This is a genomic window from Ruficoccus sp. ZRK36, from assembly GCF_019603315.1.
In the GTDB taxonomy this organism is placed as follows: Bacteria; Verrucomicrobiota; Verrucomicrobiia; order Opitutales; family Cerasicoccaceae; genus Ruficoccus.
Window position 1 is genome coordinate 3,484,706 of record NZ_CP080649.1, and the last position, 115,343, is coordinate 3,600,048.

Genomic DNA, 115,343 nt, shown 5'->3' on the forward strand with positions numbered 1-115,343 from the left:
AGGAGTGCGAGAGCCTCGACATCGAGGTGCTCGGCCCCGACATCAACGAGTCGGGCCTCATGTTCACTCCGGTGAAGGACGAGTCCGAGGACGCAGAGGCGGCCTGGAGCATCCGCTTCGGCTTGGCCGCCATCAAGGGCGTGGGCGACGCAGCCGCGCGCATCATTCTGGAGGAGCGCGACAAGGCTGGCCCCTTCACCGACTTTCACGATTTTATCACCCGCACCGCCGACGCCGCCGTCAACCGCCGCGTGGTCGAGTGTCTGGTCAAGACCGGCGCCTTCGACTTCTGCGGGCTGGACCGCGGGCACCTCTTGGCTGCCGTTGAGCAGGTGATCAACGAGGTGGCTGACCTCGCCCGCGACCGCGCCGCCGGCCAGGCGAATATGTTTGATATGCTGATGGACGACAGTGGCGGCAGCGACGAGGACTCCGGCGGTGGCCACAGCGCCATCCGCACTGATGGGCCCGCCATGCCCATGGCCGAAAAGCTCCAGTACGAAAAGGAGCTGCTGGGCTTCTATGTCTCCGGCCACCCGATGAACGACTTCCATGGGCTCGACGACACGATCAACAACCTTCTCCCCGGTGAGGACCTCAAGCTGTGTGACCGCCAGAGCTTCCGCATGTGCGGCGTCGCGCTCAATATTAACAAGCGACTCACCCGCAAGGACAACCGCCCCTGGGCATTCTTTACCCTGGCCACCCGCAAGGCCTACTACCAGATCAACGTCTTCCCCGATGCCTTTGAGCGCTACGCGCCCCTGCTGGCCGAGGAGGGGCAGATCGTGCTCGTCGAGGGCGAGATCCGGCACGACGAGGAGCGCGGCGAGACCCGGCTCAATGCCAGCTACATGGCGGCGCTCACCCCCGAGACGGCTTCGGCCTACATTACCACGGCTACGCTCTATGCCAGCCCGGAGGAAAAACCGCTGGCCGACCTGGCAAACTTCCTGCGCGAACTGGTGGACAAAAACGAAAGCGGCGGCACCAAGCTGCGTCTCGCCGTCATGGTCAACGAAGACGAGGCCCTCTACTTCGAGAGCCCCGACTACGTCGCCTGCCGCCTCGTCCCCACCCTCTACGATAAGCTTCGCAAGCATCCCGCCATCCGACGCATCCTGCTCGACTCGCGCCCTCTGCGCGAGCCCGAGCGCCCCAAGTGGATGAAAAAGGGATAGGTTTTTATGGGGGCTACGCGCCCCCAAACCCCGCGGCAGCCGAGGGCTGCACTTTCGATGCTGCGCATCGTATCAGCGATTTCCTAAACCAGCTCAGCTGGTTTAGGAAATCGCTGAACAAAGCATCAAAACTGGGCCGTCCCATTATGGACACTATTCGCTACCGTAGGATAGCGTCCGCTTATGGCATTTCAGGAGAAAATGCCAGGGGTGATCTGATGGCGAGGCCGTGTCAGGGAAGGTTTCAATGTCGGTCTGTCGTTTGGTGGAGCCCGGACGACGGACCGAAAGTGCAGCCCTCTGCTGCCGCGGGTCCGGGGTGCGTAGGCCCGGTGCGGGGCGTGGGGGCGCGCAGCCCCCACACAACAACTTGACGGCGCTCACCCCAGGCGTTTGTTCATCATATCGGTAGCCTTGCGGTGGAACTTCGCGCGGGCGTCGATCATGCGGTAGAGCTGGACCTTAAAGATATCCAGGCCGATCATCCAGGCGAGGTTGTAGCCCCAGACCAGTCCGATCCATTTCCACGGCAGCGGTGGCATGAGCTTGAGGCCAAAGGCGCAGATGAGCACGGCCACGACCTGGGTTGCCACGATCGCTCCCAGCAACTGCCACGAGGGGAACGGCGGCTGGAAGAAGAACTTGCTCGTGCGGGTGAGGAAGAGCAGCAGGTGTCCGGCGACGACCAGTTGCAGGAACAGCATGGTCTGGAGGTGTCCGGGGTCCTTGGAGAGTCCGAGGTACTCCATCCCCAGCCAGAGCAGGCCAAAGGTCTGCACGACCGAGAACGCCCCCAGCGCCGAGGAGACGGTGATCACCCGGGGCATGTTCCAGCGTACGGGCTTGGGGTCGATGCGGGTGCGGTCGTAGGCGATAGTCATGATCGGGATGTCGTCCAACAACGCGAGCAGGATGATCATGATCGGTGTCAGCGGATAGAAGTGCGCCCCCGCCACCACCGGGAAGATCAGCATCGAGAGCACCACGAAGAACATGATGTCGATCGTCATCGCGATGCGGTAAATGGTGTAGCTCATCATGCGCTCGAAGATCTGGCGTGAGATCTCGACCGCCTTGATAATCACGGACAGACCCGGCTGCGTCAGGATGAGCGCGGCAGCCCCGCGGGCGGCATCCGTCGCCCCGGAGACGGCGATGCCCACATCGGCCTGCTTGAGAGCAGGGGCGTCATTGACACCGTCCCCGGTCATCCCGACGAGATGCCCGCGCTCCTGCAGAGCCTTGACGATCCCGTACTTGTGCTCGGGAAAGACCTCCGCAAAGCCCTCGGCCTGCTCGATCGCCTTACGCGTTTCGGGCATCTTGTGCGAGAGGTCCGCCCCCTCTTTAAAGAACTGGCTGGCGGGGATAATGTTTGTGCCCATCCCGAGCTGACCCGAGATTTCGGCCGCAATGGCGGTGTTGTCGCCGGTCACCATTTTTACGTCGATGCCGTGTTTGCGGGCTTCGGAAATAGTCTCCGCCGAGTCTTCTCGTGGCGGATCAAAGAGCGAGAGAATCCCCAGAAAGGTCCACTTGCCGTCGGCCTGCCGAGCCACCCCGAGTGTGCGGTAGCCTTTTTTAGCGTAGCTGAGCACGTCCGTATCAGCCTTCTGGCGCGTGGCAGCATCCAGTCCGCACAGGTCAAAAATCACCTGCGGAGCACCCTTACTGTAGGCTTCTTCGTGCCCGTCCTGTGTTTTCACTTTGGCCTCCGTGCGTTTGCTCACCGGATCGAAGGGTGTGAAATTCTCCGGCGTGTACGACTCCAGTGCCTTGCGGTCCGAGAGACCGGCGAACACTGCCAGATCGATGGCGTCGTTATTCTCCTCCTTCGAGGCGAGCGCCCCGGCCAAGGTCAGCTCCTGCGCGTCCTTCGCAGCGTACAGGACAGGCTCGCCGAGGGTGATCTTGTTCTGCGTGAGCGTGCCGGTCTTGTCCGAGCAGAGGATGTCGATCCCGGCCATTTCCTCAATCGCCTGCAGGCGAGAGACGATCGCCTTGTGCTTGGAGAGCGCGAGCGCCCCCAGCGCCATCGTCACCGATAGCACCGCAGGCATAGCCACCGGGATCGAGGCCACCGCCAGGATGAGCACAAACTGCAGCACATCGAGGAATGCATCCCCGCGCTTCAGCTGCACCGCCACCAACAGCACACACAGCACCAGCGCCACGATGATGAGAAAGTTACCGATGTGCAGCACGGCCTTCTGGAAGTGGCTGACCGCCCCCGCACTCTCCACGAGCTTGGCCGTCTTCGCGAAAAAGGTATTCCCGCCGGTGGCTGAAACCACCCCGACCATTTCCCCCTGCTTGGCCACTGAACCGGAGTAAGCGATTTCGCCTGTCTTCTTGCTCACGGGCAGGGACTCCCCGGTCAGCGCGGCCTGGTCGATGCTCAGGTACTCCCCCTCGGTCAGCTTCGTATCCGCCGGGACGACATCCCCGAGGCGGATGCGGATCACATCGCCGGGGACAAGCTCCCGGGCAGGAATCTCGCTCCATTTCCCGTCACGCCGGACGCGGGCCTTGAGCGCGAGCTGAGCCTTGAGGGCGTCCAGCGCGTCTGAGGCTTTGTACTCCTGCCAAAACCCGATACCGGCGTTGATAATCAGCAGGGCCAGGATGATCGCGAAGTCCATCCAGTCCTTGTTGATAATGGAGAGGATAGCGGCGATTTCGATCATCCACGGGATCGGTCCCCAAAAGTACCCGAAGAGCATCTTCCAGATGCTGGTTTTCTCAACATTCAGCTCATTGGCCCCGAGGGCTTGCAGGCGGCTGGCGGCCTCTGCGGCGGAAAGCCCCTGCTGCGAGCTTTCGAGTTTAGCATACAGCGCCTCGGCCGACATGGCCTCAGCTTCTTTGGCATCCACGACTTGCACCATAGCGCACCTCCCAGGGGTTCAGGGTTGGATAGAAATAGGGTAATTCTGATAGAAAACTAACGGCTTCAGGCGCAATCGTCACGAGAAAAAATGCGGGCTGAAGCCAGTCGCAAACAGCAATCCAGAAACCATTGACACCCGTGAGCGCTTCGCTCAGGCTTGCGTGTTTTGCCGGGGTAAGTTGTGGCACAAGACGAGCTACTGCACCCCGAATTTCCGAGTAACATGTTGAGTACCATGCAGAACGACCTGGCCCGTATCCTGGTCAGCGAAGAGGATATCCGCAGCCGCATCCAGGAGCTGGGGGCCGACATCACACGGACCTACCGAGAGATGGGGACCGAGGAGATTGTCGTCATCTGTATCACCAACGGCTCCATCATGTTTGCGGCGGACCTGCTGCGTCAGATAAACCTCTACGCACAGCTCGACTGCATCCGCGTCTGCTCCTATCAGGACGACGTCAATCCCGTCTCCGAGCCCGAGATCGTCGATAACATCCGGCTCGACATCGCCGGGCAGCACGTGCTGCTGATCGACGACATTCTCGACACCGGCCGCACCCTCGAGCGCATCGTCCACGTGCTCAACGACTTTGCTCCCCAGACCCTGCGCACCTGCGTGCTCCTCGACAAGGAAGGCCGCCGCGAGGTCGGGCATGAGCCTGATTTCGCGGGCTTCACCATCCCCAATGAGTTCGTGGTCGGGTACGGACTGGACTTCGCCGAGCGCTACCGTAACCTCAGTTGCATAGGCATCCTCAAACCGGAACTGCAAAATCCGCCCGAATGGTGCTGATCGGGGTGCCAATTTTATTCATACCCGTCAATCTGGTATGAATCTGGCACATCCCACGTTATACTTAGACATGACTCTGGCTGAAAAAAAACAGGAACTGGTCGAAGAACTGACCATCATCGAAGATCCGCAGGAGCGCTTCGCTTACATTATCGATTTGGCCCGCACCCTTGAGCCCCTGCCCAAGGAATACCAGATCGAGACCTTTATGATCAAAGGCTGCATGTCGCAGCTGTGGCTGGTCCCGACTTTCGAGAATGGCCGCTGCCACTTCCGGGTAGACTCCGACGCCGTCATCACAAAGGGCGTCGCCCGTCTCCTCAGTGACCTCTACAGCGACTGCACCCCCGAGGAGATCCTCGCCAACGAGCCGACCTTCCTCGCTGAGCTGGGTATCGACCAGCACCTTTCCCCCAACCGCCGCAACGGCCTCAGCAACGTCTGGAAGACCATCAAGGCCTATGCCGAGCTGTGCCTGAAGAACCAGGAAAAAGACGCCGTACGCTAGGCTCCCCCTGCCTGCTCAGGCATCTCCCCCCACCCGAATAAGTGGAATATTATGGGGTCATTGGGCTCTAAAGAGTATACCCGACTCTTAAGAAAAGTGTAAAATTCCCGATAGGGATAGAGTATGTATCCCTGTCTTGCACGATAGAAAGCCCATAGATTATGAGCGAAACACAAGTCTTGATCGCTGAAGATGACTTCATTTCACGTAAGTTGCTTGAGGCGAATCTGACCCAGATGGGATACGGTGTATCCGTCGCTCAGGACGGAGAAGACGCTTGGCGTCAGTTTGACGCTCAGCCCACCCGTATCGTCGTCAGCGACTGGCTCATGCCCGGCATGGACGGGCTCGAGCTATGCCGTAAGATTCGCGCACGTGAAAACACCGACTACACGTACTTCATCATGCTCACCGCCAATGTCGGCGAGGATGAGAACTACTTTAAGGCCATGGACAGCGGGGTGGACGACTTCCTGACCAAGCCACTGGATCGCAACCAGTTACAAATCCGGCTACGCGTGGCCGAGCGTATCCTGCTCAGCACCTCTCGTATCCAGTCTCTGGAAACGATGCTCACGATCTGCGCCTACACCAAGCGGATCAACTTCCCCGATGAGGGTTGGCAGACCATTGAGGACTTCCTGCTCAACCACTTTGGCATCCAGCTCTCACACGGCGTGGACCCCGACTACTACGAGACCCACATCAAGCCCGAGTTGGCACGCCTCACGGCGAAACACGAGTCCGGTCAGGCCTGAAGCAGTACTCAGTCCTTGCGCTGAGCGTCGCCCAGTTTTTTCAGGGTATCCCAGGCGTAGATACCGGTGTTGTGCCCATCGCTGAAGATAAACACCACCGCGTAGTTACCGGCGAAATTCCAGCCGTCCACCGTCACGCCCGGAAATTCCCGCGCACCGTCCCCGCCGTATTGGTTCCCGAAGATATCCTTCTCGCCGACATTCTCGGCACTGGGAGAGTTCGCGCGCAGATACTCCGGGTCGAAGTAATCTTCGCGGCCGTCCGGCCAGCGGATGGCAACTTCCTTACCGATGAGCTGAATGTCTACGGGGGGCTGTGTCATGGGGCTATCCTCGCCCGAACATCGCCCCATGCGCAAGCCTTCTCATCCGGGGGTACTCATCTCTCTTGAGCCTATGTCGCCTCGTCGTATCGATGTGCTTTAGGACCACTAATAAAGACATCTGCGCGGCATCCGCATTGACTCTCTCCCCCTTGCAGATGAGACTTTCCGGCTTTGTAAGCGGCTACGAGGATGGCCGCCTTATCTCGATATACGATTACTGCTATGAGCCACCAACGTTTCCAACTGACCATCACTCCGCGCGCCCAGGAATTAGCCGATAGCCTGGATATTTCTGAACTGATCCTGCAAGTCTGCACCCCCGCCTATGCGCATGTGGCGGACCAGCCCATGATCGCCTATGGCGGCCTGTTTTTCCACCAGAGTGCCCGCGAGCATCTCGCCAAGGCTCTCGCCGAGCATGCCAAGGTGAGCGACATCCCTCCCTTTATCATGGCGGACATCGAGAGCGGGATGCGCTGCCTGATGGAAGACGACACCCTGAGCTTCGGCTCGATGATGAGCTACGGCGCCGCTAACGACCCGGCCCTCACCCGCGAGATAGGTGAAGTCACGGGGCAGGTCGCCTGCAAGCAAGGCTATAACTGGTCACTGGCCCCCTGTGTCGACCTGATCGGAGACACAGACTCCCCCATGGCCAGCTTGAGGAGCGCCGGGACCGACCCCACTCGCACCAAGGACGCGACCTGGGCTTTTGCCGAAGGCATGCAAAGCAACGGTCTCATCGCTACCGCCAAGCACTTCCCCGGGGATGGCTTCGGGACCCTCGACCAGCACCTGACCACAGTCGCGAACCCCCTCAGTCAGGAGGCTTGGTACGCCGGCCCCGGGCAGGTCTTCCAGCACCTGATCGACAAGGGGATCAAGGCCATCATGCCCGGCCATATATCGCTCCCTGCTTTTGACGAGCCCGACCCCGAGCTCGGCCTTTGCCCACCTGCCACCCTCTCCCACCGCCTCCTGACAGACCTGCTCAAAAAAGAAATGGGCTTTGACGGGTTGATCGTCTCCGACGCTGTGGAGATGTCAGGGTTCTGTGGTTTCATGAATTACTATGACGCCTGCGCGCGCTTCCTCGAAGCCGGTGGCGACATGCTGCTCTTCCCACTCGTCGACGACGCATTCATGAAGCAAATGCTGCGCTGCGTCGAAGAGGGCAAACTCACCGAGGAAACCCTCCGTAACCGCGCCGCCCGTAATATCTCGATGAAGGAGCACATGGGCTGGCTCGAGCATACCGTCTCCGACACGATCAGCCCGGCCGAAGTCGATGCGGAGACCTACGGACTCCCTGCCCTTGCCGAGCGCATCACTGCCAAGTCTGTGGGCATCCTGCGTGATCGTCACCAGACGCTCCCTCTCAGCAACGCCCAGGAGAAGAATGTGCTGCACGCCGTCATTTATAATGACTACGACATGCACAAGGATCTGCTCACGCATTTCACTCAGGAGCTGGGTAAAAACTTCGGACAAGTCACGGAGTGGGTGGACCCCGGCTGTCGCTCGTTGTTCAAGGCCGCTCGCGACAAAACCTTCGACTACATCATCTGCTCGATCGGCGCCTCCGTGCAGTACGGCACCAACATTATCCGTGTTCACGGCACAATCGCGCGCAACATGATGTTTGGCTGGACGAAGTTTGACACTCCGGTGATCTTTGTCGCCCACCATCACCCCTTTGTCATCAACGAGTATGAAGCAGCGATCGACTGCTGCGTCGCCTCGCTGGGCAGTTCACGCTATACCAACTCCTGGCTGGCCGCCGCCCTCGCTGGTAAGCACGACATGCCCACCCTCACGCTCTAGGCAAAGGAGATCTGCGGGCGTCACGGTGCAGAGCTGTCGGCATCCGACCACACCGAGCTGAGCATGACGGTCTGCCTGTATGCGGGCAGACCGTATTCAGCGTTACCCAGCATACGGTGCAGCAGATTCACCGCCGACTGCCCGATGACGGGATAACGAGCCGTGAAGTACGGCACCCCCGGCTCACCTCCCTGCGGGCTGGGCGAGAGCTGCACGCGCGGCAGCTTACCCAGAGCCTTTGCAATGGACCGGGTAGCTCCGCTGAGCTGCCAGGATAGCACGAGCCCGTCGGGTCGGGTCCGGTGTAGCCATTGCACGACACCTTCCGGCTTCTCGGGGTCCAGTTCGTAAAAAAGCTTCCTGCCCCACGCGCCCTCTTCATACATCATCGCGGCCTGCATCAGCGGACGCCTAAAGACATGCGCCCGGTCGGTCTCCACCACAAACCCCGGTCGCCGACAGCCCCGTGACTTCAGCCACGCCAAAGCCTGCTCGATATCGACCCGGTAGTCCCGCCCGACCGCATGCAGGCCGGGCTCCATCAGCGTATCCCCTACCCGCACCCAAGACAAATCCTCCCACGGAAACGGCAAGCTCTGTCTCGCCTCGACAAACGGCCCCAGGATAACCCCGCGGATCCCCCGCGCACGCCAGACACTTGCCATACGCTTCAAAGCGGCAGCTGTCGGCTTGCTGAAATGGAAGTGCTGAACGTCATAGCCCAGCCGCGTGCCGTAGTCTTTCAGTGATTCAAAAAACGGCTCTAGCCAGGGCATCTGGTCAGGGGCCGCATCTCCGCACCAGGCCAGCGTTTCGCGATAAAAATTCTTTTGTCGCACACGGGACAGGCCTGCCGACACCACAGGGTCCAGCTGATAACCGGCACCTCCGAGCGCCTGCTGCACCCGCTCCGCCGTCTTCTCCGATATCCGCGGATCACCATGCAGTGCCCGCGAAACGGTCGAAGCCGAGACTCCGAGCTGAGCGGCTATCTGTCGTAAACTGGGCTGACTCATCACTGCTATAAACGAAGAACTAATCGGCGAATGCAACAGTTGCACTTTCACCGACATTGCACAAGCCCGAACGACGCACAGACTTGCCCCATAGAACGGCGCAGTCCATGACCGCCCGCTAAACCACCCCCACCCGAACTTACCATGAATTCGCTCATCACCAAAGAATACGAACGCCTCTGGGACGACCCCAAACTGCAAGAACGCATCGAGGAGGGCATCCGTGCCCACCGCCAGAGCGATGCCTGCATCCGAGTGACGGACTTCAAGGGGGCGCCGATTCCCGGCGTCACCGTGACTGCAGAGCAGCACGACAGTGCCTTCCACTTTGGGGCTAATATCTTCAAGCTCGGAGACTTCCCGCAGGAGCAGCTCAACCGCGACTACGAGGACGCCTTTTGCGGACTTTTCAACGGCGCCACCGTCCCCTTTTACTGGCGCACACTTGAGCCCGAGCAGGGGCGCCCGCGGTTCAGTGAACACAGCGTACCGATCTCCCGTCGCCCCCCGCCGGACCAGGTCGTAAAGTTCTGCCAGAAGCGTGGCCTGCGCATGCACGGGCACACCTTCTCCTGGGCCATGCGCAAGTGGAACATCCCCGACTGGCTCCCCGAGGACCCCGCCGAGGCTGCCCCCTACTGGGAGAAACGCATGCGCGAACTAGCCGAGCGTTATGGCGACAGCATTAAGCGCTGGGACATCGTCAACGAGGCAACCGCTGATTTCATCCATCTCCCCAAGTTCATCGAGCGCAATGTCGCCTTCCCCATGCAGGAGAAATACGAGGAGGCCGCATTTGCGTGGGCAGGCAAGTACATGCCCGCGGATAACCGCCTGGACCTGAACGAAGACACCGGTGTCTGGGGCGAGGATAGACGCGCCGCTTTCACCGACCTCATTAAGCGTATCCAGACTTCCGGTGGGCGCCTCGGTGGCATCGGCATGCAGTTCCACTTCTTCCAGGATCAGGACCTCAACCAAATCCTCAACGGCCAGTCCTACACCCCCGAGCACCTGCTCAAAGTCCTCGACTACTACGGTCAGTTTGACCTTCCGCTGCATGTGAGCGAGATCACCATCACCGCTCCCGGAAACTCCAGCGAAGGACTCGAAACCCAGGCCACGCTCGTCCGCAACTTTTACCGACTCTGGTTCAGCCACCCCGCGATGGAAGGCATCACCTGGTGGAACATGCCAGACGGCGCCGCCGCTCCCGGCGAGAACAAGGTCTACTCCGGCCTGGTCTTCTCGGACATGAGTCCGAAGCCCTCCTACCTCGCGCTTCAGAATCTCATCCGCCACGAGTGGCGCACACGCACGCAGGGCGTGACGGACGAGGACGGCTGCTTCCGCTTCCGCGGGTTCCACGGGACGTATCGTCTCGGAACGGACTCTGGACAAGCCGATGCCGGGATCGAGTCCGCCATCACACTTGAACCGGGTAAGGACGCCCAGCAGCAGATACGCCTCTACCGAGATTTCGGTCACGCTTAACGCGTTCGACGAACCAGGGCGGCAATTGCAGTTGAAGCGGGCGTGGGCATCCACGCTTGCATCACTGGCTCAGCAGCAGTAGAGACAAACGTGTCGGGGAAGCATCCCGGCGCAATCTTTCAACTGCTGCAGTCATGATTACCACTGTCGAACTAAGCCTCTACCCGCTGAACGAGAACTACCGCCCGCTGATCAAGGACTTCCTTAAGAAGCTTCAGGCCTGCGAGGGCCTCCAGTGTACCACTGGGGGCACCTCCACGGTCATCATCGGCGAGCATGCGCTCGTCATGAAGACACTCGACGATCTCATGCAGTGGAGCATCGCCGAGCACGGCCGCTCGGTCTTTGTGGCCAAGTTCCTCCTCGACTACGACGCCTCCTAAGCTCTCGCCCAGAGGCATCCCACAAGGGACGCCCTCAGCGTCTGACGTATTCGTTTTCCATGACAGTATTACGCATCGCCATCACCGGATGTCGCTGAGCCCTGCTGAGCCTTTTCAGCCTCCAGCTCCAGGCGTTGGCGCCGGTCCCTGCGTTTGCCGCTGTAAATCATCAGCGCACCCACCAGTGCCACCGAGAGCCCGACGAAGAGGATGCCCAGTCGGCCGTCGATTCCCCAGGTATTACCCGGGATGAACATGATCAGGCACACACCGAGCCCGATGATCATCGCAAACGAGCCCAGGATGCGCTCCTGACTCGAGTCGTTGGCCACACCGACTTCCTTTTTAAAGTCCACCGGCGTCTTCATCAACGTGAAGAAATCCTCCACCTGCGCCTTGTACTTGGCCGAGGAGTACTTCCAGAAGGGCATGGTCAGCATAAAGACCAGTGCTCCCGCCCCCATCTTGAGGAGCACGCCCCAGTGCCACTTGTACTCGTGGCTCATGAGCGGTACGCCCAGGAAGGGGTCCTTACCACTAAAGTACATGAACAAGCCGACCGGCCACACCAGGGTCATCGTAAAAATCGCCGACCACCACGGCACACGTTTGATGAACAGCCCCAACAATAGAGGTATCTGCGAGGCGGGCAGTAGAAGTGACAGGATGAGCATGTAGCGGAAGATGCCCTTGCCCTCCTGCTTGGACAGGTACAGCGCGATGCAGATGATGATGACCCCGCAGATCAGCGTCCACACCTGCCCGATACGCAGCTGCGCCTTCAGGCTCGGCTGTTCGCGCCCGGACAGTTTGAACAACGGCGGCAGGATGTTCTTCACCAGGTTGGCGGCGCTGCCGTTGAGGCCCGAGTCCATGCTGCTCATCGTCGCGGCAAAGATAGCCACCGCAATCAGTCCCGCCATCCCCTCTGGCAGAAGTTTCAGGCTGATCAGCGCATAGGATGACTCCGCCGGGGAGGCGATCGCCATGGCATCCACCTGCTCAGGTATCGTCAGGCGTGCGATCATCGGCGGAATCAGCCAGATAAAGGCACCCGCCGTCATCATGATACAGGCCAGCCAGGCCGCCTTGCTCGCCTCGCGTCCGTCCTTGGCGGCAAAGTAGCGGGGGGCAGCCCCCATAGAGTTATAGCTGATGATGTGGTCCAGCGTGATGGCGATGGCCCAGTAGATCGAGAAGTCGATCATCTCGTCCGAGAACTCGATCGTATTGATCGGCCGGAAGTGCTCGGCCAGGTTGAGGCTGTGGATCAGATCGTTCATCGGCCCAAAGCCGCCGATGAAGCGTAACGAAAGGATCGCGATGAGGATAGTAATCGGGATCAGCAGCAGGCTCTGGAGAAAGTCCGTCGCCTTCACCGCCCAGCTACCACCGACCATGGAGTAAAACAGGACGATTGCCCCGATGATGACGATCGTCGTCTGGATATCGAAGCCGAAAATGGCGGAGGTAAAGATGCACAGCCCGTAGAGGTGAAGCGCCGCCACATACCCGTAGAAAAGAAAACCGGTGTAGCTGAGGTACTGCTGCGTAAACAGCCCGTAGCGCGCCAGGATGATCTCGCCACCGGTCGTCAGGCGCATCTGCCGGAAGCGCGGTGCCAGGTACACAGCATTAAACACAAAGCCGATGCTGTTCGAAAGATACAGAAAGATAACACTCCATCCGGCGGTATAGACGACCCCGGCGGCGCCGGTAAACGTCCACGCGCTGAAGGCAGCCATAAACGCACTGGTCCCGATCAACCACCATGTCCCCTGACAGCCATTACGGAAGTAATCGTTCGAGTCCTTGTTGAATTTTTTGAATACAAAAGATACCGCAAACAAGAGTATGAAGTATCCAACGATTACGATGTACTCGACTGCCGTGTTCATATGGCTCTCTGTCGAATCATCGTTTCAAACTCGTGTAAATCGAAACCGCCCTTTACGGGGCCCGACAGGCATGCACACATGCGAGTCCGTTTTGCGAACGCACAATATCTGCCCTGTACTCCTGCCGATGGGAATGCCATAGACAGCGATTCAGCGCCTGAACATTTCTTCTCCACATCGTCCGCTGACTTAAACCGAAACAGATGTACGAAACGACCAGGCCATATCCACGGGCAGGCCCCAATTACGTTAACATCCGCTCCAGATAGATTTCGTGGTAGTTCGGGTGCACATTTTTCAAAGATGCCGGCGTTTTTTCCGAAATGTTTTCATTAACGCGCACATCCAATGAAAATTACACATGCCGAGTGAAACAAGTTCTATTGAAGTGCAAATATTTATAGGCTTGTATGGAGGCATCAATAGCAGCGCAGGACACATAGCCTGCCTGCAAAAGCTAAGACTCCCCCATGAAAAACACCCCTATCGCCTTCGGCATCTGTGGCCTCGGTCGAATCGGCGCGCAGCATTGCGAACACTTTACCGAGCATGCGGACCGCTATAAGGCCGTGGCATTCTGCGACCTCGACGCCGCCCGCGCTGAGGGCCCTGCCCAGCAGTACGGCGGCACACCCTACACGGATTTCGCGCAGTTCCTGGCCAACGACGAGATGGAGCTGGTGATTATCGCCACCCGCTCCCTGGACCACGCGGCCAACGCCGAGCAGGCGCTCGCTGCTGGTAAGACAGTCCTTCTCGAAAAGCCCATCGGCGTGACCGCTCAGGACCGCCAAACACTGCTGCGCCTCAACCGGGAATATCCCGGCAAACTCTTTTTCTGCCACAACCACCGCTTCGAGCCTGCCTTTGCGAACACGCAAGCGATCATCGCCGAGGGGCTGCTCGGAAATGTCCAGGTGGTGAAGATTCACAAGTACCATGACTTCTCCCGCCGCAATGACTGGCAGATGCGCCTGGACTGCGGCGGCGGACAGCTCAGCGTCTGGGGGCCACATCTGCTGGATCAGGCGATCCAGTATATCGGGGCTCCTATCCGTGATGTATGGAGCTACCTGCGGCGCGTCCTCACGCCCGGCGACGCCGACGACCACGTCCGCATCCTGCTCACGGGAGAGAACGACATCGTCGCCGAGCTGGAGATCAGCAACGCAGTCGCGCTGACCGGCCCCTACTGCACAGTCTATGGTGACAGGGGCACGCTCATGTATAATCAGGAGCAGACCGAGCTCCACTTAAAGTACCTTGATCCGGAGTTCAACTGGCCCGCAGCCACCGCCAGCGGTGACACCCCTGCCCTCGCCCGCGACACCTACGGCCAGGCTGAGCTGCCCTGGATTGAAGAGACGCGTGCCGTCGAGCCGAGCGTTAACATGTGGGCCTTCGTCGAGCAGGAGATCGCTCGCCACCTGCACAATACGCTGCGCAACGGCGTCCCCTTTCCCGTGAAAAACGAAGACGCGCTCGAAGTCGTCCGCCTGACCGAAATCGTCAAGCAGCAGAACCCGCAATTCAACTGGATCGACTAAGCGTGTGCCACGATGCAGAGTCACTCAGACGGCATACCAGTACTCCTCCACCCCTACAGGAAAACACGATCATGAGATTTCAGGATAAAGTCGTAATCGTCACCGGTGCAGCCTCCGGCATGGGGCTGCTCAGCTCCCAGCAGTACGCCCGCGAAGGCGCAAAGGTCGTGCTGACGGATGTCAATGCCGAGGCGGCGACAGCAGCAGCCGAGAGCATCAGCAAGTGTGGCGGTGAAGCCATCGGCATGGCTGTAGACGTCAGCAACTACGCAGACGTTGAGAAGGCCGTCGCCAGCACGCTTGAGCACTATGGCCGGATCGATGTCGTCCTCAACAGTGCCGGCGGAAGCCCGCTTCGCATCTGCCGCTGCGAGGGCGGGTTTGACCAGATGGACCTCTCCGCCCTCGACTGGGGCGTGGATGTAAACTTCCGGGGACCGATCTACTTTAGCCGGGCCGCCCTCCCGATCATGATCAAACAGAAAGGCGGCGTCATCATCAACATGGGCTCAGTGGACGGCGTGACCGGCACCTCCGGTGATCTGGTCTACAGCGCCTGTAAGAGCGGCATGATCGGCCTGACGAAATCCCTCGCCCTCTACGGCGCGCCGCATGGCGTGCGCGCCTGCTGTGTGTCTCCCGGTCCGGTCCTGACACGTGCCGCCATGGCAAATATGAAGACCCCGCTGGGCCGCGCCGCCGAGCCCGAAGAAGTCACCAGCCTCATTCTCTACCTCAGCTCCGACGAGGCCGCATTCATCACCGGGACGAACTACTCAATCGATGGTGGCCGCAGCTGTGGCGGGCGCGACTAGACGCTCTTCAACACCATCTCTCTAAAATGCCTACCCCATGAAACGAAAAGCTATCGCATTTACAGCGCCCGGAGTAGCTGAACTCGTGGAGGCACGCCTGCCCGAGCTTCAGGCCGACTCCGTCCTCGTCCGCACTGAAGTCTCCGCCATCAGCGCTGGCACTGAGCGGGCAAACCTGCTCGACCTGCCGAACCTGGCGGACAGCCCGCACGGAGTTTTCCCCAAATATCTCGGCTATAGCGGCGTGGGTCATGTCGTGGAAACCGGTAAGGCGGTGCAGAGCGTCAAGCCGGGGGATCGTGTCCTGACTCACTGGGGAAGCATTCACGCTGACTACAATGTTTTGACTGAAAACAATGTGGTCAAAATCGAGGATGACTCGCTCGCCCCTGAGCATGCCGTCTTTGCGGTCATCGCCGGGTTTGCCCTCAACGGCCTGCGTAAGACCCGACTGGAGATCGGCGAAAGCACTGCCGTCATCGGTATGGGCATCCTCGGGGTCTTCTCGCTCGCACTGTGCCGTATCGCCGGAGGCTCTCCCGTGCTCGCGATGGACCTAAGCGAAAGTCGCCGTCAGCTCGCCCTCGAACTCGGAGCACACCTAACTTTTGACCCAACTGACGCGGATTACATCCAGCAGGTCAAAGCAGCCTCAGGCGGTGGCGTTAACGCCATCATTGAGGTCACGGGCCAGTCCGTCGCGTTGAAGCAGGCGCTGGATTTTTCCGCGAAGTTCGGACGTATCGCCCTGCTGGGGTGTACCCGTGTTTCGGATACAGCCATTGATTACTACCAGCAGGTTCATCGGCCCGGCGTCGAGATCATCGGAGCACACACGGCCGCACGCCCCTCACTGGAGTCGCGCCCGCACAGCTGGACCTGGCAGGATGATGCGCGCGCGCTGATGCGGTTCATGGCGGATGGGCGCTTGCCCATGGATAAGATCGTCTCGACCCTTTACCGCCCCGCAGACGCCTCGGTCGTCTACACAAAACTGGCTGAGAACCATCACGACTTCCCCATCGGCGCAGTCTTTGACTGGCGCGACTAGATAGAGCCCGTCAGCACGCCGTTAAGCAAACTGCCGCACACGCGGCAGAGTCATGCCTCGGACACGTCGTTAATGTTCCAGTGGAGATTATCCATAATCGCCCGCATAGCGCGCACCGTCGGCTGCCCCATACCATAGCGCGGCTCGTACTGCGGCACGGCGAAGAAAGTCGATATCCCCAGGGCAGGCCCCATGCAGCGATGCGGGCGACTGTACTTGCCATTGCACAGGTGGACGAAGGGCAGCTTAAGCTTCTGCTTTAAGACCATCGTGGTCCGAAAGGCCTCGGCCAGCTCATCAGGCGTATCCACCGTGGTGACGATCTTCACGATGTCCGGACCACGAGCCTCCAGCGCGAGCATGTGCTCGACCACTTCGTCCGTCGTTCGCGAGGAAGCCATGTGCGAGGAGATAATGGCGTGCGCGCCACGGGCACGAATCTCTGCGATGAGCTGCTTCTGGCGTTCAATCGCATCCGGGTTCGACGTCAGCTCTCTTTCGGACGGGTCGTATAGGTCTCCCATCACATCGATGACAGATGCCCCCGCTGATGCCGCAGCGAGCAGCACCTGCTGCCGAGCCTCGTCACCCAGTTCCTGTTGTTTGTCGTTCCGGTAAAAGAAAAACATCCAGGGCAGATTTACCGCCGCGATGATTTCGCGCAGCGAGTCCTCGTTGCGATACTCAGGCTTCAAGTCCTCCAGACTGGCAGCCAGGCCATCGGCCCCCTCATACTCCGAGTGCCGGGCAGTGGCGATCAGCTCCTGCGGTGTCTGTCCGGCGAAGATCGCGGTAAGGACCGGATGCGATTGGTTGAGAAATGTTTTCTTCATAGCTCCGTATCTCAAACAGAAGTTTAGCGCGTCCAGTGGGTGTAGCCAGCAGCAGCCAGTAACACCTCCTGTACCTGGCAATCATGCTCGGCGCTGTAGGGGTTGGAGATCTCTCCACGGATCATGCGGTAGAAATCGACCAATTCGTCTTCATAGCGGTCACGAACGGGGCCAAACTCCAGCGTGTGCGCCCCGGCGGCAAAGTCACAGGCATCGTCACGCAGGATCAGCTCCATCCGCAACACCTCCCCGTCAAATCGCTCCATCGGGAAGATCTCGACCGTCCCGCCCGTACCGCAGACCTTCAGGCGTCGCCGTTTTGTCGCGCCCACCTCGCGGCTGCACGCGCGTAGTGTCGCCGTCGCCGTCGGGTACTCCAGGATGGTGAGGCAGTTATTCTTGATGTAGCTCTCATCGCCGGGAGCGGTCTTCAGGATGGGAGTCACACCGGTCGGCATCCCCAGCAGGGACACAACGAAGTCGATCAGGTGGCACCCCAGATTAAACATGATACCCCCACGAAAGCTCCCGATGTACGGCTGATACTCCTCGCCGCCGTAGTCATGGCTCATACAGCCCTGCACCTCAAAGATCTCACCGAGCCAGCCCTTTCGGGTGGCATCGAGAATCCAGTTCATGGCCGGATTACCGCGAAACATATAGCCCATCTGAAAGGCCAGTCCCTGCTCCTCGTAGCCCCAGCGCAGCCGCTCGAAATCAGCCAGATTCTCACCCCCGGGCTTATCCAGATGGATCGGCAGGCCCTGTGCCAGGCAGCGCTCAGCGGCAGCCACCAGGTCGAGATTGGGGACCTCGACGGCAACAGCCTCCAGGCCAGGAGTACGGAAAAGCTCCTCCTCGCTGAGCCAGGGCAAACCCGCGTAAGGCTCCAGATCGGTGATCGCGATATGCGCCGCCTGCGTGTCGCGGTCGTCCACCACCCCGACTATATCAAAAAGCTCCGGGCGCAGCTTCAGGCTATTCATTTTGCCGGACGCATGCTCATGGCAGATGCCGATTTGGCCAATTTTCAGGGGCTTCATAGGATGCTCTTATCTGTTAAAGGGGTTAAAGCGGTGGGTATCTAGGGGGCAGAATCAGCAGAAGGCGGCGTATGCATCAAGTGCTGCTTCTGAAGTGACCAAGTATAGCAAAAACGGCCCTGAAAGAGTAGTTGAAAGACAGAAAAATATTCCGAAAAGTTTGAAAAATTATCAGAAACTCAGATCGCTTTTCAAACGGTAGCCAGCACAGATCCCATTCATCACCCCAAGGGGTGCGCAATGGCGTGCACAGGCATCTCGTGGACATTTCTCTGCCAAAAGCGTTGCCTGCAAAAGACATGCGCGGGACACACACCCCGCCCCACCCATAAACGATACTTACCATGAGCAAAAACGTTTTCACCTCAGCCCAAATTACCCCTGAAACCATTCGCGTCGCCGATTCCGATGAGTTTGCGATCAAGCTCGTGCTCGGAGAGGATTACACGAGTAGTGCCTCGCGCATCATGTTCGACTTTAGCTGCACGCTGGGCACGTCCCTGCCGACCCGCCAGTTCAACGAGGCGAGTGGCTACGTGGAGGCTTATGTCAGTAACCCGGAGGTCGACTATCAGGTGCGTTGCTGGGATTTTGAGGCCAAATACTTTGTCGACAAAGAGCACCCGCCCTCACGTGAGGCGATGCGAATGGTCGTCATCGATCTGGAGCCCGGCATGAAGGCTGGTGACACAGTCGAGCTTCACTGGGGTGAAACGCTCGGCGGCTTCGGCCCCGGCGCCAAGGTCAGCTCCGTCCTCCCCCGCCCCGACTATCGCCCGCGCGTCGAGGTGCGCTACTTTGACGCCCCTGATAAGGGCCTGCCTGACCACGGCCGTGACTACGAGGGCTACACCCGCCCGATCCCCGACCACAGCGTGATGCTCCAGTATCAGCTCCTCCCGCGCGAGCCACGCCGCATGCGCCTGCTACGCCGGGCAAACGGTGCCACCCTCATCCCTTACGATACCTTCTGGAACATCCCTGCGATCGAGGACATTTCCGAGATCGCCGCGTGCAGCGAGGCTCCCGTCAAAAACCCGCATGGCGTATTCGATTTTCAGGACAAGGCCGTCACCGTCCAGCCCAAGGGCATCGAGTACCGCGAGAGCGTCCGCATGGACGACGCCTTCGAGGGAATGAATATCTACTGGGGCGACATCCACTCGCACTCGGCCTACTCCATCGACTGTGCTCAACGCTCGGGCATGGACATGAAGCCGCACGACCTCATGCAGTTCGCCCGTCACCGCGCCGGGCTGGACTACTATGCGGTCACCGACCACCACATCCCCTCATGGGAGCCGATTCGCCACATCGGCCAGCCGAAGTGGGAGGACACAGTCGAGGCCATCGAGCGCAATCACCGCGAGGGCGAGTTCGTCGTCGTCCCGGCTCTGGAGTTCACCGACAACTGTGGCGACATCTGCCTGTACTTCCGCGAGGCTCCGACCTACGCGCAGATCACCAAGGAAAAGTTTGTCAATGTATCGGATTTTTACGACGAGTTCGGGCAGGGCATGATGGCCATCCCGCACCTTCACTCTTTCGGGGATCGCCCGTTCGGCGAATGGCGCAAGGGCATCCGCGACATCCAGCCTGTGATCGAGATCTACTCCGACCACGGCAGCTATGAGCGCAAGCACGTGACCGAAAATGGCCGCGCCTGGTGCAAGTTCTTCCGCGAAGACAACTGCGTGGAGTACTTCCTCAAAAACGGCTACAAGCTCGGATTCGTGGGCGATGGCGATGACCACAAGGGCCACGTCGGCGTCAGCGGGCTGACCGCGATGTTCTCGACCGACCTGACCCGCGAGGCGGTCTTCGATGCCTACCACAACCGCCGCACCTACGCCACGACCAACGCCCGCATCAAGCTCATCTTCACCGCCAACGGCAAGCTGATGGGCAGCACCCTGCCCTTCACCGAGCAGAAAAGCTTCCACATCCACGTTGAGGCGGAGAACAACCTCAAGAAGGTTGAGCTGTTTAAAAACGGCGACCTCTTCAAGCGCATCACCCCCAAGGGCAAAAGCTTCATCACAGACATCGAAACCACCAGCGACAGCCCGGACTTCTGGTACGTGCGCGCCACTCAGCTCGATAACCATATCGCATGGTCGAGCCCGGTTTGGTTCGAGTAGACCTCACGCAAGCCTCAGCGGAGGTCAGGCCTTCGCTGAGGCTTTGTGCAGACGCCATGGTCGGGGTGGCAGTAGCTTACCGACTCCAGCCACCTCGCGCACGCCTTGTCCTGCGCATTTAGTCCATCGAGCATCGCCGACAGGCTTAGGCCGCAGGTCCGCCCGAGTCGGGCTTAACGGGCAGCTCCCAATCTCGTAAGAGCCTGCCGCCCGCCACCAGCCATAGAATCAGGATAACGGTAAAGGCCGTCCACGCGTGCAGCACGGCCGCCATCGGCAGCAGAAACGTCGTCACCTGCCAGATGACCGCAGTGATGAGCCTGACAATATCGCCACGGTGTTCCTTGGCATCGTCGATTTTCCAGGCAGGATTCCAGAGCCCCCACGGGCGGATTTTCCGGTAGAAGTCCTTGCGGACCGTCTCCGGCGTTTCCGAGGTGCAGTAGGTGCCGACAACCGAAGCAAGGAGCGAAATGCCGGTGATAAAGCCCAGCATCGCCACTTCGTTCAGATCCCAGCTCTTTCCTATCGAGCCTAGAAAAAGCGCTGCCGCGAAGCCTGCCCCCACACCGATACTGAAGCCCGCTCCATTGAAGCGCTCCCAGTACCAGCGTAGCGCAAAAGGCACCAGAAAGGCCGGAAAGAGCCCGATAACGATCACCACCCAGACATCGACCACACTCTCGACCTGCAGGGACAGCATCAGCCCGGTGCCGACGATAAACGCCGAGGCCAGGTAACCGACAACGACCAGCTCCCGCTGCCCGGCTTTTTTACGCAGGGGCTGCCAGATATCCTTCACCAGATAGGAGGCCCCGGCGTTGATCGTACTGTCAAAGGTCGACATCGCAGCTGCCAGCATGGCAGCCAGCACGATGCCCCGCACGCCCGCCGGAAAGAAACCGGAAAGCAGCACCTCGGGCAGCGCCCGCTCGGGATCGTCCTGCCCCACCCCCAGCGCCACGGCCAGAATCGCAAAGCCCAGCACCATCGGCCAACGAAAGGCGAAAAGCAGCGTCCACAGCATCCCGATCTTCAGCCCGTCGCCCGGAGTACGGGCGGCATAGAAACGCTGCGCCATGTAGGCGCTTCCTCCGCTGCCTCCCAGGCCTTCCAGCAATCCCTTACCGACCCAGAAAAGCAGGAAGAGCCCGAACAGTCGGTAGTCTTGCCCATCCGTGGCCAGACGCTCATCGAAGAGCTTCGGCAGGAACTGGTTAAACTGCGCCCCCGGCCACTGCTCTGCCAATGCCGGCGAGTACTCCAACCCGGCCACCACGGCCACATAGATGGCTGCGCCACCGATCAGCACACTCTGGATAACGTCCGTCCAGACGACTCCGTACAGGCCGCTCATCATCGTGTAGACCAGAGCAATCAGCAGCATGCCCACCTGGCACTGCAGCGGAGTAAAGGGCAGAAAAACCGCGAGGAACTTACCCGCGGCGCCGAGAAAAAATACGACCATTCCAATCGTGATGACCAGGTAGGTCACGGCAGCCGTCATGCGCGCAGCCTGCCCCTGAGCACCGGTCCCGAAGCGCAGCTGCATCCACTCGGCAGTCGTCATCACGGCACTGCGGCGGTGCCACTTACCCATGAAGGCGACAAACACCGCAATCGGCAGAACCACCCCGCCCCGCATCTCGATAAAGAATCCATGCAGGCCGTAAACATAGAGCAGGGTGACGATCGTCATCGTCCCGGCGACATCGAGGTTACTCGACATCCCGGATGCCCCGAGCGCCCACCAGGGCAGCTTATGGCCGCCGAGGAAATACTCCTCGCTGTTGGCCGAGGCGCGCTTCGAGAGGTAAGCGCCCAGCGCGAGAAGTCCCACGAGGTACGCGGCAACGATAGCATAGTCAATTCCGGTCACAACCTGACTTTATCGCACGCAGCCCCAAGATAAAAGGGTTTTTCACAAAAGCCTCCTCAATCTGGTGGAAAAGCTGCCCGATCAACCGGTAATCTTTCCGTCAGTAAGCATTGTCAAACCATGAGGTTTCGGGGTAGAAATGCTACTCATCCTTACGCCTGAATCCGATATCCCGCATGGATAATTATCCCGACCCCACCCACGCGAACATCCGCTACAGCGAGCACTACACGCAGTCTGTATTAGACATCTGGATACCGGCGGCAGACTCGCCGACTCCGGTCGCTGTTTATTTCCACGGCGGCGCCTTCACGGGTGGCAGCAAGGATACACCATTCGGGGAAGAAGCCGCGCGCACGCTGCTCGATCAGGGCATCGCCATCATCAGCGTTGAGTATCCCTTTCTCGGCCAGTCCCATTTGCAAACCGGGCAGGTCATTCCCTCTCTGGACGAGCAAGGCTACTTTGCGGTGCTTGAGGAGTGCGGATTCGCGATCCAGTACATCATCGATCACGCCTCGGATTACAACATCGACCCGGAGCTCATCCTGCTCAGTGGTGGCTCAGCCGGAGCCGTCATCTCCGAGTATCTGACCTACGGAACGGATTTCCCCGTCGCGGCCTGTGTCGCGATTGCCCAGCCCTACCGCTTTGATGAGTATGCGCAGTCCTTTCACCCCCGACCGGTACCGCTGTACCTGCTTTCCACCGCAGACACCGATGACGTCGTCCACCATCCGCAGCATGCCAGGATGATGGCCGAGTTTTGCCGTAAGCATGACATCCCGGTCGAGATTTATGGCTCGGGTAAGAATGGGCTCCCCAAGGTGCCCGGCTCTCAACCGATCATCGTCTACGCCTGCGACAAGACATTTGCCAGGCACTTGGCCCAATAGTCGATCAAGGACAGGCCCGGTCTCGATTCCCCTCAGCATGATTCTGTAGGTCCAAGGCTCGACATACATCGGGCTTGAGGTATATTAATATATTAACCCGACTTGGTTTACCGTGTTTGAATCGTCTATATCAGCTGTCCCATACCCGGTATCATGAAGATCTGGAAGAGGATCATCCTCGGCTTTATCGTCGTTATCGCCATCATGATGGTGGTCGACTACAACGCGCTCCGGGACAACATCCAAATCATCCGCCAGGTTGATGATCTGGAGCTCTCCAAGCGCAAGGAGCTGATCGAGTCGTACCGCACCGCCTACCTGCTGCAGCGGATCAAATCCAATGTGCGCGAGCTCCTTCTGGAGACAGAGGTCGACGAGAGACCCGATGAAATTGATCTGGCGAGGGATGAAGTCACCACAGCAATCCCCCAGCTCCAAGCCTCGATACAGGAGCTAAAGGCAGCGACCTATCTAGGACTCAACCGCGAAGGACAAGATGAAGAAGAACAAGAAGAACTGGAACGACTCAACTCTCTGCTCGATCTGACTCCGGCATTTCTCACCGGGCTAGAAAAGATGTTCGAGCTCCACGATCAAGGTAAACACAAAGAGGCGGACGATCAATTCGAGGACTTTGTCGAACCGTTGTCGCGGGAGATGCAAACGGTTGCCGCCGAGGTATCCAGCGGTGCAGAAGAAGAGATCCAGTGGGCCATCCAACAGCTTAACATGCGGGTCAAAAAAGCGGTTGAGCAAGGCATCTATCTATCGGCCCTCAGCATATGTCTCGCAATGGCAATCGGCCTCCTCATCTCGCGATCCATTTCCCGGCCCCTGATGAAGCTGATCGAAGGCGCTGACGAAATCGGCCGTGGAAACCTGGAGACAACCGTCGAACTGAACACCAAAGGCGAACTTCAGCTACTCGCCGGATCGTTTAACCAGATGGCCCGCGAGCTTAAGACGAAGATAGACTCGATCGACAGCGTAAACAAGGAGCTGCTGGAGTCTAATCGCACCAAGGACACCTTTTTCTCGATTATCGCTCATGACCTGAGGAATCCCTTTAACGCGATCCTCGGCTACTCCTACATCCTCTCTGAGGACTATGAAAACTACGACGATGAGGAGCGGCTACAGTTCATCAAGGAGATCGACCGCTCTTCACGGATCACCTTTGAGCTGCTGGAAAACCTGCTCCACTGGGCGCGCTCCCAGAGCGATAAAATTAAAATAGAAAAGCAGACAGTACGTCTGCACGACGCAATCGAGGACTCCACCGACTCTCACTCTGCCAACGCAAAGGCCAAGTCAATCTCGCTGGTAAACGAAGTCCCGCCGGAGATGACGCTTGAGGTCGACCGGTCAACCTTTGCCGTCATCTTAAACAACGTCATCAGCAACGCCCTGAAGTTCACACCGGACGGCGGACGAGTCGTCATAACGGCCAAGCAGGTCCATGGGCAAGTCGCTCTCTCCGTCAAAGACAACGGCGTCGGCATGAGCGAGGAAACGATGAGCAAGATATTCCTCATACGCGGGAACAAATCAACGCTCGGCACCAGGAGTGAAAACGGAACCGGGCTCGGCCTCGTGCTGGTCAAAGACTTCACCGAGCGTAACGGAGGCAGCGTAGAGGTTAAGAGCAAGCTCGGTGAAGGCAGCGAGTTTATCTTCAGGTTCCCGGCCTAAGCGATTCGACTCGACACTAAGATCGTATCTTCAAGCGCCCCACCATCTGCTAGGTCAATGAACGGCTGAGGCACTGGCACCGTGGACCCACGTGGCCTCGCATAGAACGACCTTGGGTTCTCTGGGCACGCCACGCTGATTTCGCAGGAGATCCGCTGTCACCAGGTCCACGGCATTGGCACCAGATATCTCGTTTTGCTGATTCAGCCCAGCCAGCCCCGCCTCTTCAAACTCCGGCAGCCAGTCCAATGTGGCACACGGCAGATCCCACCGCTCGGTCTTTAATCGCTGCGCCAGCAGCGAATGTACCTGCTCACCCTGAAAGAGGATGATGTCCGGTTTGGTTTTTCTGATCCATGTATCGACATCTCTGGCCCTCAGCGACGGTGCAACCAGCATCAAGCTTGCGGCTTTTGTAATCCCCAGCGGATGGTGAATGACAAAACTGCCCTCCCACCGATGGTCCTGCCGCTCAAGGCTGCCACCACTGACACACATACCGATGCGCCGGTAGCCCAGCTGTATCAGGTTCTTCATCGCGCGCGCCATTCCCTGGTAGTGGTCTGGACCCGTTTGGTGGAGTGCTGGGCCCACCTGACCACGACCGATCACGACCGTAGAAAAACGCTCCCAACGCAGATCGAGCCGATAGCTCGTATGGTAATGGAGTGGAGAAACCATTACACCGCTGATCCCACGAGCATCAAGAATCGTACTCAAGCGCGCCATACTCAGGCCGTCGTCTTCGGCGTAAAACTCTTCAATCCCGTAGCCCAGCTCCTCTGCTCGTGACATCACCCCGCCAAGAATACGGCGGGCGTAGGGGTTCCGGTTGACGTTTTTTCTCAGCGCATCCAGCCAGATAAAGGCGAGTTTCTCGACCTGACGGTGCCGCTTGGACGTACGCATGTAGGCCATCATCTTTACCATCTGAGGGTCGGGACGATAGCCAAGCTCATCGGCGATGCGCAGAACCATATCCCGTGTGCGTGCTGCCACCTCAGGGTGAGCCCGGAGAGCACGCGAGACCGTCATCTCAGAGACACCGGCGGCTTTCGCAATATCCTTCAACGAGGGGTTGGCCATGGCCGTTACCTTAACGGCTTCTCGGGCTGGTAAAAGCCAAGAGTGCACGATTTGCTGCAAAAACATGGCCAACTGCGGCCTCCCCCTCCTCCCCGAAACCAGGACTAAACCCATGAATAAAAATCCATTAACCGTAATCGTAACCGGAGGCTCCGGTGGCTTTGGCGCCGGTATTGCCGGGGCGCTATCCCAGGCCGGGCACCATGTTTACATCACAGGTCGAAACCACGACAAGCTGTTGCAGGTCGCAAACGCCACCGGGGCCACCTCTGTTGTCGCGGATGTAACGTCACCGGCAGATTGGGACTGCGTGATCGACACGGTCATGACCGAGCGAGGATGCATCGACGTTCTCGTGAATAATGCCGGGGCCGGGGGCCGCATCGCCCCTGTCGACGAGCAGACAGACGAAGAGATCATCGAAACCATAAACCTGAACCTCACGGCAGTGCTGTTGGGGTGCCGACGTGTCGGTAAGATCATGAAGTCACAGCACAGTGGCTATGTGATCAATGTTTCGAGCATCTGCGCCCAGTACTCGTGGTCCGGATGGTCTGTTTACTCAGCCGCAAAGGCGGGCGTGGAGCGTTTAAGCAAAGGGCTCTACGCGGAGCTGCGCGAGTCAGGCGTCCGAGTCACTACGCTAACCCCCTCGTGGGGGGCCACCGAGTTCGGGGAGGCATCATCCATAGCCGGTCACCCGACACTGGACCCGGAGGTCCGGCGACAGTGCATCCAGCCCGACGACATGGGGCGGCTGGTCCTTCACCTCGTCAGTACCCCTTCGCACCTGAACCAGCTTGAGTTAACCGTCTTGCCGACCGTTCAGGACATATCTCCTCTCTAAGCAATCATGCCGGTGCCATCCGCCAACTCTCACCATGACTACGACCTGATCGTTATCGGTGCAGGCAGTGGGGGCTTTGGGGCAGCCTACGCAGCCTCACGCATGGGCTGCCGAGTCCTGTTGGTTGAGAAAAATACGCTACTCGGCGGCAATGCCACACACGGCGGCGTCAATGTCTGGGAGCCCGGCGTCGGCGGTACGGGGATTCCCTTTGAGCTCTACAAACGCCTGAAGCGACGCCGCGACGCCGTTGGCATCTATTCGTTTGGGCGGCATATGGCCTGGCACCATGACGCATCCGCACCACCCTTTCCCGGAGGGGAGCTCATTCTCGACCCGACAAAGCGCTATCTCGATACCCTCCGCCGTTACGGGGCACCTCCAGACTTCCGGGAGGAGCGCTTCCGCAGGGAGCATTGGCATGGTGTACCTTTCGAGCCAGAGCCCTATGCCGAAACGATGCGGGAGATGCTGGAGGAAACCGGGCACTGCTCGATCCTGACTGGCGTAGCGCTAGAGAGAGTCCAGCATGAGGGAAGCAGTATCACTGGCTTAACCCTCTCGAACGGCGCACGGGTATCCGCTCGCTTTTATGTGGATGCAACGGCAAGCCTTGTCCTCGCAAAATCCGCTGGCTGCACCACGACACGCGGGCAGGAGGCGCAGTCCCGCTATCATGAAAAGGGTGCCCCCGCCACCCCCGGTAAGCACTTGAACGGAGCATCGCTGCTCTTTCGTGTCATGCCAGCCCCCCACCCCTGCGTAGAGCCGTGCCCGGACGACATCCCCCGGCGATGCTGGTGGCAGGACGACTTCCCGGCGGCTTCCTGTGTCCAGTACCCCGGCGGCGGCTATAGCATCAACCCACTTCCTACCATGGAGGGAAGAGAAGCCCTCGAGCGTGGGCATGAATCCGCCTATGGTGAATGTCTGAGACGGATTCGTGCCTGCTGGCGTCACATGCAGCTGACGTTTCCAGAATTCCAGAGCTACCAGATAGCCTGGGTAGCCCCGACCCTCGGCATCCGCGAGGGGACACGCCTGGTCGGGCGCTACGTCCTCACCGAGCACGACCTCGACGCTGGCCTGAGCCACCAGACACACGACGACATCATCGCCATCTCCGACCATGCCAAGGATATCCATGGCGGAGCACAGGGGCGGCGCGGTGCACATGAATTAGCAGGCCCCTACGGCATCCCCTACCGCTGCCTGCTTCCGCAGGAGTTCGACAACATGCTGGTCGCCTGCCGTGGGGCTAGCTTTTCGGCCATCGCGGCATCCAGCTGCCGCCTCTCCCGCACGATGATGCAGCTGGGGCAGGCAGCAGGGACGGCGGCAGCGCTTGCGACATGCAGAGGATAGGCGCGTTGGCCGACGTTCCCGCGAAGCTCTTGCGCGAGTCACTCAGCCACCAAAACGTGGAACTTAGCTGGCCTCGTCCAAAGGCACTAACGACCTACCTCATGAGCGAGTAAACAGGTCGGGGAACCCCCTCGCCAGAAGCGAAGCCCAGGGCGGCTATACCGGCAGCCTCTAAGAACGTAAAAACATAATAAAAAACAACCTACGACCAAACCGGACCTCTGATCAGAAGCGCGCCATCTGGTCCTCCGGCAGGTCTAGCCTTGTCAGGATAGCAGATTATCACTAAGGCCCAATGCATATTCATGGGCTACCTCTCCAAACTTTCCCGCATTGGCCCCAAGCTCATTGGCTACAAACTGGCCAAGCACCGCTTAGCCAAGGTGCCAATGCCCATTAATTTTACGTATTCGATCACACACGCATGCCAGTCTCTGTGCAAAACCTGTAATATCGGCCTGCTCTACCGTGAGAACCCCAAGCTCACCCAGGACGAGCTCAAACTGGATGAAATAGAGAAGATTTTCAAAAGCATCGGCCCCGGCCACATCTACTTTTTCAATATCAGCGGCGGAGAGCCCTTCCTGCGGAAAGAGATACCGGAGATCGTCCGCCTGGCCCTGCGCCATCTCAAGCCCGCGATCATCCACTCCCCGACAAACGCGTTGATGCCGGACATCATCGCCCAGCGCGTCGAGGCTATCATGGGCATAATTGAGGAGGAGGCTCCCGGCACTCACTTCACGATCAAGCCGTCCTTTGACGCTGTCGGCGAAAAGCATGATGTAATCCGCGGCGTAAAGGGCAACTTTGACCGCCTGCTGAAGACCATCGAAAAGCTCAAGGACGTCCAAAAGCGCCACCCCAATCTTTACATCGGTCTTGGCACCGTCATCTCGAACTTCAGCATCGACCATCTCCCCGAGACAGCCGAGTACGTCCGCAAGCTGAACGTGGACAGCTACATCAGCGAGATTGCAGAGCAGCGCTCGGAAATGTCCAACACCGATGACCCGATCACGCCCAGTGCGGAGCGCTACGCCGAGGCCATCCAGTACTTTAAGAACGAAACCCGCAAGGAGCTCAAAAACAAGCCGCTCCTCTCCCGGCTGACCATGTCGATGCGTCTGGTCTACTACGACCTGGTGGTTCAGATCCTGAAAAAAGAGAAGCAGGTCATCCCCTGCTATGGCGGGATCACCAATGCCCACATGAACTCCTATGGCGACATCTGGCCGTGCGCGATCCTCGCCTACAGCAAGAACATGGGCAACCTTCGCGACTTCGACTATGACTTCCGGAAGCTCTGGCAGGACCACGTCACCAGCGCCGAGGTCCGCAAATACATCCATGAGCGCAAGTGCCACTGCCCGCTGGCCAACCAGTCGTACTCCAACATCCTGATGAGCCCCAAATCCATGCTCAAAAGCATCCGGCACATCCTGTTCAACTAATGACCGGCTGCCATGGCTGAGCGCATACTCATCATCGGCCCGTCCCACCCCTTCCGAGGGGGGATCGCCACCTACTCGACCCTGCTCTACGATACGCTCCGCCGCCGCTGTCAGGTGGACTTCTTCGGGCTCAAACGCCAGTTCTGGAAGTTCCTCTACCCCGGTCGCTCGCAGATCGAGACGGGGGGCTTTAACCTCGCCCGCGAGGATATCCAGTATCGGCTCGACACCTACAACCCCTTTAGCTGGCTCAGCGCCGGTCGCCAGGCCAGAGACTACGACGCCGTCATCCTGCCCTGGTGGGTAGCCTTCTGGCTGCCCTTCTACGCGATCTTTTTATGGGCCTCGCGCGGAGGCCGCGCAAAGCGCATTCTGCTCTGTCACAACGTCCAGGATCACGAGGCTGGCCTGCTGACCCGTATCGCCACCGACTACATATACAACCGCGCGGACGCCTTTATCGTGCAGAGCGAGGACGAGGCCGAGCGGCTCAAGCGCATCCTGCGCCAACCGCGCGAAATCTGCATCCACGCGCACCCCAGCTACGCCCACTACAACCGCGACACCTGCGACCGCGCCTCAGCCCGCGATCAACTCGGCCTCGGGCCAGAGGAGCGAGTAGCTCTGTTTTTCGGATACGTACGCGATTACAAGGGCGTGGATGTATTGATCGAGGCAGCCGCACAGCTTAGAGATGAGAACTTGCCGGTCAAATGCCTCGTCGTGGGCGAAATCTGGAAAAACGATCCCAAGTACGCTCAACTCATTGAGAGGCTGAACATCGGTGACCAGGTCAAACTCATCGACCGCTACATCGACATGGAGGAGATCGAGCCCTACTTCAAGGCGGCCGATTTCTGCCTGCTCCCGTACCGGTCAGCCACAGGCAGCGGTGTACTCCAAGTGGCCCTCGGCATGGGGACGCCAGCCATCGCCAGCGATTTACCGGCATTCTCGGGCTCCATGACCGACGAGGAAGAAGGCTTTCTCGTGCCACCCGGAGACGCCCAGGCCCTCGCCTCCGCCATCCGTCGCATGTACGAGGCCGACACGCATCTACGCATGGCCGAACACCTGCGCAACCAGCCTCCGGACCAAAGCTGGGAAGAACTGGCCGACAAGCTGTTTGCCCTTCTGGAAAGAACGCGCCAGCCATCCACCCAAGCGAATTCTTAGTTGTCAGGTACCCCCGAAATAGGAGATGACCCAAACGTGACAAAGACCATACTCGTCAGCGGAGCCACCGGCTTCATCGGAAAACAACTCGTCCCCGCCCTGCTACAGGCAGGCTGGGAGGTGACAGCTCTCGTGCGCGACACCGCAAAAGCCGCCCAGGTCCCGGAACTCAAAGGCAGCCGGTTGGTTTCCGGCGATCTAGCCGACATACGGTCTCTGCAGCAGGCCATAACTGGCTGCGAGTATGTCGCCCATCTAGCTGTGCTGGGTCATGTAAACAAAGAAGGGACGACCGAGGACAAGTATCAGCAGGTCAATGCCGTTGGCACGAGCAATATGCTTGAGGCCTGCCTGGCATCCGGCGTCAAAAAAATCATTTGCTGCTCCACGACGGCAGCCATCGGCACTCCGGACGGTAATGTGATCGACGAGTCCTCCCCCCTGCGCCCGATCACGCCCTATGGCCGCTCCAAAAAGGCGGCAGAGGAAGTGATCCAGACATATGTCCGGGACAGGTCGGCTCCGGTCGTGACGCTGGTGTTCCCCCACGTGTTCGGCCCCGGCGACGTACGCGACTTTTTAAAGATCGTCCGTATGATCAAAAAGGGGATCTTTCCGCAGATCGGAAGCCAGCCCAACTACTTCCCGGCCTGCTACCTGAGCGAGGCTGTGAGCGGCATCATCCTCGCCCTCGACAAGGGACAGCCCGGCGAGCGCTACATGATCGCCGATGACGATCCACACGACTTGCGGGACATCCGCCGCTACGTCCGTGTCGAGCTGGGGCTGCGCCCCGATGCCTATTATCCACAGGCCCCGAAGTGGATGATCCTGCTCGCCGCCCACACGATCGAGAAGACCTTTAGCCTCATGGGCAAAGTGCCACCCGTGCGCCCCAGCAATATCAAAAACCTCGCCTTGAGCCGGCGGGTTGATATCAGTAAAGCCAAACGCGAGCTCGGCTTTTCCCATAGCACCAGCCTAGAAACCGCAATCAAGGAAATGATCGCATGGTACCAGCAGCACAGAATGATTTAACAGCCCCGGAAACGGTCCACGAAACCGAAGTCTACGGCATCACCTATGACCGTATAACAACCTCCCGGCACCAGGTCCGCACGGTCAAAAACTACGGCATCAAGACCGTCCTGGAAAGCCCCTCCATGGGCGCCAAGGCCGCCGGCTCACTCTACTCTCTTGGCTTCGGGGCCGCCGGCTGCGACATCACCCTGGTCAACCCCGAGCCAGCTCCGCTGGAGGAGTGGAAAACGCTCGGCTGGCAGGACCGCGTCACCAGCGTACAAGCCGAAGACTACGCGCAGCTGCCCTTCGAGGATAACAGCTTCGATATGGCGTGGAACTTCGCGACCTTTGCAAACATGCCCGACCCCGTGGCCTGGACCCGTGAGATGACACGCGTCTCCAAGGACTACGTCATGGTCGTCTCCTGCAACAACTGTCAGGCGGGCTACCCCTGGCACCGGTTCCTGCACCGCATCAATAACATCCCCTGGACCCACGGCGACACCTACTTCAACTTCATCTGGAACGTGAAGAAGATGTTCCGTGACTGCGGGATGGACATCGTCGAGTTCGGAGCTTTTGACTCTCCTCCCTGGCCCGACCCGGTCGGCTTCCGCGACATCCGCCTGCACAAGATCGGCACCCCGCAGCAACCCAAGGAAATCAGCTGGACGGTGCCCTTTGTTGAAATGTGGAAGAAGCAGGAGTTCCCTCTCTGGATGCGGGCGCTCAACCTCTACGACGTAAACCTGCGCAAGGGCTACCTGAAGCTGCCGATATCGCACCTGTTCTACGTCATCGGGAAGAAGCGCAAGTAAGCGTCACCCCCCCCTTGTGATGAAAAAGTGGATACACATGCTGGGGCTGCTCATTTTCGCCTGGCTCTTGTTCCACATCGGCATCGACCGCGTGCTGCAGGAAATCCCCCGCATGGAGGTCGGCTGGTTTCTGACCGCCATCGCCCTGACGATTCCTCTCAGCCTGCTCTTCACCTACCGCTTTCATGTCATCCTGCGCGACTGTGGCATCGGGCTGAGCTTCGGGAAGTGCTTCCGCTACTACCTGCTGGGGCAGTACTACGGCTTTATTACGCCTGGCAAGATCGGCTCTTTCTATCGCATTTACCTGATCAAGGACGGTGAGGGCGTGCCCCTCAAGCACTCCTTCTGGGCCGTCGTCACAGACCGCATCGCTGACATATTCGGGATGGGGGCGCTGGCCTGCGTGGGGTGCGTCATTATTTTCCCCTACACGCCCGTCTTTTTCTGGGTCTTCCTTGGCATGGGCCTGCTGGCCCTCTTGCTGATTTACGCTATGGTCCAGCGCAAGCGCGTGAGCAAGCTTCTGCGCTATATCGTCCCGGCAAAATTTCATCAGGACTATCTCAGCAAGGATGATTTGATCGTCCTGCCCTCCCCCTCGCGCCTGCTGGTCATCGCCGCGATTTCGCTCCTGTGCTGGGCCGGTATATTCTTTCAGGGCTGGATCGTCGTGCGCGCCTACACGACAGCCTTCCCGGCGGCAGATTATATTCTGGTAGCGCCCATCGCCTCGATTATCGGGCTGATTCCCGTGTCGGTCAGTGGCTTCGGGACTCGCGACAGCGTATACATCTATCTGCTCTCGATCTATGGCATCAGCGAAACCATGGCACTGACGCTCTCTCTGCTGTGTTACTTCGTCAATGCGGCGATCCCGTCCATCACTGGCGGACTGTACGAGCTCTTCCTCTTCGTGAAGCAGCGGCTACGCACTCACGCGTAGTCGAAGGTACCTCGCGCAGCCTTGCGCAATGTACAAGCATAAGTCCCGCAGTTAATGGTCGCTGGGATGACTGAACCCGCCACCCCAGCCCAATACGAGCGGAGCGAGATACGCTAGAAAGAATGCGGGCTAGTGCCCGGCAGGGTTGTCCATGTAGTGCCCCTCAATGAGGGCATTGTAGGCGGCATACTTGTACAGCTCATGCAGCGTGGGCGTGTTGTAGACGCGGCTGATGATCTTCGAGAGTGTGTCTTCGTTCTGCACCAGATCCATCCCGTAGTGGATGAGCTCGGTAGCGATCTTACCAAAGATGTGCACGCCGAGGACCTTGCGGCTTTCACGCTCGACGACGAGCTTCAGCAGCCCCTCCTTCGCGCCCATGATCTTACCGCGCGGCATGTCGCGGTAGCGGGCACGCCCGACGCAGTAGTCGATTTTCTTCTCCTGCGCTTCGTCTTCGGTCATACCATAGACGCTGACCTCGGGGATCGTGTAAATGCCATAGGGGAACTGCTCGCTGATCTGCTCCTGATCATGGAAGCCAAACATCTGGGTGACGGCGACACGGCCCTGATCCATACTGGTCGAGGCCAGTGCGGGGAAGCCGATAACGTCCCCGGCGGCGTAAATACTCGGGACGCTGGTGCAGTACTTGTCATCCACGATAATGTTCTGACGCTTATCAAACTCGACGCCGACCTCTTCCAGGCCGAGCCCATTCACGCCACCGCTGCGACCGGCAGCGTAGAGGAACATGTCCGCCTCGATCGGCTCGCCATTGGTCAGCTTCGCGTGGACGTTGTGCGTGTGCTCGTCCGGCAGAATCGTAACGTCGTCAACACGGCTGCCAAAGACGAACTGAACACCAATGCGCTCCATGTCCGCCATCAGCTCACGGCAGATCTCACGGTCGAGGAAAGTCAGGATCTCCTCGTGGCTGTTGACGAGCTTAACCTGCGTCCCCATGACGGCAAAGATGGTGGCGTATTCACAACCAATGACACCAGCCCCTACGATGACGATGCTGCGGGGAATGCGGTTAATGGTCAGGATGGTGTCCGAGTCATGGACGAACTTACCGTCAAAGGGAATGCCCGGGGGCTGGAAAGGATAGGAGCCGGTGGCGACGAGGATAAACTCTCCCTCGAGCTCGCAGGCATCCTTACCGGTAACGGTTACCGTGTGAGGGTCCTTGATCGAGGCCGTACCGATGTACGTATCGATATTGTGGAGTTTGAAGTTGGCGGCGATCCCCTCCTCCTGCTGCTCGACGACCTGGTTCTTACGGAAGAAGAAGTCGCGGACGTTAGCGGCGCGCTCCAGCTCTTTATCGACGCCGAAGAGTCCGCGTTCGTTGAGGCCGGAATAATAAAGGGCTGTCTCCTTCAGCGTTTTGGAAGGAAGCGTACCTGTGTTCGTACCAGCACCACCGAGATCGGCGCGCTTTTCGACCACTGCGACCTGTTTTCCGTAATAGGCGGCCTTGACGGCTGCTTTTTCCCCGGCCGGGCCGGACCCGATGATGATCAGATCATATTTTTTCATGCGAGAGAAGCGAGAGGTGAAGATTAGGCGAATGTGAAGACTCGCCTAGCATTGTCCCATCTTCGAGCCGCTGGCAACCCTTAAGGGCATTTCGCTTTACATGCTACGGCCCATCCCGAAAAGGGGCCTCCCCAAACAGGGCTACTCACGGGAAAAGACTAAATGGATCTGTGACGCCAACGGGCGCGGTCGATTCGTAAAGCACTGGTCGATCTCATGGCTGAGATTAGCGTGCAACTCATGGAGATCGGCACCTCCGGCACGGATGCCTTCGGTCAGGCAAACCGCCTCGTAGCCACCGCACTCCTGCGCCACGACTTCAAAAAACAATCCCATGTCCCCTAACAGTCCAAGTCTTTAGATGCTAACAGAGGGGGCCGAGCACCACCCCTGTAAAAGCTTATGACTATGACATATTATCGCAGGTTTGACGAGACAAAACCCGAGAAGCCGCGAACGTCGTTAATGGCATATTTATGCACATTTTCACAAAAGGAGATTGGCAGGCAGAGCGTAAGCCTATAGCTGTTAAAAACTTGCCGATGAGCACGACCCCCTCAAAGACCAAGCCGACCTACGTGACGCTCTTTCGCTGGCTACTGGGCATTTCCCTGGCTTTGGTCGTCATCCTGGCTGGAGACGAGTTGGCCCCTCATCTCCCACAGGCCGAGGAGTGGATCGTCAGCCAGGGGTGGCTGGCCCCTGTCTATTATATCCTGCTCATGAGTATGCTCACGCTGGTATGTGTACCGCTGGACTTACTGTTAATTGCCGCCGGCATGATGTTCCCGCTCGGCAGTGGCTACCTCTATGTAGTGGTAGGCCTCTACACCAGCCAGAGCCTTATCTTTTGGGTATCACGACTTCTGGTACACCAGCGCGTGCAGCGATGGATCGAGCGTCGGCCAAAGATGAACGCAATCAGCCGTGCCATCGAGCACGATGGCATTAAGCTCCTGCTGCTTCTACGACTGGCGCCGATCCCGGCCTCCCCGATCAGCTACCTGATGGGGGCCAGCAGGATGAAGTTCTGGCGTTTTTGCGTGGCAAACCTCGGGCTGCTTCCAGTGGCCTTCGTCTCCCAGTATGTCGGATACGCAGCTATCCACGCCACCCGCGACACAGCCCCCAAACACTCAACCCTAACGATCCAGGACCTTACGCTCTACGGCGGCCTGGCTGTCGCGATTATCATCGTCGGCTTTATCGGGCACATTGCCCACAAAGCCCTTAAAGAGATTGAAGCCAACGCTTAATTAGTATTCATTTCGAATAGCCTCGATAATTCCACCTTATGGGATTCCCCTTTCATCCCCGACTTCGCCCCCTAACGATCTTAACGGTCATTGGGCTGGTGGTGGTTTTGCTGTCGAGCTGCTCGCGCCCGTCTCCACCCTTGATCAAGCTCGGCATCACCCGTTGGCCGGGAGGGGCATTTCTGTTTCTGGCACAGGAGAAGAAATACTTCGAAGAGGAGGGCGTGCGGGTGCAGCTGGTGGAGTTCGTCTCCACCCCTGACGCCATCGACGCCTACAAAGCCGGTGAGATCGACGGTATGACCTGCTCGACACTGGACATGGTCAAGGCCGCCGAAGAGTCCCGGCGCATCCCGCAGGCTTTTATCGTCTCCGACTCTTCCAACGGCGGCGACGTCATCATGGCGCGTGACGACATCCACCGACCGGAAGAACTCTCAGGCGCTCGCATCGGCTGCGAGAACTCCCACCTGTGCAAGTACCTGCTACAGTCGGCCCTGGATGATGCCAAGCTGTCCGAGGAGCAGATCGATATCCACCACATCACCCAGCTAGCGATGGAGGATGCCTTTCGCCAGGGGGAAGTCGATGCGCTGGTCACGCGTCCGCCTGTCTCGATCCGTCTTGAGCGGGAGCCTGGGGTGCATGCGATTTACTCCAGCTCAGAGCTTCCGACAGATATCCTCAACGTCATCGTAGCCGATAAGACCTTGATCGACCAGCAGCCAGAGGCGATACGCTCCGTGATCCGGGCCTGGGAGCGCGCGTATAAGTTTTACACGAAGAACCCTGACCTGGCTCAGCGAATGATGGGCCAACGCATCGGACTGAGGCCCGATGAATTTGCACGCTCATTGGAGAAAATCCGGCTTGTTTCGCCTGAGGAAAAGGAGCATTATTTCGGAGAAGACCAGGGCCTGCTCGTGAGCACCGAAGATACCCACCGCAAACTTTGCGACATGGGCATCAGTGATCGTGAGTCAGCCGTAGAGAAACTTATCGCACCGGCAGCCCTCACCACCCAGCCATGAGACCTCCCCAATCTGCGCGCCGCGGCCTGACTCTGTGGCTCAAACTGCTGATCCCTCTCGTATTGATCGGAGCAGTTGGCGGGATTGTAGGGATCGCCTGGAACAAGCTGTTTATCCGTGAGCACATGGAGGAATCCACCGCCCACCAGGCCTCTGTGGTTGCTACGGCCATCCGGCAAACCTTTTACCTGAACACCGATGAAACCGAGCGCATCCGGACCGTCACCCGGTTCGCCGCTGAGGATGGTGTTGACCGTATTGTGGTCGTCGCAGGCCGACCCGCGATGATCGTCGCCGCCTCCGAGCTGTCGTTGATCGGCAAGCCGCTGAGCTCTCTCAATCCGGCCACCGTCAATATGCTCGGCAAGACCTTTGACACAGGGATCGCCCAACAAAGGCTGGTTGAAAATAAAACCCCCTGGAGCTTTACGGAGGCTTTTTCTACCCTACTGCCCGGCAGCGCCCAATCCGTGCCAGCTGCCGTCCTCGTGGACATTGACTCGGAGAGCTACCAGTCAAAGCTCGTCGGACTGGGTAACAAGATGATCCTGCTCTGGTACGGGGCGATGGGGCTTGTCGTTTTGCTCACCTTTATCGCAGTGGACCTGATTGTCCTGCGCCCGACCAAGCTGATCACGAAGGCCATCGACCAGCAGGCCGACGGTGACACTGACGCCAAAGCACCGGTCGTGGCCGATGACGAAATCGGCGACATGGCCCGCCGCCTCAACCACATGCTGGAGAGCCTCTATGAGGCCCAGCGGCTGACGCGACGCCTTTCCATGGTAGCAGCCCGCACCACGAACGGCTGCGTCATCACCGATGTGCAGGGGCGCCTGGAGTGGATCAACGAAGGGTTTACGCGCATCACGGGCTACACCTTTGCTGAATGCCGGGGCAAGAAGCCGGGCGATTTCCTCCAGGGAGAAGACACCGACCAGAAGAGCATCGAGATCATGCGGGAAGGTGTCCAAAACCAGAAAGGCTTTAACGTAGAAGTCCTCAACTACCGCAAGGACGGCAGCCCCTACTGGGTCAGCATTGAGACCCAGCCCATCCATGACGACAAGGGGCGCCTCTCGGGCTTCATGGCGATCGAGGCGGACATCACCGAGCGCGTCGAAGCTGACAAGGCGATCAAGGAAAGCCAGGAGCGCTGGGACCTCGCGCTGGAAGGAAGCCGCGACGGTGTCTGGGACTGGAACCTGTTGACCAACGAGGTGTTCTTCTCGGCGAACTGGGCGCACATGTTTGGCTTTGAGCGTGATGACATTTCCAACCGCTTCGATGAGCTGACCAGCCGCATCCATCCCGAGGACCTCTCCCGGGTCATGAATGAAGTGCGCCGCCACTTCGCCCGCGAAACACAGATCTACGAGTGCACCTACCGGATGATCCGCCGGGACAAGTCCGTCTGCTGGGTTCTTGACCGGGGCAAGGCAGTCTTTGACGAAAACGATCGCCCCTACCGCATGATCGGCACCCATACCGACATCACGCAGCAGATGGGCCGTGAGGAGGAGCTACGCAAAGCCAAGAACAAGGCCGAGGAGCTTAACGCCAAGCTCAAGGAGGTCGTAAAAACGGCCTGGGATTCAACCCTGGAAGCGAAACGCGCCAACCAGGCCAAGAGCGCATTTCTGGCCACGATGAGCCATGAAATCCGCACCCCGATGAACGGTGTGATCGGCATGACCGGTCTGCTGCTGGACACTGGCCTGAGTAGCGAGCAGCTCGACTACGTCCGGACGATCCAGAGCAGTGGTGAAGCCCTGATGACGATCATCAATGACATCCTTGACTACTCCAAGATCGAGGCTGGAAAAATCGAGCTGGAGAAGCTCCCCTTCGCCGTCGCGGACTGCATTTCCGAGACCCTTAACCTGCTTGCCCCGAAGGCTGACGAAAAAGGTCTGGAGCTGACTTACTCCATCTCCGAGAACGTCCCCCGCACGCTGATTGGTGATGCCAACCGCCTCAAACAGGTGCTGGTCAATCTGGTCGGCAACGCGGTCAAGTTCACGGAGCGCGGGCAAGTGGTCGTCTCAGTCCAGACCGAGCACCTGGGCAACCACCTGCACCAGCTCACCTTTATCATTCGGGATACCGGCATCGGCATTCCGGAGGACCGGATGGACCGCCTCTTCGACTCGTTCTCGCAGGTCGATGCCTCCACCAGCCGCCGCTACGGTGGCAGTGGCCTGGGCCTGGCGATTTCGAAGCGCCTCGTCCGCCTCATGAGTGGCGACATCTCCGTCGTCAGCGAGGAGGGCCATGGCTCGACGTTTACCTTTTACGTGCAGTTCCCTGCAGAGCCCCAGCAGGGCAGAATCCGCGCCAGTGGCACCCCCAGCCCGGTGGCCGGTAAATACGCGCTCGTCATCGTGGCCGATCAGGGCGAACGTAACATGCTCATGCGCGAACTGCGCGCCTGGGGCATGAAGGCCTTTGCCGTCGATTCCTCTCAGGCAGCCACCAATCTGCTGGAGAACCGCCAGGCGGTGGATATCGTCATCCTGGACTCGGAGATTTCGAATCAGCACAGCCCGGACTTAGCCAAAGAGCTTAGAGCCCTGCCGGGGCGGCAGGATCTGCCCATGATCCTATGCTGCGCGACCGCCTGCAATGCCTGCGCGGATGTCTTTGATGCGATTCTGAGCAAGCCGGTGAACACCAGTCTGCTGCGCAAGCATGTCGAGCGGACCCTCCGGAAGGATTTACCAGAACCCGCCGAAAAGGAATCCCCTCCAGTCCCTTCTCCCGACAATGATGACCGTGAGCTGGCAAAAAAGTACCCGCTAAGCATCCTTTTGGCAGAGGACAATCTGGTAAACCAGAAGGTTGCCAGCCTGATCCTGAACCGGTTCGGGTATACCGCCGACATCGCCAACAATGGGGGCGAGGCCGTAGCGGCCATGTCCGATGTCCCCTATGATGTTATCCTGATGGATGTGCAGATGCCCGAGGTAGATGGCTACGAGGCCACCCGCCGCATCCGCAAGCTCCAGGGCGAGCACCGCCCCTACATCATCGCACTGACTGCCGGCGCCATGCAAGGGGACCGGGAAGCAGCCCTCGAGGCCGGGATGGACGACTACCTGAGCAAGCCCGTAAAGCAGAAACAGCTGCTGGAAGCCCTCTCGCGCGCCTACGCCGCCACCCAAGCTGAACGCTAAGGGGAAGGTGGGCTATCAGCAGGCGTCGAGTCTTCTATAAGACAAGACTCGAAACAAATTTTACGGTGCTTACGGGTTGCGCCGTGTCGGAGCATCGCCCAAGCTTCCGGCATGAAAGTACTCGTTGTGGGGGGAGCCGGTTACATTGGCAGCCACTGCGTGCGACAACTCGTCGCCGCGGGGCATGAGCCGGTTGTTTTGGACAATCTGGTATTCGGGCACCGTGGTGCGGTCGCCGAAGACATTCCGTTTTACACGGATAACCTGGGCGACAAAGAAGCCGTTCGCGCCATCCTGAAAAAGGAAGGCATCGAGCTGGTCATGCACTTTGCGGCCTACGCCTTTGTCGGCGAGTCCGTGGACAAGCCCCTCAAGTACTACGACAACAACCTCGTCGCCACCCTGCGCCTCCTCGAAACCATGCTGGAGGAAGACGTGAAGAAGTTCGTCTTCTCATCGACCTGCGCCACCTACGGTGTGCCCGCCGGGCTGCCCATCGTCGAGGATATGCCGCAGGCTCCGATCAACCCCTACGGCCAGACCAAGCTCGACGTCGAGAACGCCCTCAAGGCCCTCGCCCACGCTCACGGGCTGAGCTTCGCGGCCTTCCGCTACTTCAACGCAGCCGGCGCTGCCACCGATGGCACCATCGGTGAAGACCACCACCCGGAGACGCACCTGATCCCGCTCGTCATCGACGCAGCCATGGGCAAGCGCGACAATATCAAGATTTTCGGGACCGACTACGATACGCCCGACGGCACCTGTCTGCGCGACTATGTCCACGTGGACGACCTTTCCCGCGCCCACATCGCCGTCTTTGAGAAGCTCGCCACGCCCGGCACCGGCTGCTTCTACAACCTCGGTACCGGCACCCCCTACAGCGTGCGCCAGGTCATCGATGCGGTGGAGAAGGTATCCGGTAAAAAGGTCACGGTGGTCGAAGACGTCCGCCGCCCCGGCGACCCGCCCGCGCTCTATGCCGACTCTTCCAAGGCCAAGAACGAACTGGGCTGGAAGGTGCAGTTTGACAGCGTGGAAAAGATCGTCGAAACGGCGTGGGCCTGGCACTCCACCCACCCCAACGGCTACGGCGACAAGTAACCCGTACCGGCGCAAACGCGCGCGTAATTTTCTTTCAGAAGGCAGGGCCACCGTGGTCCTGCCTTTTTTATGCCAGTATGGGTAACGACGCCTAGACTGGGAGTCTTCGGCTTGCGAAGATGAACTTTTTCCTCTCGGGCATGTCCATGCAGGCAGACATACCATACCGCTGTCAGGAAAGGCCGGCTCTCACGACTAAATCGGCCAACAAGATTAACTCACACCAAATTCAATCCCTATGAAGCACTCGATCCTCCGCTACGGCCTGGCTGCCGGGCTCCTCTCTGTCCTCGTCGCCTGCTCTGACATGGCCACCAGCAAGGCTGACGCCGCTGTTGATCCGACCTCCACAATCTTCATGGCTAACCAGCCTGGCGTCCCCAATGGCTGGGTTACGGACTTCAAGGGCGCCCTCGAACTGGCCAAGAAAGAAAACCGCCCGGTACTGATCGACTTCACCGGATCTGATTGGTGCGGCTGGTGCAAGAAGCTGGACCGCGAGATTTTCAGCAAGGATGCCTTTAAGGAATACGCCAAGGATAACCTGGTCCTGCTCTATCTGGACTTTCCCAGTGGTAAGCCGCAGAGTGACGACCTGAAGGCCCAGAATGCCCAGCTCCAGAAGGAATTTGGTGTGCGCGGCTTCCCCACCCTCGTCCTGCTCAGCCCCGATGGTAAAAAGATCTGGGAAAACGTCGGCTACCTCAAGGGCGGCCCCGATGCCATGATCGCCGCGATCAATAAAGCCACCGGTAAGTAATAGCCGTTTCTTTTGTAGGGCTGCGGCAGGACAGAGTCCTGCACCCGTGATCCTCCGGATCACTGATGGCATATTCAGGAGAGAATGCCACAAACAGACAGCACCTCATCTTCATGGTTTACCCCCAAAAGCGGCGGCACCCGGTTTTAATGCTTTGCTCAGCGATTACTGAAACCTGCTAAGCTGGTTTCAGTAATCGCTGACACGATGCGCAGCATCGAAAGTGCAGCCTTCGGCTGCCGCGGGAGTGGGGCGCGTAGCCCCGCAAACGTTCGTCTTCAGATCTGGTAGTCGCCGCCAGTGTGGCTCTCGTGCAGACCGCATTCGCGCTTGCGGCCACCGAAGCGCGTGTCCTCGGCGTTCATGCCTGCCTCCAACTTGGAGGTGCTGTGCCAGTCTCCGACCGAGACATAGCCCTGATCCCAGAGCGGGTGGTAAGGCAGGCCGTTATCACTCAGATAATTGTAGATATCGCGATCGGTCCAGTCGATGATCGGATACGCCTTAAAGGTCTTGTTCTGGCGCTCCAGCGGACGCAGATGCCCCCGCGTCGATGACTGCACGCGGCGCAGACCGGAGATCCAGGCCTGAGCATCGAGCTCGCGCAGAGCGCGATTCATCGGCTCGACCTTATTCTCCAGATTATAGTTCTCCAGAGCGGCCACATCCTGCTCCCAACGCTTACCGTCCACAGCCTCCTGCATCGCTGCGGTGCGGCGCGGCGTGTAGATCTTGAGGTTGAGGTCGAGGCGCTCGGTCAGCTCCTGCGCGAAGCGATAGGTCTCGGGAAAAAGATAGCCGGTATCGACGAAAATGACCGGGATGCCCGGCACGACGGTGTTAGCCAGATGCAGCAGCACAGCCGACTGCACGCCGAAGCTGGTACTCATGACCAGCGAGTCCCCCCAGCGCTCATGGGCGCGGCGAATGCGCTCGGCCGCCGGGAGGGCAGTCAGCTCTTCGTTTTCCCGCTTGAGATCAGGGTCCAGAGTCGGCATGGTCAGTGCTGTCATGATGCTGATTATTTTACTTAATTAGGCAATTTAGTAAAGTTATTTTGGCATTTTTAATTATCACCCTGATGTCCAGCAAGATAGCATCGGTCGAAAAGGCCCTGAACCCCGCCGAATACGCAGCCGGAGTGAAAATCGCACGCGCCGTAAAGGAGGCCGGAGGCCGGGCGCTGTTCGTAGGCGGCTGCGTACGCGATGCCCTGCTGGGCCTGCGCTCGAAAGACGCGGACATGGAGGTGTTCGGGCTGGAGGAGGCCGTCCTGCTCAAACTTCTACGCCGACGCTTCGAGGTAAACGTTGTCGGCCGGGCTTTCGGGGTGTTCAAACTACGGGGACTGGAGCTGGACGTGAGCCTGCCCCGGCGTGAATCCAAACAAGGCACCGGCCACCGCGGGTTTGCCGTGACCGGCGACCCGCACATGAGCCCGCTGGAGGCCGCTTCACGGCGCGATTTCACCATCAACGCCCTTTCCTGGGACCCCTTGTCTGACGAGCTGATCGACCCCTTTAACGGTCGAGCCGACCTGGAAAAGCGTCTCCTGCGGCACACGTCGGACAAGTTCTCCGAAGACCCCCTGCGCGTGCTGCGCGCGATGCAGTTCCTCGCACGCTTCGAGCTGGCAATCGCTCCCGAGACCCTCGAACTGTGCCGGAGCATCACCCCCGAGAACCTGCCCCGCGAACGGCTCTTCGCCGAGTGGGAGAAGCTCATTGTCAAAGGCGTGCGCCCCTCGCTCGGGCTAACCTTTCTGAAAGAGAGCGGCTGGGTCCAGTACACCCCCGAACTGGACGCGCTCATTGACTGCCAGCAGGACCCCAAGTGGCACCCCGAGGGCGATGTGTGGACGCACACCCTGCACTGCATGGACGCCTTTGCCGCGCAGCGCACCGGTGACGCCTGGGAGGACCTCGTCGTCGGCCTCGCTGTGCTCTGCCACGACATGGGTAAGCCCGGCACGACCTATACCGACGAGGACGGGCGCATCCGCTCACCCCGGCACGACGTGGAGGGGATTATCCCGGCAGAGAAATTCCTGCGCCGCCTGACCAACCAGCAGCAGCTGATCGAGGATGTCCTCATCCTGGTCGAGACACATATGCGCCCTGCCCTGCTCCACAAGGACGAGGCCAGCGACTCCGCCGTGCGTCGCCTCGCCCGCAAAGTCGGGCGTATTGACAGGCTGATACGCGTAGCGCAGGCAGACATGGGAGGACGCCCTCCCCTCTCCGCCGACTTTCCTGCCGGGCAGTGGCTGCTGGACCGCGCCGATAATCTCGCTGTCAAAGACGCTGCTCCGGCCCCGATCATTCAGGGGCGCCACCTGATCGCACTCGGACTGAAGCCCGGTAAGCATTTTAGCCCGTTGATAGACGCCTGCTACGAGGCGCAACTCGACGGGGCCTTCCATGATGAGGCTGGCGCGGTCGCCTACCTGCGCGGGCTGGTGAATAAAGACGACACCCTATCATGCTGACAGCTGCTAGTTTAACACATCTATACTGGCAGAGGCGAATGTCCCCTAAGCAATATTCGGGCTAGACCCCGCGCCGGAAACGCTTTTACATAAGCACGTACGATCAACCGGGACGGACTGCAGCGACCTATCATGCGACTTGAGGATCACCCTTTCTTTCATGCTTCCGATGTGGAGGATATTCGTCCGCTGGCTGAAAAGACAGCGATCGACGAATATAGGAAAGGGGATGTCATCTTCAAAGAAGGCAGCGGGTCGGATACGCTTTGCCTCGTGCTTGAGGGCACAGTCGCCTTTACCAAGACCATTCCCGGCGAGGAAGAGGACCGCATCATCAGCTACAGCGAGGCGGGCAACTTCTTCGGCGAGGTCGGCATCTTCACCGGAGCCCCGCGCGCACTCAACGCCATAGCCATGACGACCCCGGTCAAGATCGCACAGATCCACCGGGACAATCTGGTCGACTTTATCAAGAGCACGCCGGGGCCGATCGAGCAGATCCTCGGCAGCATCGTCAACCACCTGCATGCCACAACCCGGCACTATGTGGACGACATGCTCCAGAAGGAGAAGATGGCGATGGTCGGCACGATGATGAACACCATCATCCACGACTTTAAAAACCCTTTTACCCTGATCAGCCTGGGGGCACAGCTGCTGCGTAGCCAGCATCCCGACCCCAAAACCGTGCGCATCTGCGAGAACATCGAGGCCCAGGTCCAGCGCATGGTGGAGATGGCCAACGAACTGAGCGAGTTCTCTAAGGGCGAGCAACACCTGAACCTGACCCGTATCGATCTGGCAGCGCTGTGCGAAAAGTTCAGGCAGATGAACGAGCCATTCTTCCAGCACGACCGGGTGGTAATTGAAATGCGTGCCACCCCCGTGACGATCATGGGCGAAGAGAGCAAGCTCATCCGCGTGCTCCAGAACCTCGTCGGTAACGCCATCGAGTCCTTTGATGAGGACCAGCGCGGACAGGTGCAGATATTTGTCCATAGTCTGGAGAAAACCGCAGAGATCATTGTCAGCGATAATGGCAAGGGCATCCCCGAGTCGATCCGGCACAATCTGTTCAGCCCGTTCATCACCTACGGCAAAAGCCGGGGCACCGGGCTGGGCACCGCAATCGTCAAGTCTATCGTGGACGCACACGATGGTGAGATCGACTTCGAGACGATGACCGGGGCCGGCACGACCTTTACGATCACTCTACCCCGGGCCTAGATTTATCTTGGGCTGGCGAGGCTGGTATCCTTACTTGCCATCCTGCAGGTGAAAACGATCAATCTCGATCGACTTCTGAATCATCTCGCGGTACTTCCGCTGCTCGAGCACCTGGATGCGGAAGTAGTTGTAGGTCCACTCTCGTGAGTTGGCGTTGAGAAACTCATCAATATCCTGCCAGAGCAGATTTTCCACTGATGTAAGGAAATGATCACTGGCTCGTGAGATGCTATCCTGCATATCCGAGCTGCTGACCGCCCGTCCGTTGCGAATAGAGGCAACCCGATTCTTATAGGCGGTGAAGATATTTCGCAGCTCGATGTCATTGTAGACTTTCACATCAGCGAACCCCTTGCTGAGTTTGTAGAGATCCTGGGTGCGCTGGGCAATCGCCTCGTAGCGCTCATTCACGCGCTGAAACCGCTTCCAGTTACCGATGTGCTGCCACTCACTGATATTATCGAGCCGGAAGGCATACATCTCATCCTGGGTCTCACCGTTATAGTAGATCATCGCGTAGGAGACGATTCCCATCACCTTTCCGGTGTCATTGTGAATGATCGGGCTGCCGCTATTCCCGGGCTTTACCTCTGCGGTATGCCGGAAAATATTATGACCGAGCCCATCGATCCTTCCCTTGTTCATCTGAACGAGGCGCTTGCCCAACGAGTTACCGTAGACCGTAATTCTATCGCCATCTTTGACGTTAAACTCCACGTCCTCCAATGCTTCGAGAGGCTGGTATGCATAGCGAAAAAGTCGCTTCGGCTTTTCAGCGGGGGCTGCTGCCTTCTCCCCATCCTTGCTATCATCGGTCGCTACATTCTCACCACTGGCTCCATCCTCACCGCTCGCACCATCCGTCTCAGGCTCTGCTTTCGGAGCGGGATCGTATTTCGTCGGTAAAACATACTCAGGGAAGATCGTGCGGTAATTTGTAATCTCTACAACGGCCACATCCTCATTGCGGGCGAGATAGATATTATCGAGATCCACCTCCACGTCATGGCCTGAAATCGTAAGAAAATGGGGAGATTCCATCCCCGCCAGCACGTGGACATTCGTGACGAGAAAGACCTTACCGCGCCACTCCATGATAAAGCCAGTACCGCCCTCCTGGTAGCTCATGTAGGTTTCGTCAGGCGAGAGTTCCTGGATCAGCACGATGTTGTTATCGAGTCTCTCCTCCGTCACGACCTTAGGCTCTGTGTCCTTGTTTAGGTCGTCGTGAGCAGGCTTGCCATAATGAAAAAAGTAATAGTAGCCGCCACCGATCAGCGCCAAAAAGATCAGACATGCGATCAGAAACGCTCCCTTTGAGGAGGGTTCCTCGTAACGGCTGACGTACTTTGTACGCGGCTTTACACTTTGAGAGTAGTCGTTCCCGAGCTTCGGCGGGAGGTTCTCATCAACGAGTTTTACTTTTTTGGGCATGGCAGCAGAGAGGGCTAAAAAAACTAAAATTCATCGTATCAACAACGAATATCAGACACTTGAAGGAATCACTCGGCTGGCAAGATTTCAACCGAATAATCACTCAGGCACCGAGCCCGCGCTCTGCATAAGCGAAAACAATGGAGGAGATTAGACCCCTCGCCGCGCGCTCACGATTGGCGCGCCAGCTTGCGGATAAGGTCGAACTCGGCCTTGGCAACCGGAGTGATAGAGAGGCGGTTACCGCGCTGGGCCACACGCATGTCCTGCAGTTGCGGATGCTCCTTGATCTCGTCGAGCGTGACGGTGCGCGGGAAGGTTTCCTTCCACGTCACCTCGACCATGCACCAGCGGGGATTTTCCGGGCTGGCCTTCTCGTCGAAATGCTTGTGGCCCTTTTCCCATGCCGTCGGGTCAGGCCGGGCCTCACCGGTGATCTCGCACACGCCGACCACGCCGACCTCCTTAGTGTTCGAGTGGTAGAATAGCCCAAGGTCACCGGTCTTCATCTCGTCGCGCATGAAGTTACGCGCCTGATAGTTGCGGACACCATCCCAAGGCTCAGTCTGCCTGGGGCGGGCCTTGAGGTCGTCGATGGAGAATTCAGAGGGTTCGGACTTAAAGAGCCAGTAGTTGCGGGCCATATCAGAATACTAGGCAGATAAGAGGAGTGTTGGCCATGCAGAACACGCAACAACGGATCAACTGACGGACGCTTTTTCCTTACCGTGGAACTGTTTTTCCCACTTTTTCTGGTTTTCGTTGGCCTCGCGGATGTAGGGCGTGAACGCCGCAGAGGAGAGCACGAGCCAGTTAAGCAGATTAAAGGGAAACTTCACCGGGCGCACAAAGTCGACGAAAAGTACCACACGTACGCCGTCGGTATCGTTCCAGACCTCGTGGTCGAAACAGTCGTCGAAGACAATGCCCTTCCCCTCTTCCCAGACGATGTACTGGTCATCCACGCGGATACGGCACTGCTCCTTCGGCTCGGGCACGACGAGCCCGAGGTGGTAGCGCAGGACGCCGTTATAGGGCCCGGTGTGATGCGGGATATGCTTACCGGGCGAGAGGATGCTGAACATCGCGGTCTTGATCCCCGGTATGGTCTTGATCAGGCGCGTGGTCTCGGGGCAGACCTTCTGGTTCTCTTCACAGTTCACGCCGTAACCAAGCAGAAAGAAGGTCTTCCAGTTGTTATCGTTCGTGATGGAGGAGACATCGGGGGAAATGTCGTGAAAGTTCGGCAACTCCTCCCGACGCTCGAGCAGGCTGTCCAGCTCGGCACGCACGAGGTGCCACTGCTTGTCGATCTTCCCTACCCACGGGAACTCGGCAGGATCGTAGACCGGCGGGTTACCGTGAACAGAGTGCTTGGCAATACGCTTTTCCACCCACGACAGAAAGCCGGTGAACATTTTATCAAAGGTAGAGGTGGGAGTCTTCAGGCGTTGCTTTTCAGATTCCATGGCGGATGTCCTTGTCTGCGGGTTGAGCGCATCTAATGGTGCGCAGTCTGTTCTATGAACCGTTATAGTGTTTATCAGTTTTTATGTTCAATGCAAAAAGGCCGCGGGCGCAAGCCTGAGACCGCAATAATAGTAAAACTGATACCGCTAGCGACATAACCGGCGCTAGCATAGCCGCTAAAGGATCCCTGCGGCAGCGATAAGCAAGGATGTGAGCCTAAAGATGTTCCGCTACCCGAGATCACTGAGCCTCTTCAGGCTCAAGCTGTTTATCAGCCTCCCGGGCGGAGAGCTTCCAGTAGGTGGACCATGCTTCCCAGGCCTGCTTATACTCGCCCTGTTGGCGCAGAGCTTCGCCCTTCCAGTAATAGACACCAGCTGGCACATGCCTCTGCTTCAGCATCAGATTTGCCGTGCGTAGGGCTCCGCGGTCATTTCCTGCACGGCCCTGCATATCCAGGAGGATCATCCCGCGAACGATGTCGCCGGGGGAGCTATTGTAGACGCGCTCGTTTTCCTCCATGCTCACGCCGATATACTGCCGGGAGCGGACAACCTTTGGCGGGGTTAAGTGCGGAGCGAAGTCTGCCACCGCCGACTCATAATGCCCCTCTCCCGCCTCAGCCACGGCACGGTAGTACCACTCCTCGGGGACGATCCCGGGGTTGGCATCCAGGTACTCAAGAAACGCGACGCGGTCTCCACGCAACGCCCATTTTTCGAGGAGTTCCTGGCGCTGGGCGGGAGTAAAATTCTCCAGCTTCGGCGAGACGAGAACGTCGTTGGGAATTTCACGCTGAAAATCCTGGTCATTGGCCTGCATCAGATACGCGTACCGGAAATCATCATCAAAGCGGGTCAACATGGCCAGACTCGGCTGAAAACGCGGCGAAGTATGGGCGGCCTCCAGCATCTTGCGGAAAAGGTCCTGACGGTTCGGGTCCTCACGGTTGAGCGCATCCCGCCAAGCGGCCATGGCATTACGGTTGTCGTAGTTGAGCCAAACCTTGCCCTCGTAAAAGGAGACCTCGGAGGAAGTCTTATCCAGGAAGCGGGCTCTACGAAAATCTGCCAGCGCCCCCTTGCTGTCACGCTGGAGGTTCAGCCGCGTAGTCGCCCGCGAGCTGTAGTACCACCACCCCATCGGGTCAAAGTCGATCGCACGGTCAAGGACACCCAGAATAGCCTCAGCGTCGCGGGTCCTGAGCTCGACCTCATCGGCCACCCGGGCCATCGCCTGGCGCTTCACGATACGGGAGTGAACCGGTAAGTCCAACAGCCATGCAGCCAGCCAGAAGAGCCCTCCAGCCAAACAGACCAAGCCGATGAGACGCCAGGGCCAGCGCCCCAGCAGAGGACCTTTCCCGCGCGGAGCCCGCATAGGAGCAGCCAGCCGGTACATCATCGCGCCCATCATGAACGTCCCCAGGCGGTGCCCTGGCACATCGAAGAGACTGTGCAGCACGAAAATAACAAAGGCGATGGCTGCCGCAGCACGCAAGGGGGCGGTACGGTCCTCCCCAAAGGGAAAGAGACGGAGCACAAGAAAGACCAGAACAGCCAGAAGCGCCGCCAAGCCGGTAAAACCCGTTTCCGTCATCACCCAGACCCAGTCGCTCTCCGGATGGATGATCGACTGGAAGACCTTTGCCTTGTCACGGTATTGCGGAAAGACACCCGGGAAGTTCCCCAGCCCGACACCGGCCACAGGCTGCTCGATCGCCATTTTAGAGGCGTCCTGATAGACGCCGACACGCATCTCCGCGATGCCGCCCGTATCGTTTTTTTCCCACAGAGAGAAGCGCTCCAGCGTGCTCTTACCGAAAATGACCAACAAAGAAATGCACAGCAGGAAAATCGGCGCTCCCACCTTGAACATCGTGTTCACGCGAGAAACACGCAGGCGCACCACAAACCAAAGTACGCACCCAAGGCAGAATAACAGGACACCGGCACGGGATTGGCAAAAGACTAAACCGACGAAGATCAGCAGCGTGCACAACAGGTGCCAGACCCCTTTCATGCGCCCCTTGCGCATCGACTGCATCGCCATCGCAAATGACAGGATGCCTCCCATCGCCAGCACCGTCGCCATCTGGTTACGGTTCTCGAAAAAGGTAAATACACGCGCAGAGCTGCCGAGCGGGTACTTGATCCCGTAATAGGTGCCAATCGACACCGCCAGCGCCATCAGTGCCACTACTATGGTAATGTACCAGAGGGCGCGGCCACATTCATCGGCTTGCGGTTTCCACTGCCAGATGAGGTAAAACCAAAGGATCCCGCCGATGAGCAGGAGTAGACCCTCGCCGACACGATACGGGCTCGGAGCCACCGTACGGGCCAGCTCGATCCCGAGGTTGTGCGCTCCCTCGCGCCAGGCGGGCATCCCCAGCCAGGACTCAGGCAGAAAGGCCAGACAGGAGGCCAGTACCAGAGCGAGCACGGCCCAGTCAAAACCACGCCCCGGCGAGCTATGAGGAGGGGCCTTGATGGCGGTGATGCCCCCGACGATCAAGACCAGTGCCTGCGCCCAGAGCGGCATCCCACCTCCGGCTAAAATAACCAGAAAGATGAAGGTGGGCAGGAGCAGTAACCGAAGACGGCTCTGATACAGTAAACCAAACCGGTAGCTCAAACGCTCCTCACGGATACGACCCCTCGATAGACGACGGCGGTGCCTGGATGTAGAGCTGGGCATAAAGTGGGAAACGTGGAGCATTTAGCCCAGCTTCGCAACCGCGAAAAGCCCACTCATCCTCATCGTCAATGAGATCGTCAGAGACAACCGCGAAGACGACTCCGAAGGATCAGCTTTTAGCCTCGTCGGCCCCTGATTTATCCGTCAGCTCACCGGCCACTTCTGCTTTTTTCTCCTTGGAGGCAGCAGCTACTGGCTTGGCTCCATCCTTACTGGCTGCCCCAGCACCTTTGCGCTCCTTTTCGCGGTTCCCGGCCTTCGGAGCGTAGGAGCGATAGGAGTAGTAGTCGTAGTACTTGTAGTAGTAGTGGTTCGGCTCGCGGTTATCGACAAAGTTCAGAACGAAGCCGCGGATCTTGGTCCCCCGCAACTCAAGGGTATCAACGGCGGACTTGATCTGGCGCGTACGTGTGTAGGTCGAGCGGATGATGAAGAGCACTGCGTCGGCCTTGGTGGCGAGCGAAGGCGTGTCATCGGTGGCCAGAACCGGAGGGCAGTCGAGAATGATGTAGTCGTAGCGCTGCTTGAGCTCGGCCATCACATTGTCAAAACGCGTGCTCATCAGCAACTCACCAGGTCGCTCCGGATACTCACCGGTCGAAATCATATCGAGCCCCTCATAGGAGGTCTGCTGGATCACATCCTCGGTCTTGATTTCATCGTCGTTGAGCAACTCGGAAAGGCCGACATCGTTGTTGAGCCCAAAGGCACGGTGCACCTTACCGCGGCGCAAGTCCGCATCGATGATCAAGGTCTTCGAAGAGGCAAAGGCGAGCGTGATGGACAGGTTACAGGAAAGCGTGGACTTCCCCTCAGCCGGGATCGAGCTGGTGATGAGAATCGTCTGCGGGCGCGGCCCCTGCCGGTCCATAAACAAGAGCGAGGAGCGGATGTTTCGGCAGGACTCGGCGAACATGAGCCGGTCGTCATTGGGCTGGAGCAGATTAACCTCTCCCTGCCGCTGCTTCTGCAGCGGAATAATCCCCAGGACCGGGGCCTGAAAGCGCTGGGTGACATCTTCCACCGAGACCAGGCGGTTATCCATCATCGCGAAGGCGAAAAGGATACCGATACCCAGAGCCAGGCCGACAAAGCCGCCCGTGGTGATCTGCTTAAACTTGTTGATCGGAATCGTGCTCGGCGAAGTTGCGTACTCAAGGATGCTGACCGGCTCCTGGTGGATGTTCTCGCTCTGGGAGAGCGATTCGCGCATCTTCAGATAGGAGTCATGACGGGCACGAAAGCTGGAGAGCCGGGAGTTGATCCGCTCAAACTCCGCCATCAGCGTGCTGAATTTGAGGGCCTTCTGCTCAGACTCCTGGATGACCACGTTGAGGTTGGCCAGCTCGCCCGCGAGAATCTTCTTCTTGTTGACGACCTGATTCAGGGTCTGGCGACGGATAATCTTCAGCAGGTTCTCCTGACGCTCGATTTCACGCCGCAGGTCAATGATCTTCGGGTGCTTCGGCTTCATGTAGATGGAGAACTCGTCCATCTCGGCACGAAAACGCTCAAGCGTGCGGCGAGCCTGCCCGTACTCATTATCAGTCTCGGTCAAAACGGATTCGACGAGTGCCTGCTCATCACCGGGGGGCAGCCCCTCCTCGACAAAGCGGTCCAAATCAATCTCCTCCAGCAGGCGCAACTGCGTTTTTAGCTGGGATTGCTTGTCCTTGAGGGCCGCCAGCTGCGCACCGGCGGTGTTACCCTGCTCCTGCACGAAGATGATGTTGTTCTTTTTCTGGAAATCGAGTTTCTGCTGCTCGAGGTCCTCGATCTGGCGCTGAGTATCGAGCAGGTTTTCCTCCAGCGAGTAGACGGTGTCCTTGGCCTTGTTGGCGCGGCGGTCGTGCTTGAAGTCCAGATAGCCCTCCATCACCGCATCGAGATAAGCCTGTGTGTAGTTCCCCTCCGAGCCCCAGGCACTGAGATTAAAGATGTTGGCGTCCTTCGACTGGGAGACATTGAGGGACACCTGGCAGGGCTTGTACTCCGGATGCAAAGCCTGCACCCGCTCGGCCGCCTTCTGGCGCACGAGGGTACTCGTCATGAGCTGGACCTGTGTGCCGTAGAAATTCGCGTACACCTCGTTATACTGGGCAGCAGACTTATCCGCGAGGACGATCTGCCCGTCCACAATCATCTTGGCGCGGGACTGGTAAATGGGCTTCTGCTGCATGCCCTTGTAGGCCTGAAAGATCATGCCGAGCGCAATCGTCAGCAAGAAGACCCACCACATGCGCTTAAAGGCGATACGGCCCTTAAAGAACCACGAATGCATCATCTCGGACCAATCGAAATCGCCCTCAGATTGCTGCTGTGTGCCAAATTCTGCCATGTACTTGTTTTTCTCCTGACCAGGTCAGACCCCTGAATCCTTCGCTTATTCCCTAAAGTTAGAACTTCACCCAGGCTTCCGGCACGATGACACGGTCATCGGGCTGGAGCAAGAGGTCATTATCTTTCAATCCCTCTTCCAGGATCTCACCAACGTCCACCTCAAACTCCTTGCGCTCGCCGTTCTCATCATAGCGGATGACCTTGACCGAGCCCTCGGAAGCAAACTCGTTAAAGCCGCCAGCCTTCAAGATGGCCTGACTGAGGGTGATCTGCGTGCCCATGGGCAGCGGATAAATCCCGGGGCCGCGCACGGCACCGGTGACGGTATACTCACCACTGGAGTCACCCGCCTGGGCGACGAAAATAAAGTCATCCGACTGCACGATCAGGTCGTCTTCGAGGCGACCCGTTTCCAGAATGCGCGCCACGTTGATCTCGGTTTTGACCTCTTTGCCCTCCGGTCCGTTCTGACGGATCAGGCTGACACGGGTGGGGTCGGCATTCTGGGTAAAACCACCGGCCCGAAGGATGGCCTTGCTAACCGTAAGCACTTCGCCGGGCGGGATCGTCATCGCCCCCTGGCGCACGACCTGGCCGAGCAGGAATATCTGGCCACGGTTGGAGAGGTCCTTGTACTCGGAGATGTGCACCGTCGCCTTATAATAGTAGTCGACCTCCAGGGCATCGCTAACCTTTTGCGCCAGCTGGCGCGAGGTCAGTCCGGCGGCAGGCACCTTACCGATGAGCGGCACGTCGATTTTACCGTCTTCGTCGACCAGCACGACATTGGCAGGCTCACGGTCCTCAGCCACCATGTAGCTGAGCTTGTCGCCGACCTTGATCGGCACCGTGTCATCGAGCAGTTCCATCGTGTTGACATCACCGCCTGTGTCGAACGGTGCCGCTCCGGTGAATCCCAAAGCGACCTGGCCCAATAATAGGGCAAATAGTATTACTAAAATTCTGGGCATAACTTCCCTAAATAAAAAAACAGTATACCCTTTCTTCGGGTAAAAAGCCCGTAAATTAAGCAAAATTTAGAAATCGTAGCTAAAGTCGAGGATGACCTGGTTGCGCGAAAACGTACGCTCAGATAGATTTGAGTTACGATGCGTAAAAATATAGGAAAAAGTGCTGCTGAGCTGACGCGAATAACGGTAGTCGAAACCGAAGCGAAAGCTGTAGCCGCTGAATATCTCCTGAGCCGGACCGCCTGAGTCCTCCCCCCAGTCATAGGTCAGGGCAATATTCGGCACCCAGCGGCGTGAAAGCTGGTAGGAAGCCGAGTAGCCGATAGAGTCCGTCGTGGTGGCATTACTGAGGTAGCCAGCCTGAATCACCTTGATGTAACTGAGCGAATGCTGGTACCGCTCACTGAGGCGGTGCGTAAACACGATATTGTACTGCATGCCCGAAGGCTGGGAAAGGTCCCCCGTGGTACCGGTCTGCTGTACATTAAAGTAGGTATAGTTCGCGCTGGCCTGGATATTCAGCAGCGGGCTGGCCTGCCAGACCACCATCGGCCCCAGAAAGTACGTCCACTCGTCGTTGTTAACGTTATCCGCATAATCGACGTACGAAAAGCCCCCGGTGAAACCCGTGGTCAGTTGAGGCGAAACCAGAAAACGCGGCCCAGCCGAAAAGGTATAGGTCGAGCTCTGCGTGAAATTGAATTGCTGCTGCGTCGGGATAACATCCGTGCGCGAGAGGCTGGCAAAGACGACGATGTCGTTATAGTCGGCCTCGACATTGATCCCGGCGATGTTGGTGAAACGCCCGTAGCGGTCGACATTCGGCACGATATTGCCGCTTGAATCAACCAACAGGGCATTTGTCGGGTCGATCGTATAGGAGATACGGTCAAACAGCTCGATTTCCCAGTTTTCGATAAAAAACGAGAACGCCAGCTTGGTGTCGGGAGAAATGTTGATGAAGTTGTTAATCGAGCTCAGTTCAGGGTGATTGACATACATGGAGTATGACAGGCCGAGCTGAATGCTCAGGGTATTGTAATCCGAGATACGCCAGCGACTCCCCAATGAAACGCCAGGGCTGATAATAAAATCCGCCAGGGGGTAATTCGTCGAGCCGTTGATGTTGTCGTTGTACTCGAACCCCAGTTGACCGGTTAAGTCGAAATAGACCGGCCCCGTCCGCAGGTTTTCACCCTGCGCGTGTACGGAGGAGGGCGCAACCAGCATGCTTAGCAGCAAAAATAAAAGGCAGGCACAGCCCGCCCCACGGAGGAAAAGTCCCCGCCCGAGACGTCGCACGCTGAAGCACTGGAATAATCGCATCTTCCGGAAGCTCTAATCTCTACGGAGTTTAACCGGATGATGGCAAGCGGCCACACGACGGGGAGTACGTTTTTTTAAAACCATTTTACACATTTCGGCTAACTTCGAAATTTCTTAATTGTTTTGCGAAAACGCCGAAAGAGGATTATTAAGAGAAAAGAGTCTATTTTGATGCATTCATTCACCACCAGATTCTTAACCAGAAGCACGGCGGTCGCAGTAGCGATGCTCACCGCCGGTGTTTGTAGTGCCCATGCTGAAGACGCCGCAGCCCTGCCCGAGGTGGACATACCCGGCGCAACGGCTTCTCCGGCCCCGGGAGCGTTCCTGAGCCCGGATGACTTCGCAGCCAGTACGGATCTACCCGCTCAGGTCGGCCCCAAGGCTGAATACGAAGAGGAATCCTACGAGATGATCGAGGTCGAGGAAATCGAGCGTGAGGAGATGCTCGACAAGCCGATGAATCTGGCCCGCTGGATCATGGGTGCCCACCTCTACACCTATGAAACCGGCCACCTTGAGGCCGTTAAAGAGGATTACTCTGACAAAAACAGCGCCGCCTCCCTCCTGACCAAGGACCCCGATGCACGCTACCCGCTGTACCTGGACTCGTATAAATTTGTGATCGATCTGGGCGACTACTGGATGATTAACATGTTCGAGTTCATGAACTACGGGGCCCGTGGCCGCGCTCAGGTCTTTTACTCGGATGTCCTCCAAGACCCCAACTCGGGCCAGTGGAAGGCCGCTTCGCCGATCGTCCCCTTCTCGGGTGATGGTAAGGTCTCACTTTACCTCGGCGCGCTCGACACCCGCTTTATCATGCTGGTCGTCGACAATATGGCCCATGGAGACATCGGCCCGTTCTCCGTCTACGGTGACCTGAAAATTTCCCAGATGCGTCTGGCTGGTGGCAGTCTCTCCCAAAAAGAGCTGGATGCCCTCCCCTTCAAGGAGCGCGAGAAGTACCGCCCCATGCGCTATGACTGGGCCACCCTGCACAGCGGCGCTCGTGTAAGCTTCGTCAGCTCCGGCGACCCCCGCTACAGCAACGCCATGATCGACGATGATCTGGAGACGATCTGTCAGTTCAAGCAGGAGCCGGAAACCGTCGTCATCATGGACATGATGGAGGAGCGCAACGTCAACCGCATGTCCATGCTCTTCAGCTCTGATCCGGGCTTATTCGAAATGTATTTCGTGCACAAGCTGCCCGATGGCATGCAGACCGAGGAAACCAACCAGCAGCCTGCTGGACAGCCGCCGGCGGAAATCATCGGCGAATCAGGCCCAACCGGGACCGAAACCTCTGCCCTGGAGTCCTCGGACCGCTCCCCCACCCTTTACCTGGCCTCGGCCACAGGTTCACTGGGAGAATGGCTGGCCCTGTCCCAGCTCGGACAATTCCCGGACAACTCGAATACCACGGACGAAATCCCGATCAAGCTCACCCGCCTGCCGAAGGAGTTTTTCCACGAAACCAAGCCTAACCTGACCTATGTCTCAGACGGTGGAATGAACTCCTTCCGGATTGAGTTTCAGGAGATCACCGGACGCTGGTGCATTATCCGTTTCCGCCGTAATTTCAACAGCCCCAGCCAGGTTAAAGAGATTGCCCGGCCCGCCGCCGACGGTAAGGCCGTAGAGGGCACCCAGAGCAGTCTGATGCCGATCAAGCTCGGACCGCAGTTCTTCGCGCCCTCACCCTTGACGCTTCTTGGCCAGACAGGCGCTGACGGCAGCGAAACCTCAAACGGGCTACGCATCTACGAAATCAGCATTTTCGGGGACATCTATGTCATGGGTAACGCACTGGAACCTGTTGACGGGGTGGAGTTCGGCAGCAACGATAGCGACACCAGCGGCTCCCCCGGAGGCAGCCCAACACCTGGTGGAGGCCCCACACCTCCTGACCCCGAAGATCCTCCACCACCGCCTCCGACGGACCCGGACCCGCTGAGTCAATAAGCCTTTTCAAAATCCCGCGCTAACTGCGCGGGATTTTTTATCGCTGCGCTCAAGCGTCACCAGATATCTGGAGGTATTTTTTAACCGTCCGACGATCAAGCTGCAGGCGACGGCCCAGCTCTTCATAGTTGGGGATGCGGGCATACTGCTCGGCCACGTAGCGAGCCAGCAATTGCTCAGCGGTCAGCTCACCCCGTGCCCAGGGTCCGGCAATCCCCTCCCCGGCAGCGGGTGCGGAAAGGTCCTCGGGCTGGTAATCGCCGTGCACGGTGATATTTCGCACGCACTGCTCCAGTTCACGGAAGTTACCCGGCCACTGGTAGTCGGCTGGCAGCTTTTGCGAAATCGTCGTGCAGACCTCGTCCGTGAGCTTCGCGCCCTCCTTAGGCCCCGCGAACTTGCGCGCGATGTAGGCCACGAGCGTCTCCAGCTCGCGCGGCGAGCCATTGAGGATCTCGCGCAGGGAGGGCGTACGGATGCGGTCGGCGTTGAGCCGGAAGTAAAAGTCCTCACGAAAACGCCCCGCCTGAATCTCGGTCGGCAGGTCGCGGTTGGTGGCGGCCATGAGCTTGCCGGTAAAGGTCTTCGGGTCTGTCTCGCCGATAGGCACAAACTGCCGGGTCTGGAGCACACGCAGGAGCTTGACCTGAATGCCGGGGTCAGTCTCACCGATTTCGTCAAGGAAGACCGTGCCGAACGGACCGCAGGTCTCAAAGTAGCCCTGGCGGTTCTGAAGCGCGCCAGTAAAGGCCCCGCGCCGATGGCCGAACAGCTCGGACTCGATCAGCGTGGGCGAGAGCGCCGAGAGGTTGATCGGGTAAAAGGCCTTCACGAAATCCTCGGTGAAGCTGCGGGTGTTCGGGTCGAAGGGGATGTACCGCGACAGGCCGACCCCGCGCGCGACCAGTTCCTTACCCGAGCCGGAGGGGCCGGTGATGAGCGTGATCACATCACCCATCCGGTCCGCCAGCACACGCTGGTAGCGGTCCATATCGTGCGTAAAGATCGACTGCCAGATACGCGCCCGCAGGCTATTCGCGACCGGGGACTGACCGATGATATAGCGCTCAATGTGCACATAGGCCCGGCGTATCTGGAAAAAGACCGCAAAGAGCCGCTCAAGCTCCATCCCGGCATAGCGGCCGATGAGCCCGCCCGGAAGCGCAGCCTCGGCCTCACGCTGAAAACGATCAAAAAAGCCGGCCCGGAGCGCGGCATGCCCACGCTCATGTGCTTCCTCGATGATTTTATCAAAATCCGGGATAAAGCGGTGAAAGAGCCGCACGAAAACCATCTGCTGGTAGTGCTCGCGCTCGGATGCCCGCCCCCTGCCGGCCGCATAGGCCAGATGGGCAGACTCCAGCAGCCGATCCAGCCCGGCCAGCACTGCCTCCAGACGCGGCAAACCCCGCAGCTCTTGCTCCTTATCGGTCAACACCTCCGACTCGATCTCGAAACGCTGCGCCTCAAAGGGATTGAGAAAAGCCAGTTGCGCGTAGGCGCGGGCCTGATCAGTCGTTGCCTTCGGAAACAAATTACCTGCCATACATAAATTGTACGTCCGACGACCACTAAACGTCAAACAGATTCAAACCAAAGCAGCCACAGTGAGACGGTTAAATATTTAAGTAAATATGCATCAAATACTTAAAACACAGACGCCAGAAACTGGCACGGGGCGAGTTATAGGAAGGGCATGAAAACAAAAAACACTTCCACCACGACCAACACCAACCCCAACACCTCCACCGGTTCGATCAGCACCAAGATCCTGCCGCACCTGAGCATCCCGCTCTGCCTGAGCGTTTTCACGCTGGTGTACTTCCTGATCAACTGGGGCGTGAAGCTGTAAAAGTCCTCCCATGAGAGATACGCCCGGCAGCGCAGCCCCCACCGACGGGCCGATTTCACACCCCGGAAAGAAATATCCTCTTGCCCACCAATAAAATGCCTTTGACAAGGCGGCCCTTCGCGGTGTGTATATCGACGTGCTAGGATTCCTATCCAACGACATTGGTTTCGACCTGGGTACGGCTAACTGCCTGGTCTTCGTGCGTGATAAAGGCATCGTCCTGCGCGAGCCCAGCGTAGTCGCCGTCTATAACAACACGAAAAAAGTGCGCGCTGTCGGCATTGAGGCCAAGCGCATGCTGGGCCGCACGCCGGGTAATATCACCGCCCTGCGCCCGATGAAGGACGGCGTCATCGCCGACTTTGAGATCACCGAGGCGATGCTGCGGCACTTTATCCAGAAGGTCGCCCACAACACGAAATTTGTACCGCCGCGCGTAGTCGTAGCCGTTCCCTCGGGCATCACCGAGGTCGAGCGTCGCGCCGTCAAGGAATCCGCCATCCACGCCGGTGCCCGTGAAGTGCTCCTGCTGGAGGAGCCGATGGCAGCCGCTATTGGCGTGGGCCTGCCCATCGAGGAGCCTGCCGCGAACATGATCGTGGACATCGGCGGGGGTACCACTGAGGTGGCGATTCTTTCTCTGGCCGGTGTGGTCTTCACCCGCAGCCTGCGCGTCGGCGGCGACGAAATGGACAACGCCATCATGGCGTACATGAAGCGCGCCTACAACCTCATGATCGGTGAGCGCACCGCTGAGGATATCAAGATGCGCATCGGCTCGGCCTACCCGCTGGACGAGGAGCTGACCATGGAGGTCAAGGGCCGCGACTCCGTCGCCGGTCTGCCCAAGACCCTGCACATCACCTCCCAGGAGATTCGCGAATCTCTGGCCGACGTATTTAACTCCATCATCGAGGTCGTCCGCTCCGCGCTGGAGCGCTGCCCGCCTGAACTCTCCGCCGACCTGGTGGACCGTGGCATCGTCATGGCTGGAGGTGGCTCCATGATCCGCAATCTGGACAAGCTCCTCAGTGAAGCCACTGGCCTGCCCGTCATCATCGCCGAGGATCCCTTGAGCGCGGTGGCCAACGGTACAGGCATCGTGCTGCAGGACCTCTCCTGGTGGCTCAAAGACTCTAACTGAGCCTCCCCTGAGGAGCACACACCGTGGCCCTTAAACGCCTGAGCCAGTTCAAGCCGCTCGTGGTGCTGCTGGTTTTTCTGGTAGCCTGGTGGGTCGCGCCGGTCCTCATCAAGCGCTGGATGCAGACCGGGTTTTACGAATTTCAGGCTCCCATGATGATCGCCGAGTCCCACCTGGAGGACTTGCAGAGCTACTGGACGATGCGCGGCCAGTCCAAGCGCGAAATGATCGAGGCCGGGCGCGACCTGGCCCGTGAAAACGCCCGCCTCACCGTCCGCCTGCAGGATAACCGCGCCCTCGGCGCGGAGATCGGGCGACTGGAAACGCTCCTGGACCTGCCTTCCCACCCGGACTTCCGCTACGAGGTGGCCCGTGTCGCCCGGCGGGATATGACCGCCTGGTGGCAGCAGATCACGATCCGCAAGGGCCGCAACCACGGCATTCCGGTCGGGGCCGCCGTCATTTATAAAGGGGGCGTAGTCGGACGCGTGCGCGAAGTTCACGCCAACACCGCCATCGTCGAGCTTATCTCCAGCAGCGGTTTCCGTATGGCCGCGAATGTCGTGGGCGAAGATCGCCCCGTCACCTATCAGGGTCTGCTTAACCCACCCTTTAGCAACCCGATGGGCGAGGTGCTCAACGTACCCGCCTCCGTCAGCGTCTCACCTTCTCAGCCGCTGCGTCTGGTCTCGTCGCGACTGGGCGGGATTTTCCCGGAAGGTCTGACCATCGGTGAGGTTGTGGAGCTGACTCCCGGCTCGGACGGTTTTTTCCAGCAGGGACGCGTCCAGCTCAACCCGGACCTGGGCGCACTGCGCGAAGTCGCGGTTGTCATCCCGATTGAGATGCCCACCGCCGTCGAGCTTCCGTCTGCCAGCCAGGAGGCGAGCGATGGAAATTGATCTGCGCGGTTGGTTGCTGCTGGGCAGTAACGTGCTCCTGTACTGGCTGCTCCAGATGCTCAATGACACGCTCGGCACCCACGGGGTGTACCTGAGCCTGAGCGCGCTTTACCTGCTGCTGCCGATCACCTGCCTGCGCCTGGGTTGGGCGCTGGCACTGGTCTTCGTCACCGGCATGCTGATCGACGCCCCGCTGCCGGTTAACTTCGGATTCCATTCACTGCTTTTCGCACTGGTCACGGCTTTTCTCTATAACATGCGCCACAGCATCGGGCGAGCCGGACTGGGGCAGCTGATCCTCGTCGCCCTCGGCGTGAATGCCTTTCTGATCGTGGCTCAGAGCCTGTTACTGGCTGGCCCGCTGATGGGTAACGGCCTCTACTGGCTGCGCATCGGCAGCGACCTGCTGTTTTCCTCACTCGCCCTGCCCCTGATCGGCTGGTGGTTCCTGAGCTGGGAGCGCTGGCTGCTCGTCATCTGCGGCTGCGACACGCACGCACCGGAAAATGCGTGATTTTTCGAACTTTATCCGTGCGAAGGTAGTCAGTAGCATTATGACTGACTAAGCAGCCTAATATCGCCCCCCACGTGGCGAGGGTTGAATACACGACCGACGTCGCCCACCCTCTTTTCATTTCCGTCCCCTCCTTCACGCTCCTCCATGCAGTTCGACAAATTCAAGCAGTGGAACCCGCGCCTGAACATGTTCTTCGTCGCGCTGGGGGTGATGGTGTTTGTGCTGGCCAGCGGCCTGGCCTGGCGGCAGCTCATCCTGCGCGGCGAGTGGAAGCAGAAGGAAGAGCGCCAGAACATGCGCCGGGTGATCCAGCCCGGACCACGCGGGGACATCCTCGACCGGCACGGTAACATCCTCGTGGGGAACCGCCCGCGCTTCTCGGCCGTGGTTTACCTGCGCGAGCTGCGCGAGGAGTTCGACAAGGAGTACTCGAAGCTGCTCAATGAAATGCGCGAGAAACACCGCGCCGATAACCCAAACGAGCCCTTTCGGTTCGACTGGCAAGAGCTGCGCTGGGAGTCTCGCCAGCGCGTCCTGCAGCGCTACACCGACCAGATCAACGCCGTACTCGGCACCGACAAGACCGTCAGCATCCGCGACCTGCAGCGGCACTACTGGAGTAAGCTGCTCATGCCCTTTCCGCTGGCCAGCGATCTGGAGCCCGAGGAGTACGCCCGCCTGATCGAGCAGCTCCCCCTAGGCTCTCCCATCGACATCTACACCGACACTGCCCGCGACTATCCCTTTGGGCCGACGGCCTGCCACACCCTCGGCTATGTCGTCGCCAACCCCACCGGCCTGAAGGAAGATGCCCTGCCCGGTGAGGATTTAAAGACCTTTCACTATAAAAGCGAGGTCGGCAAAAACGGCCTGGAGCGCGCCTTTGACAAGGAGCTGCAGGGTACCAGCGGCGGCGAAATCTGGGTGGTGGACCGCTTCCAGTTCCAGTACGACAAACCACTGGTCGAGATCCCCGCCAAGCAGGGCAACGACGTCATCACCAGTCTCGACATCGACATGCAGCTCGCCGCCGAGGAGGCCATGGGCGAGAAGACCGGCGCCGCTGTGGCGATCGACATTAAAACGGGCGAGGTGCTCGTCATGGCCAGTAAGCCCGGCTACAACCTGAACGATTTCTCCCCCTTTATCCGGCAGGAGGCCTGGGATAAGGCCGTCGAGGAAGGCGCCCTCTACAACCGTGCCACACAGGGCCTTTACGCACCCGGCTCGACCTTTAAGATGATCACCGCCATCGCCGCCATGCGTAACAACGTGCTGGAGCCGGACGAGATCCTCCAGTGCGGCACCCACTACCGCGTCGGCAACCGGCTCTTTCCCGAGCACAGCCATGCCAGCTTCGGTGAGGTGGACCTGCGCAAGGCCCTCAAAAAGAGCAGCAACGTATTCTTTTACCAGGTCGGGCTGCGCACCGGCATCGACAAAATCGCCGCCGAGGCCAAGCGCCTCGGTCTCGGTGAGCCCACCGGCATCGAGGTGCCCTTTGAGGCCACCCGCATGATCGTCCCCACCCCCGAGTGGAAAAAGGAACGCGACGGCCGCAACTGGAACCCCGGCGACACCGCCAACGTCGCCATCGGCCAGGGAGACCTCTTCGTCACACCGCTTCAGATGGCCGCCTATGCCGCCTCCATGGCCCGGCGCGAGACACGCACCCGCGTCACCCTGCTCCACGATCCGGCTCAGAAGCCCGTTGACCACGGCGGTGAGCCGCTCGGCCTGAGCGACGAAGAGTACCGTGCCATCGTCGAGGGCATGGAGGCTGCTGCCGGACCGGGTGGCACCGCCCGCTTTGCCATGGTCGACGGCGTCCAGATCGCCGGTAAGACCGGTACCGCGCAGGTCAAGCGCCCGAGCGGCAAGATCACGCTGGCTTGGTTCCTCGGCTTTGCTCCGGCGGAGAATCCGCAGATCGCCGTCGCCGTCGTGATGGAAGGCCTCGTACCCGGCGACCACTACGCCGGTGGCAAAACCGCCGCCCCGGTCGCCCGCGCTATCTTCGAGTCCTACTTCGCGGACAAGGACCTCTCCGACCTGCTCGCTCAGGGCGAGTGATTTTCATTTTCACTCACACGGAGGCACTGGGGCACAGAGCCTGTATTCAAAATTGGGTACATCGAGCGATCAGCATTAAGTCGCTGCCATCAATTTCCTGCGCTGCCCACCCCGTGTAACCTCTGGGGTCAATCCTCTTTCATCCGCGTAAATCCGTGTTTCAACTGGGGCTAAAAATAAAGCCCTTACAACTCCATCCCGAAGGTAATATCCACGCGCTTGTAGTGCTGGTCCTCGGGGATGGGGATTTCCTTAAAGCCAAAGGCGCGGTAGAGGTGCAGGGCAGGGCCGAGCCGGGTATTGGTTAAAATGAGCAGACGGCGGGCACTTTTTTCGCGGGCACACGCAATGAGCTTCGCCATCACCTTTCGTCCGATGCCGTGCCCTTGCCAGGCCGGATCGACGGCCATCTTCGCAATTTCGTAGTAGCCCGGCTCAATCAACTGCAGGGCGCCCACGCCAACGACTTGCCCCTCAGCCTCAGCCACCACGATCTGTCCACCGGGCTCGATAATCGCCGCCTGCGGATCACCGAGCATGCGGCGATCCTGCTCCTCGACGGCAAAGTAGCGCTCGATCCAGTCCAGGTTCAGGCGGCGAAACGGCTCCGCATGATGCGGCTCAAAGAGCTTCACCGTCACCGCATCCGGCTGCCCTTGCTCAGGCATCGGTGCCTCCATCAGCCGTCGCGCTCCCCTCTCCCGCTAACGCGGCAGCAACCGGTGCAAATACATCCTCCACGCTCAGCGCGTTCAGGCCCGCCACCGGGGCGCGCACCACGTGGTGTCGGGGATTCGAGAGCGGCCATGGGCCGAAACGCTCGGGCGGCGTCGGCCCGAAAATCGCGACTAGCTCGGTGCCGACCGCGGCAGCCAGATGCATGGGGCCGCTATCGTTGCAGACGCACAGCCGGGCCTGGCTGATGAGCGGGATCAGCTCCGGGAGCGTGGTCTTGCCGGTGAGGTTAAAGAACCGTTCGCGCGGCCACTCCAGCGGTGCGGTCACGGCCTGATCCCCGGCCCAGACAATGCGTGGCGCGGCTTCGCTGACGAGCAACTGCTCCGTCAGCGTGGCAAAGCCCGGCCACTCTTTTTCGGCCCGGCGGCTACCGGGGAAAAGCACAACGGCACCGGCGGCTTCGGGGGGCAGGTCTTTCGACTCTACCTCACGGAATGCCAGCGGCCCGTCTACCCGAGGCTCGAGCCCGAGCAGCGGCAGAAACTGCAAAAGAATATCCAGCGCGTGCGACTCTTTCCCACCCGCGGGCAGCTGTGGCATGAGTTGGTAGGCCAGACGCGCGCCCTCGCGGTTGTCGCGACGCCCGGCTTTTTTTCCGGCACGAGCACGCCATGTCATGAGGCCACTGCGAGCCAGCCCCTGCATATCCCAGACCCAGTCGTAGCGGCGCTGGCGGATCTCGCGGATGCATTGGCGCAGGCCGCTCATCCCGGCCTTGCGGTGAAAGACGATCACCTCATCCACGCAGGCGCAGGCCTGAGCCAGAGGTGCGAATATCTCGCGCGCCACCCAGGTGATGCGCACATCCGGGCGCTGCGCCTTGAGGGACTGGGCGGCCTGTAGACCGTGGATAATGTCCCCCAAAGACGAGGGTTTGATGATGAGCAGTTCCAAGCCGTTAGTTTAAACCTTTCAGGCGGGTTGTCGTCCAGCCGCATTTTTGACTTGGGCCGGAGCCCGAATCCGGCTCTGCTGGGAAGGTGACCGGCTTTTTGCTCGACTGCCTGGGGCGCTTTTTCGCCTTCCTGCCTTTGGGGCTCTCCGAATGCTTCTGCAAGCTCATCGGGGACGCGCTGTACTTCGGCCTGCCCGGTCGTCGCCGCGCCCTGCTCTCGAATCTCCACCATGCCTTTCCGGACAGGCCCCGCCAGTGGCACCGCCGCATCGCTCGCACGAGCTGCCGCCGTATGGCCGAGATGGGGCTGTACGTGCTGGTTTCCCCGGCCTTTTCCCTGGAGCGCCTGAAGCGACACTTTACCATCGACGACATCCTCCGGGCCGAAATCGAACGCTCGTGGCAGGTGAAGGAATCAGGCGTGGTGCTCATCCCCCACTTTTCGATGATGGAGGCACTGACGGCCCTGCCGGGTATATCCGGGCAGGAGATGCTTAATGTCGGGGTCATCTTCCGCCCGCTCAACCAGCCCGGTCTGGACCGCTGGGTCAAGCGCACCCGTGAGCGCTTCGGCGTAAAACTCCTCTCCCGCAAGGAGGGATTTGGAGCGTCCATGCAGCTCATGCAGGACGGCGGGCTCGTGGGCGTACTCTTCGACCAGAACGCCGGTAACAGCGGCACGTTGACGACGTTCTTTGGCCGTGTCGCCTCCACCACCGACCTGCCCGGCCTGCTGGCCCAGCGCAGCAAGACCCGCTCCGCCATCCTCTACACGGAGCGCACCGGGTTCTGGAAAGGCACGATCCGCGTCGTCATCCTGCCCTGCCCCCCCAAGTCCATCCCGATCATGCTCCACGCCAACCAATGGCTGGAAAACATCCTCGGAAGCAGCGATGAGATCTGCGCGGATTGGCTCTGGATGCACGCCCGCTGGCGCACTCAGGACGACCCCCGCAAGCGCTTCCGCCTGCAGGCCCGCCGCGAGGCCATCGAGGAGACGCTTGAGTTCTACGGGTGGGAAACTTTTCCGCGCAAGACACGCTTTTGGATACGCCTGCCCAACTGGCTCGGGGATGTGATCATGGCGCTGCCCCTCCTGCGCGCCCTGCGCATTTCCCGCCCCGACGCCGAGCTGACCCTGCTCGCACGCCCGCACTTCCTGCCACTGCTGGAGCGCTTCGGGCTGGGCGACCGCCTCCTCCCCCTGCCCGCCAAAAACGCCAGCGGCTACTTCAAGCCCTTCCGCCAGTGGCGCGAGGAGTACCCGGACGTCCACGTGCTTTTCACGAACTCCACCCGCGGCGACCTTGAGGCCCGCTGCATCGGCGCGCCCCAGCGCTTCGGGATCGCCCGCCCCGGCAAGCCCCGGCGCTCACTCACCCACACCTGGCCCCTGCCCGAGGGACTCGACGAGGCCACCGTCCACCAGACGCGCCTCTGGGAGCAGTTCTTCCGGCACTTCGGGCTGGAGGGTGAGCTCGATCTCACTCCGTTCGCATGGGAAGCACCCGCAGCCGCGACCTCCGCGCCACGCAAAGGGCCGCGCATCGGCCTAATTCCCGGCACGGAAAATTCCCCCGAGAAACGCTGGCCGGTCACCCACTGGCGCACACTCATCACCGCACTGCTGGAGGCTCAGCCCGAGGCCGACATCCGCACTTTTGGCACCGAGCGCGACACCCCCATCACCCGGGAGGTGACGCGCGACTTCGCTCCGGAGCGGGTCATCGACCGAGCCGGTAAGACCGCGCTGGTCGAGTTCGCCGGGGAGCTGGCGGAGCTGGACCTGCTCATCTGCAACGACACCGGCGGCATGCACCTGGCGAACGCCCTAGGCGTGCCCGTGCTGGTCATTTTTGGTCCGACCAACCCCGTGCGCACCGGCCCGATCTTTAACGGCCCGACCCGCCTCCTCCAGCCCGCTGGTTGCCCCGAAACCGGTGGCATGCCCATCGAGCAGGTCTCCCCCGAGACCGTGCTGGAGCACACGCTGGAACTGATACCCTGAGGTGTGAGGCAGGCCGACAACAAACGTGCCGCTGCCCCTACGCAGAAGTTATTCACAACCCCTGCGCAGCGACGGATGCACCCTCGATGCTGAGTTTTTCAGTGACGAAACCGTGACAGCCCAAGTTTTTCTTTGACTTATTCACAGGCGCTGATTATCGAAGGTGCAACCTATGAATGACACGCTATCCAGAAGGGTCTTGGTCTTAAACCGCCTCTGGCAAGCCGTCAATATTGTCGGGGTCAAACGGGCGCTGAGTCTCCTGATGCAGGAGCACGCCCAAGTCATTGAAACCAGTGACGGAAATTTCAACATCCTCGACGCCGGGCAGTGGATCGACTACTCACTGGCCAATCCACCACAGAGCGACGGTGAGGCCATTCACACCATCCGCCTGCGCCTGCGGCTGCCACACGTCATGCTGCTGCGCCAGTATGACAAGGTCCCGACCAAGGAGGTAAAATTTAACCGGCAAAACGTCTTCGAGCGCGACGGGTATGTCTGCCAGTACTGCGGGGGGCACTTTCACGAGCGCGACCTCAATCTGGACCACATCATCCCCCGCGATGTGGGCGGCCGCACCACCTGGGAGAACATCGTCACCTCCTGCATCAAGTGCAACACCCGCAAGGCTAACCGCCTCCCCCACCAGGCCGGGATGCACCTGAACCGCAAGCCCAACCGCCCGCGCTGGAAACCTTTCGTCCAGACCGTCCCCGCCGATAACCGCGAAGACGGCTGGGAATACTTCCTCAAGTAGCAAACGCTCGGCATTTGATCCGATTGTGAGGCTCCCGCCCCTACGGCAGGATGTGCCTACCCCAGAGGGCAATCGCCCGGCACCTGTGATCCTCTGGATCACTCTGGCATGTTCAGGGGAAAACGCTCTAGGTCAGCTTAAGCTCTGGCTTGACGTCCAATTCCACCGTCGAGCCGTAGCTGATGCCTTCGAGGCGTGGGGCGAGGACTTCGAGCGTCGAGTCGCTCTGGAAGTGCTCGGGCTTGGTCTCCGGGTGGGGATAGTAGATCAGCGCATCGTGCACCTGACCCTGCCAGTGGACGCGACAGCGACTGAACGAAAATGTCTCCGGGCCGATGTGCGGACTCCACTTCACGAGCGGGAAGTGCCAGTCTCGCCCGGTCAACTCGAAGCGACGCGGCGAGATATCAATGTTGAGCGTTCCGCGAAAAATCCCCTCCAGCGGCAGCCCCAGCTCGGCAAAGATCGGCCACTGCATGGCGAGGGTCCCCTCCGGATAGCGCGGATCGTGCCCCTGCCCGGAGGCCACCCCGTAGCCGGGAGCGACCGTGCCTGAGATCCGCTGCCATTGGTTTTCCATCAAGCCACTTTTTCATTTACGGCCAGCATGACAAGAAAGGAACATAAGCGGTCTTCCCCAAAACCTGACGTCGACCGCCGCTGCCATATCGCCGCCAAGGCGGCGGCATCACAGGTCAAGGACTCTGCCCTTGGAACTGCGTCCTGCCTTGACCGGGAGGAGTGGAGGATTCAGAATGGGCAGTTTTATGAGCCAATCGTTCGTACCGCCGCTGGACCTGCAGTCCCTGCTTTCCCCGCACCGCGAAGCTATCGCCGAAGCCGTTTCCGAGGTCATCGCCTCTTGTGGTTACATCCTCGGGCCGAAAGTCGAAGCCTTCGAGCAGGCTTTCGCCGCCTACTGCGAAGCCCCGCACTGCATCGGCGTCAACAGCGGCACCTCCGCGCTCCACCTGGCCACACGCCTGCTCGACATCGGCCCCGGCGACGAGGTCATCACGACGCCCTACACCTTTGCCTCCAGCGCCTGGTGCGTTTCCTATCAGGGCGCGACGCCGGTTTTCGCGGACATCGATCCGGCGACCTTCTGTCTGGACCCCGCTGCGGTCGAGGCAGCGATCACACCCCGCACCAAGGCCATCGTAGCCGTCCACCTCTACGGACATCCCTGCGAGATGGATGCGCTCAAGGCCATCTGCGACAAGCACGGTCTCGCCCTGATCGAGGACGCGGCCCAGGCCCACGGTGCCCGCTACAAGGGCAAGCGCGTCGGCTCGCTCGGTAACATGACCTGCTTCAGCTTTTACCCGACCAAAAACCTGCCCTGCGCCGGTGAAGGCGGGGCGCTCGTCACCGACAGCGACGAACTCGACAGCCACGGCCGGGCTCTGCGTAACCATGGCTCCATCGAGCGGTATTTCCACCACGAGGTCGGCTACAACTACCGGATGGAGGCCCTGCAGGGGGCCGTCCTCGGCGTCCTCCTGCCCCACCTCGAGGGTTGGACACAGGCGCGCCAGCGCATCGCCCACCGTTACCACGAGCTTTTGGACGGACTCCCGCTGGAGCTCCCGCGCGAAGCCGAGGGCTGCGAAAGCGTTTACCACCTTTACACCGTCCGCGCTCCCGAGCGCGACAAGCTCATCGCCAACCTCAAGGAGCAAGGCGTCGGCACCTCCAACCACTACCCGCGTGCCATGCACCTGCAGCCCTGCTACGAAGGTCTCGGCTACAAGGAAGGCTCCATGCCCGTGGCCGAAAAGGCCGCCCAGCAGGCCGTCAACCTGCCCATGTTCCCGACCATGACCGACGAGCAGCAGGACCGCGTCTGCGCCGCCCTGCGTGCGTATTTCAGATGAGTCATGCGGGGCTACGCGCCCCGCACCTGCGGCAGGCAAAGCCTGCACTTTCGATGCTGCGCATCGTATCAGCGATTACCGAAACCAGTTTCACTGGTTTCGGTAATCGCTGAGCAAAGCATCAAAACTGGACCAGCACCTTTAAACAAACGTACCGAAGTAGAGCGTCGAGATGCCGGTGCTATCAGATGCAGGATTCTATCCTGCCGGGGCAGCGACTGAAAGGAGCGATGGGGCGTAGCCCCATCAAGATGCGAAGCATCTAGGGTGCAGGGCCATGCCCTGCCTTCAGTCGTCGGCGAAGACGCGGGTGTCTTCCTCGGGTTCTTCTTCACCCTCGACGAATCCCGGAAAGAGGAAGCCCGTGAACTCCTCGGCCGTGGTGGGGACGGAGGCGGTGCCCTCCATCTGGGGGCGGGACCAGGCGAGCTCGCCCTCTGTGGCGCAGACGAGCAGCTCGCCGTCGCTGTCGCTAAAGAAAAGTTCCGGTGCCGGATGCTCGCCGAGGCCATAGGAGGCCTCACGGAGATCTTCGAGCAGATCGACCAAATCGTCGCCATCACTGATCTCGCGAGCGAAAGGCTTATCCCCCAGGCGGGGCGTGCGCATGTCTTCTTCCAGGTGTCGGATACTGACTTTGAGCATGGGTAAAACGGGTTACAAGAGAGGGGTAACGTGGATATCTACGAAAGTGGTAGGGCTGAAAATAAACCTGCCTGCCGCCTCAACAAGAGCAATTGTCTGACCGGGTGCAGCTTGACATTTTTTTGACTGCAACGGGCGGAAATCCTCCTCCACCGGGCGAGGGAGCTCTCTGGAGAAATTCGCAGCGTTTTCGCTCGGGTATAGACTGGACAGCGCGGGCCGGATGGGAATGATGGGGCTTTATGCGGGTGGCAATTTTACAGTTTCCCGGCTCCAACTGCGATACGGACGCCCTTCACGCCATGCGTGACGTCCTCGGCGTGGATGCCCAACTCGTCTGGCACAAAGAAGACTCCCTCAGCGGTTACGACGCAGTCGTGCTGCCGGGCGGCTTCTCCTACGGCGACTATTTACGCTGCGGCGCGATCGCGCGCTTCTCGCCGGTTATGACGGCGCTGAAGGCGTTCGCCGAAGCAGGCGGGCCGGTCATCGGCATCTGTAACGGCTTCCAGATCCTCTGTGAGGCCGGGCTGCTGCCGGGCGCTCTGGTGCGCAACACCTGCCTGGAGTTCCGCTGCATCACCTCCGAGCTCATCGTCGAGGACAGCAACGAGCTGTTTAACGCTGGCAAGCTCGGTGAACGCATCCGCATCCCCATCGCTCACGGCGAGGGGAACTACCGCATCGACGCCGAAGGGCTGGAAAAGCTCGAAGCCAACAAGCAAGTGCTTTTCCGCTACGCCGAGAACCCGAACGGCTCCCTCAACGACATCGCCGGTATCCGCTCGGAGCGCGGCAACGTCATCGGGATGATGCCGCACCCGGAGCGCGCGGTCGAGCCCTTCATGCCCAGCACCGACGGCCTGCCTATCCTGCGGGCCTTCCTCGAACTGGCCGCCGTAGCCACCTGAGCGATGCGCCGGGGCTTGGGATGCGCCGGTTTGATCTGCGGGGTCTTCGGACTGGCCGCGGGGCTGTTTGCGCTCTTTTTCGATTATTTCGTCTCCCCGTCGCTCGATTATGAAAGCCCGCTGCACTCCTTGACCGGGGTGCTCTGGACGATCAACACCCTGCTGATCGGCCTGGCCCTGTGCCTCGTGGCGGGCGGGCTCATGGCCCGCGAAAGGGACTCAAATCAACCTGACGAAAAGCCCCGGACTCCTCCCCCGCTGCCTCAGCGCAGCGTTGTCGCCGTCCCGCCTCTACCGACCACGGTCCCGGCCCAGCCGGAAATCCCCGCCGCCGAGGCGGATCACGCAGCCGAAACACCGGCGTCCCCGCATACCGAGTCTGCATCTGGGGCGGATAACGCCCTCGTAGAAGAAACGCCGACTACAGAAACATCTTCCGAAGAAAAACCACCCGAAAAGCCCAACCGCGACACCTTGGGTTGACGGACCGGGCCGCACATTTCATTTTTCCTAAAAATCATGTCCACCGCTTCCGAACAACTGCCACCGAATCCGGATCCTCTCCTGAACGTGCCGATCACGCCCGAGCTGGTCGAAAAGCACGGCCTCACGCCCAAAGAGTACGAGATGATCAAAGAGATCATCGGCCGTGAGCCGAACCTGACCGAGCTGGGCGTCTTTTCGGTCATGTGGTCCGAGCACTGTTCGTATAAGAACTCCCGCCCGCTGCTGAAGACCTTCCCCACGCAGAAGGCCGACAGCGACTCGCCCAATCAGGTGCTGATCAAGGCCGGGGAGGAAAATGCCGGGGTCATCGACATCGGCGACGGCTGGGCCATCTGCTTCAAGATCGAGTCGCACAACCACCCCAGCGCGGTTGAGCCCTTCGAGGGGGCTGCTACCGGCGTCGGCGGCATCATCCGTGACATTTTCACCATGGGCGCGCGCCCGGTCCTGCTGACCAACTCGCTGCGCTTCGGCGACCTCTCCTCCGCCCAGTCCAAGCGGCTCTTCCGCGGCGTGGTGCACGGCATCTCCCACTACGGCAACTGCATCGGCATCCCCAATGTCGGCGGTGACGTGTACTTTGACGAATGCTACGAGGGCAACCCCCTCGTCAACGCCCTGTGCCTGGGCATCCTGCGCCACGACCAGATCAAGCGCGGTGCAGCCACCGGCGTCGGCAACCCCGTTTACTACGTCGGCCCGCCCACCGGGCGTGACGGCCTCGGCGGTGCCAGCTTCGCCAGCCGCGAGCTTTCGGAGGAATCTGCCGCTGACCGCCCCGCCGTGCAGAAGGGCGACCCGTTCATGGAAAAGCTGCTCATCGAGGCTTGCCTCGAGATGATGGCCGTCGATGGCCTCGTGGTCGGCATCCAGGACATGGGCGCAGCCGGGCTGACCTGCTCCACCTGTGAAACCGCCGGTCGCGGCGGTAGCGGGATCGAGATCGAGCTGGACAAGGTCCCGCAGCGCGAGACCGGCATGAACTCCTACGAGATCATGCTCTCCGAGAGCCAGGAGCGCATGCTCGTCATCGTCAAAAAGGGCCGTGAAAAGGAGCTGGAAGCCATCTTTGAAAAGTGGGACCTCCACGCCGTCGAGATCGGTACGGTGACTGAGGGCGAGGACATGGTCGTCAACCAGCACGGCAAGCCCGTGGTCAAGCTCCCCGCCGCCAAGCTGGCCGACGAGGCCCCCGTCTATGAGCGTGAAGCCAAGGAACCAGCCTATATGGCCGAGTGCCGCGCCTGGACCTCTGCCATGCTGCCGACTCCGGACAAGGCCATGCTCGAGTCCGCCCTCGGCAAGCTCCTCTCCCACCCGACCATCGCCAGCAAGCGCTGGATCTACCAGCAGTATGACCACATGGTCATGACCGGCACCGTCATTGAGCCCGGCTCGGACGCCGCTATCGTGCGCCTGCGCCTCGGCAAGGACACGGAGAAGCGCATTGCCATCGCCAATGACTGCAACAACCGCTTCTGCTGGGCCGACCCCTACGTCGGGGCCAAGATCGCCATGGCCGAGTGTGTGCGTAACCTCGCCTGCTCCGGTGCCCGCGCGCTGGCCATGACCAACAACCTGAATTTCGGTAACCCGAACAAGCCCGAGTCCTTCTACATGCTGAAGGAAGGCGTACGCGGACTCGCCGAGGCCTGCCGCGCCTTTGACCTGCCCGTCGTCGGCGGGAACGTCAGCCTCTACAACGAGAACGTCAACCAGAAGATCGACCCCACGCCGGTCGTTTCGCTGGCAGGTATCGTCGATGCGCCCGAGCATGTCACCACGCAGACCGTCAAGGGTGCGGGCGAGATGCTCGTCCTGCTCGGCGGCTGCCCGCATGAGCTCGGAGGCAGCTACTACCTGAAGGTCATGCACGGCCTCAAGACCGGGGCCGCTCCCGCTGTGGACCTGGAGGCCGAAAAGCGCCTGGCCGCCTGCATCCTCTCCCAGATCGGGGCCGGTCGCATCAAGGCTGCCCACGACCTCTCCGAGGGCGGGCTGCTCACCGCTGTGGCCGAAATGCTTTTCGCCCCCGGTAAGACCTTCGGGGCCAAGCTCGACCTCGCCAGCATGGCCGACAAGGCCGGGCGTCTGGACGAGCTGCTCTACGGCGAAAGCCAGGGCCGCGTCCTGCTCTCCGTGTCCTCGAACAAGGTCGAGTCCGTCCTCGACGCCGCCACCGACGCAGGCATCCCCGCCGTCGTCATCGGTGAAGTCCAGGAAGAGCCCACCCTCAGCTGCAAGGCCGAGGACACCCTCTCTTGGGACGTCGAAGCCCTCCGCACCGCCTGGGAAACCAGCATCGAGCAGGTCATGGCCCACTAGGCGCCGCCTGGGGACTCATTCATATTTCCCATCAGCAATGCCTCCGCTTTCGCGGGGGCATTTTTATATCTACACAGGTAGAAACTTTCCCGGCCTGCCGAAAAATATGTCAATTTCGTTGCAAGGGGGGCGGCCAGGGCTAATCTATCGGGGCTTTACCACCCGATGTCCGACCAGATCAAACACGAGTGCGGGATTGCCATTGTGCGGCTTCTGAAGCCGCTTGGTTATTACCAGGAAAAGTATGGGAGTGTGCTGTGGGGCTTTAACAAGCTCTTTCTGCTCATGGAGAAGCAGCATAACCGCGGCCAGGACGGGGCCGGCATTGGGGCGGTCAAGCTCGGCATGCCCCCGGGCGAGGCGTTCATGTTCCGTGAGCGGGACAACAGCCGCAACCCGATCTCCAAGGTCATCCGCAAGCAGCTGAAAATTTACAACGACCTGCTCGACCGCGACGTCATCGTACCGGAGTTCCCGTGGACGGTGAAGGAGCACTGGCCCTTTGGGGCTGAGGTCCTGATGGGCCACCTGCGCTACGGCACCTCCGGCGGCTACGCCAAAACCGTCTGCCAGCCGTACTTCCGCAAGAGCCCCTGGCCCACCCGCAACCTCATGCTGGCGGGTAACTTCAACATGACCAATGTTGAGGACCTCAACCAAAAGCTCATCGGACGCGGCGCACATCCGATTTTTGACACCGACACGCAGACTGTGCTGGAGGAGATCGGCTACCATCTCGACGAGGAGCACACCCGCCTCTACCACGAGCTGCGCGACCGCAAGGTCCCCAACGACGAGATCGCCGGCACGATCAGCCAAAAGCTCGAACCCGCTGACATCCTCGCCCAGGCCTCCAAGGACTGGGACGGCGGCTACGCCTTTGGCGGGCTGATCGGTAACGGGGACGCCTTCCTCCTGCGCGATCCCAACGGCATCCGCCCCGCTTACTATTTCCAGGACGACGAGGTCGTGGCCATGGCCTCCGAGCGCGTCGCCCTGATGACGATTTTCGAAAAAGACACCGATGAGGTGCGCGAGGTGCGCCCCGGCCACGCAGTGGTCGTGAAGCACTCCGGCGAAACCTACGAGAAGCAGGTCCTCGTCCCGCAGGAGCGCCGCAGCTGCTCCTTTGAGCGCATTTATTTCTCCCGTGGCAATGACCCGGAGATCTACGCCGAGCGCAAGGCTCTCGGCGCAGCCCTCGCCGACCAGGTGACAGAGGGCATCGGCGGAGACGTCTCCAACAGCGTCTTCAGCTTCGTCCCCAACACCGCCGAGATCGCATACTACGGGCTAGTGGACGAGATGCGCCACCGCTGCCGCTCCCACTACGCCGATGAAATCCTGGAGGCCCAGGAAAGAGGTAAACTCGACCGCGACACCATCGACCGCATCCTCTCCAAGAAGTGGGTGCGCATGGAGAAAGTCGCCCACAAGGACATCAAGCTGCGCACCTTTATCTCGCAGGAGAAGAACCGCGTACAGATGGCCTCCCACGTTTACGACATCACCTACGGCGTCGTAAAGCCGGACGACCACCTCGTCGTGGTGGACGACTCGATCGTACGCGGCACCACCCTCAAGCGCTCCATCATCCGCATCCTTTCCAAGACCAACCCGAAAAAGATCATTGTCGCCTCGACCGCACCGCAGATCCGCTACCCGGACTGCTACGGCATCGACATGTCCGAGCTGGGTAAGTTCATCGCCTTCCAGGCAGCCGTCGAGCTGAACAAGGAAACCGGCAACGAAGACGTTTTACAGGAAATCTACGCCGACTGCGTGCGCGAGCTGGAGAAGCCGCCCGAGCAGATGAAGAACTGCGTCAAGCGCCTCTACGAGCCCTTCACCGACGAGCAGATCTCCGCCAAGATCGCCCAGCTCGTCACCCCGAAGAAAAACGGCTGGAAGGGCAAGGTGCAGATCATTTACCAGTCCATCGAGAATCTTCACGCGGCATGCCCGCTCAATACCGGCGACTGGTACTTCACCGGCGACTATCCCACCCCCGGCGGGATGCGCGTCGTCAACCGTGCCTACATCTACTACTACGAGAAAAAAGAAGGCCGCAGCTACTGAAGGGCAAGCCCTTCACCCTAGATGCTTCGCATCTTGATGGGGCTCCGCCCCATTAATTGCTGGTGATCCTGTTACGCATCGACCCAACTGGCCTATAAGCTCCAGCCTCTTGCCATTTAGTGGTGACCCAGTTTTGATGCTCTGCTCCGTGTTTGCTGAAAGCAGAGTATCTGCTTTCAGCAAACACGGACACGATGCGTAGCATCGAAAGTGCAGCCCTCGGCTGCCGCGGGGGACTGGGGGCGCGTAGCCCCCGAGCATCTCTAAAAGGACTCTCTTCCCTTACTTGCCAGCGTTCATCGCGTCGAGGCGGGCCTGCAGGTCGGCGCGGCGGAGAGCTTCGACGAGGTCGTCGAGGGCCCCTTCCATCACGGGGGGCAGGGACAGGCTCAGGCCGATACGGTGATCGGTCAGGCGATTCTGCGGAAAGTTATAGGTACGGATACGCTCGGAGCGGTCACCCGTGCCGACTTGGCTGCGGCGGTCGGCGGCATACTTTTCCTGCTCCTCACGCTGCTTGGCCTCCAGCAGGCGCGAACGCATCACCGTCAGCGCCTTGGCGCGGTTCTTATGCTGGGAGCGCTCATCGGCGCAGTAAACGGTGACACCGGTCGGCTTGTGGGTCATCTGCACGGCCGAGTCGGTGGTGTTGACGTGCTGGCCACCCGCCCCGCTGGCGCGCGTGGTGGTGATCTCCAGATCCTCGGGCTTGATCTCGATGTCCACCTCTTCAGCTTCGGGGAGCACAGCCACGGTCGCGGTCGAGGTGTGAATGCGTCCGCTGGCCTCGGTGGCCGGGACACGCTGCACGCGGTGGACGCCGGACTCGTACTTGAGCACCTTGTAGACATCCTCGCCGGTGATGAGAAAAGAGATTTCCTTAAAACCGCCCGCGTCAGACTCGCTCGCGCCCATGGGCTCGACCTTCCAGCCGCTGGCGTCGGCGTAGCGGTGGTACATGCGGGTGAGGTCCCCGGCAAAGAGCGAGGCCTCGTCCCCACCAGCCCCGGCACGGATTTCGATAATCGTGTTGCGCGAGTCGCTCGGGTCGGGCGGCAGCATGGCGAGCAGGAGCTCTTCACGCTTGGCGGCCAGCTCTTCTTCCAGCCCGGCGATTTCCTCCTCGGCCAGTTCCTTAAGCTCGGCATCAGCATCGGGGTCACCGATCAAGGCGCGGTTTCCCGCCAGGTCGTCCTCGAGCTTGGCCGCGGCATCATACATCCCGATGATCTCGCTCAAGCGGGTATGCTCACGCCCGAGCTCGGCGGCCTTGCGCTGGTCGGAGAAAAAGTCCGGCTCGGCCATCTTGGCGTCGAGTTCTTCCTTGCGGGTGCGAAACGGTGCGATGTCGGGGATGCCTTCCATAGGTTTTGTAAACTCCCCATCGCCGCAAAGCCCGCCCCCAAAGACAAGGCTAAAGATGGACGACTCAGGCGTTAACCATCTCGTGGTATGCGCCGGAGAGGGTGAAAAGGATCACGCACACCACAAAGATAATCAAACAGAGCCAGGCAATGGCGGGGCGCTCCTGTGCTTTTCCGCCAAACAGATTGGTCCCCATGAGGACGTAGCCGACAACGAATGCCAAGACTCCGCCCACGACCGCACCTGCCAACGCTCCAGCAATCATGATATATGTTTAATAATCATCCCCGGCGCTAACAACAAGCTGAATCGCCCGCCCAGCACACAACGCTCCCACTTCAAACATCCCAGAAAAAACTTTGCCTCTTTGGGCCAATACCGCGAATCTGCTCTCCAATCACGCGATGACGTCTTCAACCAACAAGCTGAACAACCGTAACGTGGTGGCGGTGGTCTGGGACTTCGACAAGACCCTGACCCCCGGCTACATGCAGGCGCCGATCTTCGAGCGCTACGGGATCGACGAGGAGCACTTCTGGGCCGAGGTTAACGCCCTGCCCGACATTTACGCCAAGCGCGGCCTCACCGTCTCCCGCGAGACGGTCTACCTCAACCACCTGCTCAGCTTCATCAAGAACGGCCCCCTCAAGGGACTGCAAAACTGCCACCTGAACGAGTTGGGCGGGCAAATCCCGTTTTTCCCCGGGCTGCCGGAGTTTTTCGGGCAGTTAAAGGAGTTCGCCACCTCGAAGCCGGACTATAAAAAGCACGAGATTCGCCTGGAGCACTACATCATCAGCACGGGCCTGGCCGAGATGATCCGCGGCAGCAAGATCGCCAGCGCGGTGGACGGCATTTTCGCCTGCGAGCTGATCGAGTGCCCCCTGCCGCCCTACTTCAGCCGCCAGGATGAGCTGCAGATCCAGACGGACTTCGAGATCAGCCAGATCGGCGTCATCGTGGATAACACGATCAAGACCCGCTACCTGTTCGAGATCAACAAGGGCTCCAACAAAAACCCGGCCATCAACGTCAACGCCAAGATGGCCCAGGAAGACCGCCGCGTGCCCTTCTCGAACATGATTTACATCGCCGACGGCCCCAGCGACGTGCCCTGCTTCGCCGTCGTCCGCAAGGCCGGGGGCAAAACCTTTGCCGTGTACAACCCCGAGAGCGAGGCCGAGTTCGCGCAAAACGACCGCCTCTGCGAGGACGGGCGCGTCCACAACTACGGCCCCGCCGACTACACCCCCGGCTCCCCCACCGCCCGCTGGCTGCGCCTGCAGGTGGCCAAGATTTGCGACCGCATCGTCGAAGAGCAGGAGGACCTGCTCGCCCGCCGTGTCAAACAGCCCCCGCGTCACCTGCACCGTGACGACGACGGCGACCCCGCCCCCGAATCCCCCGCCCCCCAGCCCGAGCTGCACCTGGAGCAGTAGAGTGCTGGCGTTAAAATTATTGCGCCCCCTACTGCTGGTACGGCAGCAGGAGCGCCTCATTACGTATTCTCATTCGAATGAGACTCACACGGAGGCACAGGGGCACGGAGATTTAATCTCGATTGAGATAACCTTGGTGTTGAGCGGTGGCGACTTCGGCGGGGCGCTGGGCTTATCGGGCTTTCCACTGTGCCTCCGTGTGAGAAATCTTCCGGCGAGCGTGGCGAGAAAACCGGGAATAGACAGGGCATCGCACGCTGGCCCAGTCGGCCATCCTGCGGACTGGGATTTGCCCATGGCCCTTAGCACGGATCGCGCCGAATCCCCGCCTGGGGGTTATTTTTGCCCCTTGGCAAGGTCTCTAAACCCTTGGCATAGCGAGTGCTTAACAACCCTATAAATAAAAAATTTGCATTTCCGTCTCCGACGTCCAATTTTACTCCGCTCGCGAGGGAAAGGTGTCTGGCTTCTCCATTCCATGAATGGCCGGGGTGGCCCGTACTCCCGTTTCCCGCCGCGGAAAACTTTCCACAGCTCGCCCGCCTACGGCGGAGGGCATCTATGACCTCTTAACCCAGTATTATAAACACGCGTATGGCAAATCGTCCGAACACGGAATTTGGCTGGCCCGACAAGCAGGGCCTGTTCGACCCTTCGCGGGAAAAAGACTCCTGTGGTGTCGGCTTCGTCTGCCACCTCAAGGGGCAGCGTTCTCACCAGATCATCGAGGACGCGATCGAGATGAACAACCACATGATCCACCGCGGTGCCTGCGGCTGCGAGCCGGACACCGGTGACGGTGCGGGGATCTTTGTGCAGGTACCGGACAAATTCCTGCGACGCGAAATGGCCGCCAAGGGCGTCAAGCTGCCCGAAGAGGGCCAGTATGGCGTGGGCATTTTCTTCCTCTCTCCCGAGACTCCTGAGCGCAGCGCTGCCAAGGAAGTCTGTGAGCAGATCATCAACGCCGAAGGCCAGAAGCTGCTGGGCTGGCGCCGCGTGCCGGTGGACAGCTCCATCCTGGGTAAGACCTCCAAGAGCTACGAGCCGGTCATGGAGCAGATCTTTATCAAGCGCTCGGCCGACATCACCGACGACATCGAGTGGGAGCGTAAGCTCTACATCATCCGTCGCCGCATCCACTACGCGATCCGCCACAACGACGTGACCGTCGCCAGCAAGCACCACAATGCCGTGCTTTCGGACAATCAGGTGGCCTTCCCCGGCGCCGAGTTCTTCTTCATCGTCAGCCTCTCGGCCCGCACGATGATCTATAAGGGTATGCTCACCCCCGAGCAGATCAGCCCCTATTTCCACGACCTGCACGACAAGGATTTCGAGTCCGCGCTGGCCATTGTGCACTCGCGCTTCTCGACCAACACCTTCCCGAGCTGGCCGCGTGCCCACCCGAACCGCTTCATGTCGCACAACGGCGAGATCAACACGGTCATGGGCAACGTCAACTTCATGAAGGCCCGCCAGGCCCAGTGTAAGAGCGACATCTTCGGCAAGGAGCTCAAGAAGGTCTTCCCCGTGATCAACGAGGACGGCTCCGACTCGGCCCGTTTTGACAACGTGCTGGAGTTCCTCCACATGACCGGCCGCAGCCTGCCGCACGCGGTCATGATGATGATTCCTGAGCCCTGGGAAAAGCACGAGGCGATGTCCCCGGAAAAGAAGGCGTTCTACGAATACCACGCCTGCATGATGGAGCCCTGGGATGGCCCGGCCTCGATCACCTTCTCCGACGGCACCGTGGTCGGCGCTTCGCTCGACCGTAACGGCCTGCGCCCCTCGCGCTTCTACGTCACCAATGACGACCGCGTCATCATGGCCTCTGAAGTGGGCACCGTCCACATCGACCCGAAGATCGTGGTCAAGAAGGGCCGCCTGCAACCGGGCCGCATGTTCCTGGTGGACACCCGCGAAGGCCGCATCATCGGCGACGAGGAGCTCAAGCAGCAAATCGCCACCGCTCAGCCCTACGGTGAGTGGTTGAAGGAAAACCGCCTTTTCCTCGAAGACCTGCCTGTCCCCGCCGAGGTCCCCGGCGTCGAGCACGAGACCGTGCTGGAGCGCCAGCGCGCCTTTGGCTACACCTACGAGGACCTGCGCTTCATCCTCGGGCCCATGGCCACCAACGGCGTCCAGCCCATCGGGTCGATGGGGACGGATATCCCGCTGGCCGTACTCTCGAACAAGTCGAAGTTCCTCTACGACTACTTTAAGCAGATCTTTGCCCAGGTCACCAACCCGGCGCTCGACTGTATCCGTGAGGAGCTCATCACCGCGACCGAGACCTTTATCGGCTCCGAGGGCAACCTGCTCGACCCGAAGCCCGAGAGCTGCCGCATGATCCGCCTGCACAGCCCGCTGATCAACAACAAGCAGCTCGAAACCCTCCGTCAGGTCGACAAGCCCGGCTTCAAGGCCGACACGCTGGAAATGACCTACAAGGCCAAGTCCGGCGGTAAGGGCCTCGAAAAGGCGCTCGAAAAGCTCTTCACTAAGGCCGACAAGGCCATCAAGCAAGGGGTGAACATCCTCGTGCTCTCGGACCGCGAAATCGGCCCCGACGCCGCCCCGATCCCGGCCCTGCTGGCCGTCGGCGGCCTGCACCACCACCTCGTGCGCCAGGGTACCCGCACAAAGGTTTCCATCATCCTCGAATCCGGCGAACCGCGCGAAGTGCACCACTTCGCCGTCCTGCTCGGCTACGGGGTGGACGCCGTTTGCCCGTACATGGCCTTCGAGACCATCTACGACATGATCGCTCAGGACATGCTCGACATGGACTTCGAGAAGGCGGTCTACAACTACCTGAAGGGTGCCATCAAGGGCGTGGTCAAGACCATGGCCAAGATGGGCATCTCCACCGTGGCCAGCTACCGCGGCGCGCAGATCTTCGAAGCCGTCGGCCTGAACAGCTCGGTCATCCAGAAGTACTTCTGCGGCACTGCCAGCCGTATCGAGGGCATTGGCATCGACGTCATCGCCGAGGAGGTCGCCCAGCGCCATACCAGCGCCTACCCGGACCGCCACATCGAGGACGCGGACGCCGCGCTCGACCCCGGCGGCAAGTACCAGTGGCGCCGTAACGGTGAGTACCACCTCTTCAACCCGAAGACGATCCACACCCTCCAGAAGGCCGTCCGCACGGGCGACTTCAAGACCTTCCAGGAGTACACGAGCCTCGTTAACGACCAGACCGAGAACCTCGCCACCCTGCGCGGGCTGATGAAGTTCAAGCTGGACGACCGCGAGCCCGTTTCGATCGAAGAGGTCGAGCCGGTCGAGGCCATCATGAAGCGCTTCAAGACCGGGGCCATGTCCTACGGGTCCATTTCCAAGGAAGCCCACGAGACGCTCGCCATCGCCATGAACCGTGTCGGCGGTAAGTCCAACACCGGTGAAGGTGGCGAAGACCCCGAGCGTTTCAAGCCCCTGCCCAACGGTGACAGCAAGCGCTCCGCCATCAAGCAGGTCGCTTCGGGCCGTTTCGGTGTGACCAGCGAGTACCTCGTCAACTCTGACGAAATCCAGATCAAGGTCTCCCAGGGTGCCAAGCCCGGCGAGGGCGGCGAGCTGCCCGGCGCCAAGGTCTACCCGTGGGTCGCCAAGGTCCGTCACTCCACTCCGGGTGTGGGGCTCGTTTCGCCTCCGCCGCACCACGACATTTACTCCATTGAGGACCTCGCGGAGCTCATCCACGACCTGAAGAACGCCAACGTCGGCGCGCGGGTCAACGTGAAGCTCGTGGCCGAGGTGGGCGTGGGTACGATCGCCGCTGGCGTGGCCAAGGGCCATGCCGACGTCATCCTGATCTCCGGTCATGATGGCGGCACCGGTGCCTCTCCCCTCTCCTCCATTTACAACGCCGGTGTCCCGTGGGAACTGGGCTTGGCCGAGACCAACCAGATCCTGCTGCTGAACAACCTGCGCAGCCGCGTCGTACTCGAAACCGACGGCCAGATGAAGACCGGCCGCGACATCGTCGTGGGCGCGCTCCTGGGCGCTGAGGAGTTTGGCTTTGCCACAGCTCCGCTCGTCACCATGGGCTGCCTGATGATGCGCGTCTGCCAGAAGAACACCTGCCCGGTCGGCGTCGCCACCCAGAACCCGAAGCTGCGCGAAAAGTTCCAGGGTAAGCCCGAGCATGTGGTCAACTTCATGACCTTCATTGCCGAGGAAATCCGCCAGATCATGGCGGAGCTTGGCTTCCGCACCTTCAACGAAATGATCGGGCGCGTCGATCTGCTCGACACCCGTGATGCGGTTGACCACTGGAAGGCCAAGGGCATCGACCTGACCTCTGTCTTCCACCGCCCGGACGTCGGCCCCGAAGTCGGCCACTTCTGCCAGATGAAGCAGGACCACGGCCTCGACGTGGCCCTCGACAACACCCACCTGCTCAAGCTCTGCAAGCCTGCGCTGGAGAAGGGCGAAAAGGTCCGCGTGGACCTGCCTATCGTCAACATCAACCGCGTGGTGGGCACCATCACCGGCAGCGAGCTGACTCGCCGCTGGGGCGCCGAAGGGCTGCCGGAGGACACCATCTGGATGCACTTCAGCGGCAGCGCCGGTCAGAGCCTCGGTGCCTTTGCCCCGAAGGGCATGACCTTCGAGCTGGAGGGCGATACCAACGACTACCTCGGCAAGGGACTCTCCGGAGCCAAGGTGATTGTTTACCCGCCCAAGGGCTCGGCCTTCAAGGCCCACGAGAACATCATCACCGGTAATGTCGCCTTCTACGGCGCCACCCTCGGGCACGCCTACGTCAGCGGTGTGGCCGGCGAGCGCTTCTGCGTCCGCAACTCCGGCGTCAAGGCTGTGATCGAAGGCGTGGGCGACCACGGCTGCGAATACATGACCGGCGGCCAGGTGATCGTACTCGGTAAGACCGGCCGCAACTTCGCCGCAGGTATGTCCGGTGGCGTGGCCTACGTCTACGACGAGGACGAGCTGTTCTCCGACCGCCTGAACCACGACATGGTCAACCTCTACAAGCTGGTCGAATGTGACGATACCGAGATCGCAGCCGTTAAGGCCGAGATCGAAAAGCACGTCGCCTACACCGGCTCCGAGCGTGGCAAGCAAATCCTCGACAACTGGGACACCGAGGTGGCCAAGTTTGGCAAGGTCATGCCGCGTGACTACGAGCGCATGCTCAACTGCTTCAAGAAAGTCGAAGAGCAAGGCCTCTCCGGCGATGAAGCGGCCATGGCTGCCTTCGAAGAAAACCTCAATGACCTCTCCCGCGTCGGCGGCAACTAAACCATCTGATTCTTTGACCCATGGGTAAACCTACCGGATTCCTGGAAATCGAACGGCAAACCATTGCCGAACTACCGCCGCTGGAGCGGATCAAGAACTGGGACGAGTTCAAGGAACATCCCTCCGACGAGCACCTGAACAAGCAGGGAGCACGCTGCATGGACTGCGGCACCCCCTTCTGCCACACGGGGCACCTCGTCAGCGGTATGGCCTCGGGCTGTCCCATTAACAACCTGATCCCGGAGTGGAACGACCTGGTCTTCCGCAACCGCTGGCGCGAGGCGCTCGACCGGCTGCACAAGACCAACAACTTCCCGGAGTTCACCGGGCGCGTCTGCCCCGCCCCGTGCGAAGGCTCCTGCGTGCTCGGCTCCATCGAGCCTCCCGTCACAATCAAGAACATCGAGAACTCGATCGTAGACAAGGGCTGGGACGAAGGCTGGATCAAGCCCAGTGCCCCGAAGAAGCGCACGGGTAAGAAGGTCGCCGTCGTCGGCTCCGGCCCTGCCGGTCTGGCCTGCGCCGACCAGCTTAACCAGGCCGGGCACGAGGTCACCGTTTACGAGCGTGCAGACCGCGTGGGCGGCCTGCTCATGTACGGCATCCCGAACATGAAGCTCGATAAGCGCAACGTCGTGCTGCGCCGCGCCAAGCTGCTCGAAGACGAGGGCGTGACATTCGTCACCGGCACCGAGATCGGCAAGGACCTCCCGGCCAAGAAGCTGATGAAGGACTTTGACGCCGTCGTGCTGTGCACCGGCGCTACCAAGCCGCGTGACCTGCCCATCCCCGGCCGCGAGCTCAAGGGCGTTCACTTCGCGATGGAGTTCCTCACCGGGAACACCAAGCACCTGCTCGACTCTGACTTCAACGGCAGCCTGCCCGAGATCAACGCCAAGGGTAAGGACGTCGTGGTCATCGGCGGTGGTGACACCGGCACCGACTGCGTCGGCACCTCTATCCGCCACGGCTGCAAGAGCGTGATCCAGCTTGAGATCATGCCCAAGCCCCCGATGGAGCGTCAGCCGAACAACCCCTGGCCCGAATGGCCCAAGGTCTACAAGATGGACTACGGCCAGGAAGAAGCCGCTGCGATTCAGGGTGAAGACCCGCGTCAGTATCTGGTTATGTCCGAGCGTTTCCTCGACGACGGAAACGGCAACCTGACCGGCATCGAGATCGTGAACATCGAATGGGGTAAGGACGATCAGGGACGCTTCGTGCCGAAGAAGCTCGACGACACCCGCCGCACCATCCCCGCTCAGCTCGCGACTCTCGCCATGGGCTTCCTCGGGCCGGAGCAGGTGATCGCCGAAGAGCTTGGCCTCGATACCGACCCGCGCTCGAACTTCCTCGCTGAGCACAACAAGCACACCACCTCCGTCAAGGGCGTCTTCGCCGCTGGTGACTGTCGTCGCGGCCAAAGCCTCGTCGTCTGGGCCATCAATGAGGGTCGTGCCGCCGCCCGCGAGTGCGATAAGTACCTCATGGGTGTCACCCAGCTCCCCTAGCAAGCGCTCGGCGCTTGACCCGGATGAGGGGCTTCGCCCCTACGGAGCCAGACAGGCTCCTACCCCGGCAACGGTGTAATCGAGACAAAGGTTAAAGCAAAATTTCAAAGCCGCAGCGCGTGTATCGCCTGCGGCTTTTTTATGCTCACACGGAGGCACTGAGGCGCAGAGTTTGGATTGGCATTTCCTCCGTGCCTCAGTGCCTCCGTGTGAGTCATAAAACGCCCCCCTCCCCTACAGAAACACCGGGTGGATGGTCTCGACCGCGCGTCGGGGCGGATATATAAAGTTCTCCTGCGTAGAGCGTGAATTGCGGGCGAGGAAAAGGAAGAGCGCCTTGAGCGGATACCACAGGGTGCGCGAGCGGGTGATAAAGACGCGCTCGCGGTTGAAGTGGAAGAGGACGTCGTCGATGTCGATCGCGCAGCCCACCTCGTCGTGCGCATAGCGCAGCAGCTCCAGCAGGTCCGGTTGCTCACGGTAGCCATAGCGGAAGGTGATCCGGAAAAACCCGTGATCGAGCTTTACCATCTCTACGATGCGCCCGTGCTTGACCTTGGGCTTCACGTCGGGGATGGCCGTCAGCAGGATATTCTCCTCCCGCAGCACGTGGAAGAAGTTCATCTGGTCCTGCAGGGCAACGGGCACGTAGTTGTTGTCCGAGGTGAGAAAAATCGCCGTCCCCTTGATCGGCGTATAGGTCTGCTCAGGGAGCTTTTCCAGAAAACTATCCATGGTCTCCTGCCGCTCGAAGAAAGAGGTCGTGATCGCCTTGCGGCCCATACGCCAGGTCAGCATGAGGATAAACAGACCACCCGCGATGAGCAGCGGATAGTAGGCACCGGAGAAGAACTTCAGGACATTCGAAGCGAGGAACGACAGGTCGATGACCCAGAACAGGGCCAGCAGCACCACGCTCCACCCCAGCCCCTTTTGCCAGACTTTGATGCGTACGTAGAAATACGCCAGTGAGGTAATCCCCATCGCCGCCGTCACCGCCATCCCGTAGGCCGCGGCCAGGCTCTCCGAGGTCTTAAACATGATGACCGTGACCACGCAGGCCACGCACAGCAGCAGGTTAACAATGGGCACGTAGATCTGGCCCTCGACCTGGCTGGAGGTGTGCACGATGGGCAGATTTGGGCAGTAGCGCAGCTGGATCGCCTGCCGCGTCAGCGCAAAGACGCCCGAGATAACCGCCTGCGAGGCAATAACCGTCGCCACGGTCGCCAAGCCGACCAGCGTGTACGTCATCCAACCCTGCGGCACCATGCTGAAAAACAGGTTATCAGGCATCTTCGGGCTCCCCAGTGCGAGCGCCCCCTGCCCGAAGTAATTGAGCAGCAGGCCGGGCATCGCCACAAAGAGCCATCCGCGCTGGATCGCCTTGCGGCCAAAGTGCCCCATATCCACATAGAGCGCCTCCACCCCGGTCACGCACAGCACGACACCCCCCAGCACCATCAGGGCCTGTGCCCGCTCGTGCCAGAGGAACTCCAGCGCATAGAGGGGGTTCACAGCCGCCAGAATCGTGTAACCATGGTTGAAGAGCTGCACGATGCCCAGTCCGCCCAGGACGATGAACCACAGCAACATGATCGGGCCAAAGGCTCTACCGATGCCCCCGGTGCCGAAACGCTGGATCGCGAACAGGGCGACCAGAATCCCCAGCGAGACCGGCACCACCAGGTGCCCCATATCCGGTCCGGCCACCTCCAGCCCCTCGATGGCACTAAGCACGGAGATGGACGGCGTGATGACACCATCGCCCACCAGCAGCGCCGCCCCGAAGGCGATGAGCAAAAAGATGAACGGCGTGCGGCGGCCGACTTTCATTTTTTCCTCCAGCAGGGCATGCATGGAAAAGTCACCACCCTCCCCCTCATTATCGGCCTTCATGATGAAGAGCAGGTACTTGACGGTGACCACGAGCATCAGCGTCCAGAAAAACAGGGAAACAATGCCGAGGATGGAGTTGCGCAAGCCATTCGGGTCGGCAAAGGCGACCGTGGCATTCATCGCGTAAAGGGGGCTCGTCCCGATGTCCCCAAAGACCACACCGAGCGCCGCGAGGGTCAGCCCGGCACGAAAGCCGTTGGCCTCGGTCGGTGCCTGGACCGGCGTTTGTGTTTCAGCCACGCCGTCGGTCGCCGGCTCCGATTGCCCCCCGTTGTTAGCCATCCCCCTCAGACAAGATCACGCAAGCTCACAAGTCGAGCCTTAGGTGCGTGGCAGGACAAGTCCTGCACCTGTGATGCGCCCGCATCACCTCCCAAAGCAAAAAGCCGCTCGGCGGACCGAACGGCTTTTTGTGTCACCCCGTCTGGGGGACGGTGGCGAAAAGGTTAAAAGAAGCGGATGGTCTTGGAGGCCATGCGCTCGTGCTCCTCGTCGGTGCAGGGGGCGTCGATCGGCACATCGACATTCTTGTCGCTGGGTTGCACGAGCTGGTTGCTGAGCATGTAGTTCTCGACTTCTTCTCCGCTTACGTCAGCCAGCATCACGCCATCGACCTCGACACAGGGGGAAAGGGTCTGGCCGGACTTCTCGACCATCTCGGCATAGTTTTCCGGAAAGTTGATGATGTCGATGTCTTCGTAATCGATGCCGTATTTGCTAAAAATTGCGCGTACACCATTGCTCCATCCGCAATGGGGTTTCAGATATGCTTTTACTTTCATTCGAGACCTAGAGTTTGATTCGGGTTAGATTGTTGCTGTTATGCCGGGTAAAATCCCTTAGATATTAATGCTTCAGGAAACGCAAAAATTCAACCGGTGCAGCAACAAAAAATTAACGCTGGTGTCACACATAAGTCCAGCTTTCATCAAGGCTGAGGGGGAATCGCCCCAGGCAAACCGGCCCAAGATAAGCCAACCGGGCACCTGAAGGATCATTAAAACAACGCTTGGATCGGCTCCGGCTTTCCCTCATGCTGCCGCGCTAATGGCCCATATTAGGCATAGAGCGTCCAACACGGTCCCGACCCACCTTTGCTGGTGGCAGTGGCCAAACATCCTGGCTCTCGATGCCGTCTTTATCGCCGTGATCTGGCAGCACTGGCTGGGCTATCCGGGTGTCGCTGGCTCTCTTGTGCTGGGGCTGTCCGTCTGGCTGACCTATACCGCCGACCGCTGGATGGACGTGCGGGGGCTGCCTGCCGACCGTATCGTGACCGACCGCCATCGCTTCGCCCGCCGCTGGGAAAAGGAGCTGATCATCGTCTGGGGTGCAGTGCTGGTCGCAGACATCACGCTCTCCCTCACCGGCCTGAGCGTTGCGCAGTTCGGAGCCGGGCTGTGCCTGCTGGCCCTCTGCATCGCCTACTCCATCGCCGTCCACCGGCACCTGCGCATCCCCAAGGAGCTGCTGGTGGCCGCGATCTTCACCGCTGGCACCGGGCTGTATCCGCTCAGCGGTAACCATCTGCCCCTGCGCGCAGCAGGGCTCGCGGCCTTATTTCTGCTCGCCTTCGCCAACTGCTCCTTGATCGCCTTTCGCGAGCGCCACATCGACGGGCAAATGGGCCGCACCTCGCTGGCCCGTCAACACCCGCGCAGTCGTCCGTGGGCTTTTCGGGGGCTGCTGGTAGCCGCCGTACTCGGGCTGGTGATGGCCTTCGGGCACTCACCCCAGTATCTGATGGTCAGTGTCTGCGCCGCCGGGATGTTTGCGCTGGGCATGGTCGCCGAGCGCCTTTCTCCGGAGTTTTTCCGCGTACTGGCCGACGGTATCCTGCTCCTGCCCGTCCTGTGCCTGCTTTTCTAAAAACACCCCGTGATGCCCCAGCAGCCTCCGACGAAAGGCCTCCGTCCCACTCGCAGCCCCGGCTTTGACCGGGTGGCGCCGCTCTACCCGAGACTGGAGCACCTGGTACACGGGCAGCGGCTGGAGCGCGGCAGGCAGGCCTTTCTACCAGAGCTGGAAAACTGCCGAAACCTGCTCCTGCTCGGCGAGGGTAACGGGCGCTTTCTGCGTGCGCTCCTCGCGCAGAATCCGACCTGTGCGGTCACGGTCGTCGAGGTCAGCCCGCGGATGATCGCGCATGCCCGCCAGCGCCTCTCGGCGGCCGACGCGGGCCGCGTCAGCTGGATCGAGGCCTCGGCCCTGGAGGTCGAGCTGCCCGCCGAGTCTTTTGACGCCGTGGTCACGCACTACCTGTTCGACCTGTTTAACCCGGACGGGCAGGCGCAGATGCTGGCCAACGGACTGCGCGCCCTGCGCGCCGGCGGCCTGTGGCAGGATACGGAGTTCCGGGCTGACGGCCCTACCCGCTTCGCGCGGCTGAAGAACCGGCTCCTGCTCGCCGCCAGCTACCGCTTTCTGGGGGCGCTGTGCGACTTCCCGGCCCGCCAGTTAGCTGACCACCGCCCCCTCATGCATGCTGCCGGACTGGAACTGCTGGAGGAGCGCCCGCTCGGGCACCTGCTGACTGCGCGCCTCTGGCAGCGCACTGAGGCGTGACCAGCCGACCAGAATGTGCCGCCCCACCCATCAAAAACGTGCTTACGCCGCTAAAGCCTTGACTGTACGGGGCCGGGTCGGGAGCATCCGCAGCCTATGAAGTTGGTCTGTCTTGACCTTGAGGGGGTGCTGATCCCGGAAATCTGGATGGCCGTCGCCGAGAAAACCGGCGTCGAGGGGCTACGCCGTACCACCCGCGACGAGCCGGACTACGACGTGCTCATGAACTACCGGCTGGGCCTGCTGGCCGAGCACGACATCCGCCTGCCTCTGATCCAGGAAGTCATCGGTACGCTTTCGCCCCTGCCGGGCGCCAAGGAGTTCACCGCGTGGCTCAAGAGCGTCAGCCAGGTCATTATCCTTTCGGACACCTTTGCTCAGTTCGCCGCCCCGCTCATGCGTCAGCTGGACTACCCGACCCTCTTCTGCCACGAGCTCGTGGTAGATCCGGAGGGACGCATCACCGGCTACGCCCTGCGCCAGAACGACCAGAAGCGCAAGGCCATCGAGGCCTTCCGCAGCCTGAACTTTGAGACCATCGCCTCCGGCGACTCCTACAACGACCTGAGCATGATCCAGAGTGCCGACCACGGCATTCTTTTCCGCCCCTCGGACGCCTTCGCGGCCGAGTACCCGGAGTTCCCCGTCACCCGCGAGCACGCCGAGCTGCGTGCCGAGATCGAAAAGCACCTCTAAGCCCTCTGCGGCGAATCCCCACCGCTGATTTCTGAAAAATCAGCCTGACGAGCCGCCCGAACTTCCCTAAAACCTTTTCCGTGTCAGATTCCCAACCAGATACCGGTCGCTACGCAGCGCGTGGCGTTTCAGCTACCAAGGGCGAAGTCCACGCCGCCGTGGATAAACTCGATCAGGGCCTTTTCCCCGGCGCGTTCTGCAAGATCGTCCCCGACGTGCTCACCGGCGATCCGACCAAGTGCAACCTGATCCACGCCGACGGCTCGGGCACCAAGTCCCTCATCGCGTACCTGCACTTCCGCGAGACGGGCGACGCCTCGATCTTCCGGGGCATCGCCCAGGACAGCATCGTCATGAACATCGACGACCTGCTCTGCGTTGGCGCCACCGGCCCAATCCTGATCAACAGCACCGTCAACCGCAACGCTCGCGCCTTTCCCGGTAATGCGCTGGCCGAGTTGATCAACGGCACCGAAGACTTTCTGGCCAACCTGCGCGAATACGGCGTGAACATCGTATCCGGCGGGGGCGAAACCGCCGACGTAGGCGACTGCACGGACACCGTCACGGTGGACAGCTGCGCCGTCGCCGTGATGGACCGCGACAAGGTCATCACCGGCGAGAAGATCGTCCCCGGCCTCTCCATCATCGGCATCAGCTCAGCCGGACAGGCTAACTACGAATCCTTTGTCAACAGCGGTATCGGCAGCAACGGCCTGACCAGCGCCCGCCACGAGATGCTCTCCACCTACTACCGCGACACGTATCCGGAGACCTATGACAAGGCCACTCCGGCGGACCTCGTGTACTGCGGCCCCTACAAGCTCGACGACAAGCTCCCTGACGGTGACGGCATGACCGTGGGCGAGGCTATCCTCAGCCCCACTCGCACCTACGCCCCCATCGTCACCAAGCTCCTCGCCGACTACCGCGAGAGCGTGCGCGGGCTCGTCCACTGCTCCGGCGGCGGTCAGGGCAAGTGCCTGCGCTTCGGGAACAACGTCCACTTTATCAAGAACCAGCTCCTGCCCATCCCGCCGGTCTTCCGGGCCATTCAGGCCGCCAGCATGACCCCGTGGAAGGAGATGTACCAAGTCTTCAACATGGGCCACCGCCTGGAGGTGTATTGCCCACCCGAGGATGCTGACACGCTGCTGGCCACCATCCGCTCCTTTGGGGTCGAGGCCGATGTCGTCGGCCGCACCGAGAAGAGCCAGCGCGAAAACGGCGCCAACCACCTCACTCTCTTCCACGGTGAGGAAATGCTCAGCTACGCCCTCTAGCAGGAAGAATACGGGGCTACGCGTCCCGCCTTCGGAGATTGCGGTACAGCGGCGGTTGTGCTAACGGTTTAGCTCAACCTCACCGCCCTTATGTCTCTCCCACGCACCTTTCTCGCCCTGCTGTGTCTGGGCACCGTTTCGCTGCACGCTGACGATTACTTCGACGCCGCTCAGGTCTGCACCCTTGAGGGACAGGCCACCTCCCCCACGCGCTACGGACGCGCGGTCTACTCCGAGTTCGTAGCAGGCAGCCGGCTGGAGCCCTACTCTTACGACACGACGCGCGCCGTCTCCGCCAAGGGCGTAGCATACTTCGACCTCAACCAGGACGGCCTGCGTGCCGCGCTGGAAGATCCGCAAGGCGCGCGCCTTTACCTGAGTTTTATCCTGCTAAAAACCGTTGGTGAGCCCGGCCCGCTGCGAGTCTCGTATCTGGGGATGCAGGACGACATCAACTCCGAGGCCAGCCGCGCCCGGCAGTTTCGCTCCGAGCCGCTCCAGAGCGTCGGTCGTGTGCTGGAGCCCAGCTCGCAGCCTGGCCTGAAAATCGTCGATGTCACCCCGCTGCTGAAAGCGCCAGTCAATGCCCGTTGGCTCGTCGTACGCTTCGAGCAGGACGGCTACCGCCCCACAAACAACGGGAAAAGCGACCTCTACCAGTTTAACGGCAATAACAGCTCTGTCCGCCTCACGCTCAGCACGCGTGATAATGCGCATCAGGCCGTCGTCGCTGGCTACGAATCCGGGGGACTGGCCGGAGCCATCGACCTCGACAACGATGGGCAGCCCAATCTGAGCAGTGATCCCGTCCCCACCCTCGGGCAGACCAATGTCAAAGTCCGCACGATCTATCTCGGGGGGAGCCAACAGGGCAACCCAAACGGCCAGCCCGTCACCAGCGGCGGCGTTTCCTCTGGTGTGCAGGGAACCGTAGCTACCGAGCAGCCCATGCTGCCGGACGTGCATACCCAGCAGGTCGGCACGGGTAACTTTGACCAGAGCGAAGACAATCTGCCCGGCTCATCCGGTACCTTCACCGGCGACGAGCAGGGCGAGTTCGGCGAGTAGTACCCCCTTCGGGGATTACAAATCCGTGGCGTAGGGCAGCCACTTCTTGATCACCTTGTGGAGATCACCCGAGCTGCGGAACTGCGTCAGGAAGGTATTGCACTCTTCGAGCAGCTCGAGGTCGTCCTTGCGGACAGCCCAGGCGAGATACTCCTCAGTAAGTGAAACGACCATCGGCGCCAGGCCACTGTCCTCATTTTCGGAGGCCAGCCACCAGACGATCGGTGAGTCATCGATCACCATGTCGATCTTACCGGCGGCCAGATCCTTGGCGGCGTCATTGACATCGCTGTACGGCACGCGCTCGGCGTAGATAAAGTTCTCCTGTACGAAAAGATCCCCGGTCGTGCCCTTTTCGACACCGACGCGGCCCTTGGTATTGAGCAGGCCCAGCGTGTTGCTGTACTTACCCAGCTCACTGCGGTGCACCAGCGGCATCTGCCCGACCTTCATGTACGGTTGGGAAAAGTTCACCCGGATGGCGCGCATCTCGGTGAAGGACATACCCGACATGATGATGTCGATCTTGTTATCGAGCAGGGCCGGGATCAACTGATGGAAAGGCAGCTGCACAAACTCCACCTCGCGCCCGATGGACTTGCCGAGGTAGGTGGCCAGATCAGCCTCGATACCGGAGACTTTGTTCCCCTGTAAAAAGATGACGGGCGGGCCGCTCGGGTTAACCCCTACCCGCAGCTTGGCGGCGGTCTTCGGAGTGACGCCTTTCGCGAAATCCGGGGCGAGCGGGCCGTCCCCACTTACCTGCTTTTGAGTGGCGGACGTCTTGGCGCCAGCGTAGTCCGGAGCGACCGGGCTATCAGCATCCGCAGACTCGGCGGCAGTGGCCGAGAGCAGGCCGATAGAGAGAATAGCAAACAGACCGATCCAAAGACGGCCCCACGACAGTCGCGCAGCGGATAAAATCATAGTTTCGATGAGAAAGAGGATTGCTGCGCAGCATTGAACAGGCCAACCCCAGCGGCAACCCTAAACTCAAGCGCACGGCATGAGTGCGCATCGTTTCAGTAAGCCGCTGATAGAAGAACATCAAAACCGGAGTGCTACCAAACCCCAATCGTATTGGACGGAAAATGGCGGGATCGTGTCAGGTGAAATCTCCATGGCGGTCCAACGTTTGAGCGCAGCTCGGACGCTGGACCGAAAGTGCAGGCTTTGCCTGCCGCGGGTGCGGGCTGCGCAAGCCCGAAAAATCAACCCGTTTACTCACGCTCTTTCCTGATACTTGACCTTGATCTGCTCGACGATCGACGGGTCGGCCAGCGTGGTAACGTTACCCAGCGGGCGGTCCTCGGCGATGTCTCGCAGCAGGCGGCGCATGATCTTACCGGAGCGGGTCTTCGGCAGGTCCACGGAGAAGACGATCTTCTCGGGGCGGGCGAACTTGCCGATTTTTTCATCGACCATGGCCATCAGCTCCGTGCGCCAGGACGACTCCTCGCCCTCAGCACCGGTGCGAATGATGACAAAGGCGACCAGCCCCTGACCCTTGATCTCGTGCGGCACGCCAATGACGGCGCTCTCGGCCACCGCCGGGTGCGCCACACATACGCTCTCCAGCTCGGCCGTACCGATACGGTGACCGGAGACATTGACCACATCGTCTACGCGACCGGTGACCCAGATGTAGCCGTCTTCGTCGCGGATCGCCCCGTCTCCGGGGAAATAGTACTTGCCGCCCCACTTGCACCAGTAGGTGTTGACGAAGCGCTCCTCGTCGCCCCAGATGCCGCGCAGCATGCCCGGCCAGGGCTTACGGATGGCGAGCAGGCCGCGCTCGACCTCTTCACCGCTCTCGTCGATGACGGCTGCATCCACCCCCGGGAACGGCAGCGTGGCCGAGCCGGGCTTGGCCGGGACTGCCCCCGGCAGCGAGGTGATCATGTGCCCGCCGGTTTCAGTCTGCCACCAGGTATCAACAATCGGGCAACGCTCGCCGCCGATCACGCGGTGGTACCACATCCATGCCTCGGGGTTGATCGGCTCCCCGACCGTGCCGAGCAAGCGCAGACTGGAGAGGTCGTGCTTTTGCGGGAAGGCATCACCCCACTTCATAAAGGCGCGGATAGCGGTGGGCGCGGTGTAGAAGATCGAGACGTGGTACTTCTCCACAATGTCCCAGAAGCGCGCCTCGTCCGGGAAGTTCGGAGCCCCCTCGTACATGACCTGGGTGGCGGCGTTAGCCATCGGGCCGTAAACGATGTAGCTGTGTCCGGTGATCCAGCCGATGTCCGCCGTGCACCAGTACACGTCGTTAGGCTTAAGGTCAAAGGTCAGCTTTGTGGTCAGGTAGGTGTAGACCATGTAGCCGCCGACGGTGTGCATGATGCCCTTGGGCTTACCGGTGGAGCCGCTGGTGTAGAGCAGAAAGAGCATGTCCTCGGCGTCCATATCCTCGGCCGGGCACTCGTCCGACACGCGGGCTACCTCCTCATGGAACCAGTGGTCGCGCCCCTTGGTCCAGTTGTGGGCAAAAGGCTCCTTAGCCAGATGGCGCTGGATGACGAGCACCTGCTCGACGCAGTCGCAGCCCTCCACGCCATCGTCCACGATATTTTTGAGTAAAAGCTCCTTACCGCGACGCCACGAGCCGTCGGCAGTGATGACGCACTTCGAGGACGCATCAAGCACACGGTCGCGCACCGACTCAGCCGAGAATCCCGCAAAAATCACTGAGTGCACCGCGCCGATGCGAGCGCAGGCCAGCACGGCGACGGCCAGCTCCGGAATCATCGGCAGGTAAATGGCGACGGAGTCACCCTTACCCACGCCGAGGCCCTTCAGGACATTGGCAAAGCGGCAGACCTCCTGCAACAACTCGGCATAGGTCAGCTCGCGGGTGTCGCCCGGCTCGCCCTCCCAGAGGATGGCGGTCTTGTCCCCCTGCCCGGCCTCGATATGGCGGTCGAGGCAGTTGACGGTGATGTTCGTGCGCCCGCCCTCGAACCACTTGAAGAAAGGCGCGTTGTCGGCGTTGAGGACACGGTCCCAGGGCTTGGACCAGGTCAGCTCGGCGGCGACTTCGCCCCAGAAGCCCTCCGGGTCATCCAGACTGCGCTGGTGCAGCTTGTGGTAAGCATCGAGGCTGCCGACATGGGCCGCGGCCGCGAATTCGTTAGAAGGGTGAAAGAGACGGGCTTCAGGAGAGGTAAGGGGATCACTCATAACAAAAACAACTAGAGGTGAACAGTTGCCTTAATATCCCCAGTTTTAACTCACGGTCAAATGAAAAGTCCGGGTGGCACCCGGAGGCAGAACAGAGTCCTGCACCTGTGATGCTCACGCATCACTCTATTGCTGCCCAGCCGGAGTGTCCATTGCGGTCACGCCCCCTAGCGCTTCCACCGGGCGGTCGCGCACTGGCCGGGGCCGGAGTACACCCGTACCGTGATGGCGTGGATGAGCAGCTCGGGCTGCGAGGCGAGGTCCTCCATGAAGCGCTTCAGGAACCAAGCCGAAAGCTCCTCGACGGTGACGTTGCGCAGCGGCAGCACGCAGACATCGCGCTTGAGAAAGGGCAGCCGCTCCTCGCCGTAAACCGCCGTCAGCCCGCTCTCGGTCTCCTCGATTTTGAGGAAGGGAGATTCGCCGGGGAGCAGAAAGCGCTCGTTAAGCTCATCGCAGTATGCCTCGGCCTGGCGCTTGGCGATGGCGTAGTCAAAGGCCAGTCCGTTGTCACCGACCTCTGCGGTGATCTCGACCCCGACATTCCAGTTGTGCCCGTGCAGGTTCTCCCGCACCTCGGCTGAAAAAATCGTAAAGTGTCCGGCGGAGAACTTGAAGTGCTCCTTGGCCAGTTCCAGGGTCGTCAGCGGCGGCATCGGATCAGACTATGCCAGACATCCGATCCGGGGAAAGGCAAAACACACGCAACCGGCCACGGCCGCGGCTTTTACAGCGACGGGTAAAACGCGCCTTGCCAGCACGGTCCCGTCGATGGCACAACGTGTCTCAACCGCCGCAAGACAACGCCCCACCCTTTTCCAAGCACCACCGTGATCCTTTTACTCATCCTCAGTTGCCTTTCCCTCGTCATCTGGCTCGTCTTGACCTTCGGTAAAGGGCAGTTCTGGCGCGTCGAGTTGCCGGTCGATCCCATCGAAACACCCCCAAGCTGGCCCGATGTGGTCGCGGTCGTCCCGGCCCGGGACGAGGAGGACGGCGTCGGCCAGTGCGTGACCGGCCTGCTCCTGCAGGACTACCCCGGTAAGCTGCGCGTGATCGTCGTCAATGACCACAGCCAGGACAAGACCGTGGCCGAGACCCGGCAGGCCGCCAAAGCCCTCAAGGCCAGTGACCGCCTACAGGTGATCGACGCCGAGGACCTCCCGGCGGGTTGGGCGGGAAAGGTCTGGGCCATGCATCAGGGCATCACCCATGGCATTGCCGCTGACGAGCAACCGGGCTTTGTCTGGCTGACCGACGCGGATATCTTTCACGGGCCGCATGTGCTGCGTAAACTCGTTGCCCAGGCCGAGCATGAGCAACTCGCCCTCAACTCGCGCATGGTCATGCTGCGGGCTCTGACCGGTTGGGAGAAGTTCCTCATCCCGGCCTTTGTGCACTTTTTCCGGCTGCTGTATCCGTTCCCGCGCGTCAACAACCCCACCGACCGCCTCTCCGGCGGAGCTGGAGGATGCATGCTGGTGCGGCGCGAGCATTTAGCCAAAATCGGTGGCATGGAGGCTATTCGCGGGGCGATCATCGACGACTGCTCGCTGGCCTCCCGGCTCAAGCGCACCGGCCCCATCCGCCTGGAGCTGACTCAGGACTCGCACAGCCTGCGCGGCTACGATGGGCTGGACGGTATTTTAAAAATGATCCGTCGCACCGCCTACACCCAGCTCAACCACTCGCCCGCCGTGCTCGTCGGCTGCCTGCTGGGCATGGCGCTGGTCTTCCTCGTGCCGGTCCTGGGCACCCTCCTGATCCCGGGCGTGTGGCGGCTGATCCCGCTGGCTGCCTGGGCCCTGATGAGCGCCACCTACATCCCGATGCTACGCTTTTACCAAGGCAACCTCCTGCAGGCTCCCCTGCTGCCGCTCGTCTCGGTTTTTTACCTCAAGGCCACGATCGACTCCGCCCGCGCCCACCATGCCGGACGCGGCAGCGAGTGGAAAGGCCGGGTGGGCAGCCCAGCCGATAGCGCCACAGACTAAAAGTCAGTCAGCGGGCCTGCCTCGACCACAGCAGCAATCCCCCCTCAGGACCTTTAGCCGCGAAGCTTAGTGTGGAGTCAGCTAAGTCTTTAGTAAAAATATTTCACCGCAGAGACACAAAGGCGCAGAGCGGTTCAGCCATTGATGGCGCATTATGTGTTTTTTGCGCCTTTTCGTGGCCTGTTAATTCTTGGCTAACGGGACACTAGGAGCCGACGGCCAGACGCTGGAACTGGCTGAGCACGAACTGGCTGAGCGCGCGCAGACGCGGGACCGGCTCCAGCTCGGCAAAGGGCTCCAGAACGGCCTCGGCCTTGTTCAGCTCCTGCTCAAAGCTGGAGCTCACCTCGGCGATGACGGCGTAGTCCTTCATCAGCTCGACCAGCTGCGAAGCTTCCAGCTCCCCACGGCGCACGCGCTGCAGGAAGAGCTTCTGCTCGCCACGGGGCAAACGCTGAAGCAGAACCAGCACCGGCAGGGTAAATTTACCACTGGCCAAGTCGGTGCCGAGGGTCTTGCCGATCTTTTCCTCGTCTCCGAGGTAGTCGGCCAAATCGTCAAAAATCTGGTAGGCCACACCCAGGTGGCGACTGAACTTACCGGCAGCCTCGGCGAACTCCGGCTCGTAGCCGGCCAGCGAAGCGCCCAGGTGCGAGGAGACCGAGAACAGCTCGGCGGTCTTCAGGTCGATGACCCGGAAGTACTCCTCCAGCGAAAAGTCGGCATTACCGCGCTCAAAGGTCTGGCGAATCTCCCCGGCGCACACGCGGCGAGTGGAGAGCGAAACCGCCCGGCACACATCGACCGTCGGGAACTCGGCGGCGAGCACCAGCGCCTGAGAAAAGAGTGCATCCCCCAGCAAGACGGCGGCGGTGGAGCCATAGCGCGCGCTCACGGTGTCCGAGTTGTGGCGCAGCGTGGCATCATCGAGGATATCGTCGTGGATCAGCGTGGCCAGGTGGACCAGCTCGACAACGGCGGCGGCACGTACCAGCTCAGGGCTGACCACATCCTCACGCCAGCCTCCGAAGAAGACCAGCAGCGGGCGCAGACGCTTCCCCTGGTTCTGGAGGCTGTAGCGCACCAGATCGCGGATATCCGTCTCGAAACGCTCAACCTGCGTGTCAAGAAATCTGTCCAGTGCCTGCATATGCGGGACCACCGGCTTTACGATGTCGTCAAAGGCCGGAGGGCGCGGCTGGCTTTTATTTTGTGCGGTCAGCATATTTTACCGTTGCGGTTTGGCAGATTGGACGGAAAACCTCAACCCCTGTTTTCACAGACTCTTCACCAAGGGTCAGCTTTTGTCAAAGCATCCGCCCATTCTCACAACCTTTATCCGCTATGCAAACGTCCTCCACCGACGCCTCTGCCACGCCGATTTTTCTCTCGCTGGCCCAGTCAGAAACCCCTGCTACCGCTGCCCCCGATGCGGCCGAGCCCGTCACCACGGCCACCACACAGGCCCCCGAGGAGCTGCCCGCCGAGGACAACAAGAGCGATATGCAGAGCGATCCGCTCATGATCGTGATCCTTTTCGCGGCCAGTATCTATCTGTTCAAGCTGTGGCTGGACGACTTTAAGGCCAACAAGCGCGGCGAGCCCAACCCAAAGGCCTTCCCGGGGGCCACCGCCTGCTCCGCCCTGTGCGTGATCGTGGCTGTCGTCGGGGCGCTCATCCTGCTGGCGGTCGAAACCTTCGGGGAAATCGCCCTGGGGGTCTCCGCCGAGCAGAGCGACATCACCTGGCTGGCCCTCCTCTCGATCTGTGCCGCCGCCTTTTTCGAGGAGCTGATCTTCCGCGGCTACCTCGTGGTCACGAAAAAAGGTACCGCCGCCCTCGTGGGCAGCATTTTTATCTTTTCGTTCCTCTTTGCCGCGCTGCACCCCTTTGTCTGGGACCTGGAGATGCCCGAGGGCGTCCCCGGCTGGCAGTTCTGGCAGGGCTCGCTGAGCTTCGACTTCGGGGTCAAAGGCTGGTTCAGCACCGCACTGGTTTTCGCCAACTCCCTGTGGTTCTACACCGTGCGCTTCTACGGCCTGAACAAGACCCGCTCGCTCATCCCCTGCATGGCCGCCCACCTCGCCAGCAACGTCGGCGTGTTTGTCATAAAGCTTGTCCAGGGCCACGTGGTGGGGTTGTATTAGGTCGTGACGCCATCCCCCCACTCCCCCACTTGCGCCTTTGGGCGCAACCATCCCCACCCCAACCAACGCCAGCCCGGCCGGACACTGGCGGTTATCGCAGTTGTTCTTTTGGTCGGGTCGATGATTGGAGTGTCGATTTCGGTGATCAAACTATTGCAGGTATTCGAGCGTATCGCTGAAGTCGGCACAACCGACCCAGACGCGTTTGCTGGTCCAATAGCAGCTGCCCAAACCCCAGCGCTCTTTGCTCTCCCAGCATACATTCTGGGGCTTATATTTGTTGCAGTGTCCCTCTTCGGTCAGAAATACCGCGCGAAGTGGTTCTTCTGGTTCCTGATCGTGTACAGCACCCTCATGCTGACCGCCATCCCTGTCGGCACGCTACTCGGAATCGGCCTCCTGATTTTCCTCATCGTGAAGCGGAAGGAGTTTTTCGCTCCCACCTCTCCAGTAACGTCGGTCTGATTGTGATTATTGAAGACAGCAAGCAAAAGCGCTTTCTGATCAAGGCCGACACCATCCGGATGATCGAGCAGATCGCGGATAAGTAAAAGAATGCATCCGCCGTGCCCGTCACGTAAACGGCACAGTGCCAGGATTGTTTTACGCGCTGCGCCGGTCTATGACCTGACGGCATCATGAAAGCCGCCCTCCTGTTTCTCGTATTGCTGACGCTGTCGGCCGCCGCTCTCCGCTCCGACGATACGTACCCCGTCACTCCCGACACGAAAACACTGACTGCCACCCACGACGCCCCCACTCCATCCCCGGAAGTATTCTCCGTCCTCGGGACTTGGCGCTTGGTCAAAGCTGACGGTCAGGGCATCGCGGTGCCTTTCTACATGCGTCTCGATGCCGACGGCTCGGTCCGGCTCTGGCCTATCGAAAGCGGCTGCAACCACCCCGAGCACCGTATCGCCCCCGGCACTTACGCTATCGACGCAAAGACCTTTACCTTTTTCAAGGATGGCGCCCCACCTGTTCCCTCCTCCTACACGCTGGTCGACGGCACGCTTACCCTGTCCACCCCGCAGGGCCACGAACTCATCTATGAGCGCGTCGACAACCCGCCTGCCCCCGGCCACCTGCCGAAAGAGACTCCCGCCGCTGACATTCCCTGAGGACGTGCTTAGGCTCCGCCTCATCGATGATGTAAAAGATGCTCCCCCCCTTTGCGTCTTCGTGTCTTTGCGGTTAATCCCCCTCAATAAAACCGCGCTTTGCGTTTGCCATCCGGGGCGGGTCGGGTTCCCCTCTAGGGCTTTATGGCTCAAAACGACCTTTCCCGCAATCGCCTCGCCGAGGAGGCCAGCCTGTACCTGCGCCAGCACGCCGAGAACCCCGTGCACTGGCAGCCCTGGGGCCCGGAAGCCTTTGAGGAGGCCAAGCGCCGCAACGTGCCTGTCATCGTCTCGATCGGGTACAGCTCCTGCCATTGGTGCCACGTGATGGAGCGGGAGAGCTTCGAGGACCCGTACATCGCGGGCCTGATGAACCAGTTTTTCGTCTGCATCAAGGTGGACCGCGAGGAGCGCCCGGACGTGGACCAGGTCTACATGGAGGCCGTCCAGATGATCAACCAGCACGGCGGCTGGCCCCTGAACGCCTTTTGCCTGCCGGACGGGCGGCCCTTCTTCGGGGGCACGTACTTCCCGCCCGAGGACCGCGGCCAGGGCATCGTCCCGTGGCCCCAGCTCATCATGCGCATCGCCGACTATTTTAAGAAGAACCGCGCCGAGCTGGAGGAAAACGCCGACAACATCGCCAAGAACCTCGTCGCCGCCAACGTCCCCATGGGCGCGGACGGCTCTCCCCTGCCCAACGAGGCCCTGATCACCGCCGCCGAGGCCATCTGCGGCCAGCACGACGATGAGTGGGGCGGCTTTGGCGATGCCCCGAAGTTCCCCCCGTCCATGACGCTTGACTTCCTGCTGGCCATCCGCGCCACCAAGGCTGCCGACTCCAACCCGCAGCTGTCGATGCGCCTCAACGACGTCATCCGTAAGTCCTTAGCCGGGATGGCGCGGGGCGGCATCTTTGACCAGATCGGGGGCGGGTTCTGCCGCTACAGCACGGACAAGTTCTGGATGATCCCGCACTTTGAGAAAATGCTCTCCGACAACGGCCTGCTGCTCTCGCTCTTCTCCAAGGGCTGGCAGCGCTACCGGCAGCCGCTCTACGCCGATGTCGTGGCCGAGACCATCGGCTGGCTTGAGCGCGAGATGAGCGCCCCCGGCGGCACCTTTTACGCCTCGCTCGATGCCGACGCCGACGGCGTCGAGGGCAAGACCTACGTGTGGACTCCCGAGGAGATCGAGTCCATCCTCGGCCCAGAGGAGGCCAAGGAGTTTAACGACGCCTACCTCATCACCCAGAAGGGTAACTTCGGCAGCTCCGGCGCTTCGAACCCGTGCTTTGCCGGAGGTGGCACTGAGCTGCGCGCCCGTCTCGCCCCGGCCCGTGAGAAGCTTCTCGCCGAGCGCCAGAAGCGCCCCGCCCCCACCCGCGACCCCAAAGTCCTCCTCTCCTGGAACGCCCTCGCCATCCGTGGCATGGCCACCGCCGCCGTCACTTTTGGCAAAAAGGAGTGGTTCGCCCGTGCCCGTCAGGCTGCCGACTTCCTCTGGGAAAACCTGCGCACCGACGATGGCCGCCTCTACGCGGTTTACTACCCGGAGTCCGGCCCGCGCGTCACCGCCACCCTCGACGACTACGCCTACACTATGGAAGCGCTGCTCGCCCTCGGCGCGTGGTCAGACTGGCACGAGCCCGGCACCGCACAGGCTTACCTCGACCGCGCCGTCACACTCATGGAGACGGTCTTCACGCACTTCCGGGATGCCGCGCAGGTGGGCTTCTACACCATCGCCGACGACGCCGAGGAGCTTGTCGCCCGCAAAAAGATGTGGTTCGACAACGCCACGCCGTCGGGCAACTCCAGCCTTTTACACAGCCTCAGTGCCCTGCACACGCTCACCGGTGAGGAGAAGTACGCCAAGGAGATGAACGAGCTGCGCCAGGCCTATCCCGGCCTGACCGAGCGCGCCCCGGCCGCCGTCGCCCACGCCCTCTCCGCCTACACTCAGCAGGCTGCCGGACTGGCCACGATCAAGGTCAAGGGTACGACTGATCTGGAGCCGCTGCGCGCCGCTCTGGTCGAGTATCCGTGGCGACAGGTCTACGTCAGCCTGAGCGACGATCCGGCCCAGCCCGACGGCTACCAGCTGTGCGTCGGCACCACCTGCTCCGCCCCCACCACCGACCCAACCGAAGTCGCTAACTACCTCTAGGCCGGGTTGCATCCGGTGGCGTTGATGACTCCACCTTCGTGGAGCCATGGACAACGGCGATTGATGCCTGCTCAAAGGAACTCCGCGTACGAAGTGAAAAGAGAAAGGGGCAGCGAACGCAAGGAGCGATGGGGCAGAGCCCCATCAATCGGATCAAACGCCGAGCGTTTGTGCGGGCGTGCCCTGCCTCACGCGCTGTAGGTGGCGGAGTTCTTCGAGTCTTCGTCGATGGTGACGGCGGTGACCCAGGCGCGCCCCTCCGAGTCTTCACGCACGAGCTGGTCAAAGACCCCGTGCAGGTGCTGGGCAAGCCCCTCGCATGAGCAGCTCTCGACCAGGTAGATCTTGAACGCGTCCGGGTGGCCGGAGACGATACGCTCGCGCAGCGGATCATCGGCGTTAAAGACACAGGCGTGATCGAGGTTTTTATCGATCCAGGCCCGCAGGTACTTGAGCTTGCCAAAGTCCACGACGAAGCCGTTGGCGTCCGGCTCGCGGCAGCCAAAGGTGACGTGGATGGTCCAGTTGTGCCCGTGCAGCAGCGCGCAATGCCCGTCGTGGCAGTGTTGGCGGTGGGCAAAGGGAATGTCGCTAAAGGTCTTGCGGCAGGTTAGCACGACAGCCTCCAGTCGTTGGCGATGAGCTCTTCCAGAGAGGGGGCCGTGTCGGCGTAGGGCGTCGGATCCTCGACCCCGGCCAGATGAAACGCCTCGCGACGCTCAATGCACGTACCGCAGCGTCCGCAGTGCTTGTCCTCGCCCTGATAGCAGGACCAGGTCTGCGCAAAGGGTACCTCCAGCTCGGCGCCCTTGCACACGATGTCAGCCTTTGAGAGCTGGACATAGGGCCGATGCAGGAAAATCTCATGCCAGTCGGCCAGGCGGACGGCCCGGTCGAGCGCATCGGTGAACTCCTCGCGACAGTCCGGGTAGATGGTGTGGTCCCCGGCATGCGCGGCATAGGCGACGCAGTCAGCCTTTTGGGAGATGGCCCAGGCGGTAGCCAGCGAGAGCAGCAGCATGTTGCGGTTCGGCACGACGGTCTGCTTCATCGAGTCCTCGGCGTAGTGGCCCTCCGGCACAGCGATGGACGGATCGGTCAGGCTGCTGCCACCGAGCAGGCCGGTCACGGCGGACAGATCAGCCACGCGGTGCTCGACCCCGAGCGAAGCGCAGACCTGGGCGGCGCAGTCCAGCTCCTTGCGGTGGCGCTGGCCGTAGTTGACCGAGAGCGCGGCCGCTTCGTGGCCGCTTTTTAACAGGTCGTACAAGAGGACGGTCGAGTCCAGACCGCCGGAATAAACAACTATCGCTTTCATGATGAAATTCAGTTTGCGGGCGGCCTCGTGCCGCCCCACCCCTGGGAATTTCCTAGCAGGGAAGTCGCATGAGCGTGCGCAAAACCCGCTCAGAGTCGATGTTTTATTTTTTGCCGGGCTTACGCAGCCCTGCACCCGCGGCAAGTCCGGCTGGACCAGCATTTAGCCTGCACTTTCGAGTAGTTGGTCATTGAGGGGTAGCGAACGCAGTGAGCGATGGGGCTTAGCCCCATCAATGTCCTGTGCGGTCACGCACTTATCCGAAGGTGTCGCCCTTCCAGCCCCACATGGCTCCCTGAGCGCTGGCGAACTTTACGTAGATGCGCTCGCCGGGGATGCCCAGCTCGTCCTCGACCAGCTGGCATAGGCCCTTGCTGAGGATTTTGGTTTTGTCGGCGGCCAGCCCGAGAGCGTGCAGCTCCAGGTAGGCGACGGGGTCCTCCGTCCCGGCGAAGCTCATGGGCACGTCGGGCTTGAGGGCGACCATCATGTAGGACTCGGGCTTACCGAGGAGCTCAGCGGTCAGCTTGGAGGAGCGCTTGAGCAGGAGGTGGCGGGCCTCCTCCGACACCGCGAGATTGGTCTGGATATTAAGATACGGCATATGGGAAGGTACCGTTACAGCCCCTGTTGTGCAAACTGGCGGAGCCGATATTTCGGGTGTATCGATTCCGTAAAATTGACCATTGCTCCCAATATTTGACAAAAGCGAGAGGGGGCACGGCTTTGCTCTAGACACGGCCATGGGCAGTGCTAGGGGTCGATCATTATGCAAATCTCCGTTAACGTTTCCCCTCAGCACATGAACCTCGACGAGTACCGGGACAAGGTCCTGGGCTGCTGGATGGGCAAGAATATCGGTGGGACGCTCGGCGCGCCCTTCGAGAACACCCAGCAGATGAACGACGTGCATTTCTACACGCAGGACCTCAAGGGCCAGCCCGAGCCCAACGACGACCTCGACCTGCAGTTGGTATGGCTGCAGGCCATCGAAGAGCACGGCCTCTACAACATCACCCCGCGCCTGCTCGGCGAGTACTGGATGAACCACATCGTCGGCCCGTGGAACGAGTACGGCGTCTGCAAGGCGAACATCGCCGCCGGGCTTTACCCTCCCCTCTCCGGCTCCTGCAACAACGACATGTGGAAGTACAGCAACGGCGCCTGGATCCGCTCCGAGGTCTGGGCCTGCATGCTGCCCGGCTCCCCGGACGAGGCCGCCAAGTTCGCGTATATGGACTCTTGCTGCGACCACACCGGTGAGGGCGTTTACGCCGAGATGTTTACCGCCAGCCTGGAGGCAGCAGCCTTCGTGGTCTCCGACGTGCGCGAGCTGATCAGCATCGGTCTGTCCAAGATCCCGCCCGAGAGCCGCCTCGCCGAAAACGTAAAACTGGCCTGCGAACTCTACGACACCAAGGTCGAGTTTAGCGAGGCGCGTAACCGCATCGTCGAAGCCAACAAGGACCTCGGCTGGTTCCAGGCCCCCGGCAACATCGCTTTTACCATCATCGCCATCCTCTACGGTGAGGGTGACTTTGGGAAAACCATCTGCCTCGCCACCAACTGCGGCGACGACACGGACTGCACCGCGGCCACCGCCGGAGCCATTCTGGGCATCATCCACGGTCGCAAGGCCCTACCGCAAAAATGGATCGAGCCCATCGGTGACAGCATCCAGACCGTGGCCATCAACCGCTTCAACCTCGATGTCCCCGCCAGCGTGACCGAGCTGACCGATCGTGTCATCAGCCAGGCTCTCGACAACTGCAATTATAACCGTAAGCTAGTCGCCCTCGACGAGCGCCCGACCGAGTTTACGGCAGATTTCCAGGCATCCCTCAACGACAGCGAATGGGTAAAAACCCGTCTGTGGTCCCTCTCGCCCTACGACCTGGTCTTTGACCTGCCCTATGCTGAGCTGAGCGTGGACTATCAGGATGGCCCCGAGATCGAGGAGGGCGTGGACAAGAAAATCCGCGTCATCATCCGCAACGCCAACCACCGTGAGCAGCTCATGCACCTGAACTGGGAGCTCCCCGAGGGGTGGACGATGCTGCCCGGCCCCTCGGCCTCGCTCAATTCCAAGAAAGGCCTGCAGCCAGGCGTCGACTTTGTCCTGCGTCCCGGCCCGATCCACTCCGTTTACACCTATGTCCCGCTCAAGGTCACCCTCAGTGGCCGCATGAATCCGGTCGGCGTCCATGTGCCCTTCCAGCTCAAGGGCGGCGTCCAGCACTGCGCCAATAGCGCCGGAGACTGGCACCTGGCCTACTGGGACGAACGCACAAGGGCACTTGGTCGCCTCGACCGCACAAAGGTCAAGCTGCAGATATCCTAGTAACGGTTTAGCTGTTTCTCGCGCAACAGTCCGCGAGTCCGATTTGGTTGGCGCGCATCACACCGATGCGCGCCAACTCATACCCGGATTTAGAGTTTGTACTGGAGTAGGCAGCTACGCATGCTCCCGCCCATGCGTACGCTTTTCTTTACCTCTCTCTTCGCCCTTAGCCTGCTGACCGGTTGCGCCCAGTTTGAGAAAAACGTGGAGGCCGACCAGAACGCCACCAAGCTCAGCAGCGTCAACGCCACCCAGTCCGCAGATGTAGACACGATGGCTGCCGACGGCCAGATCAACAGCTACGAGCAAGAGCAGATGCAGGAAGCCATCAACGGCAACTAAGCCCAGGCGGCTTGACGTGCGTAGCGGTATCCGCCGCGCCTGCCATCAGCCTGCATAGAGCACCTCGACACCCGCGTTCGCAGGTACTGACTCGACCAGCTCAGCGTGGCGCTTGCCCTGTCGCACGTGCCCACCAAGAAAACGCGTGTCGTGCCCGAGAATGAGAAAGGCATCGTCCTGACGACAGGCTTCCAGGCAGCGGAGTTTGGCCTCCACCGTGGCTAGCGGCTCGATGTCGTAGGCCATGATCCAACTCAGCCGCAAAAGCTCAGCAATGGGAAACACATCCGCCCCGTAGACCCAACTGCGCCCCCCTGCCCTGAGTTTGCACAACTGCTGCGCATGGGTATGCCCATCGCATAAAAACACCTCGAAGCCCGGCGCAAGTTCGCCCGGGCCGTCCAGCAGCTCCAGGCAGCCACTAGCCCGCAGCAGGTCCAGATGCTCCGGCGTGTAGCTGGCACGGTCCTTCGGGCTGGGCTTTTGCGCCCATTCCCACTGTCTGCGCTGGACATGGTAGCGGGCGTTCGGAAAGACCGGCTCAAGCGCCCCCGGCTGCCCCCTAAAGCACCCCGCCAGGTGGTCAAAGTGCAAATGCGTGAGCACCACGTCGGTGATGGACTCCGGCTTCAGCCCGAGCTGGGCCAGCGAGCCTTCAAAGGCTGTTCCCTCGGGCTCGATCCCGTAGCGAGCCATAAAGGTATCATCCCAGGCCGTACCGATGCCGGGATCGACCAGCAGGTGCCGCCCGGCGCCACTGGCCAGGAGCACACGTGTGGTCAGCGCGATCCGGTTGTCCGCGTCAGGCGGGAAGTCACTGGCCCAGAGCACGCGCGGGACCACCCCAAAGATGGCTCCACCGTCCAGACGAAAGGGCGGGCTCGGCAGGACCGCGACACGCTCGATGGATGATGCACGCATTGCTCTACGGTTTGCGAGTCGTGTCTTAACCGAAATACGGCGGCGTGGGCCCGGTGAAATCATCGGCGGCCTGCTCGATGCGGACCACTGAGCGGATGCCCCCGCGGCCCTTCCAGATCGTCTCGATCCGCAGCCAGCGCGGCTTCAGCTCGGCGTAGAGGTCGTCCATGATCTTGTTCGTCACGGCCTCGAAGAAGATGCCCTTGTTACGGTAGTCGTGCAGGTACAGCTTGTAGTCCTTGAGTTCGACGCAGAGCTGGTCGGGGATATAGGTCAACACCACCGTCCCGAAGTCCGGGTGCCCGGTTTTCGGACAGACCGAGGTAAACTCCTCGGCGATGTGCTGGATCTGGTAGTCGCGGCCCGGATTCGGGTTTTCAAAGGTTTCCATGCCCCACCAATACCGTCTCCGTCCCGGTGCTCAACCCCGTTTCGCACAAAAGACACCCCAATTGGCAAATTTGTCAGGAACTTGGGCAAAACCCGACTATATTAATACCATGTTTACCATCGCAATGATAACCATAGCGGTCTGTGTGGGCGCAAGCCTGCTGTTCTCCTGCTGCGATCGCGAGATCCCGCAGTGATCATGCCGAGGTAAACCCCCTGCTCTCACACCACGCACACAAAAGCCCGGGCATGTTCCCGGGCTTTTTTGTTATCCTCACAGGGCTGTCTGAGGGGGCGATGGACTCCCCTCGCCCGAAAAAAGTATGAGATCGGCCTGAAAAAGTCGCTCCGCCCCATGAACTGGCAATGGGCCTGCTTTATTTAGAACGATTATCATTATTCCTTTCAGACATGCATTAGACAAGCTTTCCTAATTTTAATGAAAATAATTCTCAGTTTCGGTTGATTTCTGGAATCATTCCAATTTAGTTGAGGCCGTTTGCATCCATGAAGCTATCCACCAACTCAAAACGCGAACTGGAAGAGGCGCTCGTCGAAAACGGGCTGCGCGCCACTCGCCAGCGAGAGCACGTCTATGCCGTGCTCCTGACTCAGCGCGACCACCCGACGGCCGACGAGGTCTACGCTCGCGCCAAGCAGGTCATGCCCTCTATTTCGCTCGCCACCGTCTACAACTGCCTGGAAACCCTCGTCGAGTGCGACCTGGTCAAAAAGCTCAACTACGAGCGCGAGCCCAGCCGGTTCTGTCCTAACGACGGTGAGCATGCACATTTTCTGGACGAAGGCACCGGGCGCGTATTCGATATAGATCTGCCCGAGAACTTCATGCACGAGATCACCAATGTCCTTCCACAGGGCTTTGAGGCGAAAAAGTTTAAACTGAGCTTTACCGGCTACGCCCCCAAGGACCTGCCCGGCGACCACTGCGTCGCTGAGAACTAAACCCAATATCTACTTCACCACACCTAACACCCTTTACTCAGACAACCACTTCACATCATGTCACTGGATATCCGTAACCTCTCCGTCAGCATCGGCGAAAAGCCGATCCTCAAGGAATTCAACCTCTCCGTGCCCAAGGGCGAGGTCCATGCCATCATGGGCCCCAACGGGACCGGGAAAAGCACGCTCGCCAAGGCCCTCGCCGGCCATGAGGACTACGACATCATAGGTGGCGAAGCCCTCCTTGACGGGACCAACATCGTCGGCATGGAGCCCGACGAGATCGCACGCGCCGGTCTTTTCCTGGCCTTCCAGTACCCGGCCGAGATCCCCGGCGTGAGCATCGCCAACTTTATCCGCGCAGCCGTCCAGGCCCGCCTGCCCGAGGGCGAGAACATCGTCGCCACCAAGTACTACAAGGAGCTGTACGCCAATATGGACCAGCTCAAGATGGACCGCGCCTTTACCTCGCGCTCCGTCAACGACGGCTTCTCCGGCGGCGAAAAGAAGCGCTGCGAAATCCTTCAGATGATGATGCTCAAGCCCGAGTACGCCATCATGGACGAGACCGACTCCGGCCTCGACATCGACGCCCTGCGCATCGTCGCCGAGGGGGTCAACTCCATGCGTGGCCCCGAGCGCGGCTTCCTCGTCATCACCCACTACCAGCGCCTGCTCGACTACATCGTGCCGGACGTCGTCCATGTCATGTACGACGGTAAGATCGTCAAGAGCGGCGACAAGAACCTCGCCCTGGAGCTGGAAGAAAAGGGCTACGACTGGGTCAAGGAAGAGCTTGCCCCGGCCAGCGCCTAATCCGTTTACCCGCCCTGCCGCCCACCGATGAGCACCACGATTAAAGGCTACGCAGCCAGCGCCCCCAAGGCGGCCTTCGAGCCGTTTGAATATCAGGCCGAAGACCTGCGGGCGGATGATGTACTCGTCTCCGTCGATCACTGCGGCATCTGCCACAGTGACCTGTCCATGCTCGATAACGACTGGGGCCGCTCCGTCTATCCGTTTGTTGGCGGCCATGAAGTCGTCGGTAAGATTCTGTGGAAGGGCGAGCACGTCACCCACCTTCAGCTCGGTCAACGCGTCGGCGTGGGCTGGTTCTCCGGCTCGTGCATGCACTGCCGCGAGTGCATGAGCGGCCACCATAACCGCTGCTCCCATGCCGAGGAGACGATCGTCGCGCGCCATGGCGGCTTTGCCAGCCATGTCGTTGCCAAGAGCGAGTGGGCGATCCCGCTTCCGGCGGATCTGGACGCGACCAAGGCTGGCCCGCTTTTCTGCGGCGGCATCACCGCGTTCAATCCCTTTGTCATCAATGGCATCATGCCCACCCAACGGGTCGGCGTGGTCGGCATTGGTGGCCTCGGGCACCTGGCCCTGCAGTTCGCCAAGGGCTGGGGCTGCGAGGTGACGGCGTTTTCCTCCAGTGAAGACAAGGAGGCCGAAGCCCGTTCCATGGGTGCGCACCACTTTGTCAACTCGCGTCAGGCAGACGCCTTCAAGCGCCTGCAAGGCACGCTCGACATGGTCCTCGTCACGGTCAATGTCGGCCTGGACTGGAGCGCCTATCTGGAGCTTCTGCGACCCGGCGGTAAGCTGCACTTCGTCGGTGCGGCCCCTCCAGCCGAGTTCGTCCCCTTCCAGTTGATCGGCGGGCAGCGCTCGATCGGCGGCTCTCCACTGGGTAGCCCGGCCACGGTGGGCGACATGCTGGAGTTCTGCGCACGTCACGACATCGCACCGGTGACGGAGCACTACTCGATGGCGCAGATCAACGACGCCTTTGAGCACCTGAGCAGCGGCAAGGCCCGCTACCGGATCGTCCTCGACCGCAACTAAAACTTACATCCACCACACATGCATCCCGCACCACAGTCCCATACGCAAAACAGACTCGGCCTGACCGCGCTGAGCCTGCTTGCTGCGTTTGTGCTGGCGGGTTGCAGCTCGGCGCCGCCGCCGCAGTTCAAGCTGGCGGGGGTAACGATGTCACCAGAGCAGCCATCGGTCGTTGTCAGCGAAAAGCTGAGCTACACGGTCAAGTACGAGCTCTCGGTCATCAAGTCGAACGTCGATGTCATTATCCTGCCCGGCGTGTTTTATCCCGGGTTCACCAATGCCGACGGCGCGTATTACCTGCCTCAGGATAATCTGGTGCAGGTCGTCAACGTGTTTGGCCAGCCGCTGGTCAGCCCTAACACCTGCCTGGTCAAGCCCAACGAGTCCGATGCACCGTGGGAGCTGTGGAGCGATGTGCCGGTCACGGTCGTAGCAACGCCCGGTCCCGGCTGGTACATCAACGACTACACCTACTATGAGCCTCCGGGCAGAGTGACGACACTCGGCGGCACCTGGGCAAGAGTCGCCGTCCTGCCGGCATCCTTTGCCCAGGACATGACGATGAAAGTCGTCCCGCAGGGGCTCGCACCAGCACCCTCTCAAGTTCCACCGCAAGTCAACGTGGAGATCCTCTAACCTCACTTCTCAATCTTTAAAGTTCAACCAACCAAAGTTCTTATGAGCGATACCGCTACACCCGAAATCGAAATCGACCGCAGCAAAGGCAATTTTCACTTTGCCGAAGACTACGCCTTCGACGCCGGCATCGGCCTGAAGGAAAACACCATCGACTACATTTCCGACGCCAAGGGCGAAGACGCCTGGGTCCGTGAGTTCCGCAAGAAAGCCCTCAAGCTTTTTGAAGACAAGCCCATGCCCACCAACTGGGCCACCAAGGACCTGGAGAACATCGTCTTTGACGACGTGCGCTACTACCTGGCCAAGAGCCAGAAGGCCAGCCGCTCCTGGGATGAAGTGCCGGACGACGTGAAGGAAACCTTTGAGCGCCTGGGTATCCCCGAGAGCGAGCGCAAGTTCCTCGCCGGTGTCGAGGCGCAGTTCGACTCCGAGGCCGTCTACTCGCGCATGAAGGACGACCTGGCCGAGCTCGGCGTGATCTTCGTCGGCCCGCACGAGGGGCTCCACGAGCACCCCGAGATTTTCAAAAAGTGGTTCGGGAAGGTCATCCCCAGCGGTGATAACAAATTCTCCGCGCTCAACAGCGCGTGCTTCTCGGGCGGCTCTTTCATTTACGTCCCGCCGGGCGTAAAGGTTTCCCAGCCCCTGCAGGCCTACTTCCGCATCAACGCCGAGAACTTCGGCCAGTTTGAGCGTACCCTCATCATCGCCGACGAGGGCAGCGAAATGACCTACATGGAGGGCTGCACCGCCCCGCAGTTTGACACCGCAGCCCTGCACTCCGCTGTGGTCGAGCTCGTCGCCCTGCCCGGTGCGAAGATCCAGTACATCACGGTGCAGAACTGGTCCAACAACGTCTTTAACCTCGTGACCAAGCGCGCCATGGCCATGGAAGAGGCCGAAGTCCGCTGGATCGACTGTAACATCGGCTCGCGCCTGACGATGAAGTATCCCGGCGTCGTCCTCAAGGGCCGCAAGGCTCGCGGCGAGGTCCTCTCCATCGCCCTGGCCAACGACGGCCAGCACCAGGACACCGGTGCGAAGATGGTTCACGCCGCCGACGAGACCACCTCCAACATTATCTCCAAGTCCATCAGCGTGGGCAAGGGCCGCTCCAGCTACCGCGGACTGGTCCAGATCCCCAA

General features: G+C 60.3%; 96 protein-coding genes (2 of these 96 running past the window's edge). 61 read left to right on the forward strand and 35 right to left on the reverse strand.

Annotated elements, in window-relative coordinates; genetic code table 11:
• A protein-coding gene (gene dnaE, locus K0V07_RS15220; protein WP_220622243.1) for a DNA polymerase III subunit alpha crosses the window boundary here: on the forward strand, window positions 1-1,181 show its final stretch. The gene continues 2,572 nt to the left of window position 1, outside the view; 1,181 of the gene's 3,753 nt are visible here — the last part of the coding sequence; its start codon lies off the left edge, out of view; it ends in the stop codon at window positions 1,179-1,181.
• A gap of 380 nt (window positions 1,182-1,561) precedes the next feature.
• Here dnaE and K0V07_RS15225 read toward each other — a convergent pair whose 3' ends face one another.
• A complete protein-coding gene (locus K0V07_RS15225; RefSeq protein ID WP_220622244.1) occupies window positions 1,562-4,069 on the reverse strand; it encodes a plasma-membrane proton-efflux P-type ATPase in 2,508 nt (835 codons plus the stop codon).
• A 237-nt stretch (window positions 4,070-4,306) separates the two neighbouring features.
• Between K0V07_RS15225 and hpt the strand changes: the two genes are divergently transcribed.
• From hpt to K0V07_RS15240, 3 genes are all read left to right on the forward strand, one after another.
• Window positions 4,307-4,867, forward strand: coding sequence for a hypoxanthine phosphoribosyltransferase (hpt, locus tag K0V07_RS15230; RefSeq protein ID WP_255568016.1), 561 nt, complete (start codon window positions 4,307-4,309; stop codon window positions 4,865-4,867).
• Window positions 4,868-4,937: 70 nt separating this feature from the next.
• Window positions 4,938-5,375: a SufE family protein gene (locus K0V07_RS15235; protein ID WP_220622246.1), complete on the forward strand. Its 438-nt coding sequence runs from the start codon at window positions 4,938-4,940 to the stop codon at window positions 5,373-5,375.
• A 161-nt stretch (window positions 5,376-5,536) separates the two neighbouring features.
• A complete protein-coding gene (locus tag K0V07_RS15240) occupies window positions 5,537-6,133 on the forward strand; it encodes a response regulator (RefSeq protein ID WP_220622247.1) in 597 nt (198 codons plus the stop codon).
• A gap of 8 nt (window positions 6,134-6,141) precedes the next feature.
• On the opposite strand, the gene K0V07_RS15245 is transcribed toward K0V07_RS15240, so the two are convergent.
• Complete coding sequence (locus K0V07_RS15245; RefSeq protein WP_220622248.1) at window positions 6,142-6,456, reverse strand: DUF971 domain-containing protein; 315 nt, start codon at window positions 6,454-6,456, stop codon at window positions 6,142-6,144.
• Between the two features lie 225 nt (window positions 6,457-6,681).
• Here K0V07_RS15245 and K0V07_RS15250 point away from each other — a divergent pair, with 225 nt between their 5' ends.
• Window positions 6,682-8,283, forward strand: a complete 1,602-nt coding sequence (locus K0V07_RS15250) for a glycoside hydrolase family 3 N-terminal domain-containing protein (protein ID WP_220622249.1) — start codon at window positions 6,682-6,684, stop codon at window positions 8,281-8,283.
• Window positions 8,284-8,303: 20 nt separating this feature from the next.
• Here the strand turns inward: K0V07_RS15250 and K0V07_RS15255 are convergent, their stop codons facing one another.
• Entirely contained in the window at window positions 8,304-9,299 is a 996-nt protein-coding gene (locus K0V07_RS15255; protein ID WP_220622250.1) for a LacI family DNA-binding transcriptional regulator, read from the reverse strand.
• Between the two features lie 144 nt (window positions 9,300-9,443).
• Between K0V07_RS15255 and K0V07_RS15260 the strand changes: the two genes are divergently transcribed.
• The gene (locus K0V07_RS15260; RefSeq protein WP_220622251.1) at window positions 9,444-10,793 is read left to right on the forward strand and encodes an endo-1,4-beta-xylanase; all 1,350 of its coding nucleotides are present in this window, start codon (window positions 9,444-9,446) and stop codon (window positions 10,791-10,793) included.
• Window positions 10,794-10,927: 134 nt separating this feature from the next.
• Window positions 10,928-11,176, forward strand: coding sequence for a hypothetical protein (locus K0V07_RS15265; RefSeq protein ID WP_220622252.1), 249 nt, complete (start codon window positions 10,928-10,930; stop codon window positions 11,174-11,176).
• A gap of 68 nt (window positions 11,177-11,244) precedes the next feature.
• Here the strand turns inward: K0V07_RS15265 and K0V07_RS15270 are convergent, their stop codons facing one another.
• A complete protein-coding gene (locus tag K0V07_RS15270) occupies window positions 11,245-13,026 on the reverse strand; it encodes a hypothetical protein (protein ID WP_220622253.1) in 1,782 nt (593 codons plus the stop codon).
• 518 nt (window positions 13,027-13,544) lie between these two features.
• Here K0V07_RS15270 and K0V07_RS15275 point away from each other — a divergent pair.
• The 3 genes from K0V07_RS15275 (at window position 13,545) to K0V07_RS15285 (ending at window position 16,487) form a co-directional block, all read left to right on the forward strand.
• The gene (locus K0V07_RS15275) at window positions 13,545-14,621 is read left to right on the forward strand and encodes a Gfo/Idh/MocA family oxidoreductase (protein WP_220622254.1); all 1,077 of its coding nucleotides are present in this window, start codon (window positions 13,545-13,547) and stop codon (window positions 14,619-14,621) included.
• Between the two features lie 71 nt (window positions 14,622-14,692).
• Entirely contained in the window at window positions 14,693-15,436 is a 744-nt protein-coding gene (locus K0V07_RS15280) for an SDR family oxidoreductase (protein ID WP_220622255.1), read from the forward strand.
• 37 nt (window positions 15,437-15,473) lie between these two features.
• Complete coding sequence (locus K0V07_RS15285; RefSeq protein ID WP_220622256.1) at window positions 15,474-16,487, forward strand: zinc-binding alcohol dehydrogenase; 1,014 nt, start codon at window positions 15,474-15,476, stop codon at window positions 16,485-16,487.
• Between the two features lie 50 nt (window positions 16,488-16,537).
• Here the strand turns inward: K0V07_RS15285 and K0V07_RS15290 are convergent, their stop codons facing one another.
• Window positions 16,538-17,320 (reverse strand): type I 3-dehydroquinate dehydratase, encoded by a 783-nt coding sequence (locus K0V07_RS15290; protein ID WP_220622257.1) that lies wholly within the window; start codon window positions 17,318-17,320, stop codon window positions 16,538-16,540.
• A 23-nt stretch (window positions 17,321-17,343) separates the two neighbouring features.
• Window positions 17,344-18,363, reverse strand: a complete 1,020-nt coding sequence (locus K0V07_RS15295; RefSeq protein ID WP_220622258.1) for a Gfo/Idh/MocA family oxidoreductase — start codon at window positions 18,361-18,363, stop codon at window positions 17,344-17,346.
• Window positions 18,364-18,707: 344 nt separating this feature from the next.
• Between K0V07_RS15295 and K0V07_RS15300 the strand changes: the two genes are divergently transcribed.
• A complete protein-coding gene (locus tag K0V07_RS15300) occupies window positions 18,708-20,504 on the forward strand; it encodes a DUF3604 domain-containing protein (RefSeq protein ID WP_220622259.1) in 1,797 nt (598 codons plus the stop codon).
• 145 nt (window positions 20,505-20,649) lie between these two features.
• Here K0V07_RS15300 and K0V07_RS15305 read toward each other — a convergent pair whose 3' ends face one another.
• Window positions 20,650-22,383, reverse strand: a complete 1,734-nt coding sequence (locus K0V07_RS15305) for a hypothetical protein (protein WP_220622260.1) — start codon at window positions 22,381-22,383, stop codon at window positions 20,650-20,652.
• 176 nt (window positions 22,384-22,559) lie between these two features.
• On the opposite strand from K0V07_RS15305, the gene K0V07_RS15310 reads away from it, so the two are divergent.
• Window positions 22,560-23,279, forward strand: coding sequence for an alpha/beta hydrolase (locus K0V07_RS15310; protein WP_220622261.1), 720 nt, complete (start codon window positions 22,560-22,562; stop codon window positions 23,277-23,279).
• Between the two features lie 153 nt (window positions 23,280-23,432).
• Entirely contained in the window at window positions 23,433-24,971 is a 1,539-nt protein-coding gene (locus tag K0V07_RS15315) for an ATP-binding protein (RefSeq protein ID WP_220622262.1), read from the forward strand.
• A 54-nt stretch (window positions 24,972-25,025) separates the two neighbouring features.
• On the opposite strand, the gene K0V07_RS15320 is transcribed toward K0V07_RS15315, so the two are convergent.
• Entirely contained in the window at window positions 25,026-25,949 is a 924-nt protein-coding gene (locus K0V07_RS15320) for a hypothetical protein (protein WP_255568019.1), read from the reverse strand.
• Window positions 25,950-26,169: 220 nt separating this feature from the next.
• Between K0V07_RS15320 and K0V07_RS15325 the strand changes: the two genes are divergently transcribed.
• The 7 genes from K0V07_RS15325 (at window position 26,170) to K0V07_RS15355 (ending at window position 33,686) form a co-directional block, all read left to right on the forward strand.
• Window positions 26,170-26,904, forward strand: coding sequence for an SDR family oxidoreductase (locus K0V07_RS15325; RefSeq protein ID WP_220622264.1), 735 nt, complete (start codon window positions 26,170-26,172; stop codon window positions 26,902-26,904).
• A gap of 6 nt (window positions 26,905-26,910) precedes the next feature.
• A complete protein-coding gene (locus K0V07_RS15330; RefSeq protein WP_220622265.1) occupies window positions 26,911-28,269 on the forward strand; it encodes an FAD-dependent oxidoreductase in 1,359 nt (452 codons plus the stop codon).
• A 305-nt stretch (window positions 28,270-28,574) separates the two neighbouring features.
• Window positions 28,575-29,723, forward strand: coding sequence for a radical SAM protein (locus K0V07_RS15335; RefSeq protein WP_220622266.1), 1,149 nt, complete (start codon window positions 28,575-28,577; stop codon window positions 29,721-29,723).
• Between the two features lie 12 nt (window positions 29,724-29,735).
• Window positions 29,736-30,899: a glycosyltransferase gene (locus K0V07_RS15340; protein WP_220622267.1), complete on the forward strand. Its 1,164-nt coding sequence runs from the start codon at window positions 29,736-29,738 to the stop codon at window positions 30,897-30,899.
• Window positions 30,900-30,935: 36 nt separating this feature from the next.
• Complete coding sequence (locus tag K0V07_RS15345; RefSeq protein WP_220622268.1) at window positions 30,936-31,937, forward strand: NAD-dependent epimerase/dehydratase family protein; 1,002 nt, start codon at window positions 30,936-30,938, stop codon at window positions 31,935-31,937.
• Complete coding sequence (locus K0V07_RS15350; RefSeq protein WP_220622269.1) at window positions 31,910-32,740, forward strand: methyltransferase domain-containing protein; 831 nt, start codon at window positions 31,910-31,912, stop codon at window positions 32,738-32,740. Before K0V07_RS15345 ends, K0V07_RS15350 begins: the two co-directional genes overlap by 28 nt.
• A gap of 19 nt (window positions 32,741-32,759) precedes the next feature.
• A complete protein-coding gene (locus tag K0V07_RS15355; RefSeq protein ID WP_220622270.1) occupies window positions 32,760-33,686 on the forward strand; it encodes a lysylphosphatidylglycerol synthase transmembrane domain-containing protein in 927 nt (308 codons plus the stop codon).
• A 129-nt stretch (window positions 33,687-33,815) separates the two neighbouring features.
• Here the strand turns inward: K0V07_RS15355 and sthA are convergent, their stop codons facing one another.
• Window positions 33,816-35,231: a Si-specific NAD(P)(+) transhydrogenase gene (sthA, locus tag K0V07_RS15360; RefSeq protein WP_220622271.1), complete on the reverse strand. Its 1,416-nt coding sequence runs from the start codon at window positions 35,229-35,231 to the stop codon at window positions 33,816-33,818.
• A gap of 216 nt (window positions 35,232-35,447) precedes the next feature.
• On the opposite strand from sthA, the gene K0V07_RS16580 reads away from it, so the two are divergent.
• The 6 genes from K0V07_RS16580 (at window position 35,448) to K0V07_RS15385 (ending at window position 42,558) form a co-directional block, all read left to right on the forward strand.
• Window positions 35,448-35,576, forward strand: coding sequence for a hypothetical protein (locus K0V07_RS16580; RefSeq protein ID WP_255568020.1), 129 nt, complete (start codon window positions 35,448-35,450; stop codon window positions 35,574-35,576).
• A 197-nt stretch (window positions 35,577-35,773) separates the two neighbouring features.
• Window positions 35,774-36,487 (forward strand): VTT domain-containing protein, encoded by a 714-nt coding sequence (locus tag K0V07_RS15365; RefSeq protein ID WP_220622272.1) that lies wholly within the window; start codon window positions 35,774-35,776, stop codon window positions 36,485-36,487.
• 38 nt (window positions 36,488-36,525) lie between these two features.
• Window positions 36,526-37,518: an ABC transporter substrate-binding protein gene (locus K0V07_RS15370; protein ID WP_220622273.1), complete on the forward strand. Its 993-nt coding sequence runs from the start codon at window positions 36,526-36,528 to the stop codon at window positions 37,516-37,518.
• Window positions 37,515-40,694: a response regulator gene (locus tag K0V07_RS15375; protein ID WP_220622274.1), complete on the forward strand. Its 3,180-nt coding sequence runs from the start codon at window positions 37,515-37,517 to the stop codon at window positions 40,692-40,694. The genes K0V07_RS15370 and K0V07_RS15375 overlap by 4 nt, the downstream gene beginning before the upstream one ends.
• A 111-nt stretch (window positions 40,695-40,805) precedes the next feature.
• Entirely contained in the window at window positions 40,806-41,798 is a 993-nt protein-coding gene (gene galE, locus K0V07_RS15380; RefSeq protein ID WP_220622275.1) for a UDP-glucose 4-epimerase GalE, read from the forward strand.
• A gap of 238 nt (window positions 41,799-42,036) precedes the next feature.
• Window positions 42,037-42,558: a thioredoxin family protein gene (locus K0V07_RS15385; protein WP_220622276.1), complete on the forward strand. Its 522-nt coding sequence runs from the start codon at window positions 42,037-42,039 to the stop codon at window positions 42,556-42,558.
• 278 nt (window positions 42,559-42,836) lie between these two features.
• Here the strand turns inward: K0V07_RS15385 and K0V07_RS15390 are convergent, their stop codons facing one another.
• Window positions 42,837-43,571, reverse strand: coding sequence for a phosphoadenylyl-sulfate reductase (locus tag K0V07_RS15390; protein WP_220622277.1), 735 nt, complete (start codon window positions 43,569-43,571; stop codon window positions 42,837-42,839).
• Between the two features lie 68 nt (window positions 43,572-43,639).
• Here K0V07_RS15390 and K0V07_RS15395 point away from each other — a divergent pair, with 68 nt between their 5' ends.
• Both K0V07_RS15395 and K0V07_RS15400 read left to right on the forward strand, forming a co-directional pair.
• A complete protein-coding gene (locus K0V07_RS15395; protein ID WP_220622278.1) occupies window positions 43,640-45,046 on the forward strand; it encodes a polynucleotide adenylyltransferase in 1,407 nt (468 codons plus the stop codon).
• A gap of 132 nt (window positions 45,047-45,178) precedes the next feature.
• Window positions 45,179-46,273: a HAMP domain-containing sensor histidine kinase gene (locus K0V07_RS15400; protein WP_220622279.1), complete on the forward strand. Its 1,095-nt coding sequence runs from the start codon at window positions 45,179-45,181 to the stop codon at window positions 46,271-46,273.
• A gap of 30 nt (window positions 46,274-46,303) precedes the next feature.
• Here the strand turns inward: K0V07_RS15400 and K0V07_RS15405 are convergent, their stop codons facing one another.
• From K0V07_RS15405 to K0V07_RS15435, 7 genes are all read right to left on the reverse strand, one after another.
• Window positions 46,304-47,707, reverse strand: coding sequence for a serine protease (locus K0V07_RS15405; protein WP_220622280.1), 1,404 nt, complete (start codon window positions 47,705-47,707; stop codon window positions 46,304-46,306).
• Between the two features lie 170 nt (window positions 47,708-47,877).
• Complete coding sequence (locus tag K0V07_RS15410) at window positions 47,878-48,351, reverse strand: EVE domain-containing protein (protein ID WP_220622281.1); 474 nt, start codon at window positions 48,349-48,351, stop codon at window positions 47,878-47,880.
• Between the two features lie 57 nt (window positions 48,352-48,408).
• Window positions 48,409-49,176: an aspartyl/asparaginyl beta-hydroxylase domain-containing protein gene (locus K0V07_RS15415; protein ID WP_220622282.1), complete on the reverse strand. Its 768-nt coding sequence runs from the start codon at window positions 49,174-49,176 to the stop codon at window positions 48,409-48,411.
• A gap of 241 nt (window positions 49,177-49,417) precedes the next feature.
• Entirely contained in the window at window positions 49,418-51,877 is a 2,460-nt protein-coding gene (locus K0V07_RS15420) for an O-antigen ligase family protein (protein ID WP_220622283.1), read from the reverse strand.
• Window positions 51,878-51,986: 109 nt separating this feature from the next.
• Entirely contained in the window at window positions 51,987-54,215 is a 2,229-nt protein-coding gene (locus tag K0V07_RS15425) for a polysaccharide biosynthesis tyrosine autokinase (protein ID WP_220622284.1), read from the reverse strand.
• A gap of 58 nt (window positions 54,216-54,273) precedes the next feature.
• Window positions 54,274-55,086 carry a polysaccharide biosynthesis/export family protein gene (locus K0V07_RS15430; protein WP_220622285.1) on the reverse strand — a complete coding sequence of 271 codons (813 nt, stop codon included), beginning with the start codon at window positions 55,084-55,086 and terminating at the stop codon, window positions 54,274-54,276.
• A gap of 168 nt (window positions 55,087-55,254) precedes the next feature.
• Window positions 55,255-56,418 carry a hypothetical protein gene (locus K0V07_RS15435; RefSeq protein WP_220622286.1) on the reverse strand — a complete coding sequence of 388 codons (1,164 nt, stop codon included), beginning with the start codon at window positions 56,416-56,418 and terminating at the stop codon, window positions 55,255-55,257.
• A gap of 321 nt (window positions 56,419-56,739) precedes the next feature.
• Between K0V07_RS15435 and K0V07_RS15440 the strand changes: the two genes are divergently transcribed.
• Window positions 56,740-58,482, forward strand: coding sequence for a hypothetical protein (locus K0V07_RS15440; protein ID WP_220622287.1), 1,743 nt, complete (start codon window positions 56,740-56,742; stop codon window positions 58,480-58,482).
• A 49-nt stretch (window positions 58,483-58,531) separates the two neighbouring features.
• Here K0V07_RS15440 and K0V07_RS15445 read toward each other — a convergent pair whose 3' ends face one another.
• On the reverse strand, window positions 58,532-60,028 hold the full coding sequence (locus tag K0V07_RS15445) for a sigma 54-interacting transcriptional regulator (RefSeq protein WP_220622288.1): 1,497 nt from the start codon (window positions 60,026-60,028) through the stop codon (window positions 58,532-58,534).
• A gap of 150 nt (window positions 60,029-60,178) precedes the next feature.
• On the opposite strand from K0V07_RS15445, the gene K0V07_RS15450 reads away from it, so the two are divergent.
• The 5 genes from K0V07_RS15450 to K0V07_RS15470 all read left to right on the forward strand — a co-directional run bounded on the left by K0V07_RS15450 (window position 60,179) and on the right by K0V07_RS15470 (window position 64,970).
• Window positions 60,179-60,334: a hypothetical protein gene (locus tag K0V07_RS15450; RefSeq protein WP_220622289.1), complete on the forward strand. Its 156-nt coding sequence runs from the start codon at window positions 60,179-60,181 to the stop codon at window positions 60,332-60,334.
• 124 nt (window positions 60,335-60,458) lie between these two features.
• Window positions 60,459-61,478: a rod shape-determining protein gene (locus tag K0V07_RS15455; RefSeq protein WP_345778158.1), complete on the forward strand. Its 1,020-nt coding sequence runs from the start codon at window positions 60,459-60,461 to the stop codon at window positions 61,476-61,478.
• 23 nt (window positions 61,479-61,501) lie between these two features.
• Window positions 61,502-62,380 (forward strand): rod shape-determining protein MreC, encoded by an 879-nt coding sequence (mreC, locus tag K0V07_RS15460; protein WP_220622291.1) that lies wholly within the window; start codon window positions 61,502-61,504, stop codon window positions 62,378-62,380.
• Window positions 62,370-62,894, forward strand: a complete 525-nt coding sequence (locus K0V07_RS15465; protein WP_220622292.1) for a hypothetical protein — start codon at window positions 62,370-62,372, stop codon at window positions 62,892-62,894. Before mreC ends, K0V07_RS15465 begins: the two co-directional genes overlap by 11 nt.
• 147 nt (window positions 62,895-63,041) lie before the next feature.
• The gene (locus K0V07_RS15470) at window positions 63,042-64,970 is read left to right on the forward strand and encodes a penicillin-binding transpeptidase domain-containing protein (RefSeq protein WP_220622293.1); all 1,929 of its coding nucleotides are present in this window, start codon (window positions 63,042-63,044) and stop codon (window positions 64,968-64,970) included.
• A gap of 185 nt (window positions 64,971-65,155) precedes the next feature.
• On the opposite strand, the gene K0V07_RS15475 is transcribed toward K0V07_RS15470, so the two are convergent.
• Complete coding sequence (locus K0V07_RS15475) at window positions 65,156-65,638, reverse strand: GNAT family N-acetyltransferase (RefSeq protein WP_220622294.1); 483 nt, start codon at window positions 65,636-65,638, stop codon at window positions 65,156-65,158.
• Window positions 65,631-66,602 carry a glycosyltransferase family 9 protein gene (locus K0V07_RS15480; protein ID WP_220622295.1) on the reverse strand — a complete coding sequence of 324 codons (972 nt, stop codon included), beginning with the start codon at window positions 66,600-66,602 and terminating at the stop codon, window positions 65,631-65,633. The genes K0V07_RS15475 and K0V07_RS15480 overlap by 8 nt, the downstream gene beginning before the upstream one ends.
• A gap of 86 nt (window positions 66,603-66,688) precedes the next feature.
• On the opposite strand from K0V07_RS15480, the gene K0V07_RS15485 reads away from it, so the two are divergent.
• A complete protein-coding gene (locus tag K0V07_RS15485; protein WP_220622296.1) occupies window positions 66,689-68,611 on the forward strand; it encodes a glycosyltransferase family 9 protein in 1,923 nt (640 codons plus the stop codon).
• A 172-nt stretch (window positions 68,612-68,783) separates the two neighbouring features.
• The gene (locus tag K0V07_RS15490) at window positions 68,784-69,371 is read left to right on the forward strand and encodes an HNH endonuclease (RefSeq protein WP_220622297.1); all 588 of its coding nucleotides are present in this window, start codon (window positions 68,784-68,786) and stop codon (window positions 69,369-69,371) included.
• A 127-nt stretch (window positions 69,372-69,498) separates the two neighbouring features.
• On the opposite strand, the gene K0V07_RS15495 is transcribed toward K0V07_RS15490, so the two are convergent.
• The gene (locus tag K0V07_RS15495; RefSeq protein ID WP_220622298.1) at window positions 69,499-69,951 is read right to left on the reverse strand and encodes a hypothetical protein; all 453 of its coding nucleotides are present in this window, start codon (window positions 69,949-69,951) and stop codon (window positions 69,499-69,501) included.
• 187 nt (window positions 69,952-70,138) lie between these two features.
• On the opposite strand from K0V07_RS15495, the gene K0V07_RS15500 reads away from it, so the two are divergent.
• Window positions 70,139-71,248 carry a DegT/DnrJ/EryC1/StrS family aminotransferase gene (locus K0V07_RS15500; protein WP_220622299.1) on the forward strand — a complete coding sequence of 370 codons (1,110 nt, stop codon included), beginning with the start codon at window positions 70,139-70,141 and terminating at the stop codon, window positions 71,246-71,248.
• A 288-nt stretch (window positions 71,249-71,536) separates the two neighbouring features.
• Here K0V07_RS15500 and K0V07_RS15505 read toward each other — a convergent pair whose 3' ends face one another.
• Window positions 71,537-71,893 (reverse strand): hypothetical protein, encoded by a 357-nt coding sequence (locus K0V07_RS15505; RefSeq protein WP_220622300.1) that lies wholly within the window; start codon window positions 71,891-71,893, stop codon window positions 71,537-71,539.
• A gap of 242 nt (window positions 71,894-72,135) precedes the next feature.
• On the opposite strand from K0V07_RS15505, the gene purQ reads away from it, so the two are divergent.
• The 4 genes from purQ (at window position 72,136) to K0V07_RS15525 (ending at window position 77,715) form a co-directional block, all read left to right on the forward strand.
• Entirely contained in the window at window positions 72,136-72,804 is a 669-nt protein-coding gene (gene purQ, locus K0V07_RS15510; protein WP_220622301.1) for a phosphoribosylformylglycinamidine synthase subunit PurQ, read from the forward strand.
• Between the two features lie 3 nt (window positions 72,805-72,807).
• Complete coding sequence (locus K0V07_RS15515; protein ID WP_220622302.1) at window positions 72,808-73,287, forward strand: hypothetical protein; 480 nt, start codon at window positions 72,808-72,810, stop codon at window positions 73,285-73,287.
• Between the two features lie 36 nt (window positions 73,288-73,323).
• The gene (gene purL / locus K0V07_RS15520) at window positions 73,324-75,636 is read left to right on the forward strand and encodes a phosphoribosylformylglycinamidine synthase subunit PurL (protein WP_220622303.1); all 2,313 of its coding nucleotides are present in this window, start codon (window positions 73,324-73,326) and stop codon (window positions 75,634-75,636) included.
• Between the two features lie 165 nt (window positions 75,637-75,801).
• On the forward strand, window positions 75,802-77,715 hold the full coding sequence (locus K0V07_RS15525) for an amidophosphoribosyltransferase (protein WP_220622304.1): 1,914 nt from the start codon (window positions 75,802-75,804) through the stop codon (window positions 77,713-77,715).
• A 282-nt stretch (window positions 77,716-77,997) separates the two neighbouring features.
• Here K0V07_RS15525 and prfA read toward each other — a convergent pair whose 3' ends face one another.
• Window positions 77,998-79,080, reverse strand: a complete 1,083-nt coding sequence (gene prfA, locus K0V07_RS15530; RefSeq protein ID WP_220622305.1) for a peptide chain release factor 1 — start codon at window positions 79,078-79,080, stop codon at window positions 77,998-78,000.
• A 64-nt stretch (window positions 79,081-79,144) separates the two neighbouring features.
• Window positions 79,145-79,345: a hypothetical protein gene (locus tag K0V07_RS15535; RefSeq protein ID WP_220622306.1), complete on the reverse strand. Its 201-nt coding sequence runs from the start codon at window positions 79,343-79,345 to the stop codon at window positions 79,145-79,147.
• Between the two features lie 139 nt (window positions 79,346-79,484).
• Here K0V07_RS15535 and K0V07_RS15540 point away from each other — a divergent pair, with 139 nt between their 5' ends.
• The 3 genes from K0V07_RS15540 (at window position 79,485) to K0V07_RS15550 (ending at window position 87,304) form a co-directional block, all read left to right on the forward strand.
• Window positions 79,485-80,519, forward strand: coding sequence for an HAD family hydrolase (locus K0V07_RS15540; RefSeq protein WP_220622307.1), 1,035 nt, complete (start codon window positions 79,485-79,487; stop codon window positions 80,517-80,519).
• Window positions 80,520-81,113: 594 nt separating this feature from the next.
• A complete protein-coding gene (gene gltB / locus K0V07_RS15545; RefSeq protein ID WP_220622308.1) occupies window positions 81,114-85,793 on the forward strand; it encodes a glutamate synthase large subunit in 4,680 nt (1,559 codons plus the stop codon).
• Window positions 85,794-85,813: 20 nt separating this feature from the next.
• On the forward strand, window positions 85,814-87,304 hold the full coding sequence (locus K0V07_RS15550; protein WP_220622309.1) for a glutamate synthase subunit beta: 1,491 nt from the start codon (window positions 85,814-85,816) through the stop codon (window positions 87,302-87,304).
• 234 nt (window positions 87,305-87,538) lie between these two features.
• On the opposite strand, the gene K0V07_RS15555 is transcribed toward K0V07_RS15550, so the two are convergent.
• Together K0V07_RS15555 and K0V07_RS15560 are read right to left on the reverse strand one after the other, a co-directional pair.
• Window positions 87,539-89,443: a KUP/HAK/KT family potassium transporter gene (locus K0V07_RS15555; protein ID WP_220622310.1), complete on the reverse strand. Its 1,905-nt coding sequence runs from the start codon at window positions 89,441-89,443 to the stop codon at window positions 87,539-87,541.
• Between the two features lie 206 nt (window positions 89,444-89,649).
• A complete protein-coding gene (locus K0V07_RS15560; RefSeq protein ID WP_220622311.1) occupies window positions 89,650-89,985 on the reverse strand; it encodes a glutaredoxin in 336 nt (111 codons plus the stop codon).
• 265 nt (window positions 89,986-90,250) lie between these two features.
• Between K0V07_RS15560 and K0V07_RS15565 the strand changes: the two genes are divergently transcribed.
• From K0V07_RS15565 to K0V07_RS15585, 5 genes are all read left to right on the forward strand, one after another.
• Window positions 90,251-91,072: a hypothetical protein gene (locus K0V07_RS15565; protein ID WP_220622312.1), complete on the forward strand. Its 822-nt coding sequence runs from the start codon at window positions 90,251-90,253 to the stop codon at window positions 91,070-91,072.
• 12 nt (window positions 91,073-91,084) lie between these two features.
• Window positions 91,085-91,768 carry a class I SAM-dependent methyltransferase gene (locus K0V07_RS15570; protein WP_220622313.1) on the forward strand — a complete coding sequence of 228 codons (684 nt, stop codon included), beginning with the start codon at window positions 91,085-91,087 and terminating at the stop codon, window positions 91,766-91,768.
• A 96-nt stretch (window positions 91,769-91,864) separates the two neighbouring features.
• Complete coding sequence (gene thrH, locus K0V07_RS15575; protein WP_220622314.1) at window positions 91,865-92,464, forward strand: bifunctional phosphoserine phosphatase/homoserine phosphotransferase ThrH; 600 nt, start codon at window positions 91,865-91,867, stop codon at window positions 92,462-92,464.
• An 80-nt stretch (window positions 92,465-92,544) separates the two neighbouring features.
• Window positions 92,545-93,747, forward strand: coding sequence for an AIR synthase related protein (locus tag K0V07_RS15580; protein WP_220622315.1), 1,203 nt, complete (start codon window positions 92,545-92,547; stop codon window positions 93,745-93,747).
• A 90-nt stretch (window positions 93,748-93,837) separates the two neighbouring features.
• Entirely contained in the window at window positions 93,838-94,815 is a 978-nt protein-coding gene (locus K0V07_RS15585) for a hypothetical protein (RefSeq protein WP_220622316.1), read from the forward strand.
• 15 nt (window positions 94,816-94,830) lie between these two features.
• Here the strand turns inward: K0V07_RS15585 and K0V07_RS15590 are convergent, their stop codons facing one another.
• The 3 genes from K0V07_RS15590 to K0V07_RS15600 all read right to left on the reverse strand — a co-directional run bounded on the left by K0V07_RS15590 (window position 94,831) and on the right by K0V07_RS15600 (window position 98,654).
• Entirely contained in the window at window positions 94,831-95,742 is a 912-nt protein-coding gene (locus tag K0V07_RS15590; protein ID WP_220622317.1) for a transporter substrate-binding domain-containing protein, read from the reverse strand.
• A 297-nt stretch (window positions 95,743-96,039) separates the two neighbouring features.
• Window positions 96,040-97,998 (reverse strand): acetate--CoA ligase, encoded by a 1,959-nt coding sequence (gene acs, locus K0V07_RS15595; protein ID WP_220622318.1) that lies wholly within the window; start codon window positions 97,996-97,998, stop codon window positions 96,040-96,042.
• A gap of 167 nt (window positions 97,999-98,165) precedes the next feature.
• Window positions 98,166-98,654 carry a 6-carboxytetrahydropterin synthase gene (locus tag K0V07_RS15600; protein WP_220622319.1) on the reverse strand — a complete coding sequence of 163 codons (489 nt, stop codon included), beginning with the start codon at window positions 98,652-98,654 and terminating at the stop codon, window positions 98,166-98,168.
• 174 nt (window positions 98,655-98,828) lie between these two features.
• Here K0V07_RS15600 and K0V07_RS15605 point away from each other — a divergent pair, with 174 nt between their 5' ends.
• Window positions 98,829-99,992: a glycosyltransferase gene (locus K0V07_RS15605; protein ID WP_220622320.1), complete on the forward strand. Its 1,164-nt coding sequence runs from the start codon at window positions 98,829-98,831 to the stop codon at window positions 99,990-99,992.
• A gap of 205 nt (window positions 99,993-100,197) precedes the next feature.
• On the opposite strand, the gene K0V07_RS15610 is transcribed toward K0V07_RS15605, so the two are convergent.
• Entirely contained in the window at window positions 100,198-101,217 is a 1,020-nt protein-coding gene (locus tag K0V07_RS15610) for a polyprenyl synthetase family protein (RefSeq protein ID WP_220622321.1), read from the reverse strand.
• Window positions 101,218-101,336: 119 nt separating this feature from the next.
• On the opposite strand from K0V07_RS15610, the gene K0V07_RS15615 reads away from it, so the two are divergent.
• The 4 genes from K0V07_RS15615 (at window position 101,337) to K0V07_RS15630 (ending at window position 105,430) form a co-directional block, all read left to right on the forward strand.
• On the forward strand, window positions 101,337-102,140 hold the full coding sequence (locus K0V07_RS15615) for a CPBP family intramembrane glutamic endopeptidase (protein WP_220622322.1): 804 nt from the start codon (window positions 101,337-101,339) through the stop codon (window positions 102,138-102,140).
• A 285-nt stretch (window positions 102,141-102,425) separates the two neighbouring features.
• Window positions 102,426-102,605, forward strand: a complete 180-nt coding sequence (locus K0V07_RS15620) for a hypothetical protein (protein WP_220622323.1) — start codon at window positions 102,426-102,428, stop codon at window positions 102,603-102,605.
• Between the two features lie 173 nt (window positions 102,606-102,778).
• Window positions 102,779-103,261, forward strand: a complete 483-nt coding sequence (locus tag K0V07_RS15625) for a hypothetical protein (protein WP_220622324.1) — start codon at window positions 102,779-102,781, stop codon at window positions 103,259-103,261.
• Window positions 103,262-103,405: 144 nt separating this feature from the next.
• Window positions 103,406-105,430 carry a thioredoxin domain-containing protein gene (locus tag K0V07_RS15630; protein WP_220622325.1) on the forward strand — a complete coding sequence of 675 codons (2,025 nt, stop codon included), beginning with the start codon at window positions 103,406-103,408 and terminating at the stop codon, window positions 105,428-105,430.
• 188 nt (window positions 105,431-105,618) lie between these two features.
• Here K0V07_RS15630 and K0V07_RS15635 read toward each other — a convergent pair whose 3' ends face one another.
• The 3 genes from K0V07_RS15635 to K0V07_RS15645 all read right to left on the reverse strand — a co-directional run bounded on the left by K0V07_RS15635 (window position 105,619) and on the right by K0V07_RS15645 (window position 107,352).
• Window positions 105,619-106,047 (reverse strand): 6-carboxytetrahydropterin synthase, encoded by a 429-nt coding sequence (locus K0V07_RS15635; protein ID WP_220622326.1) that lies wholly within the window; start codon window positions 106,045-106,047, stop codon window positions 105,619-105,621.
• Window positions 106,041-106,748, reverse strand: a complete 708-nt coding sequence (gene queC, locus K0V07_RS15640) for a 7-cyano-7-deazaguanine synthase QueC (RefSeq protein WP_220622327.1) — start codon at window positions 106,746-106,748, stop codon at window positions 106,041-106,043. Before queC ends, K0V07_RS15635 begins: the two co-directional genes overlap by 7 nt.
• A 256-nt stretch (window positions 106,749-107,004) precedes the next feature.
• A complete protein-coding gene (locus tag K0V07_RS15645) occupies window positions 107,005-107,352 on the reverse strand; it encodes a phenylpyruvate tautomerase MIF-related protein (RefSeq protein WP_220622328.1) in 348 nt (115 codons plus the stop codon).
• Window positions 107,353-107,517: 165 nt separating this feature from the next.
• Between K0V07_RS15645 and K0V07_RS15650 the strand changes: the two genes are divergently transcribed.
• Window positions 107,518-109,089, forward strand: a complete 1,572-nt coding sequence (locus K0V07_RS15650) for an ADP-ribosylglycohydrolase family protein (RefSeq protein WP_220622329.1) — start codon at window positions 107,518-107,520, stop codon at window positions 109,087-109,089.
• A gap of 132 nt (window positions 109,090-109,221) precedes the next feature.
• Window positions 109,222-109,431: a hypothetical protein gene (locus K0V07_RS15655; RefSeq protein WP_220622330.1), complete on the forward strand. Its 210-nt coding sequence runs from the start codon at window positions 109,222-109,224 to the stop codon at window positions 109,429-109,431.
• A gap of 45 nt (window positions 109,432-109,476) precedes the next feature.
• Here K0V07_RS15655 and K0V07_RS15660 read toward each other — a convergent pair whose 3' ends face one another.
• Together K0V07_RS15660 and queF are read right to left on the reverse strand one after the other, a co-directional pair.
• Complete coding sequence (locus K0V07_RS15660; protein WP_220622331.1) at window positions 109,477-110,352, reverse strand: MBL fold metallo-hydrolase; 876 nt, start codon at window positions 110,350-110,352, stop codon at window positions 109,477-109,479.
• A 25-nt stretch (window positions 110,353-110,377) separates the two neighbouring features.
• Window positions 110,378-110,743: a preQ(1) synthase gene (gene queF / locus K0V07_RS15665; RefSeq protein WP_220622332.1), complete on the reverse strand. Its 366-nt coding sequence runs from the start codon at window positions 110,741-110,743 to the stop codon at window positions 110,378-110,380.
• A 506-nt stretch (window positions 110,744-111,249) separates the two neighbouring features.
• On the opposite strand from queF, the gene K0V07_RS15670 reads away from it, so the two are divergent.
• The 5 genes in view from K0V07_RS15670 to sufB are tightly spaced (at most 57 nt apart) and all read left to right on the forward strand, a layout consistent with a single transcriptional unit that may run on beyond the window.
• The gene (locus K0V07_RS15670) at window positions 111,250-111,705 is read left to right on the forward strand and encodes a Fur family transcriptional regulator (RefSeq protein ID WP_220622333.1); all 456 of its coding nucleotides are present in this window, start codon (window positions 111,250-111,252) and stop codon (window positions 111,703-111,705) included.
• 57 nt (window positions 111,706-111,762) lie between these two features.
• On the forward strand, window positions 111,763-112,521 hold the full coding sequence (gene sufC, locus K0V07_RS15675; protein WP_255568025.1) for a Fe-S cluster assembly ATPase SufC: 759 nt from the start codon (window positions 111,763-111,765) through the stop codon (window positions 112,519-112,521).
• 27 nt (window positions 112,522-112,548) lie between these two features.
• Window positions 112,549-113,559, forward strand: a complete 1,011-nt coding sequence (locus K0V07_RS15680) for an NAD(P)-dependent alcohol dehydrogenase (RefSeq protein WP_220622334.1) — start codon at window positions 112,549-112,551, stop codon at window positions 113,557-113,559.
• Between the two features lie 18 nt (window positions 113,560-113,577).
• Complete coding sequence (locus K0V07_RS15685; RefSeq protein ID WP_220622335.1) at window positions 113,578-114,195, forward strand: hypothetical protein; 618 nt, start codon at window positions 113,578-113,580, stop codon at window positions 114,193-114,195.
• 42 nt (window positions 114,196-114,237) lie between these two features.
• A protein-coding gene (sufB, locus tag K0V07_RS15690; RefSeq protein ID WP_220622336.1) for a Fe-S cluster assembly protein SufB crosses the window boundary here: on the forward strand, window positions 114,238-115,343 show its 5' portion. The gene runs 307 nt beyond the window's last position; only the first 1,106 of its 1,413 coding nucleotides appear in the window; the start codon lies at window positions 114,238-114,240; its stop codon lies beyond the right edge, outside the window.

Bases quoted from the DNA above. Each gene is read 5' to 3' on its own strand.
- K0V07_RS15225 (WP_220622244.1), bottom strand. From the start codon at position 4,069: ATGGTGCAAGTCGTGGATGCCAAAGAAGCTGAGGCCATGTCGGCCGAG.
- hpt (WP_255568016.1), top strand. From the start codon at position 4,307: ATGCAGAACGACCTGGCCCGTATCCTGGTCAGCGAAGAGGATATCCGC.
- K0V07_RS15235 (WP_220622246.1), top strand. From the start codon at position 4,938: ATGACTCTGGCTGAAAAAAAACAGGAACTGGTCGAAGAACTGACCATC.
- K0V07_RS15240 (WP_220622247.1), top strand. From the start codon at position 5,537: ATGAGCGAAACACAAGTCTTGATCGCTGAAGATGACTTCATTTCACGT.
- K0V07_RS15245 (WP_220622248.1), bottom strand. From the start codon at position 6,456: ATGACACAGCCCCCCGTAGACATTCAGCTCATCGGTAAGGAAGTTGCC.
- K0V07_RS15250 (WP_220622249.1), top strand. From the start codon at position 6,682: ATGAGCCACCAACGTTTCCAACTGACCATCACTCCGCGCGCCCAGGAA.
- K0V07_RS15255 (WP_220622250.1), bottom strand. From the start codon at position 9,299: ATGAGTCAGCCCAGTTTACGACAGATAGCCGCTCAGCTCGGAGTCTCG.
- K0V07_RS15260 (WP_220622251.1), top strand. From the start codon at position 9,444: ATGAATTCGCTCATCACCAAAGAATACGAACGCCTCTGGGACGACCCC.
- K0V07_RS15265 (WP_220622252.1), top strand. From the start codon at position 10,928: ATGATTACCACTGTCGAACTAAGCCTCTACCCGCTGAACGAGAACTAC.
- K0V07_RS15275 (WP_220622254.1), top strand. From the start codon at position 13,545: ATGAAAAACACCCCTATCGCCTTCGGCATCTGTGGCCTCGGTCGAATC.
- K0V07_RS15280 (WP_220622255.1), top strand. From the start codon at position 14,693: ATGAGATTTCAGGATAAAGTCGTAATCGTCACCGGTGCAGCCTCCGGC.
- K0V07_RS15285 (WP_220622256.1), top strand. From the start codon at position 15,474: ATGAAACGAAAAGCTATCGCATTTACAGCGCCCGGAGTAGCTGAACTC.
- K0V07_RS15290 (WP_220622257.1), bottom strand. From the start codon at position 17,320: ATGAAGAAAACATTTCTCAACCAATCGCATCCGGTCCTTACCGCGATC.
- K0V07_RS15295 (WP_220622258.1), bottom strand. From the start codon at position 18,363: ATGAAGCCCCTGAAAATTGGCCAAATCGGCATCTGCCATGAGCATGCG.
- K0V07_RS15300 (WP_220622259.1), top strand. From the start codon at position 18,708: ATGAGCAAAAACGTTTTCACCTCAGCCCAAATTACCCCTGAAACCATT.
- K0V07_RS15310 (WP_220622261.1), top strand. From the start codon at position 22,560: ATGGATAATTATCCCGACCCCACCCACGCGAACATCCGCTACAGCGAG.
- K0V07_RS15315 (WP_220622262.1), top strand. From the start codon at position 23,433: ATGAAGATCTGGAAGAGGATCATCCTCGGCTTTATCGTCGTTATCGCC.
- K0V07_RS15320 (WP_255568019.1), bottom strand. From the start codon at position 25,949: ATGGTTCTGCGCATCGCCGATGAGCTTGGCTATCGTCCCGACCCTCAG.
- K0V07_RS15325 (WP_220622264.1), top strand. From the start codon at position 26,170: ATGAATAAAAATCCATTAACCGTAATCGTAACCGGAGGCTCCGGTGGC.
- K0V07_RS15330 (WP_220622265.1), top strand. From the start codon at position 26,911: ATGCCGGTGCCATCCGCCAACTCTCACCATGACTACGACCTGATCGTT.
- K0V07_RS15335 (WP_220622266.1), top strand. From the start codon at position 28,575: ATGGGCTACCTCTCCAAACTTTCCCGCATTGGCCCCAAGCTCATTGGC.
- K0V07_RS15340 (WP_220622267.1), top strand. From the start codon at position 29,736: ATGGCTGAGCGCATACTCATCATCGGCCCGTCCCACCCCTTCCGAGGG.
- K0V07_RS15350 (WP_220622269.1), top strand. From the start codon at position 31,910: ATGGTACCAGCAGCACAGAATGATTTAACAGCCCCGGAAACGGTCCAC.
- K0V07_RS15355 (WP_220622270.1), top strand. From the start codon at position 32,760: ATGAAAAAGTGGATACACATGCTGGGGCTGCTCATTTTCGCCTGGCTC.
- sthA (WP_220622271.1), bottom strand. From the start codon at position 35,231: ATGAAAAAATATGATCTGATCATCATCGGGTCCGGCCCGGCCGGGGAA.
- K0V07_RS16580 (WP_255568020.1), top strand. From the start codon at position 35,448: ATGGCTGAGATTAGCGTGCAACTCATGGAGATCGGCACCTCCGGCACG.
- K0V07_RS15365 (WP_220622272.1), top strand. From the start codon at position 35,774: ATGAGCACGACCCCCTCAAAGACCAAGCCGACCTACGTGACGCTCTTT.
- K0V07_RS15370 (WP_220622273.1), top strand. From the start codon at position 36,526: ATGGGATTCCCCTTTCATCCCCGACTTCGCCCCCTAACGATCTTAACG.
- K0V07_RS15375 (WP_220622274.1), top strand. From the start codon at position 37,515: ATGAGACCTCCCCAATCTGCGCGCCGCGGCCTGACTCTGTGGCTCAAA.
- galE (WP_220622275.1), top strand. From the start codon at position 40,806: ATGAAAGTACTCGTTGTGGGGGGAGCCGGTTACATTGGCAGCCACTGC.
- K0V07_RS15385 (WP_220622276.1), top strand. From the start codon at position 42,037: ATGAAGCACTCGATCCTCCGCTACGGCCTGGCTGCCGGGCTCCTCTCT.
- K0V07_RS15390 (WP_220622277.1), bottom strand. From the start codon at position 43,571: ATGACAGCACTGACCATGCCGACTCTGGACCCTGATCTCAAGCGGGAA.
- K0V07_RS15395 (WP_220622278.1), top strand. From the start codon at position 43,640: ATGTCCAGCAAGATAGCATCGGTCGAAAAGGCCCTGAACCCCGCCGAA.
- K0V07_RS15400 (WP_220622279.1), top strand. From the start codon at position 45,179: ATGCGACTTGAGGATCACCCTTTCTTTCATGCTTCCGATGTGGAGGAT.
- K0V07_RS15405 (WP_220622280.1), bottom strand. From the start codon at position 47,707: ATGCCCAAAAAAGTAAAACTCGTTGATGAGAACCTCCCGCCGAAGCTC.
- K0V07_RS15410 (WP_220622281.1), bottom strand. From the start codon at position 48,351: ATGGCCCGCAACTACTGGCTCTTTAAGTCCGAACCCTCTGAATTCTCC.
- K0V07_RS15415 (WP_220622282.1), bottom strand. From the start codon at position 49,176: ATGGAATCTGAAAAGCAACGCCTGAAGACTCCCACCTCTACCTTTGAT.
- K0V07_RS15420 (WP_220622283.1), bottom strand. From the start codon at position 51,877: ATGCCCAGCTCTACATCCAGGCACCGCCGTCGTCTATCGAGGGGTCGT.
- K0V07_RS15425 (WP_220622284.1), bottom strand. From the start codon at position 54,215: ATGGCAGAATTTGGCACACAGCAGCAATCTGAGGGCGATTTCGATTGG.
- K0V07_RS15430 (WP_220622285.1), bottom strand. From the start codon at position 55,086: ATGGAACTGCTCGATGACACGGTGCCGATCAAGGTCGGCGACAAGCTC.
- K0V07_RS15435 (WP_220622286.1), bottom strand. From the start codon at position 56,418: ATGCTGGTTGCGCCCTCCTCCGTACACGCGCAGGGTGAAAACCTGCGG.
- K0V07_RS15440 (WP_220622287.1), top strand. From the start codon at position 56,740: ATGCTCACCGCCGGTGTTTGTAGTGCCCATGCTGAAGACGCCGCAGCC.
- K0V07_RS15445 (WP_220622288.1), bottom strand. From the start codon at position 60,028: ATGGCAGGTAATTTGTTTCCGAAGGCAACGACTGATCAGGCCCGCGCC.
- K0V07_RS15450 (WP_220622289.1), top strand. From the start codon at position 60,179: ATGAAAACAAAAAACACTTCCACCACGACCAACACCAACCCCAACACC.
- K0V07_RS15465 (WP_220622292.1), top strand. From the start codon at position 62,370: ATGGAAATTGATCTGCGCGGTTGGTTGCTGCTGGGCAGTAACGTGCTC.
- K0V07_RS15470 (WP_220622293.1), top strand. From the start codon at position 63,042: ATGCAGTTCGACAAATTCAAGCAGTGGAACCCGCGCCTGAACATGTTC.
- K0V07_RS15475 (WP_220622294.1), bottom strand. From the start codon at position 65,638: ATGCCTGAGCAAGGGCAGCCGGATGCGGTGACGGTGAAGCTCTTTGAG.
- K0V07_RS15490 (WP_220622297.1), top strand. From the start codon at position 68,784: ATGAATGACACGCTATCCAGAAGGGTCTTGGTCTTAAACCGCCTCTGG.
- K0V07_RS15495 (WP_220622298.1), bottom strand. From the start codon at position 69,951: ATGGAAAACCAATGGCAGCGGATCTCAGGCACGGTCGCTCCCGGCTAC.
- K0V07_RS15500 (WP_220622299.1), top strand. From the start codon at position 70,139: ATGAGCCAATCGTTCGTACCGCCGCTGGACCTGCAGTCCCTGCTTTCC.
- K0V07_RS15505 (WP_220622300.1), bottom strand. From the start codon at position 71,893: ATGCTCAAAGTCAGTATCCGACACCTGGAAGAAGACATGCGCACGCCC.
- purQ (WP_220622301.1), top strand. From the start codon at position 72,136: ATGCGGGTGGCAATTTTACAGTTTCCCGGCTCCAACTGCGATACGGAC.
- K0V07_RS15515 (WP_220622302.1), top strand. From the start codon at position 72,808: ATGCGCCGGGGCTTGGGATGCGCCGGTTTGATCTGCGGGGTCTTCGGA.
- purL (WP_220622303.1), top strand. From the start codon at position 73,324: ATGTCCACCGCTTCCGAACAACTGCCACCGAATCCGGATCCTCTCCTG.
- K0V07_RS15525 (WP_220622304.1), top strand. From the start codon at position 75,802: ATGTCCGACCAGATCAAACACGAGTGCGGGATTGCCATTGTGCGGCTT.
- prfA (WP_220622305.1), bottom strand. From the start codon at position 79,080: ATGGAAGGCATCCCCGACATCGCACCGTTTCGCACCCGCAAGGAAGAA.
- K0V07_RS15535 (WP_220622306.1), bottom strand. From the start codon at position 79,345: ATGATTGCTGGAGCGTTGGCAGGTGCGGTCGTGGGCGGAGTCTTGGCA.
- K0V07_RS15540 (WP_220622307.1), top strand. From the start codon at position 79,485: ATGACGTCTTCAACCAACAAGCTGAACAACCGTAACGTGGTGGCGGTG.
- gltB (WP_220622308.1), top strand. From the start codon at position 81,114: ATGGCAAATCGTCCGAACACGGAATTTGGCTGGCCCGACAAGCAGGGC.
- K0V07_RS15550 (WP_220622309.1), top strand. From the start codon at position 85,814: ATGGGTAAACCTACCGGATTCCTGGAAATCGAACGGCAAACCATTGCC.
- K0V07_RS15560 (WP_220622311.1), bottom strand. From the start codon at position 89,985: ATGAAAGTAAAAGCATATCTGAAACCCCATTGCGGATGGAGCAATGGT.
- K0V07_RS15565 (WP_220622312.1), top strand. From the start codon at position 90,251: ATGGCCCATATTAGGCATAGAGCGTCCAACACGGTCCCGACCCACCTT.
- K0V07_RS15570 (WP_220622313.1), top strand. From the start codon at position 91,085: ATGCCCCAGCAGCCTCCGACGAAAGGCCTCCGTCCCACTCGCAGCCCC.
- thrH (WP_220622314.1), top strand. From the start codon at position 91,865: ATGAAGTTGGTCTGTCTTGACCTTGAGGGGGTGCTGATCCCGGAAATC.
- K0V07_RS15585 (WP_220622316.1), top strand. From the start codon at position 93,838: ATGTCTCTCCCACGCACCTTTCTCGCCCTGCTGTGTCTGGGCACCGTT.
- K0V07_RS15590 (WP_220622317.1), bottom strand. From the start codon at position 95,742: ATGATTTTATCCGCTGCGCGACTGTCGTGGGGCCGTCTTTGGATCGGT.
- acs (WP_220622318.1), bottom strand. From the start codon at position 97,998: ATGAGTGATCCCCTTACCTCTCCTGAAGCCCGTCTCTTTCACCCTTCT.
- K0V07_RS15600 (WP_220622319.1), bottom strand. From the start codon at position 98,654: ATGCCGCCGCTGACGACCCTGGAACTGGCCAAGGAGCACTTCAAGTTC.
- K0V07_RS15610 (WP_220622321.1), bottom strand. From the start codon at position 101,217: ATGCTGACCGCACAAAATAAAAGCCAGCCGCGCCCTCCGGCCTTTGAC.
- K0V07_RS15615 (WP_220622322.1), top strand. From the start codon at position 101,337: ATGCAAACGTCCTCCACCGACGCCTCTGCCACGCCGATTTTTCTCTCG.
- K0V07_RS15625 (WP_220622324.1), top strand. From the start codon at position 102,779: ATGAAAGCCGCCCTCCTGTTTCTCGTATTGCTGACGCTGTCGGCCGCC.
- K0V07_RS15630 (WP_220622325.1), top strand. From the start codon at position 103,406: ATGGCTCAAAACGACCTTTCCCGCAATCGCCTCGCCGAGGAGGCCAGC.
- queC (WP_220622327.1), bottom strand. From the start codon at position 106,748: ATGAAAGCGATAGTTGTTTATTCCGGCGGTCTGGACTCGACCGTCCTC.
- K0V07_RS15645 (WP_220622328.1), bottom strand. From the start codon at position 107,352: ATGCCGTATCTTAATATCCAGACCAATCTCGCGGTGTCGGAGGAGGCC.
- K0V07_RS15650 (WP_220622329.1), top strand. From the start codon at position 107,518: ATGCAAATCTCCGTTAACGTTTCCCCTCAGCACATGAACCTCGACGAG.
- K0V07_RS15655 (WP_220622330.1), top strand. From the start codon at position 109,222: ATGCGTACGCTTTTCTTTACCTCTCTCTTCGCCCTTAGCCTGCTGACC.
- K0V07_RS15660 (WP_220622331.1), bottom strand. From the start codon at position 110,352: ATGCGTGCATCATCCATCGAGCGTGTCGCGGTCCTGCCGAGCCCGCCC.
- queF (WP_220622332.1), bottom strand. From the start codon at position 110,743: ATGGAAACCTTTGAAAACCCGAATCCGGGCCGCGACTACCAGATCCAG.
- K0V07_RS15670 (WP_220622333.1), top strand. From the start codon at position 111,250: ATGAAGCTATCCACCAACTCAAAACGCGAACTGGAAGAGGCGCTCGTC.
- sufC (WP_255568025.1), top strand. From the start codon at position 111,763: ATGTCACTGGATATCCGTAACCTCTCCGTCAGCATCGGCGAAAAGCCG.
- K0V07_RS15680 (WP_220622334.1), top strand. From the start codon at position 112,549: ATGAGCACCACGATTAAAGGCTACGCAGCCAGCGCCCCCAAGGCGGCC.
- K0V07_RS15685 (WP_220622335.1), top strand. From the start codon at position 113,578: ATGCATCCCGCACCACAGTCCCATACGCAAAACAGACTCGGCCTGACC.